General features: G+C 59.9%; 112 protein-coding genes, 1 tRNA gene and 1 pseudogene (2 of these 114 only partly in view). 54 read left to right on the forward strand and 60 right to left on the reverse strand.

Translation table 11 applies throughout. From position 1 onward, the window contains the following. The 4 genes from I5L03_RS04695 to I5L03_RS04710 form a co-directional block, all read left to right on the forward strand. Positions 1 to 95 carry the 3' portion of a TadE/TadG family type IV pilus assembly protein gene (locus I5L03_RS04695; RefSeq protein ID WP_197920518.1) on the forward strand. It extends 511 nt beyond the left edge of the window, so only the last 95 of its 606 coding nucleotides appear in the window; the start codon falls outside the window, past its left edge; the stop codon is at positions 93 to 95. Beyond that, entirely contained in the window at positions 92 to 793 is a 702-nt protein-coding gene (locus I5L03_RS04700) for a TadE/TadG family type IV pilus assembly protein (RefSeq protein WP_197920519.1), read from the forward strand. The genes I5L03_RS04695 and I5L03_RS04700 overlap by 4 nt, the downstream gene beginning before the upstream one ends. Next, positions 790 to 1083, forward strand: a complete 294-nt coding sequence (locus I5L03_RS04705) for a hypothetical protein (RefSeq protein ID WP_197920520.1) — start codon at positions 790 to 792, stop codon at positions 1081 to 1083. Before I5L03_RS04700 ends, I5L03_RS04705 begins: the two co-directional genes overlap by 4 nt. 149 nt (positions 1084 to 1232) lie before the next feature. Next, positions 1233 to 1586 carry an HPF/RaiA family ribosome-associated protein gene (locus I5L03_RS04710; protein WP_234035020.1) on the forward strand — a complete coding sequence of 118 codons (354 nt, stop codon included), beginning with the start codon at positions 1233 to 1235 and terminating at the stop codon, positions 1584 to 1586. A 25-nt stretch (positions 1587 to 1611) separates the two neighbouring features. Here the strand turns inward: I5L03_RS04710 and I5L03_RS04715 are convergent, their stop codons facing one another. The 3 genes from I5L03_RS04715 to I5L03_RS04725 all read right to left on the reverse strand — a co-directional run bounded on the left by I5L03_RS04715 (position 1612) and on the right by I5L03_RS04725 (position 3870). After that, a complete protein-coding gene (locus I5L03_RS04715) occupies positions 1612 to 2121 on the reverse strand; it encodes a hypothetical protein (protein ID WP_197920521.1) in 510 nt (169 codons plus the stop codon). A 92-nt stretch (positions 2122 to 2213) separates the two neighbouring features. Next, the gene (locus I5L03_RS04720) at positions 2214 to 2561 is read right to left on the reverse strand and encodes a DUF962 domain-containing protein (RefSeq protein ID WP_197920522.1); all 348 of its coding nucleotides are present in this window, start codon (positions 2559 to 2561) and stop codon (positions 2214 to 2216) included. 85 nt (positions 2562 to 2646) lie between these two features. Further along, on the reverse strand, positions 2647 to 3870 hold the full coding sequence (locus tag I5L03_RS04725; protein ID WP_197920523.1) for an FAD-binding domain-containing protein: 1224 nt from the start codon (positions 3868 to 3870) through the stop codon (positions 2647 to 2649). Positions 3871 to 4117: 247 nt separating this feature from the next. Between I5L03_RS04725 and I5L03_RS04730 the strand changes: the two genes are divergently transcribed. Both I5L03_RS04730 and I5L03_RS04735 read left to right on the forward strand, forming a co-directional pair. Continuing rightward, positions 4118 to 4696, forward strand: coding sequence for a fasciclin domain-containing protein (locus I5L03_RS04730; protein WP_197920524.1), 579 nt, complete (start codon positions 4118 to 4120; stop codon positions 4694 to 4696). A gap of 135 nt (positions 4697 to 4831) precedes the next feature. Continuing rightward, complete coding sequence (locus tag I5L03_RS04735; protein WP_197920525.1) at positions 4832 to 5284, forward strand: DUF3429 domain-containing protein; 453 nt, start codon at positions 4832 to 4834, stop codon at positions 5282 to 5284. A 16-nt stretch (positions 5285 to 5300) separates the two neighbouring features. Here the strand turns inward: I5L03_RS04735 and I5L03_RS04740 are convergent, their stop codons facing one another. Beyond that, positions 5301 to 5771, reverse strand: coding sequence for a BLUF domain-containing protein (locus I5L03_RS04740; RefSeq protein WP_267904186.1), 471 nt, complete (start codon positions 5769 to 5771; stop codon positions 5301 to 5303). A gap of 88 nt (positions 5772 to 5859) precedes the next feature. Here I5L03_RS04740 and I5L03_RS04745 point away from each other — a divergent pair, with 88 nt between their 5' ends. Then, positions 5860 to 6315 carry a COG3650 family protein gene (locus I5L03_RS04745; protein WP_197920527.1) on the forward strand — a complete coding sequence of 152 codons (456 nt, stop codon included), beginning with the start codon at positions 5860 to 5862 and terminating at the stop codon, positions 6313 to 6315. Between the two features lie 27 nt (positions 6316 to 6342). Here the strand turns inward: I5L03_RS04745 and I5L03_RS04750 are convergent, their stop codons facing one another. Beyond that, entirely contained in the window at positions 6343 to 7758 is a 1416-nt protein-coding gene (locus I5L03_RS04750) for a S41 family peptidase (RefSeq protein WP_197920528.1), read from the reverse strand. Between the two features lie 248 nt (positions 7759 to 8006). Between I5L03_RS04750 and I5L03_RS04755 the strand changes: the two genes are divergently transcribed. Together I5L03_RS04755 and I5L03_RS04760 are read left to right on the forward strand one after the other, a co-directional pair. Next, positions 8007 to 8609, forward strand: coding sequence for a YbhB/YbcL family Raf kinase inhibitor-like protein (locus I5L03_RS04755; RefSeq protein WP_197920529.1), 603 nt, complete (start codon positions 8007 to 8009; stop codon positions 8607 to 8609). Positions 8610 to 8657: 48 nt separating this feature from the next. Beyond that, positions 8658 to 8909, forward strand: coding sequence for an SWIB/MDM2 domain-containing protein (locus I5L03_RS04760; RefSeq protein WP_197920530.1), 252 nt, complete (start codon positions 8658 to 8660; stop codon positions 8907 to 8909). A 59-nt stretch (positions 8910 to 8968) separates the two neighbouring features. Here the strand turns inward: I5L03_RS04760 and I5L03_RS04765 are convergent, their stop codons facing one another. The 6 genes from I5L03_RS04765 to dapD form a co-directional block, all read right to left on the reverse strand. Then, the gene (locus I5L03_RS04765; RefSeq protein WP_197920531.1) at positions 8969 to 9379 is read right to left on the reverse strand and encodes a DoxX family protein; all 411 of its coding nucleotides are present in this window, start codon (positions 9377 to 9379) and stop codon (positions 8969 to 8971) included. A gap of 58 nt (positions 9380 to 9437) precedes the next feature. Beyond that, positions 9438 to 9773, reverse strand: coding sequence for a DUF3140 domain-containing protein (locus I5L03_RS04770; RefSeq protein ID WP_197920532.1), 336 nt, complete (start codon positions 9771 to 9773; stop codon positions 9438 to 9440). Further along, entirely contained in the window at positions 9773 to 9961 is a 189-nt protein-coding gene (locus I5L03_RS04775) for a DUF3008 family protein (protein WP_197920533.1), read from the reverse strand. Before I5L03_RS04775 ends, I5L03_RS04770 begins: the two co-directional genes overlap by 1 nt. After that, entirely contained in the window at positions 9961 to 10194 is a 234-nt protein-coding gene (locus I5L03_RS04780; RefSeq protein WP_067786423.1) for a hypervirulence associated TUDOR domain-containing protein, read from the reverse strand. The genes I5L03_RS04775 and I5L03_RS04780 overlap by 1 nt, the downstream gene beginning before the upstream one ends. A gap of 45 nt (positions 10195 to 10239) precedes the next feature. After that, positions 10240 to 10548, reverse strand: a complete 309-nt coding sequence (locus tag I5L03_RS04785; protein ID WP_197920534.1) for a hypothetical protein — start codon at positions 10546 to 10548, stop codon at positions 10240 to 10242. Between the two features lie 93 nt (positions 10549 to 10641). Next, positions 10642 to 11481 (reverse strand): 2,3,4,5-tetrahydropyridine-2,6-dicarboxylate N-succinyltransferase, encoded by an 840-nt coding sequence (gene dapD / locus I5L03_RS04790; protein WP_197920740.1) that lies wholly within the window; start codon positions 11479 to 11481, stop codon positions 10642 to 10644. Positions 11482 to 12027: 546 nt separating this feature from the next. On the opposite strand from dapD, the gene I5L03_RS04795 reads away from it, so the two are divergent. Then, the gene (locus tag I5L03_RS04795) at positions 12028 to 14100 is read left to right on the forward strand and encodes a S8 family peptidase (RefSeq protein ID WP_325100087.1); all 2073 of its coding nucleotides are present in this window, start codon (positions 12028 to 12030) and stop codon (positions 14098 to 14100) included. On the opposite strand, the gene gmk is transcribed toward I5L03_RS04795, so the two are convergent. The 3 genes from gmk to I5L03_RS04810 are packed head-to-tail and all read right to left on the reverse strand — an operon-like array spanning position 14097 to position 15782. Further along, complete coding sequence (gene gmk / locus I5L03_RS04800; protein WP_197920536.1) at positions 14097 to 14741, reverse strand: guanylate kinase; 645 nt, start codon at positions 14739 to 14741, stop codon at positions 14097 to 14099. The genes I5L03_RS04795 and gmk overlap by 4 nt on opposite strands. Positions 14742 to 14795: 54 nt before the next feature. Next, on the reverse strand, positions 14796 to 15218 hold the full coding sequence (locus tag I5L03_RS04805; RefSeq protein WP_197920537.1) for a hypothetical protein: 423 nt from the start codon (positions 15216 to 15218) through the stop codon (positions 14796 to 14798). A 51-nt stretch (positions 15219 to 15269) separates the two neighbouring features. Beyond that, entirely contained in the window at positions 15270 to 15782 is a 513-nt protein-coding gene (locus tag I5L03_RS04810; protein ID WP_197920538.1) for an SspB family protein, read from the reverse strand. A 118-nt stretch (positions 15783 to 15900) separates the two neighbouring features. On the opposite strand from I5L03_RS04810, the gene hisB reads away from it, so the two are divergent. The 8 genes from hisB (at position 15901) to I5L03_RS04850 (ending at position 19894) form a co-directional block, all read left to right on the forward strand. Next, positions 15901 to 16494 (forward strand): imidazoleglycerol-phosphate dehydratase HisB, encoded by a 594-nt coding sequence (gene hisB, locus I5L03_RS04815; RefSeq protein WP_197920539.1) that lies wholly within the window; start codon positions 15901 to 15903, stop codon positions 16492 to 16494. After that, positions 16487 to 16882 (forward strand): hypothetical protein, encoded by a 396-nt coding sequence (locus I5L03_RS04820; protein ID WP_197920540.1) that lies wholly within the window; start codon positions 16487 to 16489, stop codon positions 16880 to 16882. Before hisB ends, I5L03_RS04820 begins: the two co-directional genes overlap by 8 nt. Further along, on the forward strand, positions 16857 to 17486 hold the full coding sequence (hisH, locus tag I5L03_RS04825; RefSeq protein WP_197920541.1) for an imidazole glycerol phosphate synthase subunit HisH: 630 nt from the start codon (positions 16857 to 16859) through the stop codon (positions 17484 to 17486). Before I5L03_RS04820 ends, hisH begins: the two co-directional genes overlap by 26 nt. Beyond that, positions 17483 to 18211 (forward strand): 1-(5-phosphoribosyl)-5-[(5-phosphoribosylamino)methylideneamino]imidazole-4-carboxamide isomerase, encoded by a 729-nt coding sequence (gene hisA / locus I5L03_RS04830; protein ID WP_197920542.1) that lies wholly within the window; start codon positions 17483 to 17485, stop codon positions 18209 to 18211. The genes hisH and hisA overlap by 4 nt, the downstream gene beginning before the upstream one ends. Beyond that, positions 18208 to 18498 (forward strand): hypothetical protein, encoded by a 291-nt coding sequence (locus I5L03_RS04835; RefSeq protein ID WP_197920543.1) that lies wholly within the window; start codon positions 18208 to 18210, stop codon positions 18496 to 18498. Before hisA ends, I5L03_RS04835 begins: the two co-directional genes overlap by 4 nt. Beyond that, the gene (gene hisF, locus I5L03_RS04840) at positions 18495 to 19262 is read left to right on the forward strand and encodes an imidazole glycerol phosphate synthase subunit HisF (RefSeq protein WP_197920544.1); all 768 of its coding nucleotides are present in this window, start codon (positions 18495 to 18497) and stop codon (positions 19260 to 19262) included. The genes I5L03_RS04835 and hisF overlap by 4 nt, the downstream gene beginning before the upstream one ends. Before the next feature lie 83 nt (positions 19263 to 19345). Further along, on the forward strand, positions 19346 to 19522 hold the full coding sequence (locus I5L03_RS04845) for a PEP-CTERM sorting domain-containing protein (RefSeq protein WP_197920545.1): 177 nt from the start codon (positions 19346 to 19348) through the stop codon (positions 19520 to 19522). Between the two features lie 48 nt (positions 19523 to 19570). Then, positions 19571 to 19894: a phosphoribosyl-ATP diphosphatase gene (locus tag I5L03_RS04850; RefSeq protein ID WP_197920546.1), complete on the forward strand. Its 324-nt coding sequence runs from the start codon at positions 19571 to 19573 to the stop codon at positions 19892 to 19894. Here I5L03_RS04850 and I5L03_RS13525 read toward each other — a convergent pair. Next, positions 19891 to 20214, reverse strand: a complete 324-nt coding sequence (locus I5L03_RS13525; protein WP_267904187.1) for an NINE protein — start codon at positions 20212 to 20214, stop codon at positions 19891 to 19893. The genes I5L03_RS04850 and I5L03_RS13525 overlap by 4 nt on opposite strands. 66 nt (positions 20215 to 20280) lie before the next feature. On the opposite strand from I5L03_RS13525, the gene I5L03_RS04860 reads away from it, so the two are divergent. From I5L03_RS04860 to pal, 7 genes are all read left to right on the forward strand, one after another. Continuing rightward, on the forward strand, positions 20281 to 20658 hold the full coding sequence (locus I5L03_RS04860; RefSeq protein ID WP_197920547.1) for a histidine triad nucleotide-binding protein: 378 nt from the start codon (positions 20281 to 20283) through the stop codon (positions 20656 to 20658). Between the two features lie 236 nt (positions 20659 to 20894). Beyond that, a complete protein-coding gene (locus tag I5L03_RS04865) occupies positions 20895 to 21290 on the forward strand; it encodes a YbgC/FadM family acyl-CoA thioesterase (protein ID WP_325100088.1) in 396 nt (131 codons plus the stop codon). Continuing rightward, positions 21287 to 21994, forward strand: coding sequence for a protein TolQ (gene tolQ / locus I5L03_RS04870; protein WP_197920549.1), 708 nt, complete (start codon positions 21287 to 21289; stop codon positions 21992 to 21994). The genes I5L03_RS04865 and tolQ overlap by 4 nt, the downstream gene beginning before the upstream one ends. A 12-nt stretch (positions 21995 to 22006) precedes the next feature. After that, complete coding sequence (locus I5L03_RS04875; RefSeq protein ID WP_407647596.1) at positions 22007 to 22519, forward strand: ExbD/TolR family protein; 513 nt, start codon at positions 22007 to 22009, stop codon at positions 22517 to 22519. 11 nt (positions 22520 to 22530) lie between these two features. Next, entirely contained in the window at positions 22531 to 23304 is a 774-nt protein-coding gene (locus I5L03_RS04880; RefSeq protein WP_197920551.1) for an energy transducer TonB, read from the forward strand. Further along, positions 23304 to 24707 (forward strand): Tol-Pal system beta propeller repeat protein TolB, encoded by a 1404-nt coding sequence (tolB, locus tag I5L03_RS04885; protein WP_197920552.1) that lies wholly within the window; start codon positions 23304 to 23306, stop codon positions 24705 to 24707. The genes I5L03_RS04880 and tolB overlap by 1 nt, the downstream gene beginning before the upstream one ends. Positions 24708 to 24771: 64 nt before the next feature. Then, positions 24772 to 25290 carry a peptidoglycan-associated lipoprotein Pal gene (pal, locus tag I5L03_RS04890; protein WP_197920553.1) on the forward strand — a complete coding sequence of 173 codons (519 nt, stop codon included), beginning with the start codon at positions 24772 to 24774 and terminating at the stop codon, positions 25288 to 25290. A 27-nt stretch (positions 25291 to 25317) separates the two neighbouring features. On the opposite strand, the gene I5L03_RS04895 is transcribed toward pal, so the two are convergent. Further along, positions 25318 to 25473 carry a hypothetical protein gene (locus tag I5L03_RS04895; RefSeq protein ID WP_197920554.1) on the reverse strand — a complete coding sequence of 52 codons (156 nt, stop codon included), beginning with the start codon at positions 25471 to 25473 and terminating at the stop codon, positions 25318 to 25320. A 157-nt stretch (positions 25474 to 25630) separates the two neighbouring features. On the opposite strand from I5L03_RS04895, the gene I5L03_RS04900 reads away from it, so the two are divergent. After that, positions 25631 to 26164: a J domain-containing protein gene (locus tag I5L03_RS04900; RefSeq protein ID WP_197920742.1), complete on the forward strand. Its 534-nt coding sequence runs from the start codon at positions 25631 to 25633 to the stop codon at positions 26162 to 26164. 97 nt (positions 26165 to 26261) lie between these two features. Beyond that, entirely contained in the window at positions 26262 to 28043 is a 1782-nt protein-coding gene (locus I5L03_RS04905) for an MASE1 domain-containing protein (protein ID WP_197920555.1), read from the forward strand. 12 nt (positions 28044 to 28055) lie between these two features. Here I5L03_RS04905 and I5L03_RS13415 read toward each other — a convergent pair whose 3' ends face one another. The 3 genes from I5L03_RS13415 to I5L03_RS04920 all read right to left on the reverse strand — a co-directional run bounded on the left by I5L03_RS13415 (position 28056) and on the right by I5L03_RS04920 (position 32083). Continuing rightward, positions 28056 to 28976: a hypothetical protein gene (locus I5L03_RS13415; RefSeq protein WP_267904188.1), complete on the reverse strand. Its 921-nt coding sequence runs from the start codon at positions 28974 to 28976 to the stop codon at positions 28056 to 28058. Between the two features lie 178 nt (positions 28977 to 29154). Further along, positions 29155 to 30486 (reverse strand): cystathionine gamma-synthase family protein, encoded by a 1332-nt coding sequence (locus I5L03_RS04915; protein WP_197920556.1) that lies wholly within the window; start codon positions 30484 to 30486, stop codon positions 29155 to 29157. A 163-nt stretch (positions 30487 to 30649) separates the two neighbouring features. Beyond that, positions 30650 to 32083, reverse strand: a complete 1434-nt coding sequence (locus I5L03_RS04920; RefSeq protein WP_197920557.1) for an SLC13 family permease — start codon at positions 32081 to 32083, stop codon at positions 30650 to 30652. Positions 32084 to 32154: 71 nt separating this feature from the next. Between I5L03_RS04920 and I5L03_RS04925 the strand changes: the two genes are divergently transcribed. The 4 genes from I5L03_RS04925 (at position 32155) to I5L03_RS04940 (ending at position 36548) form a co-directional block, all read left to right on the forward strand. Continuing rightward, on the forward strand, positions 32155 to 32532 hold the full coding sequence (locus I5L03_RS04925) for a VOC family protein (protein ID WP_197920558.1): 378 nt from the start codon (positions 32155 to 32157) through the stop codon (positions 32530 to 32532). Positions 32533 to 32592: 60 nt separating this feature from the next. Beyond that, on the forward strand, positions 32593 to 33792 hold the full coding sequence (locus tag I5L03_RS04930; protein ID WP_197920559.1) for a pyrophosphate--fructose-6-phosphate 1-phosphotransferase: 1200 nt from the start codon (positions 32593 to 32595) through the stop codon (positions 33790 to 33792). Between the two features lie 72 nt (positions 33793 to 33864). Then, complete coding sequence (locus I5L03_RS04935; RefSeq protein WP_197920560.1) at positions 33865 to 34527, forward strand: hypothetical protein; 663 nt, start codon at positions 33865 to 33867, stop codon at positions 34525 to 34527. Positions 34528 to 34616: 89 nt separating this feature from the next. After that, the gene (locus tag I5L03_RS04940; protein ID WP_197920561.1) at positions 34617 to 36548 is read left to right on the forward strand and encodes a S9 family peptidase; all 1932 of its coding nucleotides are present in this window, start codon (positions 34617 to 34619) and stop codon (positions 36546 to 36548) included. Positions 36549 to 36617: 69 nt separating this feature from the next. Here the strand turns inward: I5L03_RS04940 and infC are convergent, their stop codons facing one another. Both infC and pdeM read right to left on the reverse strand, forming a co-directional pair. Further along, entirely contained in the window at positions 36618 to 37136 is a 519-nt protein-coding gene (infC, locus tag I5L03_RS04945; protein WP_197920562.1) for a translation initiation factor IF-3, read from the reverse strand. Between the two features lie 93 nt (positions 37137 to 37229). Beyond that, a complete protein-coding gene (gene pdeM, locus I5L03_RS04950; protein ID WP_197920563.1) occupies positions 37230 to 37949 on the reverse strand; it encodes a ligase-associated DNA damage response endonuclease PdeM in 720 nt (239 codons plus the stop codon). A gap of 177 nt (positions 37950 to 38126) precedes the next feature. On the opposite strand from pdeM, the gene hemF reads away from it, so the two are divergent. After that, the gene (gene hemF, locus I5L03_RS04955) at positions 38127 to 38984 is read left to right on the forward strand and encodes an oxygen-dependent coproporphyrinogen oxidase (protein WP_197920564.1); all 858 of its coding nucleotides are present in this window, start codon (positions 38127 to 38129) and stop codon (positions 38982 to 38984) included. Positions 38985 to 39031: 47 nt separating this feature from the next. Beyond that, positions 39032 to 39913 carry an alpha/beta hydrolase gene (locus I5L03_RS04960; protein ID WP_197920565.1) on the forward strand — a complete coding sequence of 294 codons (882 nt, stop codon included), beginning with the start codon at positions 39032 to 39034 and terminating at the stop codon, positions 39911 to 39913. 19 nt (positions 39914 to 39932) lie between these two features. Here the strand turns inward: I5L03_RS04960 and I5L03_RS04965 are convergent, their stop codons facing one another. From I5L03_RS04965 to I5L03_RS04980, 4 genes are all read right to left on the reverse strand, one after another. Beyond that, positions 39933 to 40835, reverse strand: coding sequence for a glycoside hydrolase family 16 protein (locus I5L03_RS04965; protein WP_197920566.1), 903 nt, complete (start codon positions 40833 to 40835; stop codon positions 39933 to 39935). Positions 40836 to 40883: 48 nt separating this feature from the next. Next, complete coding sequence (locus tag I5L03_RS04970; protein ID WP_197920567.1) at positions 40884 to 41807, reverse strand: hypothetical protein; 924 nt, start codon at positions 41805 to 41807, stop codon at positions 40884 to 40886. A 57-nt stretch (positions 41808 to 41864) separates the two neighbouring features. Continuing rightward, entirely contained in the window at positions 41865 to 42797 is a 933-nt protein-coding gene (locus I5L03_RS04975) for a hypothetical protein (protein WP_197920568.1), read from the reverse strand. Between the two features lie 98 nt (positions 42798 to 42895). Beyond that, complete coding sequence (locus tag I5L03_RS04980; RefSeq protein WP_197920569.1) at positions 42896 to 43831, reverse strand: hypothetical protein; 936 nt, start codon at positions 43829 to 43831, stop codon at positions 42896 to 42898. Between the two features lie 193 nt (positions 43832 to 44024). Here I5L03_RS04980 and I5L03_RS04985 point away from each other — a divergent pair, with 193 nt between their 5' ends. The 4 genes from I5L03_RS04985 to I5L03_RS05000 all read left to right on the forward strand — a co-directional run bounded on the left by I5L03_RS04985 (position 44025) and on the right by I5L03_RS05000 (position 50199). Continuing rightward, positions 44025 to 45968, forward strand: coding sequence for a M1 family metallopeptidase (locus I5L03_RS04985; protein WP_197920570.1), 1944 nt, complete (start codon positions 44025 to 44027; stop codon positions 45966 to 45968). Between the two features lie 34 nt (positions 45969 to 46002). Beyond that, positions 46003 to 47334: a TrkH family potassium uptake protein gene (locus I5L03_RS04990; protein ID WP_197920571.1), complete on the forward strand. Its 1332-nt coding sequence runs from the start codon at positions 46003 to 46005 to the stop codon at positions 47332 to 47334. Further along, a complete protein-coding gene (locus I5L03_RS04995) occupies positions 47324 to 47980 on the forward strand; it encodes a potassium channel family protein (RefSeq protein WP_197920572.1) in 657 nt (218 codons plus the stop codon). Before I5L03_RS04990 ends, I5L03_RS04995 begins: the two co-directional genes overlap by 11 nt. A 137-nt stretch (positions 47981 to 48117) precedes the next feature. Continuing rightward, positions 48118 to 50199 (forward strand): RelA/SpoT family protein, encoded by a 2082-nt coding sequence (locus I5L03_RS05000; RefSeq protein ID WP_197920573.1) that lies wholly within the window; start codon positions 48118 to 48120, stop codon positions 50197 to 50199. A gap of 7 nt (positions 50200 to 50206) precedes the next feature. On the opposite strand, the gene I5L03_RS05005 is transcribed toward I5L03_RS05000, so the two are convergent. The 3 genes from I5L03_RS05005 to I5L03_RS05015 form a co-directional block, all read right to left on the reverse strand. Then, the gene (locus I5L03_RS05005) at positions 50207 to 50722 is read right to left on the reverse strand and encodes a CBS domain-containing protein (protein WP_197920574.1); all 516 of its coding nucleotides are present in this window, start codon (positions 50720 to 50722) and stop codon (positions 50207 to 50209) included. Further along, on the reverse strand, positions 50719 to 50868 hold the full coding sequence (locus tag I5L03_RS05010) for a hypothetical protein (RefSeq protein ID WP_197920575.1): 150 nt from the start codon (positions 50866 to 50868) through the stop codon (positions 50719 to 50721). The genes I5L03_RS05005 and I5L03_RS05010 overlap by 4 nt, the downstream gene beginning before the upstream one ends. Positions 50869 to 51044: 176 nt before the next feature. Then, positions 51045 to 52058 carry a peptidylprolyl isomerase gene (locus I5L03_RS05015; protein WP_197920576.1) on the reverse strand — a complete coding sequence of 338 codons (1014 nt, stop codon included), beginning with the start codon at positions 52056 to 52058 and terminating at the stop codon, positions 51045 to 51047. 125 nt (positions 52059 to 52183) lie between these two features. Between I5L03_RS05015 and I5L03_RS05020 the strand changes: the two genes are divergently transcribed. The 3 genes and pseudogenes from I5L03_RS05020 to I5L03_RS05030 all read left to right on the forward strand — a co-directional run bounded on the left by I5L03_RS05020 (position 52184) and on the right by I5L03_RS05030 (position 53746). After that, positions 52184 to 52274 (forward strand) — tRNA-Ser (locus I5L03_RS05020). 149 nt (positions 52275 to 52423) lie between these two features. Next, positions 52424 to 52621, forward strand: coding sequence for a hypothetical protein (locus I5L03_RS05025; RefSeq protein WP_234035021.1), 198 nt, complete (start codon positions 52424 to 52426; stop codon positions 52619 to 52621). Between the two features lie 39 nt (positions 52622 to 52660). Further along, a pseudogene (locus I5L03_RS05030) lies at positions 52661 to 53746 on the forward strand (IS3 family transposase). On the opposite strand, the gene I5L03_RS13620 reads toward I5L03_RS05030, so the two are convergent. After that, positions 53673 to 54188: a hypothetical protein gene (locus tag I5L03_RS13620; RefSeq protein ID WP_407647600.1), complete on the reverse strand. Its 516-nt coding sequence runs from the start codon at positions 54186 to 54188 to the stop codon at positions 53673 to 53675. The pseudogene I5L03_RS05030 and the gene I5L03_RS13620 overlap by 74 nt on opposite strands. Here I5L03_RS13620 and I5L03_RS13420 point away from each other — a divergent pair. Continuing rightward, on the forward strand, positions 54090 to 54383 hold the full coding sequence (locus I5L03_RS13420; protein ID WP_234035022.1) for a hypothetical protein: 294 nt from the start codon (positions 54090 to 54092) through the stop codon (positions 54381 to 54383). The genes I5L03_RS13620 and I5L03_RS13420 overlap by 99 nt on opposite strands. A gap of 286 nt (positions 54384 to 54669) precedes the next feature. On the opposite strand, the gene I5L03_RS05040 is transcribed toward I5L03_RS13420, so the two are convergent. Then, positions 54670 to 55296 (reverse strand): TetR/AcrR family transcriptional regulator, encoded by a 627-nt coding sequence (locus tag I5L03_RS05040; protein WP_197920579.1) that lies wholly within the window; start codon positions 55294 to 55296, stop codon positions 54670 to 54672. A 99-nt stretch (positions 55297 to 55395) separates the two neighbouring features. Between I5L03_RS05040 and I5L03_RS05045 the strand changes: the two genes are divergently transcribed. The 4 genes from I5L03_RS05045 to I5L03_RS05060 all read left to right on the forward strand — a co-directional run bounded on the left by I5L03_RS05045 (position 55396) and on the right by I5L03_RS05060 (position 61373). Beyond that, positions 55396 to 57738 carry a TonB-dependent receptor gene (locus tag I5L03_RS05045; protein ID WP_197920580.1) on the forward strand — a complete coding sequence of 781 codons (2343 nt, stop codon included), beginning with the start codon at positions 55396 to 55398 and terminating at the stop codon, positions 57736 to 57738. A gap of 26 nt (positions 57739 to 57764) precedes the next feature. Further along, positions 57765 to 58625, forward strand: a complete 861-nt coding sequence (locus tag I5L03_RS05050; RefSeq protein WP_197920581.1) for an alpha/beta fold hydrolase — start codon at positions 57765 to 57767, stop codon at positions 58623 to 58625. Further along, the gene (locus I5L03_RS05055) at positions 58622 to 59899 is read left to right on the forward strand and encodes a spinster family MFS transporter (RefSeq protein ID WP_197920582.1); all 1278 of its coding nucleotides are present in this window, start codon (positions 58622 to 58624) and stop codon (positions 59897 to 59899) included. Before I5L03_RS05050 ends, I5L03_RS05055 begins: the two co-directional genes overlap by 4 nt. A gap of 94 nt (positions 59900 to 59993) precedes the next feature. Beyond that, entirely contained in the window at positions 59994 to 61373 is a 1380-nt protein-coding gene (locus I5L03_RS05060) for an L-serine ammonia-lyase (RefSeq protein ID WP_197920583.1), read from the forward strand. Positions 61374 to 61398: 25 nt separating this feature from the next. Here I5L03_RS05060 and I5L03_RS05065 read toward each other — a convergent pair whose 3' ends face one another. The 5 genes from I5L03_RS05065 to I5L03_RS05085 all read right to left on the reverse strand — a co-directional run bounded on the left by I5L03_RS05065 (position 61399) and on the right by I5L03_RS05085 (position 72232). Then, positions 61399 to 64893, reverse strand: a complete 3495-nt coding sequence (locus I5L03_RS05065) for a hypothetical protein (RefSeq protein WP_197920584.1) — start codon at positions 64891 to 64893, stop codon at positions 61399 to 61401. Further along, positions 64890 to 67073, reverse strand: coding sequence for an SdrD B-like domain-containing protein (locus I5L03_RS05070; protein ID WP_197920585.1), 2184 nt, complete (start codon positions 67071 to 67073; stop codon positions 64890 to 64892). The genes I5L03_RS05065 and I5L03_RS05070 overlap by 4 nt, the downstream gene beginning before the upstream one ends. A 93-nt stretch (positions 67074 to 67166) precedes the next feature. Continuing rightward, positions 67167 to 69383, reverse strand: coding sequence for a DUF11 domain-containing protein (locus tag I5L03_RS05075; RefSeq protein ID WP_197920586.1), 2217 nt, complete (start codon positions 69381 to 69383; stop codon positions 67167 to 67169). Position 69384: 1 nt separating this feature from the next. Next, positions 69385 to 70563 carry a DUF11 domain-containing protein gene (locus I5L03_RS05080; RefSeq protein WP_197920587.1) on the reverse strand — a complete coding sequence of 393 codons (1179 nt, stop codon included), beginning with the start codon at positions 70561 to 70563 and terminating at the stop codon, positions 69385 to 69387. Between the two features lie 277 nt (positions 70564 to 70840). Then, positions 70841 to 72232 carry a DcaP family trimeric outer membrane transporter gene (locus I5L03_RS05085; protein ID WP_234035025.1) on the reverse strand — a complete coding sequence of 464 codons (1392 nt, stop codon included), beginning with the start codon at positions 72230 to 72232 and terminating at the stop codon, positions 70841 to 70843. A gap of 146 nt (positions 72233 to 72378) precedes the next feature. Here I5L03_RS05085 and acs point away from each other — a divergent pair, with 146 nt between their 5' ends. Together acs and I5L03_RS05095 are read left to right on the forward strand one after the other, a co-directional pair. Continuing rightward, complete coding sequence (gene acs / locus I5L03_RS05090; protein WP_197920588.1) at positions 72379 to 74304, forward strand: acetate--CoA ligase; 1926 nt, start codon at positions 72379 to 72381, stop codon at positions 74302 to 74304. A gap of 3 nt (positions 74305 to 74307) precedes the next feature. Then, on the forward strand, positions 74308 to 74946 hold the full coding sequence (locus tag I5L03_RS05095) for a response regulator transcription factor (protein WP_197920589.1): 639 nt from the start codon (positions 74308 to 74310) through the stop codon (positions 74944 to 74946). Here the strand turns inward: I5L03_RS05095 and I5L03_RS05100 are convergent. The 5 genes from I5L03_RS05100 to I5L03_RS05120 form a co-directional block, all read right to left on the reverse strand. Continuing rightward, positions 74916 to 78281 (reverse strand): hybrid sensor histidine kinase/response regulator, encoded by a 3366-nt coding sequence (locus I5L03_RS05100; protein WP_197920590.1) that lies wholly within the window; start codon positions 78279 to 78281, stop codon positions 74916 to 74918. The two genes, I5L03_RS05095 and I5L03_RS05100, sit on opposite strands and share 31 nt — an antisense overlap. Before the next feature lie 113 nt (positions 78282 to 78394). Next, complete coding sequence (locus I5L03_RS05105; protein ID WP_197920591.1) at positions 78395 to 80173, reverse strand: sodium:solute symporter family protein; 1779 nt, start codon at positions 80171 to 80173, stop codon at positions 78395 to 78397. 11 nt (positions 80174 to 80184) lie between these two features. Then, positions 80185 to 80472 (reverse strand): DUF4212 domain-containing protein, encoded by a 288-nt coding sequence (locus I5L03_RS05110; protein WP_197920592.1) that lies wholly within the window; start codon positions 80470 to 80472, stop codon positions 80185 to 80187. Between the two features lie 99 nt (positions 80473 to 80571). Further along, on the reverse strand, positions 80572 to 81195 hold the full coding sequence (locus I5L03_RS05115; RefSeq protein ID WP_197920593.1) for an exonuclease domain-containing protein: 624 nt from the start codon (positions 81193 to 81195) through the stop codon (positions 80572 to 80574). Between the two features lie 46 nt (positions 81196 to 81241). Then, on the reverse strand, positions 81242 to 83104 hold the full coding sequence (locus I5L03_RS05120; RefSeq protein WP_197920594.1) for a DUF294 nucleotidyltransferase-like domain-containing protein: 1863 nt from the start codon (positions 83102 to 83104) through the stop codon (positions 81242 to 81244). Between the two features lie 224 nt (positions 83105 to 83328). Between I5L03_RS05120 and I5L03_RS05125 the strand changes: the two genes are divergently transcribed. Then, complete coding sequence (locus I5L03_RS05125; RefSeq protein ID WP_234035026.1) at positions 83329 to 83841, forward strand: c-type cytochrome; 513 nt, start codon at positions 83329 to 83331, stop codon at positions 83839 to 83841. A 71-nt stretch (positions 83842 to 83912) separates the two neighbouring features. Here I5L03_RS05125 and hemA read toward each other — a convergent pair whose 3' ends face one another. Genes hemA through bchF form a run of 14 tightly spaced genes read right to left on the reverse strand, consistent with a single transcriptional unit; the run spans position 83913 to position 99067 of the window. Then, positions 83913 to 85133 (reverse strand): 5-aminolevulinate synthase, encoded by a 1221-nt coding sequence (gene hemA, locus I5L03_RS05130; RefSeq protein ID WP_197920595.1) that lies wholly within the window; start codon positions 85131 to 85133, stop codon positions 83913 to 83915. Between the two features lie 2 nt (positions 85134 to 85135). After that, entirely contained in the window at positions 85136 to 85948 is an 813-nt protein-coding gene (gene puhE / locus I5L03_RS05135; RefSeq protein ID WP_197920596.1) for a putative photosynthetic complex assembly protein PuhE, read from the reverse strand. Continuing rightward, positions 85942 to 87003, reverse strand: coding sequence for a magnesium-protoporphyrin IX monomethyl ester (oxidative) cyclase (gene acsF, locus I5L03_RS05140; protein ID WP_197920597.1), 1062 nt, complete (start codon positions 87001 to 87003; stop codon positions 85942 to 85944). The genes puhE and acsF overlap by 7 nt, the downstream gene beginning before the upstream one ends. Beyond that, positions 87000 to 87284 carry a hypothetical protein gene (locus I5L03_RS05145; RefSeq protein WP_197920598.1) on the reverse strand — a complete coding sequence of 95 codons (285 nt, stop codon included), beginning with the start codon at positions 87282 to 87284 and terminating at the stop codon, positions 87000 to 87002. The genes acsF and I5L03_RS05145 overlap by 4 nt, the downstream gene beginning before the upstream one ends. Next, positions 87284 to 87769 (reverse strand): photosynthetic complex assembly protein PuhC, encoded by a 486-nt coding sequence (puhC, locus tag I5L03_RS05150; RefSeq protein ID WP_197920599.1) that lies wholly within the window; start codon positions 87767 to 87769, stop codon positions 87284 to 87286. Before puhC ends, I5L03_RS05145 begins: the two co-directional genes overlap by 1 nt. Then, the gene (gene puhB, locus I5L03_RS05155; protein WP_197920600.1) at positions 87766 to 88389 is read right to left on the reverse strand and encodes a photosynthetic complex putative assembly protein PuhB; all 624 of its coding nucleotides are present in this window, start codon (positions 88387 to 88389) and stop codon (positions 87766 to 87768) included. Before puhB ends, puhC begins: the two co-directional genes overlap by 4 nt. Beyond that, positions 88386 to 89156, reverse strand: a complete 771-nt coding sequence (puhA, locus tag I5L03_RS05160; protein ID WP_197920601.1) for a photosynthetic reaction center subunit H — start codon at positions 89154 to 89156, stop codon at positions 88386 to 88388. Before puhA ends, puhB begins: the two co-directional genes overlap by 4 nt. Positions 89157 to 89177: 21 nt before the next feature. Continuing rightward, entirely contained in the window at positions 89178 to 90605 is a 1428-nt protein-coding gene (locus I5L03_RS05165) for a BCD family MFS transporter (protein WP_197920602.1), read from the reverse strand. Then, complete coding sequence (gene bchM, locus I5L03_RS05170) at positions 90605 to 91306, reverse strand: magnesium protoporphyrin IX methyltransferase (protein WP_197920603.1); 702 nt, start codon at positions 91304 to 91306, stop codon at positions 90605 to 90607. Before bchM ends, I5L03_RS05165 begins: the two co-directional genes overlap by 1 nt. Further along, positions 91306 to 92193, reverse strand: coding sequence for a ferredoxin:protochlorophyllide reductase (ATP-dependent) iron-sulfur ATP-binding protein (gene bchL, locus I5L03_RS05175; RefSeq protein WP_339379613.1), 888 nt, complete (start codon positions 92191 to 92193; stop codon positions 91306 to 91308). Before bchL ends, bchM begins: the two co-directional genes overlap by 1 nt. A gap of 20 nt (positions 92194 to 92213) precedes the next feature. Beyond that, on the reverse strand, positions 92214 to 95753 hold the full coding sequence (gene bchH / locus I5L03_RS05180) for a magnesium chelatase subunit H (protein WP_197920605.1): 3540 nt from the start codon (positions 95751 to 95753) through the stop codon (positions 92214 to 92216). Next, on the reverse strand, positions 95743 to 97308 hold the full coding sequence (gene bchB, locus I5L03_RS05185; RefSeq protein ID WP_197920606.1) for a ferredoxin:protochlorophyllide reductase (ATP-dependent) subunit B: 1566 nt from the start codon (positions 97306 to 97308) through the stop codon (positions 95743 to 95745). The genes bchH and bchB overlap by 11 nt, the downstream gene beginning before the upstream one ends. A 5-nt stretch (positions 97309 to 97313) precedes the next feature. After that, the gene (locus tag I5L03_RS05190) at positions 97314 to 98594 is read right to left on the reverse strand and encodes a ferredoxin:protochlorophyllide reductase (ATP-dependent) subunit N (RefSeq protein WP_197920607.1); all 1281 of its coding nucleotides are present in this window, start codon (positions 98592 to 98594) and stop codon (positions 97314 to 97316) included. Next, positions 98591 to 99067 carry a 2-vinyl bacteriochlorophyllide hydratase gene (gene bchF, locus I5L03_RS05195; RefSeq protein ID WP_197920745.1) on the reverse strand — a complete coding sequence of 159 codons (477 nt, stop codon included), beginning with the start codon at positions 99065 to 99067 and terminating at the stop codon, positions 98591 to 98593. The genes I5L03_RS05190 and bchF overlap by 4 nt, the downstream gene beginning before the upstream one ends. 497 nt (positions 99068 to 99564) lie before the next feature. On the opposite strand from bchF, the gene I5L03_RS05200 reads away from it, so the two are divergent. From I5L03_RS05200 to I5L03_RS05225, 6 genes are read left to right on the forward strand one after another with little or no spacing between them, the layout of a single operon-like run. Next, the gene (locus tag I5L03_RS05200; protein WP_197920608.1) at positions 99565 to 100224 is read left to right on the forward strand and encodes a cobalamin B12-binding domain-containing protein; all 660 of its coding nucleotides are present in this window, start codon (positions 99565 to 99567) and stop codon (positions 100222 to 100224) included. 13 nt (positions 100225 to 100237) lie between these two features. Then, on the forward strand, positions 100238 to 101659 hold the full coding sequence (gene ppsR / locus I5L03_RS05205) for a transcriptional regulator PpsR (RefSeq protein WP_197920609.1): 1422 nt from the start codon (positions 100238 to 100240) through the stop codon (positions 101657 to 101659). A 54-nt stretch (positions 101660 to 101713) separates the two neighbouring features. Further along, positions 101714 to 102616, forward strand: a complete 903-nt coding sequence (chlG, locus tag I5L03_RS05210; protein ID WP_197920610.1) for a chlorophyll synthase ChlG — start codon at positions 101714 to 101716, stop codon at positions 102614 to 102616. After that, complete coding sequence (locus I5L03_RS05215) at positions 102613 to 103950, forward strand: BCD family MFS transporter (protein WP_197920611.1); 1338 nt, start codon at positions 102613 to 102615, stop codon at positions 103948 to 103950. The genes chlG and I5L03_RS05215 overlap by 4 nt, the downstream gene beginning before the upstream one ends. Further along, positions 103950 to 105146 (forward strand): geranylgeranyl diphosphate reductase, encoded by a 1197-nt coding sequence (locus I5L03_RS05220; RefSeq protein WP_197920612.1) that lies wholly within the window; start codon positions 103950 to 103952, stop codon positions 105144 to 105146. The genes I5L03_RS05215 and I5L03_RS05220 overlap by 1 nt, the downstream gene beginning before the upstream one ends. After that, positions 105143 to 105625, forward strand: a complete 483-nt coding sequence (locus I5L03_RS05225) for a TspO/MBR family protein (protein WP_197920613.1) — start codon at positions 105143 to 105145, stop codon at positions 105623 to 105625. Before I5L03_RS05220 ends, I5L03_RS05225 begins: the two co-directional genes overlap by 4 nt. A 351-nt stretch (positions 105626 to 105976) precedes the next feature. Here the strand turns inward: I5L03_RS05225 and pufC are convergent, their stop codons facing one another. The 6 genes from pufC to bchZ form a co-directional block, all read right to left on the reverse strand. Next, a complete protein-coding gene (gene pufC, locus I5L03_RS05230; protein ID WP_197920614.1) occupies positions 105977 to 107035 on the reverse strand; it encodes a photosynthetic reaction center cytochrome PufC in 1059 nt (352 codons plus the stop codon). Further along, the gene (gene pufM, locus I5L03_RS05235) at positions 107035 to 108006 is read right to left on the reverse strand and encodes a photosynthetic reaction center subunit M (protein WP_197920615.1); all 972 of its coding nucleotides are present in this window, start codon (positions 108004 to 108006) and stop codon (positions 107035 to 107037) included. Before pufM ends, pufC begins: the two co-directional genes overlap by 1 nt. A 14-nt stretch (positions 108007 to 108020) precedes the next feature. Then, positions 108021 to 108845, reverse strand: coding sequence for a photosynthetic reaction center subunit L (pufL, locus tag I5L03_RS05240; RefSeq protein WP_197920616.1), 825 nt, complete (start codon positions 108843 to 108845; stop codon positions 108021 to 108023). 122 nt (positions 108846 to 108967) lie between these two features. Continuing rightward, on the reverse strand, positions 108968 to 109135 hold the full coding sequence (gene pufA, locus I5L03_RS05245; RefSeq protein ID WP_197920617.1) for a light-harvesting antenna LH1, alpha subunit: 168 nt from the start codon (positions 109133 to 109135) through the stop codon (positions 108968 to 108970). Between the two features lie 66 nt (positions 109136 to 109201). Next, on the reverse strand, positions 109202 to 109360 hold the full coding sequence (gene pufB, locus I5L03_RS05250) for a light-harvesting antenna LH1, beta subunit (RefSeq protein ID WP_197920618.1): 159 nt from the start codon (positions 109358 to 109360) through the stop codon (positions 109202 to 109204). Between the two features lie 121 nt (positions 109361 to 109481). Then, a protein-coding gene (bchZ, locus tag I5L03_RS05255) for a chlorophyllide a reductase subunit Z (protein WP_197920619.1) crosses the window boundary here: on the reverse strand, positions 109482 to 110629 show its 3' portion. The gene runs 292 nt beyond the window's last position; the window shows 1148 of its 1440 coding nt (coding positions 293-1440); the start codon falls outside the window, past its right edge; it ends in the stop codon at positions 109482 to 109484.

Here is a 110629-nt window from a genome sequence, read left to right on the forward strand (position 1 = left end):
CGCAGGAAAGCACCCTCTACAGCGCCACCGTCCTTCGCAACCAGCCCTTTGCCGAACAGGGCGAGCGCGTGCCGGAAATCGGGAATTGCGAATGATGTCGATCCCAAACACAATAAAAGCCGCCAAGGCTTTCCTCTCCGATCTACGGGAAGAACGCAGCGGTTTGGCGATGGTAGAGTTTGCATTCGCAGCGCCTCTGATCCTCACCCTGGGTCTCGGCGGGATGGAACTGGCAAATCTCGCGGCGACCCAGATGCGCATCAGCCAGACCGCCATGCAGGTTGCCGATAATGCTTCGCGTATCGGAGACCGCAATGCGCTCTCAGCGCAAAAGATCTACGAGTCAGACATACTCGATTTGCTGATCGGTGCAGAAATTCTGGCAGGCTCCAGCGTCGATATCTATGAAAGCGGCCGCATCATCGTCAGCAGCCTTGAAGAAAATGACGATGGCGGTCAGACAATCGCTTGGCAGCGGTGTATGGGCAAATTGAACCGCCCCTCTGCATATGGCGATGAGGGAACCGGAGAGACGGGCACTGGCTTCGCCGGCATGGGTATCGAGGGCCAAGAGCTTACCGCACCGTCCAATGGCGCGGTCATGTATGTCGAGATCATCTATACATACGAGCCGCTTGTGACAGCCCAGATAATCGAACCGTTTACAGGTGGCCCCGATCTTAGAAGCGAAGCGGCTTTCACAGTGCGCGGGTCCCGCGATCTTTCGCAGATCTACGACGACCTTGATGGCGAAACGGGTGCCGACTGCAGTCGCTTCGGAGAATTGCCGTGAAAGTATCGACAGCAGCCATGATATTTGCCGCCGTATCGCTATTCGGCATTAGCGAGTTGCTCAGTGAGGATGGCTCCCTGTCCCGCATAGCCAGTTCCGATGCGGACCTTCCCCCAGCAAACACAGAAGGGGACGGGAATGAGCGATTGGCAAGCGCAGATGCACCTTCGGGGTCCAATCAGGCGTGGTTTGCAGCTGCAGCGAGCGAGCCCGAAGTGCGGGTGCGCCGCGTCCCCTTGCCGCGAAACGAGAATGGCGACGTATTCATCAGGCCGCGCGTGGTCGATTGATAAGCGTTTGGGTTTCGCGATCGGGTCTTTTCGGGCTTATCGGAATCTTTCGTCAACCTAGTCGCTCAAACGGTCAGAAACGCTGGAACCGGCGCGAATGCTCCCCATTTATTCAGGTGAGATAATCACCCGAGAGGAGCATCCCCCCGATGTCTGACATGCAGTTTCAATTCAACTCCGACAGCTCTGTCATGGGCACCGCAAATGTGGCTGAGCGCATTGAGAGTGCCGTGCGCAAGAAGCTGGCACGGTTCGAAAGTCGGCTGACGCGGCTGGAAGTGCATGTCTCCGATGAGAATGCCCGCAAAGGCGGCGGCGATGACAAGGCCTGCATGATCGAAGCGCGCCCGCGCGGTGGCAAGCCGATTGGCGTGACCGAGCATGCGGCGAAAGTCGATGATGCGGCGCGCAAGGCGGCGAATACCATGGCGCAGCGGCTCGAGCGGATCCTTGGCAAGGAAGGCCGTCACAAGCACGATCCGCGCCCCGATAAAGAGATCTAATCCTCCGCTGCTAAGCGCGGGAGGCTCAGCTGCCGGGTCCGCGTCCACGGCCGACCGGATCGGCATAATTGCCGCTGTCCCTGTCGGTTACGCTTCCGCGACTGCCGCGTCCTTGACCCGCAGGATCGGCGTAGCTCCCGCTATCGCTGTCTGTGACGCCGCCGCGGGTTCCGCGACCTTGGCCAGCGGGATCGGCATATGAGCCACTGTCGCTATCGGTCAGGCCGCTGCGCCCACCGCGGCCCTGACCGACGGGATCGGCATATGATCCGCTGTCACTATCGGTAACGCCGCTACCGCCGCCTCCATAGCCGCCGCGGCCATTACCTGCAGGGTCTGCATAGGAGCCTGAATCGGCATCGGTAATGCCCGAGCGATAACCGCCGCGTCCGCCGCCGACAGGATCTGCGTAGGAGCCGACATCGCTGTCTGTGTAGCCCGTCGTCGTGCAGGCCCCCAGGCCCGAACTCGCGGCGGCTGCCCCTGCGACGCGTGCGATGAATGAACGACGATTGCTGCGAAAAGCGCGTTTCATGACCTTATCCCCCTATTGATGGTCAATATGACAAGTGCAGGTGTCTTACTGTCATGGAAAATCTGAACGCGCGCCGAACGGCGGGAAAGCGGTTATCGCGGTGCTGAAGATTGCACTCCGGCGCGCTCGAGCTCCGGCTCCAGCCTGCCGGTGAGCCAGAGGAAATACATCTTGAAATCCGCCGCCAGGCTCCAGCCCGGATATGTGAAGGTTGCTGGACGGTTCTTCTCGACGGTGAAGTGCGCAAGCCAGGCGAAGAAATATCCCGCAACCGGCATAGAAAGCAGCCACCATAATTGCCCGCTCACAATCGCGTAGATCGCGACAGCGAAGACAAGCGTCGTGCCGAGATAGTGCAGTGCGCGCGTGCGCGGCTTGGCATGCTCTTGCAGGTAATAGGGCCAGAACTCATCGAAACTGGTGAAGCGATTGGTGGTCATGTTCGCCATGCTGCGGCATTCGGCGAGCGCTGGCAAGCCATGCGCAGCCTTCCTCGCTCTCGCTGATCTTGACATGCAGAGCGCTTTATCCCGCCGCCACACCGATTTCGCCAAGCACATCGTCGATCTCTTTTTTCACGCGGAAAAATCCTGCGCGCGCGTGCGGCCATGTGAGGCGCTGCAGGTCGGGCAGTGATTGCTTTACGGAAATGTCGTCTGGCAGAGACTGAAGCTCCGGCCAAAGCGCATCCTTGGTCCATCCGGTTGGTAGGAAGCCGAGTGAGATCTGCGTGACGCCAGTGTCTCGGAGGATTTGATTGAGCTCGCCTTCCTCGCTCCAGCTGCGGCCAGGGCAATCGAAAGCCTGCGCAGCCTCCTCCACGCCGCTCTCCACCGCGCCTTGAGCGAAGCTGCGAGCGTGGTCGCCGATCGGTTCGGGGGAGCGCGCATCTGGCCTCGCAGCGCCGATCACCAATTCGGGGGGATGCGGCAAGTCCAGCGGCACATGATGCGCGGCTTCATCGTGAAGCAGCAATGCATAGCGTTTATCGAGCGGTGAACCCGGCTTCGCATCCGGCAAGTCCAGATCCTGCCGCTTGTGCTCTATCTCCTCCTCAAGCGCTTCGGCTTCGTCTGAAATCCCTTCCGCCGCGAATGGACCATCGGGATGTTCGGACGTATACCTTTCTATATTATCGGCGCGCGCCTGGTAGGTTTTGCCCTTCGTGTGCAGGCCGCCAACCCAGCGCCAGCTGAGCGTATTGGACGCAGCGTCCCCGTCCATCAGGTGACGCAGGAAAAAGTCGGCGCCCAGAACCCAGTCGAGCTTCAGCGTGAAAATCCAGATGCTGGCAAACCACATGCGCGCGTGATTGTGCAAATAGCCTGTTTCAACCAGTTCGCGCGCCCAGTGGTCGAAAGCGGCTATTCCGGTGCGCCCCTCGGTCGCCTCGGCATAGGCTTTTGCGCGGCCCGAATTGTTTGCCAGATCGGCCAAAGCATCGCCGCGCTTTTCGCAAAAGGCGCGCCAGATGGTCGGTCTTTGTTCGAGATAGCCTTTAAAATAGATGCGCCAGAACACCTCGCTAACGAATTTGTCTGCGTTCGAGCGGGAATGGTTTTCTAATGTCCTTTCGAGAACCTCGCGCTCAGCCAAAAGGGCCGCATGCAGCCACGGCGAAAGCTGGGAGACATTCATCCGATCTAGGCCATGATCATGATTGCGGGTGCGCTCATAATACGCGCCGGCATTGGGCAGGAAGGCCTCCAGGCGGGTGAGGCCAGCTTCTCTTGTCGGGGTAAATTGCATGGTGCTTCGAATGCGGCAGCTCGCCTTAAGGTTCCGGCGGATGAAAACCCAACTTGCCGCAATCGGGCGAGGCCTGCTCACTATGCGCCCCGATTCTACCTCTTTTAGGTCATTATTCCGCCACAATTGGAACAAGGGCGCGATTGCGCCGTTGGTGGGGGTGAAGGGCATGGGCGACGCAGGGTCGTCTAAGACTTGGCCCTGCGAATGAAAATCGTCCGTTCTCACAATCCCGAAAGGATTATTTATGAAGAAGCTTACTATTGCACTCGCGTCTGCCGCATCGCTCGCCATCGTCGCATGTGCGGAGCCGGCAGAAGAAGAAAACACCATGGCCGACGAGACGTCGATGGAAGATGATGCGATGGCCAATGAAGGCCCGGGCACGATTGTCGATGTTGCATCGGGCAATGGCGATTTCTCGACCCTCGTTACGGCTGTAACCGCAGCCGAGTTGGGCGAAACGCTGTCGGGCGAAGGTCCGTTCACCGTGTTCGCGCCGACCAACGCCGCATTTGACGCGCTGCCGGACGGCACCGTCGATACGCTGGTGAATGAGGACACCGAAACCCTAAGCTCGATCCTCACCTACCACGTGGTAGAAGGCAATCTGATGGCCGCAGACGTGATGTCGGCGATCGAAGGTGCCGGTGAAGAAGGCTACACTGTCAACACTGTCGGCGGCGGCACGTTCACCGCATCGGTCGTAGATGGCAATGTCGTTCTGACCGACGCAACGGGCGGTACTGCAACTGTGACCGATACTGATATCGAAGCATCGAATGGTGTGATCCACGTGATCGACACTGTCCTGATGCCGCAGTAATGCATCGCGCACACGACTGAAAAAGAGGGCGAGCCATTACGGCTCGCCCTTTTTATTTGTCTGCACAGATCAATCCTCAGTCACAGTCTTTGAGCTGGCTGGCCATCGTGCGCTGAGATGTATAGCTCCAAACCCATGGCTCACACACCCGCTCTCGCCCGAACACTTGGTTTCGCCGGCATCCTGCCGCAGCTTGCCTGCGCGCTGGCGGCGTGGATTGGGCCGGAGGAATGGCTTTGGACTGCGCTGGCAATCGGCTGGGCCTATGCTGCGCTGATTTTCAGTTTTCTGGGAGGCCTCTGGTGGGGCATGGCGGCGGCATCGCCGGATGAAGCGCGCCGCGCGCCCGGATGGCTTTGGGTTGCGGCTGTTATGCCAAGCCTCATCGCGCTGGCGACCTACATACCGTGGGTGGTGGGGGAGACCTGGCCGGGCCCCTCGCTAACCTTCCTCGCCATAGGTATCACGCTGAGCCCGCTGGTGGACCGCCGTCTTGTGACGCTGCGGCCCAGTTGGTGGATGGGACTGCGCGTGCCGCTATCCTTGGGATTGGGTGCAAGCACTTTCGCACTGGCGCTCGCCTCCTGATCAGTCAAAAACCGCGTCAGGCGTTCGCTGCGACCGGCAGTTCTGCCAAGACGACATGCTGTCGGCGCTCTTCCAATTTGGCAGCCGTATCGAGCCCTATGGATGAGGCGAAACTGGTAAAGAGGATGCGTGTGTCGAGATCGGTCGATCGCGGGAGTGACTGGGTGAAAACGGTTGCACTGCCCATCTTCGAAAGCGGAGCCAGAAGCGTTTTCATCGACCAGTCGGGGCATTCGCGCTGAAAGCGCATTTCCTGCCGGACATAGCTGATATTGCTGTGGCGCGGGTCCCTCTCGATCCGCCGCATTGTCGCCAGCACGGCTTCCCCATCGCCTTCAAGCAATTGCATGAAGCTGCGCCCGTTATAGGCGAGCATCCCGGTAATGCCTGCTTGGTGGTTCCTGGCGGCAGAGCGTTCCGCCATGGCTTCTACAGCGGCCATGGGCATCCGCTCCTGGGCGGTGCTCACATAGATCAGCGAAAGCATAGGCACATCCCCTCTGGCCACGTTTCACGCGCGATACATTGGGAACAGAACAATGGCGCATCGGTTTGGTTCCCACTGGAGAAAAGCCATGAAACTGTCCCTCGCCGTCCTGCCCATCGCGCTCACGCTGGCCGCCTGTTCCGGCGGGGATAACGCCAATGTGCCTGGCAATGCCGAAAACACTGAGCCGTATAGCGAAATCGCGGAGGATCAGGTGATCAATTTGATCGGCACGGAGCCGTTCTGGGGCGCGATCATCGATGGCGACGATATGAATTTTAGCACGCTGGAAAATCCCGAAGGCGAAACCATCGCGGTGACGCGCTTTGCCGGCAGGGGAGGCCTTTCATTCAGCGGGGAGCGAGAGGGCGCTTCGGTAGATGTCGCAGTGACGCCGGGTGAATGCAGCGACGGGATGAGCGATCATACCTATCCCTTCACCGCAACGGTCGAAATCGGCGAAGATCAGCTACAGGGTTGCGCCTGGCGCGAAGGTGTCGACGATATCGGTCCGGAAACCGATACCGCCGAAGAATTCACCTGAGCCGATTTCAGATCGAGCGCGCCGGCATCAGTAGACGCCCGGCATCTCGTGTTCGATCACGCTCGTTGGTCGTTCCGGAGCAAGCAGATCGCGGCCCACCGATTGTACTCCTGCAGGTCCACCGGCAATGGCGGTGCAGGATCGACCAGCGAGGAAATCTAGCGCAGTTGCCAGCATTTGCTCATTGGGATCGCCGAAATCGTTGAAGATGTCATCATTCGCACGGCAGGTGACCGGAACGGTATCGGCAAGGCCAGTGTAATAGTCTCCATTGCCGTTGGCGTTCTCCAGTTGGAGCGTCACCACACGCAAGCGATCATCGCATTCGGCCAGATCGAATGCCGACTGCCCCACCGGCTTGCCAAACGTATCCTGCCCTACCATCGCCATATCAGTACCAAGATAGGGCACCATGCCGTTGACCAGGGCTTCACTTGCTGAAGCCGAACCACTCGTGGTGATGAAGGCGATCTTCGTCGGAGCAACCGACCGCGCGTCGGTCTGGAAGCGATAGGTTTCGTTGAGGTTCGCTTTGCTCGGGCGGAAGGCGATCGTTTCGAAGATCTGGCCTTCATTGCCGCGTCCCAGCAGGTCAGCGAAAGCTTCAAGCACATTGATGCCGCCGCCACCATTGTAACGCAGATCGATGACGTATTCAGTGACGCCAGCTGCGCGGAAATCGGCAAAGGCATCCTGCAGATCGCCAATCGCTGGATTGATAAAGCTGGTGAGGCGAACATAGCCGACCTGCTTGCCGCCATCATTGATGATCTGCGCGCCGTAACGCGGCACCGGGTCGAGCGAGAACTCCGCCTTGGTGAGAGTTACGTCGCGGCGGACGCCATCCTGATCGATGACATCGAGAACGCGGGTGACGCCCGGATCCGAAGCGCCAAGTGCATTGATGAAGGCTTGCGGACCGCCTTGGGCCAAAAGACTGTTTGTGGTCACCACATTGCCTGCCGTCGTGCCGACACCGACAATTTCGGTACCGCGTTCGATGTTTCCGGCAAGGGCTGGCGTGTCATCATATGTTTCAATGATGAACACGCGGCGATTGGTTGTGTCGTAAATCAGGCGGAAGCCGAAGCCTGCGCTCGAGCCGCTATTGAAGAAAGCGTTCTCTTCCTCAATCGATGTGATGTAGCTGAAGAAACGATCGCGCGATTGCTCGCGTGCCGGTCGGACCAGCGCGTCGATATAATCCTGCACATCGTTGAAATTGTTACGATTGAGCGAAGTATCGAGCAGGTTGGGGAAAAGATACCATTCATCGAAAACCGCATCGGTGAAGGCAAGTCGTTCGCTAATGCTGCATGCGCTGGCATTTCCGCCGCCGCCGCCGCCTCCCCCTGCGATAGGCGGGGGAGCATCAGAGCCACCTCCGCAAGAAACAAGCATACCTATGCAGGCGAGTGACAGGGCAATCTTCGAAGTGCGCATAATTCTTTTGCTTCCCAAACAGATGGACAGACCCAAAGCGATGGTTGGATTATCCCGGACCGTGTTCGCTGGCAAGATGCGTCAAAGGGCCGGGGCTAAAGACAACTGAGTTCGGTCTGCCAAATCGAACCCTTCGACAAGCTGAACGAGGCTTGCCCTTGCAATGAATGCTGCCAGTCGGCACATCGCGCAGCAAGCAATCAGCCTGCTGATTCATCTGAATATGATGCGAAAGCGAAGGAAGACGAATGTCAGACACTCCCCCCGAATGGCTTGCCAATTCGTTTACATCGCCGCGTTCCGGCCATGGCAAGATCGTTGCCGCAAAGCTCGGCGATGAATCTGTGTTGGGCAAGGGCGGCTTCAGCCTGTCCTCTGCCGCGTTCAGCAACAATGAAGAACTCGATCCCTGTTTCACCGCGGATGAAGAAGACGCGGTCGCTCCGCCGATAGAGTGGACCGCGCCGCCTCCGGGCACGCAGGAGCTGGTGCTGATCGTCGAGGATGCCGATTTCCAGACGGGTGAACCGTTCTGCCATTGGCTGGTCTGGGGCCTTCCCGGACAAAAGGGCCAAATTCTCGAAGGCGAGGCTCCGCCGCGCGTTGGGAAGAATGCTTTCGGCAATTCGGAATGGCTGCTGCCGGATCCGCCTACAGGCGACGAACCGCATGATTACGTCTTCCAGCTTTTCGCTCTAGACTTGCCGCTGACACTGATGCCTGGGGCGAGTCGCGAGGAACTGGTCGCTGCGATGGAAGGCCATGTGATGGGTTTAGCAATCCTTACAGGCACTTATACCCGCGAAGAAGGTGGGGATTACGACTTTGAGGGTGAAGACGAAGAAATTTGAACGATGTAGGCTGCTCGCCAGCTTTTTTGCTTGAAAGGAAATTTGAGAATGGCTGCCAAGAACAACGCACTCAACAAGCCGGTCAATCTGACGCCTGAGCTTGAAGAAGTGGTCGGCAAAGGTCCGATGACCCGCGCTCAGGTCACCAGCAAGGTTTGGGATCACATCAAGGCTAACGACCTGCAGGATTCCAAGGATCGTCGCATGATCAATCCCGATGCCAAGCTCGGCAAGGTGATCGGTAATGACCAAATCAGCATGTTCAAGATGACGGGTGCTGTTTCTAAGCACATGAGCTGAGGCTTACACGTCAGAATTGAGAACAAGCGGGCGGGCTGCGAAAGCGGCTCGCCCGTTTTTCATTCGGCGTCTTTCCGGGCGCGAAATGGCCAGTCGATCGCTCCGCTCACCCACAGCGCCAGCCAGATAATCAGCGGCTGTGCGATCATGCGCGGGATGTGATAGGCAAAGCCCCAGCCGCCATCGGGCCGGGCCATATCCATGAACATGTGATTGATATTCGCTGGCCAGACACACAGCGCATAGAGCGCGAGCCCAAAGCCACCCGCGATACGCAAGCGTGTCAAAAAAGGCTGCAGAAGGGCAAGGGCGCCAGCGATTTCCGCAACACCAGTCCACAGGATCACCGCTTCCCTCTGCGGAACCCAAAACGGGGTGATAAGGAGGAACGGCTGCGGATCGACGATGTGTCGATATCCGGCATATGCGTAGAAAACTGCCAGCAAGATGCGTAGCCCGGCGCGGATCATATCCGGAGTCTCTCCCTCGACCCGCGCTTTGAGCCTAAGAGAATACCGATGCCGAAGATCAATCCCCTTTCATGGGATCATGGCCCCAATTCATGAGCGAATAGCGCCAGTCCGAGTCCTCAATATCGCCATCGGGCCGCTGCGCCGTGTGGCGGTTCACGTAACCGACGACCTTGTTCATATGTTCATACTGGCTGTCGGTAAGTTCATCCTTATTGGTGCGCTTGATTTCGACAATGCGACGGCCCGAGCGGTGCCCGGTGCTTTCGCCATCATCATTGTCGCCAACCGATTTGGACTCCTCGGTCTCCAGCCATTCTTCCAACTCTTTGGGCTGCATGTTCACGGCATCGTAAAAGTCGGAATAGACCTCGTCCTTCTTGTCATCATCCATCAGTCGTCTGCCTTTTCCGGCAGATCGTCATGATCGGTGGATGCCATTTTCTCGAGCTCTTCTTCAGACATGCTGTCATACATGTCCTTGGAGGCACCCTGAAGGTCGGACTCTTTGGTATCGCCGCGCTTGGCAGAAAGGGCGGCACCCGCCGCTTTCTGCTGCGCTTCACTGTAAGCTTTCGGCATCAGTCCTTGTCCCAATCGGACAGTTCGCTGCCGCGCTTCAGCACTTCATCGCCGTCGTCCTGTTTGATCAGATAGGCGGGATTGTCCTCATCACCGTCTTTGGTGACTTCGGTGCCTTGCAGGGTACGAGTGACTTCCCGCTCAAAGCGTTCTTTCACCTGGCCGTGGCCTTCGCCGTTGCCCCAGTTCCATTTCACATATTGATCGGTCTGGTAGCTATTTGAATTGCTCATTGTTCGAGGTTCCTTGTGCGTCCCGTCCCCGATCCCTGAAAGCAATTATTCGGTGGTGTCTGTTCCCACGACATCTCCGTCGGTCGGCGAAACGACAGCATCGTCTGCCAGCGTGTCGTCTTCGTTCGCCACAGGTTCGCCATCGGGGTCGTTTTCATACTCCCCTGTGCCGGACATGGTGATTTCTTCTTCAACATCGCCTTGGGAAAAGGCGCCGAAAATCCAGATTGCCGACATCAGTGCAAGCGCTGCCAGCAGGCTGACGGCGAGAATCCAGCGGAGATGCCCGGTCGATTGCGCAGCCATCGCATCATCGTCCTCAATGTGGATCTCATCGCCCTTCTTGTAACTCATTGTTCTGCCTTCCGTCTCAAATACAGACCCGCAAACGATACGGGCCGCGAGTGCAAAGGTTCCTTATACGCTGCCAAATGCCGCGACGCATCCTTATTCGCGAAGTAATTCGTTAATGCCTGTTTTCGCGCGGGTTTGCGCATCTACTGTCTTCACGATGACGGCGCAGTACAGGCTTGGTCCGGGTGTGCCATCGGGCAATGGCTTGCCGGGAAGCGAGCCGGGCACCACAACGGCATAGGGCGGCACTTCGCCGCGATGGACTTCGCCCGTCGCGCGATCGACGATCTTCGTGGACGCGCCGAGATATACACCCATGGAAAGCACCGCGCCTTCACCCACGCGCACGCCCTCGGCCACTTCTGCACGCGCGCCGATGAAAGCGCCATCGCCGATGATGACGGGCTCGGCCTGCAAGGGTTCGAGCACGCCGCCGATCCCCGCGCCGCCGGAAATGTGCACATTCTTGCCGATCTGCGCACACGAGCCGACAGTTGCCCATGTATCGATCATTGCACCTTCAGCGACATAGGCGCCGATATTGACGAAGCTCGGCATCAGCACGACGCCCGGCGCGATGTAGGAGCCACGCCGCGCGATGGCTCCGGGCACGACGCGGAAGCCCGCATCGCCAAAGCGATCCTTGCCCCAGCCGGCGAATTTGGAGGCGACCTTGTCAAACGCTGCCGTTCCGGCCGAGCCGCCTTCCATCACCCGGTTATCGTTCAGGCGGAAAGACAGCAGGACTGCCTTTTTCAGCCACTGATTGACTTGCCATCCGCCATCATCACGCGGCTGGGCAACGCGCGCTTCACCGCTATCGAGCATTTCGATAGCGCCATCGACTACGCGGCGCACATCCATATCCGCGGGAGTAATTTCGCTGCGCCGTTCCCAGGCCTCTTCAATCGCAGATACCAATTCGGCGCTCATCATGTGTCTCCTTCACTTTACGATGCGGCTAGCTTCTCTGTCATGGATGCACAAGCTTCGGCGAGCAGCTGTGTTCCGGGAGGGGGGACAGGAACGAATTGCGCGCGATGGTTTTCCGAAAAATGGCTGTTAAGACGGGATTAGGCATTCGCTTGATAGCGAGGATGCCGGAAAGGCGGGTGCGAATTGGCGAAAATTGGAATGAAGACCTTCAGGGGGAAACTTGACCGCGGGGCTATTCTCGTTGCCTTCGCGCTTCTTTCAGCCTGCGGCGGCGGTGGTGGCGGTCCCATCATACGCGCGCCTGCTCCAACACCGACACCTACGCCAACCCCTACTCCCACGCCTACGCCTACGCCAACACCGACCCCGACGCCCACGCCAACACCGACCCCGACGCCCACGCCAACCCCCACACCAACGTCTGCGAACTTCCCCGTCGCCCCGGTCGCTCCGGTCTTCAACACGCGGGAGTTTCGAAACTCGGATGGCCCCGGCCAGCATAATGCCGCCAGCGCATGGGCACGCGGCGCAACCGGGGACGGCGTGACAATCGCTGTGGTAGACTCGGGTATCGACCCGGACAGTCCTGAATTTGCAGGCCGGATATCGCCAGCTTCGACTGATATCGTGGCGGATCGGCCGATCGAGGGGCCTGACGATCACGGAACGCTCGTCTCTCTGGTGTCATCCGCCGCGCGGGATAATTCGGGAATTCTCGGAATTGCCTTCGAGTCCACTATCCTTGCCATTCGCGCCGATGCGGTGGGCTCTTGCGAGGCCAATGGTGTCGACGCTGATCTGACGTGCCAATTCTTCGACAGCGATATTGCCGCCTCAATCGATTACGCCGTTGCGAATGATGCCAAGGTGATCAACATCTCACTTGGCGGCGCTGGCGGCATATCGAATAATCTGCGCAATTCCATAACGGCCGCGGTCAATGCAGGCGTGCTGATCGTGGTTGCATCTGGGAATGACGGGCGGGCCGAGCTCGATGGATTTGGCGAACAATTCGCCAATGCCGGAGATGGCGGCGTTCTGATCGTGGGATCGGTCAACGCGGATTACGAGGTTTCCGACTTTAGCAATCGCGCAGGCCAGAACACGCAATTTTATCTCACAGCGCGCGGAGAGCGAATTTGTTGCGTTTACCGCGATGGCGAGATCTTCGTCGATGAAGAAGGTTTCATTTTCCTGTTCGCAGGAACCAGCTTTGCCGCGCCGCAAGTTGCCGGAGCTGCGGCGCTTCTCGCCCAGGCTTTTCCGCACCTGACCGGGCGCGAGATTGCGGAGATCCTGCTCGAAAGCGCATTCGATGCAGGTGAGGCAGGACCCGACGCGCTTTATGGGCAGGGAATCCTCGATATTGCGGCAGCTTTCCAGCCTATCGGGACCACCAGCATTGCTGGTGAGACTGCCGCGCTTGCGCTCGCGGATGGTTCAGGCGTTTCATCGCCCGCAATGGGCGACGCCTTCGCTTCGGCTTCCTTGCCGACCCTCATCACGGACAGATACCAGCGCGCCTTTTCAACCGATCTCGCAGGCACATTGCGCGCGGCAGAACAGCCGCAGCGCCTGCGCGGTGCGCTTGCATCGCAGCAACGCGTAGTGGGTGGCAGCGCCGGGCCGGCCAGCGTTGCTTTCACCATTGATGCGACCCGTCAGGCACCGCCGCGTGCCGAAGCGCTGCGACTGGATGACGAGCAGGCGCAGCAGGCAGAAGTGCTTGCCGCGCGGGTCGCCATGCGAATTGCGCCGCAAACCCAGATCGGTTTGGCCTATCGCCAAGAGGCTGGAGGACTTGTGGCCGGTTTGCAGGGGCAGGATCGCCCCGCTTTCATGATCGCCGGCAATTCGCGCGGTGATGACGGCATGCTGACGCGCAGCGATGCGGCCTTCGCGCTTCGCCAGCAGGTGGGTGGCTGGGGACTGACATTAAGCGCCCAGACCGGCTCGATCTTCACCGCAGCGGCCGTGCGACGCGCGGCAGAATTGCGCGGTCGACGCGCTTCGGAAGATGTGTCGACTTTCGCAATCGCGCTCGATCGCCGCTTTGGCTCCGTAGAGGCTGCGCTGGGCGTGACGATGACGGAGGAGGATCGCACAATCCTGGGCGGCCGCATGCACGAAGGCTTCGGCCTGCAGGGCGCGCGCACCGTATTCGGGGATGTCGATCTCGGCTGGCAGCTGGCTGACCGCTGGCGGCTTGGTGCCGCGTTCAGGCAGGGCGTGACAGAAGCACGCGATGCTCCGCTCGTCGCTGATGGATCACGCCTGCTGAGCAATGCCTGGTCTTTCGACATCGAGAGGACGCAGTTCCTGACAGACGACGACCGGATCGCCTTCCGTTTCTCGCAGCCGCTGCGGGTGGCCGATGGCGGCCTCAATTTGCGCCTGCCCTCCAGCTTCAGCTATGAAACGCTGACGCCTGATTACACCGTCCAAACCCTGCTCCTTTCACCCGAAGGGCGCGAGCTGGTCGGCGAATTGGCGTGGCGCGGAAGGCTATGGGGTGGCTCTGCTGCGGGAAGCCTGTTTTACAGGCACGAGCCCGGCCATTTCGAGACTGCGCCTGCCGATATCGGCGTGGCCGTGCGCTGGAGCCGGGGCTTCTAGCTTCCGCCTGCCATCAGATTGCGCGTGAAATCCACCAGACCCGTCTGGCGCGCGCGCCCCATGCGTTCGGCATTCAGGATCGTTTGCACCTTGGCGAAGCAGTCATCCAGATCATCATTGATCACGACATAATCGTAGCCATCCCAGTGGCTGATTTCGCTGATTGCGCGGGACATGCGATCTCTGATCACATCGTCGCTATCTTTTGCACGGCCTCGCAGGCGCGCTTCCAGTTCCTCGATGCTCGGGGGCAGCAGAAAGACGCGCACAACGTCGGTTTCCATGCGCTGGTAGAGCTGCTGCGTGCCTTGCCAGTCGATATCGAATAGAAAGTCCTGTCCTGCCTTGAGGCCAGCCTTGATCTGCGCCTTGGGTGTTCCGTAGCTATTGCCGAACACGACCGCCCATTCCAGCAATTCGCCGTCCTCCACCATCCGGTCAAACTCGGCTTGGTCGATGAAGTGATAGTGCACCCCGTCCACTTCACCGGGGCGGGGTGGTCGCGTGGTGACGGAGACGCTCATGGCAATCTCGCCATCTTCTTCGAGCAGGCGGCGCGCAACGGTCGACTTTCCCCCGCCCGAAGGGGAGGACAAGATGAACATCAGGCCGCGGCGATGAAGTGATTGCGATTCTGCCATGCACAGCAATTGGCCGAAGGCTGGCGAGCGATCAAGCCTTAGGGATTTCTACGCTCAGGCGCGTTCATCCTCTGCCGCCATGTCGCGGATTGTCCGATTGCCTTGCTTGACGGCTGCGCGGCGGTTTTGGCTGCGATCGAAAAGCGTCTTGGCGAGAAGTCCACTGGCCACCAGAGCTGCGCCCGGGATGGAACGGGTGGCAACTTTCGTGATGGCATAAACGGCAAGGGTGTTGATCGTGGAACGGTTTTCCACCGCATCCTTCGCCAGCTCGCGGCCATATTGCTTACCAAGGATCGCCTTTTCCACCGTCATGCGCGAAACGCGCCCGACGCTGCGCAGGATGACATCGTTGATAAGGATATTGGTGGCGGGATTGGGACTGGGGCCGGGAACCGCAGTGTCGGTCGGGTCAAGAGCCTCCGGCGCGCGCGATGTTTCGTCGAGCGCTATATCGGTGAGGTGATTTTCAGACATTCCTGACACTGGTTGATGCTCCCATTGGCGGAGCAAGCTCTGCCCCTGCGCCTATTTTTTCCGACCGAAGTCGACCGTCACGACATTCGAGCCGTCTTCACTAGAGGAAATGTCCGGCGCGCTGCCTTGTTCCGTATCGCCGCTGCCGTCGTTTTCCGCATCGTCATGTTCCGCAGGCTCCACATCCTCGACAGAGGCTTGGAATTGCAGGCCAAAATCGACCGCTGGATCGACAAAGGCGGTAATGGCGGAAAAGGGGATCGAGAGTTTTGACGGGATCTGGTTGAAGCTCAGCCCGACGGAAAAGCCCGTATCGGTGACATTCAGATCCCAGAACTTGTTCTGCAGCACGATAGTCATTTCATCGGGAAAACGCTCATGCAGGCTGGCGGGAATATCGACACCGGGAGCCGCAGTCTTGAACGTGATATAAAAATGATGCCCGCCGGGCAGCGTGCCGCCCGTTTCTTCGACAGAGCCCAGCACCCGGCCGACCACGGCGCGCAGGGCTTCCTGCACGATTTCATCGTAGGGGATCAAGCTATCGGGCGTATCGTCGCTCATGCAATGATAGGTGGCGGCGGCGAGAGTGCAGGTCAAGCCGCAAATCACCGGCAATCCCCGCCCGCACGGTCCTTTGGCGGCTTGCACGAGCCGTGCATCAGCCTATAGGCTCAGCCCCATGCGCACAGGCAAAATAGAGCGGAATACGAAGGAAACCAAAATCCTGGTCGAGGTAAATCTCGACGGGACGGGGACCTATGACATTTCCACAGGGATCGGCTTTCTCGATCACATGGTCGAGCAATTCAGCCGCCATTCGCTGATCGACGTGACGATGACCGTCGATGGTGACCTGCATATCGACCAGCACCACACGACAGAAGACAGCGCGCTCGCTTTGGGACAGGCGCTGGCAGAGGCTCTGGGCGATAAGGGCGGCATCGGCCGTTATGGTGAGGCGCATTCGCCGATGGACGAAACGCTAAGCCGCGTCGTTGTCGATATTTCCGGCCGCCCGTGGTGCGTGTTCAAGGCGCGCTTCACGCAGGAAAAGCTCGGCGAATGGGATACGGAGCTCATCGAGCACTGGTTTCAGTCGGTCGCACAGACGGCGGGGCTGACGCTGCACATCCAGCAGCTCTACGGTTCAAACAATCACCACATCTGCGAGAGCATTTTCAAAGGCTTTGCCCGCGCCATGCGGCAGGCGGTAGAGCTTGATGCGCGAAAGGGCGACGCGGTGCCGAGTACCAAAGGCCAGTTGGGTGGTTAAGCAAGGCAGAGATTGGTCGCGGATTCCGCGCTTGGCGATCCTCTTCGTGCTGATCGTGACCATCTCGATGAACTTCAGTAAATACTCCGAATCTACGCTGTTCGACCATCTTTCGGGCCTGGCAATCGCACTGGCCATTGGAACAGCGGGGGCTATCTTGATCGGTGGAGCAAAAACACTGCTGGCAAAGTCGCCCAGCAATATAGCGTATCCGTGGGAGACCACGCCGCGCTATCTCGGTGCCATTTCGGTAGTTTTATTGTTATCGGTCCCGATACCGAAGTTGTTTGGAAATGATATTTTACCAATCGTTTTGGCAGCTCTTCCTCTCTACGTAATGGCATGGAAGCAGAGGGAGCTGAATGTCAGAAGCAATCGCCCTGATTGATTACGGTGCAGGCAATCTTCATTCGGTTCACAACGCGCTGAAAGCCGCGGGGGCCGAGCATATTGCCGTTACCGATAATCCCAATCTCGTGCGCGGCGCGAAGCGGATTGTATTGCCGGGCGTCGGTGCTTTCGGCGCTTGCAAGAAGGGTCTCTGGGCGATCCCGGGCATGGTCGAGGCGCTGAACGCACGTGTGATCGAAGACGGGGTCCCTTTCCTCGGCATTTGTGTGGGCATGCAATTGCTTGCGAGCCGCGGATTGGAACACGGCGTGCATGAGGGGCTCGACTGGATACCGGGTGAGGTCAAACTCATCCACCGCACCGACCCGAAGATCAAGGTGCCGCATATGGGGTGGAACGATGTGGTCCATGCCCATCACGGCGATGGCAGCGAGCTGGTGGACGAAGGCGAGGCCTATTTCCTCCACTCCTACCACTTCCAACCCGACAATGGTCGGGACATCGCCGCGATGACAGATCATGGCGGCGGCCTCGTCGCGGCGGTGGCGCGGGACAATATCCTCGGCGTGCAATTTCACCCTGAAAAAAGCCAGCGCTACGGGCTGGACCTGCTCGCCCGCTTCCTGGAGTGGAAACCATGATCATTTTTCCTGCCATCGACCTCAAAGGCGGCGAAGTCGTGCGGCTGGCCGAGGGCGATATGGACCGCGCCACCGTCTATGGTGACAATCCCGCGGCGCAGGCGATGCTGTTCGCACAGTCGGGGGCAGAGCATGTCCATGTCGTCGATCTGGACGGCAGTTTTGCTGGCGAAACCAAGAACCGTGAGGCAGTGGAAGCGATTGTCGAGGCGTTTCCCGGCTATGTGCAGCTGGGCGGCGGCATCCGCGATGCAGCAGGCGTCGAAGGCTGGTTCAACCTCGGCGTGGCGCGCATTGTGATGGGGTCCGCCGCGCTCAAGAATCCCGAATTCGTGAAAGAAATGGCGCGCGAATGGGAAGGCGGCATCGTTGTCGCCGTCGATGCGCGCGATGGCATGGTTGCCACCGAGGGCTGGGCCGAAGTCTCCGACGTCCCGGTCGAAGATATGGCTCGCCGGTTCGAGGACGCAGGCGTTGCCAGCCTTCTGTTCACCGATATCGGGCGCGACGGCCTGCTGAAGGGCTGCAACGTGCAGGCGACGGTCGAACTGGCGCGCAGCGTGGACATCCCGGTGATTGCCAGCGGCGGCGTGAAAGGTCTGGACGACATTCACATGCTCGCGCTGCAGGCGGATCAGGGGATTGAAGGCGTGATTACGGGCCGGGCGCTGTATGAAGGCCGGTTGGACCTCGCGACTGCGATTGCGATGGCGAGCAGGGGATGACCGGTATTGTCCGCCTGATCGGAATTATATTTTTCATCCTGACTTTTCTTGAAGGTGCGACGCTGGGCCATGCGGGTCTGGGCCTCATCAATTGCGTCGTCTTCTCACTGCTCGCGCTTGCGGTCTTGCGTTTTGCGCCCGAGCGCTGGGGTCACGATGGACAGGTCTATGGCATGGCAGGAGCTTTCTTCATTTCGCTCGCGACACCTTTTGTTTTGTATCTGTTTTTCGGTGAACAAGCGGTCAGCGCGCCGCAGCCGGAAATCACGGGAGCTGACACGCAATGACCGTCCGCATCCGGGTCATCCCCTGTCTCGACGTTGCCGATGGGCGCGTCGTGAAGGGTGTCAATTTCGTCGATCTCAAGGACGCTGGCGATCCCGTCGAGCAGGCGCAGGCCTATGACGCGGCAGGGGCGGATGAGCTTTGCTTTCTCGATATTTCGGCCAGCCATGAAGGGCGCGGGACGCTGCTCGATATCGTGCGGCGCACGGCGGAGGTTTGCTTCATGCCGCTTACCGTGGGCGGCGGCGTTGCAAGCGTTGAGGATGCGCGCAGGCTGCTGCTGGCAGGGGCAGACAAGGTCGCGGTGAACTCAGAAGCGGTGAAGCGTCCGGAAATCATGGCTGACATCGCCGATAGGATGGGAAGCCAGTGCGCAGTCGCCTCGGTCGACGCGCGCAAGGTCGCTGAAGGTCGATGGGAAATCTTCACCCATGGCGGCAGGAGAGAAACTGGCATCGATGCGCTGGAGCATGCGGTGACGCTGGCCGAGCTTGGTGCGGGGGAACTGCTCGTCACCAGCATGGATGGCGACGGGACGCAGGCGGGTTACGATCTGGAACTGACCCGCACGATCGCCGATGCCGTCAGCGTGCCGGTTGTGGCGAGCGGCGGCGTCGGCAATTTGCAGCATCTGGTAGACGGCGTGATCGAGGGCGGAGCGAGCGCGGTGCTTGCGGCGAGCATTTTTCACTTCGGGACGCATACCATTGCAGAGGCGCATGCAGCCTTGCGCGCAGCGGGCCTGCCAGCACGAAGCGGCTCATAAGGAGCGCGGCGGCGCGGTCCCGCAACGGGACAGGGCCCGCGCGGCCATTGTGCGCAAAGCGAAAAGCGCAGATTTTGGGCGCCATGCTCACTCGGCTTTCTCTCGCAATTTTCGCGCTCACCGCAAGTGCTCCGGCCTTTGCTGCAGCGCCCGCGCAAATCCCCGAAGGATCAAGCGCCACGCTGTTCGCGCTCGGTGTTCTCGGCGTCATTATCGGCCGGCGCCTGTCGATGCGTAAATCGAATCGCGAAGAGGACTAAAGCGATCGCTGCTTGACGCAGACAAGCGGCCTGCCCATTGCTCCGTCGATGGACACACTCACCAAACTTGAAGCGACAATCGCCGCGAGGCGCAGCGCATCGCCAGACCAAAGCTATGTGGCGAAGCTGAACGCCAAGGGCTTGCCCAAGATCGCAGAGAAAGTTGGCGAAGAAGCGACCGAGACAATCATCGCCGCGCTGACCGGCAGCGATGCCGAACTGACAGGCGAAGCGGCGGATTTGCTGTTCCACCTGCTCGTGCTGCTGTCGGCAAAGGGCGTGCCCCTCTCCGATGTGATGGCCGAGCTGGATCGGCGCGAAGGCGTCTCCGGCCTCGATGAAAAAGCATCGAGACCGGAATCTCCGACCTAACCGTATTTCGCGGCAAAGGCCTCGTCGCTCATTGTGAGATAGATAATGAATTCGACGAAAGCGATTATCGCGGGAATGAAGGTCCAGAAAAACAGCAAGTACAGGATGCCTGCAGCGACCCTGCCCAGATAGAATTTGTGAACCCCGAACCCGCCAAGAAAGAGAGCCAAAATAGCGGCTGCGACCCGGGACTTTTCGCCAACTTGTCCGCTCGCCCCCTGACTAGCACCACATTCTGGGCAGGCTCGTGCAGAGATGTGCAATTTCTTACCACAACCCACGCAGTGTTTCATATCGGCCATCGCCGCTTGACTTGCCATATAAGTAATCCCCCATTCGAATACTTTATATTGGCCACAAATCCTGAGCAGAAACAAGAGAGAATTATGGCAATCGATCCGACCGCGGATTACAATCCGGACAACATTTTCGCGAAAATCCTGCGCGGGGAGATCCCTTGCAACAAAGTCTATGAAGATGAGCACGCGCTCGCCTTTCATGACATCAATCCGCAGGCGGATGTGCACATCCTGGTGATCCCCAAGGGCGAATATGTCAGCTGGGATGATTTCTCGGCCAAGGCATCGGCAGAGGAAATCGCGGGCTTCGTGCGCGCCGTGGGCCATGTCGCGCGGGAGAACGGACTGGTCGTGCGCGGCTATCGGCTGCTCGCCAATATCGGGCGCAATGGCGGTCAGGAAGTCCCACATCTGCACGTCCACCTGTTCGGTGGCGGACCGCTGGGGCCGATGCTGGCGCGGTAATTGCCCACCCCCAACCCCTCCCGCAAGCGGGAGGGGAGCGAGCCGTGCTAAACCGCAGGTGAGGTTTAGGCGCAGCCGGGTGGGCTGCATTGTCACCGCCCGTCCTATTAAAGATTCAATTCGGCGATTACCCCTCTTTTGCTTCGCCGCTCACACTTGTAAGCAGCCGTTCAGATATGGATGAGCAAATACAGCCACCCTCGGGGGTCATCGATGGGTCACGACACCTTTATCCGGTGCGTGTTTTCTTTGAGGATACAGACCTGTCCGGCATCGCTTATCACGCCAATTATCTGAAATGGTGCGAGCGTGCGCGCAGCGACATCCTGCGCCTTCTCGGCATCGATCAGCGTAAAGCGCACGGCGCGGGTGAGGGTTTCTATGCCGTCTCCGAAGCCAACATAAAGTGGCGCCGTCCGGCCATGCTGGACGATGTGCTGAAAGTCGTCACCACCTGCGATGCCGTGCGCGCGGCAAGCTGCAATATGATTCAGAAAATTTACCGCGATGATGAGCTTCTGGCCGAAGTCGACATCGTCGCCGCGTTTCTTTCCAGCGATGGCCGGCCGAAGCGCCAGCCTGCCGAGTGGCGCGAAGCCTTTGAAACCTTTGTCCAGAAAGACACTGAATGAGCCTGCTTGATACTCTCTCCGCCGGAGCCGCCAGCGCGCCTACTCGGCTCGATCCGATCGAGCTTTTCTTGCAAGCGGATATCGTCGTACAGCTGGTGATCGTCGGGCTGGTGCTGGCCTCCATCTGGGTCTGGGCGATCATTTTCGGCTTCAGTATGCGCATGGGCAATACGAAGCGTAAATGCGATGCATTCGAGAAAGGGTTCTGGTCGGACGATGATGTCGATGGCCTGCTCGATACGCGCCGTCAGAATGACAATGCGTCCGCCCGTGTGGCCGCTGCCGGAATCACGGAATTCCGTCGCAGCCACAAGGCCGGCCTGCGAGACAAGGAAGCCGCGCGCAATCGCGTGGCGCAGGCCATGGACGGGCAGGTCGCGCTGGAGGCGGACAAGCTCGCCAATCGCCTAAACTTTCTCGCCACCACAGGTTCGGTCGCGCCGTTCGTGGGCCTGTTCGGCACCGTCTGGGGCATCATGAACAGCTTCTTCCAGATCGGCCTGCAGCAGAATTCCTCGCTCGCCGTGGTGGCTCCGGGCATCGCCGAGGCTCTGTTTGCAACCGCCATCGGCCTGTTCGCCGCTATCCCTGCGGTAATCGCTTACAACCGCCTCTCGAACACCGTGAACGGCTTTGAGGCCCGTCTCACCCGCTTTGCCGACCGTGTCCATGCGCAGGTCAGCCGCGAAATGGAAACCGTCTAAATGGCGATTGGAATGACCGGCGGCAGAAAGGCACGGGGACGCGGTTCACGCCGCGCGCCGATGGCGGAAATCAACGTCACGCCGTTCGTGGACGTGATGCTGGTGCTGCTGATTATCTTCATGGTCACCGCGCCACTGCTCGCCAGCGGTGTGCCCGTCGATTTGCCAGAAAGCCGCGCCAATCCGGTTGATCAGGAGCCTGACCAGGTGACCGTCGCCATCGACAGCGCCGGGTTTGTGTATATCGACGATGTGCAGATCGAACCTGGCGCATTGCCGCAGGCTCTCGACAGCATTGTCGGGCCAGAGGGAGCCGAGCGTCCGCTCGTCAATCTGCGCGCCGATCGCGCTATCGATTGGGGCCGGGCAATGGCGGTGATGGGCGAGCTCAACCGCGCAGGCTTCAACTCGATTTCACTGATTACGACAAGTGGTGCGGCTCCGATTGAGGATACGGCGCCCGCTGACGCTGGCGGCGAGCTTGAGAGCGTGGCGGTAACGCGCGGTTCAGGCGCAGCCGAATAGCCCGAGAGATTATGGCCGCACTCGCCCAATATTCCGCGGAAGAGCGCATCGGCATCGGTGTGGCCGTGGCGGCGCATATCGCGCTGGCGGGCGGGCTGATGTGGATGGCGCAGCAGCGTGACCTTGATATTCCCCCACCGGCAGACCGGGTGGAAGTAAGCCTTGCGACAGAAGTCAGCCTGGAATCCACCGCGCCTGATCCTGCTCTCGAATCTGCTGCGAGCCTCGCGCCCGAAATCGCCGACCTGCCTGAACCAGCGGAGGCGGTCAGCGTGCCACCGCCCGAGCCAAGAGTTGCCCCGACGACTACACCTCGCGTTGCCCCGACAAGCCGTCCGACGACGCGCCCGACACCCGCACCGACGCCCCGCGCGACGGCATCTCAGCGCCCCCGCGGCAGCCGGCTCGATGACAATTTCCTTGCCAATAGCGGCACGGGCGAGGGGAGCCGCGGCGCGCCTGCTGCGAATTTCGGCCCGCAGGAGCGCGCTGCACTGGCTTCCGCGATTACGCGGCAATTGCGTCCGCATTGGAGCGCGCCATCGGGAGTGGACGTGGATCAGCTCGTGACGGTCGTGTCATGGCGTCTCAACCGCGATGGTTCGCTTTCCGGGCGCCCGAGTTGTGTGACGCAGCGTGGCATCAATGACAGCAACCGTCCGCAGGCCTCGCTCCATTGCGAACGCGCTATTCGTGCGGTCCAGCTTGCTGCACCTTTCAACTTGCCAGAGCAGTTCTATAGTCGGTGGGACGATCTGGAATGGGATTTCGACCGGAGATTGTAATGCGTATCTTGAGTTCACTTGCCGTCGCCGCATTGCTGCTGAACGCACCGGCCATTGCGCAGGACGATCTCGATCCGGCGACGATGGCCTCGCAGGATGGCGAGCCTGAAGTCGTGGCTGAGCAGGACGATGGCCCGCTGCGGGGCACGGTGACGGACGATTCCGCATGGCAGGATCTCGGCATCGCCATCGCTGCATTCGCGACCAACCGCGATGTCGATACCCCCGCCAATGCGCAGGGCACGGAGGCGCTCGGCCTCGAACTGGCGCGCGTCGTTTACAACGATCTGCGTTTCAATGGCCTGTTCCGCCCGGTCGGCCCGGACGCTTTGCCGCGCCCCAGCTATGACCAGATTACCGCGCCCGCGTTCGGCACGTGGCAGGGCCGGTCGGCTGAAATGCTGGTGCACGGATTTGTCCGCGCGAATGATGACGGGCGGCTGACAGTCGGATGCTACCTTTATGACGTAGCCTTGCAGACCGAGCTGGTGCGCGAAGGCTGGGTCGTTTCGCCTGCGGAGTGGCGCCGCGCTGCGCATCGCTGCGCCGATCTAGTCTATTCGCGCCTGTCCGGCGAAGACCCGTTCTTCGATAGCCGCATCGCTTACATTGCGGAGACCGGCCCCAAGGATAACCGCGTCAAGCGGCTCGCCATCATGGACAGCGACGGGGCCAACCACCGCTTCATCACCAATGGCCAGTCGACCGCGCTCAGCCCGCGCTACTCGCCCGATTATTCGCGCATCGCCTATCTCAGCTATGTGGACGGCAATCCGCGCATCTATGTCTATGACATCGACAGCGGTCGCCAGCAGCTGGTTACCGAGAGCCCGAACGCGACTTTCGCGCCGCGCTGGAGCCCGGATGGCCGGTATATCCTCTATTCCATGGCGGTTTCCGGCAACACCGACATTTACCGCGTGCGGTCGGACGGTTCAGGTCGCCCGGAGCGGTTGACCTCCGGTCCGGCGATCGAAGTTGGCGGGTCGTACTCGCCCGATGGCAGCCGGATCGTTTTCGAAAGCGACCAGTCGGGCGCGCAGCAATGCTATGTCATGGATGCCGATGGCTCCAACCAGCGCCGTATCAGCTTCTTCGGCGGGCGCTGCGCCACGCCCGAATGGAGCCCGCGCGGAGACCAGATCGCGTTCACGCATATTGCTGGCGATTTCCGAATCGCGGTGATGAACCCGAACGGGCGCAATATGCGCCAGCTTACCAATGCATGGCACGATGAAGGCCCCACCTGGGCGCCCAACGGCCGCATCATCCAGTTCTTCCGGACCGAGCGTAATTCCGGCGATACGAGCATCTGGCAGGTCGACCTGACCGGTGATAACGAACGCCGCCTGCGCACGCCGGTGGGCGCGTCAGACCCGGCCTGGGGACCGGTTTTGCCGTAAATGCGTTATATCCCCATTGGGCCGCGAAAAGAGTCCAATTCATAGGTTCAAGGAGAGCCAAAACATGAATCGCATTGCCATTGCCCTTACTGTTTCCAGCGCGCTTGCGCTTAGTGCTTGTAACCGGCAGCCGCCGGAAGTGACCCCCGATCCTCCGCAGGATGTGGTGGCCAACCCGACCCCGACGCCGACACCCACGCCAATGGGCCCGCAGCCGGGATCGCAGACCCACTTCGCCGATGCGATGATGGGTGCGGACACGATCTATTTCGATACCGACCGGTACAACATCGATAATGAGGACATGGTCGCACTGCGTCGTCAGGCCGAATACCTGCTGCAATACACCAATGCCCGTGCGACCGTTGAGGGCCATGCCGATGAACGCGGCACGCGCGATTACAACCTTGCTCTGGGTGAGCGCCGCGCCAATGCTGCCAAGAACTATCTGGTGAGCCTCGGCGTGCCGGAAGCCCGCCTGACCACAGTCAGCTATGGTGAGGAACGGCCTGTCGCTACCGGTTCGAACGAAACCGCCTGGGCGCGCAATCGCCGTGCCGTTACGGTGATGATTACTCGCTGATCAGCGACATTCAGAATTGATCGGAATTTACCGGTCGAAAACGGGCGAGGCAATTTCGATTGTCGCGCCTGTTTCGTTGGCGGCGACACGCGCATGATCCGAGTAGGAAGGCGTGGCAACCAGCACAAACGCCACCATCGCGAAAAGCGATGCCGTGGCAGAGATGCCCAACTGTTTGCTCACGGTGTCTCCTGCCTTTCGTCGTAAAGATTTGCTGCAATGCAACATATAGCTTGCCATTTGGTTCCGCTCCGCGTCCCCACGGACAAACAGACCGGTTCCCATTCGGCACTTTGCTGGCCTATAGGCATTGCATGCCCATGACTTGGATTATTCGATAATGGTCGGATCGCGTCGGTCGAACGACTGGGGCTTCCCGCGCTGGCGTGGCTATGAGGATAGCCGCGAGGCTGCAACCGTGCGCCTGTGCGACCGGCACGGGTGCGAGGAAAAGGGCGATTGCCCCGCGCCAAAGAGCCCCAACAGCAAGGACCGCTGGTATTTCTGTCAGCGCCACGCAGCAGAATACAATAAGGGCTGGGACTATTTCGAAGGGCTCGACAAGGAAGAGGCCGCTAAGCGCGCCAAGACCGAGCAAACCGAGAACGCCGGCTATGCCGAAGCGCAGCACTACGGCTGGGGCGGCAGCGGTGATGGATCGCGCAGCGCCGATGAAATGCGCGCATTGGAAGTGCTCGAACTGGAAGCGGACGCCGATTTCGATGCGATCAAGCGCGAATGGCGTGCGCGCGCCAAGAAAGTCCACCCCGATGTGAAGCCGGGCGACGAAGCTGCGGCGGAGGAATTTCAGAAGCTGCAGCTGGCCTATGAAGTCTTGAAAGCGGCCGAGGAACGCCGCGAGTGGAAGGGCTGACCACGCTGCGCATTAAGGGCTAATACCGAGCCGGGCGCTCAGCCCAAATTTGCCGCCATCAACATAAGCGATCTCCTGACAAAGGAGCATCAGCAGCATGGGTGTGCACAGTCCGATCATCCGCACTGGGCGTGGCATGCCGCGGGCCGCACCTGCGGTTGCGCGACCGATCGAGAGGTCGCAGCATCTCCTACGACTGGTATTGATTGCCGCGCTGGTATTTGTAGGCTTTGGCCTACTTGCGTCCTTCGGCATTTCTTTAACACGGGAAAGCGGGCGCATTGCGGCAGTCTGGATGCCCAATGCCGCTTTGCTAGTCGTATTGCTGCATAGCCGCGAGCGCGATCTTCCAGTGCTCATGCTGTCGGCTTTTGCGGGTAATATTGCTGCGAACCTCCATGCCGGCGATCCGCTACTATTCGCCGCGGGGCTGGGCCTTGCCAACCAGATCGAGGTGCTGATCGTCCTTTATGGGATGCAGCGTTTTGCTCTGAAGGATCACGATTTCACCGGGGCGCGCGAAATCCTGACCTATACCGGTATCGCCACAGTCGCCGCATCATGCTCCGGCTTGGTAGCAAGCCTGTCCATCGCGCCCAATGGTCTGGCCGCGTTATGGTCCATGTGGATCGTGTGGATGCGGGCCGATGCGCTCGGCCTGCTGCTCATTGTCCCTGCCGGTTGCATCCTGATCGACGCGTGGAAGCGCCGCCACCAATTGACGCGCGCCAAGCTGGGCGAAGCCCTCTTGATTATCGCGTTCGGTACTGCGGTGAGCTTGTACACGTTCTGGCAGACCGATTACCCATTCCTCTTTCTCGATGCGCCTTTGGTGATCCTCTACGCCATGCGTCTCGGCCCGGTCGGGAATTCCATCGCCATCATAAATCTCGCCCTCGTCGCCGTTATCGCGACCAGCCTTGGCCGGGGCCCGATCAATCTCGTCGATGGCACGGTCAGCGAAAAGGCCATGGTGCTTCAGCTCTTCCTGGTCAGCAGTTTCGCCGTCGGATTGCCGATCGCCTCCCTTCTGCGCCATAAAGTCGAGGCGGCAGAGGCGAAGTCCCGTTTTCTCGCCAGCATGAGCCATGAGATCCGCACACCAATGAACGGCGTGATCGGCTTTACCGACCTGCTTTTGCAAACACGGCTCGACCCGCAACAGCGCGAATATGTGGAGCACATCGCCAATTCAGGCGGCAGCATGACGCGGCTGCTCAACGACATTCTCGATTTCGCCAAAATCGAAAGTGGGCAGATGGTTCTGGAAGAGCAGGATTTCGACCTGCACCGCGTGCTGCTGGAGAGCGCTGACATGTTTCGTGGCTCGGCACAGAAAAAAGGCCTAGTCATAACGAGCGATATCGACCCGTCTGTGCCCCGCTTCGTCCATGGCGACCCATTCAGGTTGCGACAGGTGCTTCTCAACCTGATCGGCAATGCAGTGAAATTTACGGATGACGGCGAAGTCGGCTTGCGCGCTCGGACCCTGGGGGAGCAGCTGCATATCGCGGTGAGCGATACCGGCATCGGCGTGCCTGTGGAGCATCTCGACCGGATTTTTGGCCTATTCGAGCAAGCCGATCAGGGCACGGCTCGTCGCTTCGGTGGTTCCGGGCTGGGGCTGGCGATTTCGGCCGATCTTGTGCGGCTGATGGGCGGCGCGATTAGCGTAAAGTCAGGAGTTTCGGTCGGCTCCACTTTCACGATAACCGTCCCGCTTCGGGAGGCCGAGAGGCCGGCGAAGGAATGGCGCGAAAACGATCGAGACCACGTGGATCACGTTCATTCGTCCGCCCCGCCGCGCTTCAACAACAGCGCAGCCGACATCGACCAATGGCCTTCGGCGAGCTCTCAACGCATTCCGAAATCGCGCTAATGGAGCGAGCGATCAATCGCCGATGAAATTGCCCAGGACGGTGCGGTTATCGTCCGCATTGAAAGCGACGAAGGTGATGAAAACTTCGTCCCTGTTGGGCCCCGCTAGCGCGCCGGCAAACTCACCCTCGAGATCATTCGCGTTGTCCTCAAGCGTGCCGTTGAAGCCGTTATTCTCGCCGACAATCGCGCTGAAATCGAGATCTGCCACCTGCACCTGATTGCCGTTCACCGTTTCGAAAATTGTGATCGTACCGGAAATCACGTCATCGGAGCCAGGCGTGATCGTGAAAGTGACCTGCGGGGCCGACAAAGCATTAGGTGCAGTTACGCCCTCTTCCCCGCCCACGATCAGCGGATCGCCTGTATAGGTGATGCTTGAAGTGATGTCGGTATCGTCCGTGGAGGTCGAAAAGAATGCCGTTACCCGCTCGCTGCGCAGCGTTCCGTCTACCGTATCGCGGGTGAAATCCTGATTGTCCGTTTCCAGCGTAGCGCGCAGAATGTAGGTGAACGGCAGTTCGAGCGTCAGGCCGACATCGCCATCCTGGTAAACCCGCTCGGTTGCGCTGTTGCTTTGCAAGTCATCTTCATCGAAGACGGAGCTGGCCGATTGTTCCGGGAAGCGGATCGTCACACTGTTTGGCGTGGCGATATACTCGATACCGCTATTGCCGTTGATGCGTGTGGCATCGTTGAAAAACTCGGCGCCGCCTTCAGGTGTAAAATAGGCGACGATCGCGCTGGTATTGGCAGAAGTCGCATCGAAATCAGCGGTGAAATCGAAATTCGCAACACCTGAAGTGGGAGTCGGGGTGGGTGTGGCGGTGTCCGTGCCGGTCGGTGTCGGCGTAGGCGTGTCATCGCTACCGCAAGAAGTGACCAATGCGCCGCAAGCTGCAACACCGATGAGAAGACCGATTTTCCGGATCACGCTATTTCCCGTCCGATTCCTGAAAGTTTGTGAGGTGTCCATGCACTATCGAAGCTTTCCCTTAGCTGTCTGGATGGCAGCGGGGCAAGCGGCGTTTGCCGGTAATGCCGCTTGGCGTGCATCAGAGGGCGTTCCCGCGCGCTCTTCCAGCGCGCGGGATGAAGCCTTCGCTTAGTGCCTAGACCGCCTCGAGCGCCTGTTCGAAGTCGGCAATCAGATCGTCCGGATCTTCGATGCCGATGGAAATACGCACCAGATTATCGGTAATGCGCAATTCCGCGCGGCGGCCTTCGGCAACCGAGAGGTGCGTCATGCTGGCCGGGTGGCTGGCGAGCGATTCCGTCCCGCCGAGGCTCACCGCGAGCTTGGCAACTTTCAGCGCATCGAGGAAGCGGAAGCATTCCGCTTCGCCGCCCTTGATGAAGACGGAGAAAGTCGAGCCTGCGCCAAGGCAATGGCGATCGTAAATATCCTGCTGGCGCTCATCCTCGATCATGCCGAGATAGCCAAGGCCTTCCACCTTTGGATGGTTTTTCAGGAATTCGCAGACCTTGGCAGCGTTCTCTCCGGCGCGCTGCATGCGCAGTTCTACGGTTTCGAGCGAACGCAGCAGCATCCATGCGGTGTGCGGATCGGCAATGCCGCCCATCGTGTTGCGCAGCGCGCGGATCGCATCGACCCACTTTTTCGCGCCCGAAACAGAACCGGCAACCAAGTCCGAGTGGCCACCGACATATTTGGTCAGCGAGTATACGACGAGGTCCGCACCGTGATCGAGCGGGCGCTGCCAGAGGGGACCGAGAAAAGTATTGTCGATGGCGATCGGGCAGCGATCAGGGTCGAAATGCGCATCGCGCGCCTCTTTCACCGCTTCGATATCGACAAGCGCATTGGTCGGGTTGCCGGGGCTTTCGAGATAGATGAGCGGAACTTCGCCGCCCTGCTTTTCCGCCTGAGCCTTGGCGCGGCTCATCACATCGTCTAGCTCTTCACGCGTCGCGCCTGCCGGGAATGCGATATAGGTTACGCCATATTTCGCCATAACCTTGGCAACGAACCCTTCGGAAGCCGCATAAAGCGGGCCGGAGTGGACGATGACGTCGCCAGCATTGCACGCCGCCAGCATCAGCACGGCAATCGCCGTCATGCCGCTGGAGAAACACAGCGCGTCTTCGGCACCGTCCCAGATGGCGAGGCGATCTTCGAGGATTTCCTGGTTCGGGCCGTTGAAGCGCGAATAGACAAGGCCTTCCGCGCCGCCCGGCCGCTTGCCGGTAATGCCTTCAAAATGGCGCTTGCCCGCTGCAGCATTTTCGAAGGCGAAAGTGCTAGTGAGAAAGATCGGTGCTTTCAGCGAACCTTCGGACAGCGCCGGGTCGAAACCATGGCCCATCATCAGCGTGCTGGGCTTCATCGGGCGACCGGCGATCTCGGTAATTTCCGGTTTCGGCTTGCGGCGCGGGGTAGGGGTCGTAACGGCGCCTAGCGGGTCGTCCTTCTTGTCGGCCATGATTGGCTCCTTCCTTGGTCTCACCCCTAGGAAGGCAGGGGCTGGATCGGCCACCGGGGCTCCCGTTCCTAACCTCCGCAGGAACGCTTCTCCGCCGGGCAGCGATAGTTTCAGTCGTAATTATATGCGGCGGCGATTCTGCGCAAGCCTTACGCCCAGTCTGTCAGCCGAGCATCGGGGCGATCGCGAAAACCACGGCGACGATCACGAAAATGCCGATTAGATCGAGTGTCAGGCCCGCTTTGACAAGGCGTGGAAGGGCAATGCGGCCGGTCGACCAGGCAATGGCATTTGGCCCCGTTCCGGCGGGGAGGACAAAGCCCCAGCTCGCCGCCAGCGCGACGGGCATGGCGAGCAAGAGAATCGTTTCCGCATCGCCGCCAATCGCCACGGCCAGTGCGGCGACCACGGGCATGATGCCACTCGCTGTCGCGACATTGCTCGCAAATTCGGTGATCAGCACGACCATCGCCACCAGCGCGAGTGCGATCAGGAATAGCGGGACACCCGCAAGCGGCAGCAGCGCATTGCCGAGCCAGTCGGCAAGGCCGGTGCGCATCATTGCGCCAGCGAGCGCCAGTCCGCCTCCGAACATGAGCAATACGCCCCACGGTGCGCGGTCGGCTTCCCTCCATTCAAGCAGGCGGCGGCCCGATCCGTCGGGCAGCACGAACAGGGCGAGGCTCGCGGCGATGGCAATCGTCCCGTCGGTCACCGCGCCCTCGGGCAGGTAGGGCGCGGCAAAGCCACGCAGCATCCAGGCGAGGAAAGTGATTACGATGACCGGCACCAGCCGCCGCTCCGCACTGCTCCAGTCCCCGGGCGGATCGATGGCCGCTCGCGCCGATGGAATGTCGAACGGATGAGCGGAAATGCGCTGCACCCTCGCGATGATTACCGCAGCAATCGGAATCCCGATCACCACGATCGGGACGCCAAAGAGCGCCCAGCGTGCGAAGGTGATCTCGACGCCCGAAATCTCCCGAAGCAAATCCGCGCCGATGGCATTGGTGGGGGAGCCGATGATGGTGCCAAGCCCGCCAATACTTGCCGCGAAGGCCAGGCCCATCGGCAACGCACCAAATAGGCCGGATTGCTCGATCTCGCCATCCCTACGCGCGACGGCTCCACCAGCCAGCACCGCGAGCGCCATCGGCATCATGATCAGCGCGGTGGAGGTATTGCTGATGATGTTCGACAGGATCGCAGCTGCAATCATGAAGCCCAGCAACAGTCCGAATTCCCCGCCACGCCCGCCGATCCGGTCAAGAATCCACGCGGCGAGACGCTTGTGCATGCCGGTCCGCTCGATGGCGAGGGCGATGAATGCACCGCCCAGCAGCAGGAAGATAATGGGCGAATAGTAATCGCCAGCAACTTCGCGCGCAGTCCCGCCGCCAAAGAAAGGCGCAATTATGAACGGAAGCAAGCCGGTGACCGGCAGCGAAACGGCCTGCGTCATCCACCATGTCGCCATCCAGGCGATAAGCCCGGCCGCATTCCAGGCCGGAACGCCCATGCTCTCTGGCGCAGGCACCAGCAGGGTGAGCGCAAACAGCGCCGGGCCAAGCCAGAAGCCTATGCGTTCTGCAGTCATGCGATACTGTCCCTCCCGCGCGAATTGCGATACCTTCTAGGCAATCAGGCACCAGCGGCAAGGAGGATAGGATGGCAGAAGCAAAGGTTCTGGGGATTGGCGGATTGTTTATCCGATCGGCAGACCCCGCGCGAATGGCTGCGTGGTATCGCGATCACCTCGGCATCGCTGCTACCGAAAGCGGGCAACCCACGCCTTCAGGCGAGTGGGTCTGGATGCAGAATGCGGGGCCGACGGTGTTTGCTGGCTTCAAAGCCGATAGCGATTACTGGCAAGGCGATAGGCAAGTGATGCTCAATCTTCGCGTCGAGGGATTGGAAGCAATTCTGACCCGCCTTGCCGCCGCTGGGATTGAGCATTCCCACCGCGAAAGCATGGACGGCGTCGGCGATTTCGCCCGGATCGAGGACTGCGATGGAAATCCTATCGAGCTGTGGGAGCCAGCGTAGGGGCGCTCGCATAGCTATTCCCCCTAGCGCCGCCTCGCTTCGCTTGGCACAAGCGCCCACATGGCTACCAAAACCGTTGCAATGCTTACCGCAGGCGGCCTTGCGCCGTGTCTTTCCTCTGCCGTTGGCGGGCTAATCGAACGATACACCGAAGTTGCGCCCAACATTCGGCTGATCGCTTATCGCAATGGCTATGCGGGCTTGCTGACGGGCGATTATGTCGAAGTGCCGGACAAAGTCCGCAAGACCGCCGGACGGCTCCATGCCTTTGGCGGCTCGCCCATCGGCAACAGCCGGGTGAAGCTCACCAATGTCGAGGATTGCGTGAAGCGCGGACTGGTGAAGGAGGGCGAAAATCCGCTCGAAATCGCCGCTCGCCAGCTGACGAAGGACGGTGTCGATGTGCTTCACACTATCGGCGGGGACGATACCAATACCGCTGCGGCTGACCTTGCAGCCTATCTCAAAGCGAATGATTACGACCTCACCGTGGTCGGCCTGCCCAAGACGATCGACAATGATGTGATCCCGATCAAGCAATCGCTCGGTGCCTATACCGCAGCAGAGCAGGGCGCGGTCTACGCGCGCAATATCATCGCCGAACACTCGGCCAATCCGCGCATGCTGATCGTGCACGAGGTCATGGGGCGGCATTGTGGCTGGCTCACCGCTGCCACGGCTTTCGCTCACCATAGCTGGGTCAAAAGCGCGCCCTTTGCCGAATGGCCCGAGAATGCCGCTGCGCGCTGGGATGTGCACGGCGTCTACATTCCCGAACGCGCTTTCGACATCGCAGCAGAGGCAGAGCGGCTCAAGCGCGTGATGGATGCACAGGACGGGGTGAACCTGTTCATTTCCGAAGGCGCGGGCGTCGACGAAATCGTCGCTGTGATGGAAGCCGCCGGAGAAGAGGTGCCGCGCGATGCATTCGGCCATGTGAAGCTGGACAAAGTCAATCCCGGCCAGTGGTTCGCCACGAAGCTGGCAGAGGCCGTCGGCGCGGAAAAGGTGCTCGTCCAGAAAAGCGGCTATTTCTCACGTTCGGCCCCTGCCAATGATGCCGATCTCGCCTTGATCAAGGCCTGCACCAATCGCGCGGTCGATGCCGCGCTGAGCGGCGAGCCCGGCGTGATCGGGCAGGATGAAGAACGCGGCGATGAGCTTCGCTCGATCGAGTTCTCCCGCATCAAGGGCGGCAAGCATTTCGATTCGGGACAGGAATGGTTCGTCGAGCTGCTGCGCGATCTGGGGCAGGCCTGACGCAGCGAAGCTGACTGTTTCACAACCGCATCGTTCAGTCTGCGATCAGTCGCTCTCGCTTATAAGAAGAGCATGAATCGCAGACATTTTCTTGCCTCAACCGGCTCGGCTGCCATAACTTTCGGCGCCGCCCCTTCGCTGGCGCTGGCACAGGGCGGACGAGACTTTGCCTATGACTGGGAAATCGGCCCGGTAATTCGTGGGCGTAACTATTCGGTCGGCATGCCGCCGCATCCGGTGGTGACGCGTGACGGCTGGTATTTCGACTTTCCCGGCCCGCGCCGCCGCGATGGACATGTGCATTATATTACGCGCCCAAGCGGCCCGCTGGACCGGGCGCGCGGTATCCGCATTCGCTTTCGCATCGATGCGCGTCGCAACACCCGTTTCGTGCCGCAGGAACATCCCGATCTCCACGCAACGCTCTCCCTATACCTTCAAGAGAATGGCGATGACTGGAGCGGACGGGGACGCGGTGAATTCTCGCGGTGGTATTCGCCGACCGCTGCTCTCATTGAGCTAACTCCCGGCGCACATGAGGCGAGCATCATGTTCGATGAGAACTGGATTTCGGTGATGGGATCGAACCGTAATCGCAATCCGCGCGAATTTGCAGCCATGCTGGCCCGGGTCGGTACGGTCGGGATCACATTCGGTTCGCGGCAGGCGCGAGGTCACGGCGTATTTGCGACCGCCCCGGCGCGCTTCGAACTTCTGGACTTTGCTATCATCTGACGGGTCCGGAGCTGTTTGCCGGACCCTTGCTGCTGTGCGGATGAAAGCTTACCCTCATCCCGGGACCTAATTCCGGGAGAGATTCTGCCATGCCGCATCCATTCAAGCTATTGCTTTCCGCCAGCCTACTCGCTGTCGCTGCACCGATCGGCACCACCCCTGCCATAGCGCAGGAAATGTCCGAAGAGACGCAGACGCGCACCTATTCGGCTGAAGAATTCTACACCTCGACCAGCTACGGCTCCGTCGGAGGCAACGCGCATGCCTTTTCGCCTGATGGCGACCACGTGCTGATCACCAGCGATGCGAGCGGCGTGCTCAATGCCTATTGGCTGCCTATCGATGGCGGTGAACCGATGCAGCTGACCAATTCGACCACCGATGCCTACCGCGCCACCAGTGGTTTCCCTACTGACGGCCGAATCCTCTTTTCCGCCGATGCGGGCGGAAATGAGCGTAACCACGTCTTCGTGCGGGAGGAGGATGGTTCGATCCGCGACCTGACGCCGGGGGAAGAAACACGCGCAGGCTTCGCCGGATGGAACGAGGACGGAACCCATTTTTACATCGAGACTAATGAGCGCGACGCGTCGGTTTCCGATGTCTACCGCTATTCCGCCACTGACTATTCGCGCGAGCTCGTCTTCGAAAATCCGGGCGGCTATTTCCTTGGCTCGCGATCTCCCGATGGCCGCTATCAATTGCTGACCAGCGTGCGCACCAATTCGGACAGCGATATCTATCTCGTCGATCTGGAGGGTGACCGGACACCGGTCCACATCACGCCGCATGAAGGCGATGTATCGCACGGCGATCAAGGCTTCACCGCGGATGGTAGCAAGGTGATCTACTCGACCAACGAATTCGGCGAATTCGCCCAAAGCTGGACTTATGAAATCGCCACTGGCGAGCGCGAATTGCTGGCCGAAGACGATTGGGATGTGTCCTATGTGGGCTTCTCAGACAGCGGCCGCTATCGCATCACATCCTTCAATCGTGACGGCACCAGCGACGCGGTGCTTTACGACACGGTGAGAGGCCGCGAGATTACTTTGGAAGGCGTGCCGGAGGGGAACATGGGCGCTTTCCGCTTCTCGCCTGACGAAGGCATGGTGCTGTTCTCAGCCAATACCGACACGTCGCCGACTGATCTCTACATCTCCAACCTTGAAACGGGAGAAACCCGCCGCCTGACGAGCGCGCTGAACCCCGCGATTGACGAGAGCGATCTGGTGAATAGCAGCGTCCTTCGCTTCGCCAGCTATGACGGGGTCGAGATACCCGGCATCCTCTATCGCCCTCATGGTGCGAGTGCGGACAGCCCTGCGCCCGCCGTGGTGTGGGTGCATGGCGGGCCGGGCGGGCAGAGCCGTCGCGGTTACAATCCGGCGATCCAGCACCTGGTGAACCATGGCTATGCGGTTTATGCGATCAACAATCGCGGCTCCTCGGGCTACGGCAAGACTTTCTTCCATATGGATGACCAGCGCCACGGCGATGCCGACCTGCGCGACGTCACCGCCTCTGCCGATTACCTGCAGGGTCTCGACTGGATTGCCGATGATCGGATCGCCATCGCAGGCGGTTCCTACGGCGGATATATGACCGCTGCCGCGCTCGCTTTCCATCCGGAAGTCTTCGACGCCGGGATCAACATCTTCGGCGTGACCAACTGGGTACGTACGCTCGAATCGATCCCCGCTTGGTGGGGCCCGCAGCGCGACGCGCTGTATGACGAGCTGGGCGATCCGGCGACCGATGGTGAGCGGCTGCGCGCCATTTCACCGCTGTTCCATGCGGACAATATCACCAGCCCCATGCTGGTGGTGCAAGGCGCCAATGACCCGCGCGTGTTGCAGGTTGAAAGTGATGAACTGGTCGAGGCGATCCGCGCCAATGGGGTGCCGGTCGAATACGTCCTCTTCCCCGACGAAGGCCATGGTTTCGCGCGCCGCGAAAACCGGATCACGGCATCAGAAGCCTATGTGACTTTCCTCGACGAGCATGTCGGGGCCGAGTGATCGCGCTGAAAACAAAAAAGGGCGGTCCCAGTGGGGCCGCCCTTTTTGAATTCGGTTTCTGAATAAAGCTTATTTCGGTGCGAGCACCATCAGCATCTGGCGGCCTTCGAGGCGCGGGAAGGCTTCGACCTTGGCGATTTCCGCCACATCGTCCTGCACCCGCTTCAGCAGGTCCATGCCCAAATGCTGGTGCGCCATTTCACGTCCGCGAAAGCGCAGGGTGACTTTCACCTTGTCGCCATTGTCGATGAACTTGTTCACATTGCGCATCTTCACATCGTAATCATGGGTGTCGATGTTGGGGCGCATCTTCACTTCCTTGATATCTTGCGTTTTCTGCGTCTTGCGCGCGGCGTTCGCCTTTTTCTGCGCTTCGTAGCGATACTTGCCGACATCGAGGAATTTGCACACCGGCGGGTTCGCATTGGGCGAGACCTCGACGAGATTCAGGCCCTTGTCCGCAGCCTGCTCGATCGCCTCATTGGTGTACATCACGCCGAGATTTTCGCCCTCGTCATCAATGACGCGGACCTTCTCGGACTGAATGAAATTGTCGTATTTCGGGCCGGATTTGACCGGCGGTGCCATATTGCGGCGGGGTGGACGTGGTATGGAATCGCTCCTTGAATGGTTTGTCTCAGTCAAACCTATGTAAGGCGTAACGGACGGGATTGCCAGAGTTTAGGCAGCCTCGCGCCACAAAGGAAATCTGGCGAGGCGCTCGCCCGCCGGAACAATCGCATCCACGGCACTCGCCGGTTGTAGCGCTTTCAGGATTGCTGGATCGCCTGCATTCATGCCGCCAGTGAGCGCGCCAAAGGCCGGGAGTATCATCCTCCCGCAGGTCGCATCCTCATTATGACCCACCACCGCGCAGGGGCGGCGAATGTGGCGTTGGCGTATTTTTACCTGCACGCGCGGATGAAAGTGGCCGGAAAGCTCGGGCCGCGTTTCCCCGCGCTTGGCGATGTGGCGTAGCACTGTCCCGTTCACCACCAACTCCTCGACAACAGTGCCACCCGATTTTGCCTCCATCGCCGGATCGTGGTTGCCGGTGATCCACACCCAGTCGACCGCGCGGGTTAGGGCGCTCAGCATGCCTGCCGCGTGCTCCTCAAGCCGCTGTGACCCATCCGAATCGTGGAAATTGTCACCCAGTGTGTAAAGCCGCCGCGCGCCGGTAATGCGGATTGCGTCGGCCACCCGCTCAAGTGTTTCGCGACTATCGTAGGGCGGCAACATCTGCCCGTGTCGTGCATAAAAGCTCGCCTTTTCAAGGTGCAGATCTGCCACCAGCAGCGCATTCTCGCGCGGCCAGAACAGCGCCCGCGCACCGCCATCCTGCGGCACGAGCACGAATTCATCTCCGCAAAAGGGGAAGGTGAACGAAACGAGAACCATGGTTTCCTCATTGCCGAGAGATTGATGCTCTGACAACCCCCTCCCGCCTGCGGGAGGGGGGCGAGACTTGCAACCGCGCCAGCGGTTGCTTAGTCGCAGCGGGGTGGGCCTCTCGGCCCAGCGCTTCACGCGCCCACCCCCGGCCCCTCCCGCAGGCGGGAGGGGAGAGGAGACCGAATGACCGAGTGGAATAAACACACTGCCGAGGCCCGCACATGGTTCGAATCCCTGCGCGACCGCATCTGCGCCGAATTCGAGGCGATTGAGCGCGAGGCGGGCTCGGACGCGAGCTTTGCATACAAGCAGTGGGACCGCGAGACCGAGGATGGCACCGACGGCGGCGGCGGAACGCAGGGCCTGATGAAAGGCAAGGTGTTTGAGAAAGTCGGGGTCAATGTCTCGACCGTGTCCGGCGCTTTCTCCGAAAAATTCGCCGATCAGGTGAATGGCGCGAGCGCGGAGCATCCCGAATTCACCGCCACCGGCATTTCGCTCGTCGCGCATATGCGCAATCCGCATGTCCCCAATGTGCATATGAACACGCGTTTCCTGACGACGCAGGCCGCATGGTTCGGCGGCGGGGCGGACCTCAACCCGGCGCTGCCCTATGATGAGGATACGCAAGGCTTCCACGCCCGCCTCCGCGCAGCATGCTCAGCGCACAATCCCACCTACTATGATCGCTTCAAGAAATGGGCGGACGACTATTTCTACATTCCCCACCGCGGCGTGCATCGCGGCATGGGCGGAATCTTCTATGACCACCTCGAATGCGATGACGACCCGAGCTTCGATCGCAATTTGGCCTTCACGAAGGACGTGGGCGAGGCCTTCCTCGACATCTATCCCAAGCTGGTGCGCGGACGAATGGAGCAGGAATGGAGCGATGCCGAGAAGCTGCAACAACTCGAATGGCGCGGCCGCTATGCCGAGTTCAACCTGGTCTATGACCGGGGGACTCTGTTCGGGTTGAAGACCGGCGGCAATATTGACGCGATTCTGATGAGCCTGCCGCCTGAGGCGGTTTGGAGTTGATACGAAGGAAAAAGGGATAGGTCATGCGCCGTAGAAGCTTTATCGGAATGACGGCAGCGGCAATCGCTTCCCCCGCTTTCGCGCTTGATTCCGGAAGCAGTGGACGCATTGAAACTATTCCCGAGTTTTCAGACGCCAGCAGTGTCGTACCACGCGTCAGGGTGTTCCTACCCTCGGGTTACGACTCAAACGAGCAGCGGTATAAAACGCTCTATATGCTGGATGGCCAGTTTGCCTTCGAAGGTGATAGCGACGGGATAAATTTCGAGGCGGATCGCCGTGTAACACGACTGATGGATGCCGGTACGATCCAACCAACGATGATCGTCGCAATCGATAATTTAGGTGACGATCGCTTCCTTCAATATATGCCGGAGAGCATTTACGAGCGGGCATCTCCGGAACTGCGCTCGACAGTCGAGCGGGAAATCGAGCGCGTAGGCGCCACGTCGCTCTCATCGAACGTTTTCATTGAGTTTCTGCAACGTCAACTAAAGCCGTTTATCGATGCGAACTATCGGACCTCCTCCGATCGCTTGGATGCTGCAATCTTTGGCGCAAGTATGGCTGGTGTCATGTCAGGCGCTATTTTCGTCGAAGCGCAGGAGACATTCGGCCTTGGCGCATCTATGTCGCCAAACTGGGCAATATACGATGAGCGATTTATCGACCATCCGTCTCTGCCTGAGGTTTGGCGGGACTACTTCTCGGCGTTGGGTCCACCCGAGGGGCGACGTTTTTGGCTGGACCACGGGACTGAAATGATGGATGCGGGGATGGTGCCGCATCAGTTGGCGATTGCTGAAAGCATGACCAATCTGGGTTGGCGAAGGGGCTGCAACTTGCAAACTCGCGTTTACGACGCGGGTCACGCCTATGCTCAAACCGCTTTCCAAATGGACGAACTGCTGGCTTGGCTGCTTGCCTGAAGCGAAAGCCGCCGCGTCCTTACTGGTCAACGGCCCCGTAAACCCGCACCCAGTCCACTTCCATGGCGATCTCGCCTGCTGCGATACGGTCTGCTGTCTCTTGCGGCATGCCGACATATGGCTCTTCGATGCCGTTGATCTTGCGCGGGTAGATGCCGCCCGCAGCGAAATTCAGGATCACGCCCTGCGGGTTGTCGAACACCCATTCGCCGAAAAATTCGGTGTTGGTTCTGGGGATGCGGAAGGTGAGGACATCGTCGACAAAAAACTCGATCGCGTCCTCTTTCCATTCGACGGCGTAGACGTGCCAATCGGTGACGTCCGATCCGTCAGTGAAATACTGCCGGTCGGCGATACCCATATCGCCGGAATAGCCGGGGCCGTGCACGGCGACACCTGTCCAGTCGGATTCGCCCACATATTCCATGATGTCGATTTCACCTTCGGAGGGCCACGGCGCATCGGCGAGCAGCCAGAAGGCGGGCCAGACACCGCGTGCATCGGGCATGCGGATGCGTGCTTCGGCGCGGCCATAGGTGAAAGTGAAGTGCTCCAGGCTTTCGATCCGGCCCGAGAGGAAATCGGCGTTGCGATCGGTGTTGGTGTCCTGACCCGGCTGGTAGATCGGGCGAAGCACCAGGACGCCGCCATCGGCACCATCTACACCGACAGCGAACTGGATCGTCTCTGGCGAGTCCACATAGGCCTGCTCTTCATCGTTCACCCAAAAGTCCATGCCGATGGGCGTCCACTTGGTCCGGTCGAGCGTGCCGGAATTGAACTCGTCGGAGAAAATCAGCTCGCGATCAGCACGAGGGTGTTGCGATGCAGTTTCCAAATCCTGTGCAGTGGCATCCGCCGCACAAGCGGTGAGGGCGAGGGCTGCAAGAGGAGCGGCGAGCGGGAATGTGAACGTTCTCATAAACTTTGTGTAACGCGGCGGTGTGCTCTTGTCACGTTCGGTCTCGTGTCACTGCGCGCTCTGGGTCTCGCCAATGCGCTCCATATGATATTGGATGCCGCCCATGGCCATCCGCGCTGGCCGCGTCGGGCTGGAGCGATAGAGCGCCGTGAGGTAGCCGAAATCGAATGGGGTCATGCGCTGAGGTGCTGAAACACCGCGCTCCGGATCGAACATGGTCATGACGGTGCGCACGGGATTGTCCCTGTCGGGCGTCTCTGTGCGAGCAAGAAGGCGCATCGTCGCATAATCGGCCAAGGCAGCGACATCGAGTTCGCCGATCGCCGATCGCTCGATCAGCACTACTGAAAGCTCGATATCCATACGTATTCCGAGATCGAGTCGCGAGATTGTACTCACCTCGTTGATCGGCGCGGGGACACCCCCGGCAGCGGCCTCGAGGCGAGCGACGGTCGATTCCCAACCGCTGGCCAGGACGGCTCCCGTATCCGGATTGCGCCGGGTGATCTGGTTCCATGCCCGCGCACTGCCGCTCTGCTCTCGCACCATGCGCCGTTGGAAGCGCGTCAGGTGCCGCGTCATGAAGGAGTCGTCCTCCACCAATTGGTCGAACGTGGCGCCGGCATCGTCCACGATGACGACCCAGGCATTGGCACCGCATCCGGGCTCTTCGCTCACGTCGATCCCTGCAGCAAGAGCATTGCTGACGATGCGATCAACCACGGCCTGCGCATTCGCTTCACCGAGCCCGTACACGCCGGGACAGACCGGACGATTGAAGCGGGCGAGCGGCTGGAACATGGCCCGTGCCCCGAAGGTTATATCGCGCGCCGTATTGCGAATATCGGCCGTTTCGATCCGCTCACCTTCGACGACGATAGTGTCTTGTGCATTCGCCGCACTCGCCAAGCCGAGCGAGGCGGCACACATCAAAGGCGCGGCCCAACGAATTGACTGTTTTCCGTAAAGCATCAGGCACGCTCCTCTTCAATAAAGTGAAGCGTCTATGCCTGAAAATGCGGCGAAAAGCTACTCGTCCTCAGCTTCATCCTGCTCGTCGCCAATGCGCTCCATCTGATACTGAATCCCGCCCATTGCGAGGCGAGCTGGACGGGTCGGGCTCGAACGATAGAGCGCAGTCAGATATCCAAGGTCGAATGCTGTCAATTCGCGCGGTGATGTCTCGCCCAACCCTGGCTGAAACAGCGTGAGAACAGTGCGCACAGCGTTGTCCTCGGCTGGCGGCTCGGTTGGGGCGAGAAGGCGCATTGTCGAATAATCGGCCAGAGCGACAACTTCCAGATCATCCAGCGCCGCGCGTTCGACCAGCACGACGGACAACTCGATATCCGTGCGAATAGCGAGGTCGAGCCGGGAAATCTCGCTTGTTTCGTTTATCGGCGTATCAACCGGACGAGTGCGACTTTCCACATAGGATGCGGTGTTATCGAAGCCGTCGGGGATGCGCTGGCCGGTGTCCGGGTTGCGCCGCGTGATGAGGTTCCATGCCCGCGCGGCGCCATTCTGGTCGCGCACGGTCCTTTCCTGGAACGGGGTCAGGTGGCGGGTCATGAAGGAGTCTTCCTCCACCAGCTGCTCGAAAGTCGCAGCGGCATCGTCCACCACGATGACCCAGACATTCGCGCCGCATTCGGGTTCTTCGCTGACATCGATCCCGGCGGAAATTGCATTCGCCACGATCCGGTCAAGCACAGCCTGTGCGGCATCTTCGCTGAGGCCGTAGACACCGGGGCAGACAGGCCTTTGAAACCGAGCCAAAGGCTGGAACATGGCCCGGGCGCCCGATGTGATATCGCGCGCTGTATTGCGGATATCTGCAGTTTCGATCCGCTCCCCTTCCACAACGATGGTATCTTGCGCGCTGGCTGTTCCAGTGGCGGCGAGGCCCATGATGCAAGTCGACGCCGCGCATGCGGCAAACCATTTTTTTGAAAGAGGCATATGTGAAGTCCCTTGGCCCAGTGCCCGAAATTCAGACGTAATCGGCCTTATTGAGTATTTTGTGTGAGAATCCTAGCGCAGCCTTGCTGAGGCTCCGTTCACTGCTCGCCGAGCAATTCCTCTTCCATGTTTTCATCCAGGCTCGTGAAGGTTCGCGAGCCGGGGCGCATGCCGTCGCCTGTGTAGAGAGAACGAAGGTAGGATATGTCGAAGGCGGTGATGCGGTCCGGCGCGCTATCGTCCTGAAATAAGGAAAGCACGGTGCTGTACGTCCCCGACTGCGAGGGCTCTTCGGTGCGCGCGAAAGTCCGCATGGTTGCGTAATCTGCGACGGCCAGAGCATCCAGATCGGCAATGGCGGAGCGTTGGATCAACACGAATGATTGATCGAGATCGCGGCGGATAGCCGTGCGCAGGCGCGACATGTTGGTCGTCGGCGCGATCGGCGAGCCGCCGGCATTGGGGTTCATGCGATTTTCCAGATTGGCTCCGGCTGCATCGAAGCCCGTATTGATCGGAGTGCCATCTTCGGTGCGGGTGGAGGCGACGCTCCAGGCGCGGACGGGGCCCGTTTGGTCGGTCACGGCGTTGCGTTCGGATGGCTGGAGATCGCGCACCATCCAGCCATTTTCCTCTTCAAGGTCGGCAAAGGTGCTTTCGGGATCGTCGACGAAAATCACCCAGAGATTGGCATCGCATTCCGGCGTGTCGTTAATCTCAAGGCCGATCCGCTCTGCATTGTCATAGATGCGATTGGCGATCAGTTCGGCATTTTCCTGGCTAAGGCCCCATACGCCCGGGCAGATGGGCCGGCGGAAGCGCGCGAGCGGATTGGCGGTAGAGCCGCGCTCTGCGGTTATGTCTCGCGCCTGGCGCCGCGCTTCGGTGCCGTCGACCTCGACAGTCCCTTCCACGATGATGACCTGATCGTCGCTGTCCTGACCGGTATCTTGCGCTGCTGCGCTGGTGACCGACAGGCAGCCGAGCGAGAAAGCCGCAAAGCCAGACGCAGCGATTGTGGGAACGTACCTCATTTCAAACTCCATCTGCGCGCATAGCTTTCTGAATGATCGCGATTACACTTGGTAGACTGCCAGCTTCGCTGGCTTCATGCATCAGCATCTCGACCAAGGACCGCCAGCTTTGGATAGATGACATTTCTGTAGGCTCTGACTATGGCCTGCTGATTGTAACACATTTGCCAGTTTCACCGTTCCCGGAGACACCATGCGTATCGCCTTTTTCTCTGCCGCCGCGTCCTCCGCCTTGCTGATCGCAGGGTGCACCGCCAGCGATCTGCCGGATCAGGAGCGCGTCGTCGCTCCGATCCTGACCAGCGAGCAGGCGTTTGACGAATTTACCTATGCCCGCCCGCTCGAGGCCCGGGTGACGCATGTGGCGCTCGATCTCGATCTCGATTTCGAAGGCCGGCGTGTGGAAGGCACCGCGACGCTCGATGTGCAGGCGGCAGAGGACGCGACCGAAATCGTGCTCGACAGCAATGGCCTGATGATCGGCGGCGTGACCGATGGGCTGGGCAATGAGCTGGAATTTACCGTGGGCGAAGCCGATCCGGACAATGCCGAAAAGGGTGAGCCGATCACCGTGCAGCTGGGCGAAATGACCGGGCCGGAATTGCAACAGGTCGTCATTTCCTATGCTAGCGGACCCGAGGCAGAGGCGCTGCAATGGCTAAGCCCCGAACAGACCGCCGGCGGCGAACATCCCTTCGTTTTCAGCCAGGGTCAGGCGATCCTCAACCGCACATGGATCCCGACGCAGGACAGTCCCGGCATCCGCCAGACATGGGAAGCCCGCGTTACCGCGCCAGAACCGCTCACCGTGGTGATGTCCGGCATCAGCCGCGGCGATCCGGAGCCGGTGGAAGATGCAGACAGCGATCGCCGCGCGTTCGAATTCGTCATGAACAATTCGGTGCCGCCATACCTCATCGCGATTGCGGCAGGTAATCTCGAATTCGCAGAGCTTGGCCCGCGCTCCGGTGTCTATGCAGAACCGGAAATGATCGAGGCTGCAGCAGAGGAACTGGGCGATACGGAAGAACTGATCGACGCAGGGATCGAGCTGTTCGGCGAGTATCGCTGGGGGCGCTATGATATGATCATCCTGCCGCCGGCCTTCCCCTATGGCGGCATGGAAAATCCGGTGATGACTTTCCTTACGCCGACTTTTATCGCAGGCGACAGGTCCAACAATGGCCTCATCGCACATGAATTGGCGCATAGCTGGTCGGGTAACCTCACCACCTACGCCAGCTGGCGCGATGGCTGGCTGAACGAAGGTGTCACCAGCTACATCGAAAACCGTATCAGCGAAGAGGTCTACGGTGAGCAGCGCGCCGAACAGGAATACGCGCTGAGCTACGCCTCGTTGGAGGAAGCGGTTGAAAACGCTGGAGCCGACAATCCGAATACGGCCATGCGCTCGCCTGACGAGATCAGCCCGTTCGATACGGTTGGCCCAGCTATCTATGACAAAGGCACGGTCTTTCTGCGGACTGTCGAGAATATCGTCGGGCGCGAGGAGTTCGACGCTTGGCTCACCGCGTGGTTCGATAACCACGCTTTCCAACCGGTGACATCGGAAATGATGCTGGCCGATATGCGCGAAAACTTGATCGGCGATAATCCCGAATTGGAAGAGCAGTTGATGCTCGACGAATGGGTTTATGGCACCGGCATTCCCGATAATGCGCTGGCTCCCGATCCGGCCGCTTTTGCCGATGCCGATGCTGCGGCACAGGCCTATGCGGCAGATGGCAATCTGCCCGAAGCAGGCGCATGGGAAAGCTGGACCGCCGCGTCGCAGCGTCGCTTCCTTGAGAATCTGCCTGAGACGTTGAGCGATGAACAGCTCGCGACGCTGAATGAGACGCTCCGGCTTTCAGAAAGCGGCAACAATGAAGTGCTGTTCCTCTGGCTCGAAGCAGCTTTGCGCAATGAATATGATCCTGCCGTTGACCAGGCGCGCAGCTTCCTATCGACCGTTGGGCGCAACAAATTCGTTGCCCCGCTTTTCCGCGCCATGTGGGAGACAGGCGATTGGGGCCAGCCCATTGCCACCGATCTCTACGCCCGGACGCGCGGCGGCTATCACAGCTATACGCGCGGCAATGTGGACGAAATCGTGGGATATTCGAACGAGGGATGAGGAACCGGATATAAACCTGAGCGTCTGCAATTTCATGCGTGCTTTCCGCAATCCGGTACAACTTATCCCGCTGCTGTTTGCAGCGACGATAGCGGTTGGGACTTTGCTGCTCTGGTCTCCGTTTGCCAGCGCATCTGGTGAGACGACGCCGATCGTGACAGCCTTCTTCACGTCGACATCTGCCGTCGCGGTCACCGGACTGATTATCGAAGACACCCCGGTCTATTGGTCCACCTTCGGCCAAATCACGATCATGGTGCTTTTTCAGATCGGCGGCTTCGGCATCATGACGGCAGCGACTTTGCTGGGTCTGGTGGCAGGCCGTCGCTTTGGCCTGCGCGACAAGATGGCAACGCAGGTGGAGCGCAGCCGGCTGGATATCGGCGACGCCGGATCGGTGCTGAAGCTGGTGCTGAAAGTCACCGTGGTCGTCGAGATTTTGCTCGCTACGATCCTCAGCCTCAGATTTGCGCTGTTTCACGATTTCACGTGGAGTGAGGCGATCTGGCACGGCATCTTTCACGCGATCAGCGCATTCAACAATGCTGGCTTCTCGACCTTCTCAGACAGCCTGATGGGGTTCCAGACCGATCCGCTGATCCAGGTTCCGGTCATGCTGACAATTATCCTGACCGCGCTTGGTTTTCCGGTGATGCAGGAATTGCGGGCAAGGCCGACCAAATTCAAGCAGTGGACCTTGCACACCAAAATCACCGTCTCGGCCACCATAGTGCTGCTGCTGATCGGGTTCTTCGCGACGCTGGGCATGGAGTGGGACAATCCCGATACGTTGGGCCCGATGGGTACCGGGGCAAAGATACTGAACAGCTGGTTCCACTCGATTACGCCGCGTACCACTGGTTTCAACACGCTCGACATGGGTGCGATGCGCGATGAGACGATCATCCTGAATTACATCCTGATGTTTATCGGCGGCGGTAGCGCGGGCACGGCAGGCGGGATCAAGATCACCACATTCGTCGTCCTGCTGATTATCGTTGGCTCGGAAATTCGCCGTCAACGCGATGCCGTGATTTTCGGGCGACGACTCGATCGCGGTGTGGAGCGCCAGGCGCTCAGCATTACCGTGCTTGGCGCTGGCCTGATTACGGTCGTGACGATGTATCTCCTCGCACTCACCGGATTGCCGCTGCGCGATGTGCTGTTTGAAGCGATCTCGGCATTTTCCACCGTCGGCCTCTCGACCGGCATCACGGCAGACCTGCCCCCCGCGGGCCATCTGGCGCTGTGCCTGCTTATGTATGTCGGCCGGGTGGGAACCATCACCGTTGCAACCGCGCTCGCATTGGGTGCGGCACAGTCACGCCCATTCCGCTATCCAGAGGAGGCCCCCATTGTCGGCTAATCGTAATCCTATACTCGTCGTCGGCCTTGGCCGATTTGGTGGCGCAGTTGCCGAGACCATGGAGCGCATGGGGCATGAAGTGCTCGGTGCCGATACCGATGCTGCGCTGGTGCAGAGCTATTCAAGCAGGCTGACGCAGGTCGTCGAGGCGGACTGCACCGACATCGCTTGTCTTGAGCGCCTTGGCGCGGGCGATTTCGACGCAGCGGTGGTCGGCATCGGCGATGATATTGAGGCCAGTGTACTGGCTGTACTCGCCTTGTGTGATCTCGGGGTGAAGTCCATTTGGGCAAAGGCCAATAATGAGCGGCATGGACGCATTCTGGAAAAGACCGGCGCCCACCATGTGATCTTTCCCGAGCAGAAAATGGGCGAGCGCGTGGCGCGCCTCCTCAATGAGAACCTGCTTGATTTTATCAGCTTCGATGACAGCTATGCGATCGCGAAACTGTGCGCGCCCGAGCCCATCGTGGGACTGCCGCTCGTCACCAGCGAATGCCGCAGCAAATACAATGTGACGGTGATCGGCGTAAAGCGGCAGGGGGAAGGTTTCATCCATGCCGACCCGGACACCCTGATCCTGCCCGACGACCTGCTGGTTGTGTCCGGCAAGACCGAGGATATCGAGGCCTTTGCCACGATTTAGGTGACCTCCAGGGCGCTTTGGAAGTCTGTGAAAGTTGCGCGCATTGGGACACAACTCGCGCCTCGCGCGCGGCATTTGTAATTGATCCTCACTTTACGCTTGCCGAAAAGCGCCGGAAACCGCACATTTGTGCAACGATGCTGCGCCAGTACGAACTTGTTGAGCGGGTCAAGGAATATGACCCCGACGCCGATGAGGCGCTGCTCAACCGTGCCTACGTCTATACGGTCCAAAAGCATGGCAGCCAGATGCGCGCATCGGGCGATCCCTATTTCAGCCATCCGGTCGAAGTTGCCGGATTGATGACGGATCTGAAGCTGGATCAGGAAACCATCATCACCGCGCTGCTCCACGATACGGTGGAAGATACGCTCGCCACGATCGAGGACGTCGAGGAAAAGTTCGGCCCTGAAGTCGCGCGGCTGGTCGATGGCGTCACCAAGCTATCCAAGATCGAGCAGATGCCGGAGAATGAGCGCGCGGCAGAAAACCTGCGCAAATTCCTGCTCGCCATGTCCGAAGATTTGCGCGTGCTGCTCGTGAAGCTGGCAGATCGGCTGCATAATATGCGCACGCTGCATCACATCAAGAAGCCGGAAAAGCGCCAGCGCATCGCCCGCGAAACGATGGATATCTACGCCCCGCTGGCAGAGCGCGTGGGCATGTATGAATATATGCGCGAGATGCAGCTGCTCGCCTTCGAGCAGCTGGAGCCGGAAGCCTACGCCACGATCACGAAGCGACTGGAACAGCTGCGCCAGTCGGACAATGGCCAGGTCGACCGGATTGCTCTCGATATCAAGCAGGCGCTGTCGGAAGCCGGGATCGAAGTCGAAGTTTGGGGCCGCGAGAAGCATCCCTATTCCATCTGGAAAAAGATGGCCGAACGCCATCTTCCCTTCGAGCAGGTATCCGACATCATGGCTTTCCGAGTACTGACCGATACTGAAGAAGACTGTTATCGCGCGCTGGGCGTGTTGCATTCAGCTTTTCAATTCGTGCCCGGGCGTTTCAAGGACTATATCTCCACCCCCAAGAACAATGGCTATAAATCGCTGCACACGACGCTGTTTTACGACAAGTCGATGCGCGTCGAGGTGCAGATACGCACACGTGAAATGAACGAGACGAATGAATTCGGTCTCGCCGCGCATTGGGCATACAAACAGCATGACAAGGCTGACGGCGCAGTTGGCTGGCTGCGCGACCTGATCGAGATCGTCGATGCCAGCCATGATGCGGAGGAGCTGCTCGAGCACACCAAGCTGGCGATCTACCAGGATCGCATTTTCGCGTTCACTCCCAAAGGCGCACTCTTTCAGCTGCCCAAGGGCGCGACGCCTGTAGACTTCGCCTTCGCCGTCCATACCGATCTCGGCGCGCAGACGGTGGGGGCGAAAATCAATGGTCGGCACATGCCGCTGCGCACCCAATTGCACAATGGCGATGTGGTCGAAATCATCAAAGGCGCTAATGCCGAGCCGCAGCTGAGCTGGCTGAGCTTTGTCGTGACCGGGAAGGCCCGCGCCTCTATCCGCCGCGCCGTGCGTCTTAAAGAGCGCGAAGAAGTCGCCGAGATCGGCCGCAAGCTGTTCGAGGAAATAGCCGATCGCTTGCCGACCAAGGTTGGCAAGAAAGCCATCAGACAAGCTGCAGAGGCGCTGGAGCTCGAAGATGCTGAAGACCTGATGTATGCTATCGGCGCCAGCAAAGTGACCGACAGGCAGGTGATGGAAGCTATCGTGCCGGGCAGTACGGCAGACATGCCGGATGAGCCGCAACTGGAGCGAGCCATTTCCATCAAGGGGCTGACGCCGGGGGTCGCTTTCGATCTTGCCGAATGCTGTCATCCCGTGCCCGGCGATCGCATTGTTGGCCTGCGCCGTCCACGGGTTGGCGTTGAAGTGCATACGATCGACTGCCTGCAACTTGCCGATGGGGTCGATGCCGATTGGGTCGATCTATCATGGGGCGAACGATCGCATGGCGCGGTCGGTCGTTTGAATGTCGTTCTATACAATCGTCCCGGCACTCTGGCCGACATGGCCAGCGTGTTTGCGCGCAACAACGCCAATGTCATGAATCTGGAGCTTACCCAGCGCGACGATCCCTTTCATACCTATGAACTGGATATCGAAGTGCAGGACCTGGCCCACCTCACGCGGATTGTGAGCGCTTTGCGCGCCAGTGATGCGGTCGCGCAATCGGACCGCATTTAAGCGAGCGTCAGATCAGCAGCGCGACGGCGGCTATCAGCACGACGGTATAGATCAGTACGGCGATCAGGATCGCTGCAGGATTGAGCGATGGCGCCATGCTGGCCTTCGCCATACGTGCCATCTGCTGCAGCAATTCCGGCCATGTGTAGGACACGAAATCGCCCTGCGACATGATCGCGACCAGTTTGTCATTTTCATCGACAATCGGCAGGCGACGAAAACGCTCATTCGACATGATGCGCAGCCAGTCGACCAATTCGTCGTCGCCCCGTGCCTTGCGAATTTCCTCGGTCATCACCTCAGAGACAGGCGTCGTTTTCGGATCGCGTTCCTCCGCGATCACGCGGCGAAAGATATCACGCTCGGTCATCATGCCTTTGACGCGGTGCGCGTCATCGACGATCACGATGGAGCCATAATTCTTATCCGACATCTGCGTGACGGCGTCGAACACGGTAGTGTCCGCCGAGCAGGTGAGCGGTGCGGGCTTGGACGCAAATTCGCTGCGTTCGCTAATTCTCATGTGAGCATATCCTCATACAGCCATGCGAAGCGGCGATGGCCGGACCTGTCATGCGAAAGATCCAGCTTGCCGCGCTTGCGTAAAAATCGCGACTGCTCCCCATGCGAGGAGGCCTCGTGAAAGGTCGCCTGAATTGTTTTGTTCATGGCATCATCCCTGTCGGCCCAAAGGCGGTTCGCTTTGCTTGTGATGCCCCATTAAATAAGCGCGGCGCGGGGAATGTTCCGAAGCACCACCACCTTCTTTGGGCTAGGTTTGATGCAGCAGTCTGATTTCTAGGGACAAAAAGTTTCAAAAATTGTGTTTTGCAGGCTCAATTAGTTCATTCCTCAGGCGCTTCACCGACACGGCGGATCGGCACTTCGACGTTGCAGATGTCCACTCCGCCTGCCGGCACGGTGTAGAAGGCATCATCGCGATTGGCGCGCACCGCAACATAGGCGGCAAAGCTCTGGCTCTCCGTGCTGAGATATTCGAAGGACGGCGCATCAACCATCTCGCTCGCGAGGCGGACGGACAGGATCGGCGTGCGCAAATGCGCCTCGTCCTCGGTATAGAAGCCCAGCTCGCCGGACCCGCGCGGCAGGCTGGAGAGATGCTCCATCCCGTCGATGATACGCCCGACGACGGCAAGGTTGCGATCCATATGCCGCTGTGGCTGGCCGATGATTGTGTAAAGTTCAGCACCGGTGCCGGTGTCCGGCGCGTAATTTCGCCCTACGCCGACATAGCCGTAGCAGTGGATGGGCCAGACGTCGTTGGCACCCCGGCCGGCTCCCCGATGCACTATCGGCCAGCCAGCTGAAAATCCCGGGTTTTGATTTCCGGTGTACAAGGCGTCGTCCCCGATATCGCGCAAGCTGATCGGGAAGCAGTTGACTGTATAGGTTTCACTTCCAATCTCCGGAGTAGCAACACAATCCGTTCGCGCCTCGTATGGCGCCACTGGCGCCTCCACCCCCTCCGGCAGCGGTTTCTCTTCGGTCACATCGCCCCATTGGGTGACGTAATTGTCCTGCACGCGGTTCACGCTCGTCCCGTCCCACCAGTTTGCCCGCGCTAGGGTGCGCATATTCTCCACCCATGGCTGGCTGAAGGGCGCTGGGATGAGTTGGATGACAACTCTGCGTGGATTGCCTTGCGCGTCCGGGGCAAGCTCCATCACCAGCAGGTCTTCAGGATCGATCACCACCCATTCACCAGCTGAAGATGCAGCAACGATCGAATTGGGTGTTGCATTTTCTGGCTCACTGTCTTGCGCTTCAAGAGGCTGGGCAAGAAATGGGACAATCGCGAAGCACAGAAGCAGCTTTTTCATCGTCAGATGATTGCACATTATCAGAGGATCGCCAACGCGGCATATCGCGCGCTTGTCATGGCGGTCATCCCCCGCTAGACGCGCGCTTTCTGTGAACGGGTTACTGCGCTCAAGCAGCGAAGCGGTAGCGCGATACATAGTGCGGAGACGTGGCCGAGTGGTCGAAGGCGCACGCCTGGAAAGTGTGTATACGGTAACCCCGTATCGAGGGTTCGAATCCCTCCGTCTCCGCCATTCTTCCGGTATTAGGTAGCAAGCGCCACCAAACTGAGAAAACCGGAACTTCCCATAACTTCTCCGTGGGATATATGCCAAGATTGCTGCGCTTGCATTGAATATCGCGCGGTCAAAGGTAAGTTGTGCCCGACGAAAGTGAGGGACCGATGCCGATCATTAAAAGCTATGCCGTAGGTGACGGCGACATGTTCTACATCAAGCATGGAAGTGACAACTTCTCGATTATTGACTGCGATTTGTGCGACGACAATCAGGAGGAGATCATTGCTGAATTTAAGGCAGAGGCAAAGGGCAAGGGTGTCCCCCGTCAGCACCTATGGCACAGATTTGAGGTTGTGATTTAAGGAGGATTTGGGCTGCGTCGTAGTGACGAAGAAACGAAGATGAGGCCCAAATCCTCAAGCTCCAAAAAGCCTGCCGAGCAGGTGGTAAAGGACATCCGCCGCAAGACCCGCCGGCACTTCTTTGCTGAAGACAAGATCCGCATCGTGCTCGATGGCCTGCGCGGCGATGACTCCATTGCCGAGTTGTGCCGCCGTGAAGGGATCGCACAGAGCCTTTATTACACCTGGTCCAAGGAGTTCATGGAAGCCGGCAAGCGGAGGCTTGCTGGCGATACAGCGCGTGCTGCGACCACGGACGAGGTGAAGGACCTGCGCCGTGAAGCGCGCGATCTGAAGAAATGTGTGGCCGATCTCACTTTGGAGAACTGGCTGCTCCAAAAAAGCATGACCGGGCTTGGGGGAGACGACGAATGAGATACCCGGCGTCCGAGAAGCTGGAGATCATCCGTATCGTCGAGCAATCGCACCTGCCCGCCAAGCGTACGCTGGACCAGCTCGGCGTTGCTCGCCGGACCTTCTACCGCTGGTATGATCGTTACCTTGAAGGTGGCCCCGAGGCGCTGGCAGACCGACTTTACCTACTTCAAGATCATAGGATGGGGCTGGGTCTATCTCTCGACCGTGCTCGACGATTACTCGCACTACATCATTGCATGGAAGCTCTGCACCACCATGCGAGCCGAGGACGTCACTGACACGCTCGATATGGCGCTGGCAGCCTCAGGCTGCGACCACGCCAATGTGCTGCACAGGCCCCGCCTGCTCAGCGACAATGGCCCCAGCTACATCGCGAGCGAGTTGGCCGAATACATCGAGGCCAACAAGATGAGCCACGTGCGCGGCGCACCCTTCCACCCACAGACCCAAGGCAAGATCGAGCGCTGGCATCAGACGCTCAAAAACCGTGTGCTGTTGGAGAATTACTTCCTGCCGGGCGATCTAAAACAGCAGATCGAGGCCTTCGTCGAGCATTACAACCACCAGCGCTACCACGAGAGCCTCGACAACGTCACACCCGCCGATGCCTACTTCGGCAGGGCTGCCGCCATCATCAAACGAAGAGAAAGGATAAAGCGAAAGACACTCGAACATCGGCGCTTGCAACACCGCAAGCTCGCCGCCTAAACATCAATCCGAGACGAGGCCCACACTCCGCTGATCTACGCCGCGAGTTGTGCCATAGGTGCTGACGGGGGACAGCTGCGCCCAGCCATGCAAATTCTCGCTTTCCGGTGAGTGCGAACATCAGCACGTTGAAGAAAATCAGAAGCAGGCTTCCGGCTACCACCGCGCTGACCAGCGATACATTGGCGCGGCGCGCCGGATAAAAATCCGACGCGGTCAGAACTTGCAGCGGCATGTAGGATGATGCCGTATCGCTAAACTGAATGACGAAGCGCGCCTGCTCGCCCGGAGCTAGCGAGAATTCGGTGGCGAAGGCTTGATACGCATAGAGCGTGTCTCGCACTTGCTGCGTATCGTCATTGTCGATCAGCAGCTCCAGCCCCTCGCCGCGATCGATATAAAGGCGAAATGTCTTCAGGGAACCGCGACCTGTGTGCAGGATCCAGTTGCCCTGCTGCTCGCTGGCATTGACCACCGGCAAAATCGCGATGATGGATTCGCCGACCTGACCGAATGGATCGAGGCATGCTCGATCGGGCCGAGTGCATTGAGAGTATCATCCGCAATACTCTCCAGCCGATCCATCGGCGCCTCGGCCGCGTACCAGATATTGTCTTTAACCGATTCTGCCGACTGACCTGCCATGAGTTGCGCAGGGGGGAACGCGTTGGTCGCGGCCCGCGCGGGAGAAACAATTGCGAGCGATATCAGCAGCATCGCCAAACAGGCCGCAAGTCGCATGGCCCATGCCCGTTTCGCAATCAACGCCGAAGCCACGTCTCTGTTTTAGACCCCCCCCTGGGAATTGCTGTCACGAGGCCTCGCATCTGCGGCCCGAAGGGTCAATGCCCCGGTTATTAGCAGTCTCAATCCGGGTCGTTATCTCTGCGCTCCGCTTTGAGGGATCTCATGAAAAGCGCGCTTCACCCATCTGTCTTGCCGATGCCGCTTCGAAGCATGGTGTTGGCCACGCTGGCGATGCGTTCGGCATCTGTCGTATCCGACCAGACAGCGTAGCGAAGGCCAAGGAACACATTCATTCCCATCAATGCCCAAGCGTGAGGCTCTTCCATACCTTCGCGGAATGAGCCACTGGCCTCGCCGTTTTTCAATCTATCCAAAATGCGAGCGGCAGTCGTTTCGTAGTGCTGGCGGAAGCTTTTGGGGTCGACGAATTCTGCTTCATCGATGATGCGGTAAATCTCTTTGTTATCGCTTGCGAACTCCAGGAAGGCGCGCAGCGCGGCCTGCTCGATTTCGAATGGATCGCTTTTGCCTTCCACGCCTTCGCGCGCATGGCTGGCGACCTGCGCGCTCATATCGTTGACGAGCGCACGAAAGATCGCATCCTTGCTTTCGAAGTAAGTGTAGAAGCTGCCCAAGGCTGTTCCGGCGCGGCGGGTGATCCCGCTGATCGACGCCTCGTGAAACCCTTTTTCTCCGAACTCCTTCGCCGCTGCATCGAGCAATTTGCGCAAGGTCTTGCGCCCCCTGTCGGTGCGCGGTGTCTTGTCTTGCGCTTCGGGTGAAGCTGTTTGGATGGAAGCCATGAGAACCCCGCTAAACGCAATTCCAGCAGCGCGCAAAGAAAAAAGTTGAAAGGTGGTTCAACTCTCAATATACGAGCCGACATATCAGGGAGAGAAAACATGACAAACGCTCGCCAACTTTTTTGTGCTGCCTCCATTCTGGCTGTCAGCGCGATGGCCGCTCCTGCCCATGCTCAGGAAGCCGATCCTTCCGACGAAGAAGCGGAAGAGGCTGAGCCTGGCACGATTTTCGTCACCGCTCGCCGCCGTGAAGAACGCCTGATCGATGTGCCTGTGGCTGTCAGCAGTTTCGGCGAAGAGGAGTTGCAGCGCCGCGGTACTGTCGACATCACCGATATCGCGCAGATCACGCCGAACACCACGCTGGAAGAATCGCGCGGTACCAATTCGACGCTGTCGGCATTCATCCGCGGCATCGGCCAGCAGGATCCGGTCTCCGGCTTTGAGCAGGGCGTCGGCATCTATCTGGACGATGTTTACCTCAATCGTCCGCAGGCTGCCGTTCTCGACATCTACGATGTCGAGCGGATCGAAGTGCTCCGTGGGCCGCAGGGTACGCTTTATGGCCGCAACACCATCGGCGGCGCAGTGAAATATGTGACGCGCGAATTGCCGGACGAAACCTCGCTGCGCATTCGCGGAACATATGGGTCCTTCGACCGTGCGGAGGCTGTTGTCACGGCCTCAACGCCGATCACCGATGAAGTGCGCGTGGGCGCCTCTGTCGCGCGTCTCTCACGCGGCGGTTTCGGTGAAAACCTGACGACGGGCGAAGACAATTACAACAAAGATATCTGGGCGATGCGCGGCACGCTGGAGGTCGGCGGCAATGGCGCGCCATACCTGCTGCGTTTCTCCGGCGATTACACCCATGATCGCAGCAATGCGCGCGGCGGCTTCCGGCTGATCGAGGGTGTCGCTTCGGGCGCGCCTGTCCTCGATAATGTATTCGATACGCGCGGCGGGCTTGTCGATCCGGAACAGGATGTGGAGGCCTATGGCTTGGCTGCAAATATTCGGCTGGACCTGTCGGACGCGCTAACGCTGCGCTCGATCACCGCCTATCGCACCGATGACAGTGCATCGCCGATCGACTTCGATGCGCTGCCTGCAGTCGACCTCGACGTGCCCGCTATCTATTCGAATGAACAGGTCAGCCAGGAAATCCAGCTGATCTGGGACGATGGCGGACCTTTCACCGGCCTGCTCGGCGGGTACTATCTTGATGCAAGCGCGGACACGCAATTTGACGTGCGGCTGTTCACCACGTTCAATGGTTTCACCGCTTTTACCCAGGCAAATGTCGATACCGAAACTTTCGCGGTCTTTGGCGACTTTACCTATGATATTACCGAGCAACTGAGCCTCTCGCTTGGTGGCCGCTACACCTGGGATGAGCGGACAGCCGATATTCTGCGCCAAAACTTCCTTGGCGGCGGTTCGCCGGTTTTCGGCGGCGCGGGCATTCCCTTCGGCTTGCCGAGCACGGATTTCCAGGGCAGTGAGGATTTCAACAAATTCACGCCGCGCGCATCACTCAGCTTCCAGCCGACGCCCGATCACACGATCTACGCCAGCTATTCGCAGGGCTTCAAAGGTGGCGGTTTCGATCCGCGCGGCGTCGGCGTGAATGCGCCTGCTGCAACGCCCGGCGCGCCGACCGATGAAGAAGTCGCCGACTTCCTCAGCTTCGCACCGGAATCGGTCGACAGCTATGAAATCGGCTATAAGGGCAATCTGCTCGGCGATGCGGTCTATGTCGCTTTTGCCGGTTTCTATGCCGATTACACCGATGTCCAGATCCCCGGCTCGGTCGCCTGTAACGTCGGCGGCATCCAGACATTCTGCGGCGTTGTCACCAACGCCGGTTCTGCCGAATTCATGGGAGTTGAGTTCGAAACCAACGCACGGCTTGCCGAGGACCTGCTGGGGTCCGGCGATGAGCTGCGCTTTATCGGCTCGCTTGGCTGGATTGATGCAGAATATACCGAATACATCACCAATATCGGCGGCGTGCCGACCGATGTGTCCGACTTCCGCGAGGTGCAAAACACGCCGGAATGGAGCGGCAGCGCGACGCTTGGCTACACCACGCCGGTCGGCAATGGCGATCTCTATCTTGGCAGCACGGTGTCGTTCCGCAGCGCGACAACGCAATTCGAAATCGCGAACCCATTCCTCGACCAGGATGGCTACGCCCTCGTGGATGCCAGCATCGTCTACAATGATGATCGCGGCTTCAGCATCGGCCTTTACGGACGCAATCTGACCGATCACGAATATCGCACATCGGGCTACACTTTTATCGCGATCAACCCGACCACCGGTGAGCCGATCCTGACCAATGGTGAGCCGACCCCGAACCTTGGCACCGAAGGCACGCTGACGGCATTCTACGGGAACCCACGCCAGGTCTACGTGACGGCAACGATCGAATTCTGATCCCCACGCGGGATCGGGACAGAGTGATGCGCGAGTTTCGCGAACACCGATACCAGAGCGGGTGCGGACAGCTGACCCTGTTCGCACGCGACTCTGGCGGGCATGGCAAGCCGCTGCTGCTTATGCACGGGCTGACGCGCAATAGTGCCGACTTTGAGCCGCTGGCAGAGCATCTCGCGCCCGGATACCGCCTGATCATCCCCGATCAGCGGGGGCGAGGACTGTCTGACTACGATAAGGACCCGGCGAATTACCGCCCTGACATCTACGCGCAGGATATGTTCGCGCTGCTGGCTTCGCTGGACATTGGTTCGACCGGTATCGTCGGCACCTCGATGGGCGGCCTGATCGCGCTTACCATGAATGCGATGAAGCCCGATGCTTTCCCAGCAATCATCTTCAACGATGTTGGGCCAGAACTGGCGCTGCCGGGACTGGAGCGGATCGCAAGCTATGTCGGGAACGACACTGTTTTCGCCGATTGGGACGAAGCGGCGAAAGCATGCGCAGTGACGAATGGCGAAGCTTTTCCGGAATTCTCTGACGATGATTGGCGGGCTTGGGCGGGGCGCACTTGCCGCAAACTGCCCGATGGTCGCATCGCTTTCGCCTATGACAAAGCGATTGCGAGCGGCTTCGCCAATCTGGGCGAGGCGCCGAAGCCCGATCTTTGGCCAGTCTGGCAAATGCTCGGCGAGACCCCGGTGCTTGTTGTTCGTGGCGCCGTGTCCGATCTATTGTCCAAGGAGACGCTCAATCTTATGGAAGCGCGGCATGCTGGGCCGTTTTCCAGTGCGGAAGTGCCGTCACGTGGCCATGCGCCTTTGCTGGATGAGCCAGAGGCGGTATCGGCAATCACAACATTTCTCGGCGAGCATTATTCATGAGCACCCAAGCATCGGCCAAGCCGGATCCCAACCGCAACACGGTGCTGGTGATGCTGCTGGTGGTCTACATCTTCAATTTCGTGGACCGGCAAATCCTTTCGATCCTGGCAGCGCCGATACAAGAGGATTTGCAGCTGGATGATGGCGAAATGGGGCTGCTGGGCGGTTTCGCCTTTGCGTTGCTCTATTCGACGGTGGCTGTGCCGCTTGCGGCGCTTGCCGACCGCACCAGCCGCAGCTGGGTGATTGCCATATCGCTCGCCGCATGGAGCGGCTTTACAGCGCTTTGCGGGCTTGCGCAGAATTTCTGGCACATCTTCCTCGCGCGGCTTGGGGTCGGCATCGGGGAAGCAGGAGGTGTCGCGCCATCCTATGCACTGATCGGCGATTATTTCCCCAGCGAACAGCGGGCGCGGGCGCTGTCATTCTATTCGCTCGGCATTCCGCTCGGCTCGGGCCTTGGCGTGATGCTCGGCGGTTATATTGCGTCGACAGTCGATTGGCGCGTCGCTTTCTTCACAGTCGGTCTGCTCGGCGTCGCGATCGTCCCGATCTTCAAACTGCTGGTTCGTGACAAGCAGAAGCCGAAAGTGAGTGCTGACAATCCCAGCACTGTCGCCCCAATGCCTGCGTTGAAGGAAACAGCAGGCGTGCTCGCGCGCAAGAAGAGCTTTTGGTTTCTCTCCTTCGGTGCAGCCATGTCCTCCATGCTCGGTTACGGCATCGCCTTCTGGCTGCCGAGCCTTCTGATCCGCAGCTTCGGTTTCGATCTGGTCCAGGCATCGCAGTTCTTCGGAGCAATCCTGCTTCTCGGCGGTGTGGTCGGCGTGCTGGCAGGCGGCGTTTTGGCAGACAGGCTGGGCGGGCGAGATCGCGCATTCTACGCATGGGTGCCGGGCGTAGCCTTCTTCCTTGGCGCGCCGCTTTTTGCCGCAGGGATCACGAGCGCGGAATGGCAAATCGCCTTCGTGCTGTTCCTGTTGCCGCAGGCACTGGCTTATATCTGGCTCGGCCCCGTCCTCTCCGCGATCCAACATTTGGTTGTGCCCGCTGCGCGTTCGACAGCCTCTGCACTGTTCCTGCTCATCAACAATCTGATCGGCCTTGGCGGCGGTATTTATGCGCTCGGCGCAGTGTCCGATTTCCTGACCCCGACTTACGGAGACGAAGCGCTTCGCTATTCGATGCTATATTCGCTGGTTCTTTATGGCGGGGCGGCGCTGCTGATGGCCCTTGCCGGACCGGCCCTGCGCAAGGACTGGGTCGCCGAGTAGCCAAGTTTCACACGTAACTAATTTGGTTGGCAAGCGAGCGCGGCTGGCTTAGGTCTGCGCCTTCCTTTTGGTCGGCACATGGCGGCGTGCAGCAATGCTTTCGGTACTCGATATCTTCAAAGTCGGCCTCGGCCCGTCGAGCTCCCACACGGTGGGCCCGATGCGGGTGGGCCTTCGCGTTATCGAGGACGCGAAAGCTTCGGGCAGCTTCGATGCGGTGCGCCGCGCCCATATCAGCCTGCACGGATCGCTCGCGCTCACCGGGGTTGGGCACGGCGTGGACAAGGCCTGCATCCTTGGCCTTGCCGGATATGAGCCCGACAAGGTTGCACCGGATGAGGCGGATAAAGTCGTTCGCGAAGTGCGCGAAACGAAACGCCTGACGCTCGGCGGCGCGCGTGAGATTGGTTTCGACCCGGCCAAAGACATCGATTTGCGATCCGACATCATCCCTGAAATTCATCCGAACGAGATGCGCATTCGGCTCTACGATGCTGCGGATGAAGTGCTTCTAGACGTGACCTATTATTCGGTAGGCGGCGGCTTCATCGCGAGCGAGCGCCAATTGCGCAACCCGGCAGAAGACGATCTGATCTCAGTCGGACCGAAACCGGTCTACGCTTTCGGCTCCGCCAAGGAACTGTTGGAGCTATGCGCAAGCAACGATCTTTCGATCGAGGAGCTTGTGCTCGCAAACGAAGATTGCATGCGCCCGCGTGAGGAAACGCTCGCCGGGATCGATCATATCTGGGATGTCATGCGTGCTTGCATCGAGCGGGGACTGACCACGCCCGGTCAGTTGCCCGGCGGTCTCAATGTCAAACGCCGCGCTCCGCAATTGTTTGAGCGGTTGGAAGCAACGCCGGGCGCCAATGAAAGCGAGCGAATTTTCGACTGGCTCAACGTCTATGCCATGGCGGTGAACGAGGAAAACGCTGTGGGTGGCCGGGTCGTGACGGCGCCTACCAATGGCGCGGCAGGCATCATCCCTGCCGTGTTGAAACACTATTGCGAGACCACTGGCTGCAGCACGCGCGAAGCGAGCCGACGCTTTCTTGTGACAGGTGCCGGTATTGGCATTCTTTACAAGCAGCGCGCGTCAATTTCCGGTGCAGAAATGGGCTGCCAGGGCGAAGTCGGCGTCGCTTGCTCCATGGCTGCAGCGGGCCTCGCTGCGATCTGGGGCGGTACTCCTGCACAGATCGAACATGCTGCAGAAATCGGGATGGAGCATAATCTCGGCCTCACCTGCGACCCCGTGGGCGGGCTGGTGCAGATCCCCTGTATCGAGCGCAATGCCGTGGGTGCGGTGAAAGCCGTAAACGCCGCGCGCCTCGCTCTCGTCGCTTCCGATCAACCATGCGTATCACTCGATCAGGTCATCGAGACGATGCGCCAGACCGGCCTCGACATGTCGAGCAAGTACAAGGAAACCAGCCAGGGCGGGCTCGCGGTAAACGTAATCGAATGCTGACCGCTGCCCCCGCTGGCAACGTGCTCTAGAACCGGCCGAGAAGGTTCAGGAACGGCCCGTGACTGGTGTAGCTCTGGTCGGTCAGGTCGTCCGAGAAATCGGACCAAGAATAGCCCACGCCGACTTTCACTTCATCGCCGATATGGCGATAGATCGCGCCCAGCGCACCAAGGCGGAGATCGTCCGCCTGTGTCACCCAGAGGGCGCGTCCTTCAGCCAGTACGTCCCATTCGCGCAGCACGTTGTAGTCGAAACGGACCACCGCAAGATGCGCATCGGAGCTGACGAATTCGTCCGAATTCCGACCCAGAGATACGCGCCCATGGCGATAGCCGTAGCGCGTGCCCAGCGTCAGGCGATCGGTCAGATCGAAATTGAAGTCGGCACTGAAGATCGCGCTCACCTGCTTGGGACTTTGGACTTCGCCTGATCCGGTGATCTGGCCGACAGGGCCGAGATCTTCGAAATACTGGAAGCGGATGATGCCGTTAACCCGTTCATTGTTGATCGGACGATAGGCGAAACCGGCAATGGCTTCGGTAAATTCCGCGGCGCGGATCGACGTGCCGTCATTGTCGGCACGAGCGAGATTGAACTGGCCGACAAAGCGCCAGTCAGGGGCCACCGCATAGCTGAGATTGTTGCGCAGCAGCCAGACTGTCTGTTCGCCGCCTACGAAAGCGCCGCCATCCTCATGACGAATTTCAATCGCGGAGCCTGCACGGAAATCTTCAGCCTGATAGCCGATGGATAGCGATCCGGCCGTGCGGCGGAAAACGCCCGTGGTCGGGTCTTCAATCCGGCCGTTTTCGAATGTGCCGGTGATGCTGACATGCTCGCTCGGATCGAATTGCAGGCCAAAGCTGCGGCTGAGTGTTGGGGCATCTGCGCCCACGCTGACGCGGTTCTCGCCGAAGACCGAAAGCGCATCGCTGTAGCGATGGCGCGCGCCTACAACCAAAGCGCCGCCTGGGCGACCGGTAAAGAGATTTTGGGGCTCGATGCCGGTATCGGTGCGATCGGCGAGCAGGGTGTAACCGACATAGGCTTCGGACCCATCGCCAAGGCGATGATTGAGCTGCACGTCCGCACCAAGGCCACCATCGCCGCCAGACACTTCGCTGGTGAGGGACAGGCGATCGGTCAGCTCTGCAGTTACGCCGCCGCCGACACGATTGTTTCGTGCACGGGTCGCGTCGCGGTCCAGCGTGGCCTGGCCGAATGCGTGGACCGCCCAATTGCTGTTCGCAGGGTCGTATTCCAGTTCGACTGCGCCGTCCGTCCGGCTGCCTTCCTGTACTGCATTCAAAAGAACGCCGGGTGAAAGGTCGTCATGGCGCAGGCCGAAGCTCGCGGTCAGCTGGCCGCTCGCAATGGCAAAGCGGTTCGACAGGTCGAGCTCTGCGGTGGTGTTACTGCCGCGCGTATCCGCATCGAAATGATCGAAGGAGCCGCGCACCTGGCCGGTTTCTCCAATCGGGATTTCGGCAGCAATGCCCCAGCGTTCGGTCGCTTCCGGACTGAGACGACCGGCAGATGAGAAGCCTGCGTCGAGATGCTCGAAGAAGCCGCTCACGGTCCCAAGGTCGCCCTGCCGCTCGGACAATTCGGCGATGTTCACACCAACTTCTGCGCGATAAGCCTGGGCAGTCGTATCCGCGCCGGGATTCGCGATGTCGGTGAATGAGAGGCCGCCATCGATGGAATTGGACTGGGCGAAACCCTGCCCATCGCTCTGCGCGATTTCTGCCCGTAGGAAAGTGCCTGCAGTCAGTCTCAGCAGCGCGTCGGCTCCGATCAGGGTCTGGTCGGCTTCATTGACGGTATCACGCTGGGCAATCGCTCCGATGCGCAGCGTGTCGGCCAGCCACATGGTCCCGCGGCCACCAATGGTGTAGCCATCAAGATCCCCCACGGCAGGCGTGTATTCATAGCGGACGACCAGCACTGGGACATCGCCGGCAGCGCTGCCTTCGCGTACGGTCCCGCCCGAATTGTAAGTCGACGCAAGCGGACGCAGCAAGGTCAACCGACCGTTGAACGGGTCGAAATCGTAGTCCTGCCGCGGGTTGAGGTCATGCGCTTCTACCACAAGGCCGGTTTCCCGGTCACGGATTTCAACGCGCACACGCTCCGACCCGACAGTCACATCCTGTCGCTGCAGGAAGTACAGCGAGCCGCCCGTGCCGCGGAACTCCTCGCGCGCCGGCACAGTCCCCGGATCGGAGGCAAAGGCCAGCAATTGCGCATTGCGCTCACCAAAGCTGGTTGTGCCAGCAGAATTGATATCGACGAGAGCGCCGAATAGCCCGCGATCTAGCTGCACAAGATCGGTCCCCGTCGCCTGAGCGACAAAGTTGCCGATCACGCCCTGGCTGAGGCCATTTTCCACTCGGACGTAGAAGCGGCCCTGTGTCGGCGCATCCTCGACCAGCGTCGAATCGTCGCCATAGGTGGGATAATATTGCTCTGAATTGAGACGGCGCAGCAGCTGGCGCGGATCCTTGCGATCTATGTTTGACAGCAGATCCTGCACCAGGGCCTCGCCCGTATCGAGCGCAGCAGTCATTTCCCAATCGCCGCCCAGCGGACCGTTGGCGTAAAAGGCCGCGCGGCCAATCGCATAGTCGCCGTCCGCCAGCGTCGATCCGCTGACATCCTGCGCGGGGCCGCTTGCCCAGCTTGTGCCGATCGTCACTTCACCTTGACCGACGATGAACCAGTCATCGCTATCGCTGGTGACATTGCGCAGAGCGGCGAAACGCATTTCCTCATCATCGCCGATGGCGATCATGATTGTTTCGGTGCCCTCAGGCACGATCTGCTCGCTGACGAAGCGGCCGTTGTCATCGACAGGGACGATCTGTTCTCCGACGCGGACGATATCCGTTTCGGGTGCGGCATTGCCGGTCACGGTGACGGTGACAGTGCGGGGCTGGCGAATGGTGCGGGTCGCGGCTTCGTCTTGCGTCCCGAACAGGGGGCGGCTGGGGGGAGCATCGGCTGCCGGACGCTCGTCGAGCACCGTCAGTTCCTGCGCTTCGGTCTCGTCGAACTGGCCTTCGCTGTCGAAGACGCGCAAGACGTAGAACATCTCCTGCTGGGTATCGTCACCGACCATCCAGCGCGCGAAACCGTTTTCGCCAACCGCGATGGTTTCAACAGGCTCACCCGACGGACTCATGCCCGCTTCGAAAATGCGGATTTCGCTGCGCACGATCAGAGCCGGATAATTGGTATAGGAAACGAAAGTTGCCTCGTCTCCACGCACCACGATGCGGACGCTTTCTGCAAGGCCGACGGCCAGGACCGGATCGATCTGACCAGAGTCCACGCGCACTTCGATATCATGATCGAACACGAGAGCGCTGTCGCTTTGCTGCTCGCCCGTGCTGATAGTGAGCCCGTCTTGCGGATCGGCATGCGCCATCGCCGGGGTTGCAAGCGTCAGGATTGCAAGACCCGAAACGCCCGACATAAGCCTTGCCGCTTTGGTGGAGGAGATTGTCATCTTGGTCATTGCCCTAACTCCCCCGTCTCGGCCGCTGTGGCGCTGGTTGCATTCACCTGGATGACCGGATCGGGCCCATCCCATTGCGTGTCGAAAATCGTCTGCAGCTGCGTGCTGATCATACGGAGGCGGGCCTCCACCTGCTCTGGCGTGTCGCCGGGGGCGATCGTGTAATTCGCGCGCACAACTAGCGATCTTGGATCGCCATCGCTTGCGAGTGCTTGCATCCGGGCGAGCACGTCCGGATTGAGCGATCCGTCAGTGGCAAAGGCGCGCGCATCGATCTGCAGTGTGATTACGTCGGCCTCTGCAATGCCGAAATTGAGCTCGCTCATCTTACCGCGCGTCAGGCGGATGGAGCGCGGATTGTCATGCGTGACAGAATAGCCCTGCGGGAGCGTGCGCTCATCCAGGCGCAGCACATAGTTGGAGCCTATGCGCGCATCGGGCACGGCAGCGCAGGTGATGTGATAGCGACCATATTCGTCGGTTGTTATCAGCTCACCATTGACAGTCGCGAGGCGGATTGACGGTACGCCCGGCTCGCCTTCATCCTGATAGCCATCGCCATCGTAGTCTTCGAAAACCTGTCCGATAAGCTCTGCACAGTCGAACACGGTGCTGGGCACAACCTGAATGGTCGCCGTGCCGCGATTGGAAATTTCGCTGCCATCGAAGCCGTTCTCGGCAACGCCGGTATTGACCAGCTGTCCTTCGGTGACTCCCGCGCCCACAAGAAGAACGAGTTCGTAAGTGACGGAGCTACCCGCCGGGATGACCTGATCGGTCCAGACAAGCTCGCGATTGCCATTGGCCAGTTCAGGCTCTGCCGCGACACCGTTCACTCGTGCACTGCCTAGCACATAGGTCATGCCCGCGGGCAGAACATCGATCACATCCACATCGGCGCGGCGGAACGTTTCTTCGTTGCGCACGGTGATTTCGTAGGGAACCAGATCGCCCACGCTGGCTGAGCGGCGGGTCGATGTCTTGGTCACGATGAGCCCGTCGCGCGACAGGAATGGGTCGAGCGGCAAGTGGTTGAAAATGATATCGGGATCGCCGTTTTGCAGGCGGAAACTGATGAAATATTCCGGGTCGCTTTCGATTGGTATATTCGCCGAATTGCCGATCGTCACAGGTGATCCAAGTCCGGTCGGATCGAAGGGACCCGGCTGTGGCGGCAGGATCGAGGAGGTAAAGCTGAATCCGGCAGGCGGGGTGACGCGGATCGCATATTCGCTCTCGCCAAGAGGGCATGCCGCAGCAGCGCCCGGCACGATGTCGAAGCGGTAGGCACCGGATGCGCCGGTAGTCTGATTGCTTTGGGATGCATCGATATAGCAATCGTCCGGCAGCGGATTGCCGCTGCGATCTACGAGCGTCAGGACAGCGCCAGGGACGGCAGTGCGCGCGACGGAATCGTAGACGATGCCGGACGGATCGATGGGCAGGTTCTGGTCCGGCAGGGAGGATGCCACATCAAGGCGAACATTCTCGATCTGCTCGTAAACGACGCCGGTTTCCGGATCGCGGAACTTGATCGTGTAATCCACGCCGCCCGATAGGCCGGTAAATTCGTAAAAACCGTTCTCATCGGTGACGATCGAACCGATCAGCGTATCGCCATCGAACAATTCGACGATCCAGCCGCCAAGGCGCGTATCGCCGTCATCGAGATCGCGGTCGCCATCCTGGTCTCGGAAAACTGTGCCCGAAAGCGTGCTGTCCGGAGCCACGACTTCGATCGTGACCGTAGCAATTTCGCAATTGGTCGGCGCATCGATCTGGCAGATCTGGTAATCGAAGGAGTAGTCGCCCGAGCCCGTTCCTGGCGCAACACCGACATCGCCCGTTACCGGGTCGAAAGTGATGCCGGTAGGCAAGGCCGATCCCGGCGCCAGCGAGACGACGGTAGTGTTTGCGGCTGCTGGATTTCCATCAATAGTATCACCACCAAAGACATTGAGAACACCGGCCTGGCCGGTATTGCCATTGATATCGAAAGCGCTGTCATCGACCGCGATGATGGTCGCCAGCAAAACGTCCTCATCCGTCGCGGTATTGTCTGCAGTATTGGCGTCGATGGCACCCCCGCCGACTGAGACAGTGGCCGTGTTGGACACGTCCCCTGCCAGCAGTGCGGCGGGTGTTGCCACCGCGAGGAAAGGCAGGATGCTGGTGAGCATCCGCGCAAGCGGCAAGCTTGGCAAACCCAGATTGTTTTGAAGGGAATACATGAGCTTGTTGCCTATGCCTTTGCCTGTTCCTCGCACTTGGCCTTAGTTGACCGAGCAGCTGTAGGTGATGGTCACATTCTGGTTCGCACCGATGGTGCCCAGCGTGATGCCCGCACCCTGCAGATCGCCAACTTCTGGCGTTCCAGCCGGTGCACCTGCCGGAGCCGTGCCGCCGAATGTGATCGTACCGTTTGCAGGGCAGCTGAGGCCTGGTCCCGGAGTATCCGTGACAAGTGCGCCAACCGCTGCATCCGGACCCGCATTGGCCACGGTCAGGACGTAGGTGACGGTATCGCCCGAGCGGACTTCGGTGACGTTGTTGGTCTTCGCGATCGAGAGGTTGACCACTGCGCCCACTACGACGGTGGCAATTGCGGTATCGCAATTGTCAGGGTCGGCAGTTTCACAGATCTGATACTCGACACTGTAGGTACCAGGGGTCGCGCCGGAAGGCACAGTGAGCGTGCCGTCGGCATTTATCGTAACACCCGTCAGCCCGTCATCGTTCACGATGGTCGGGATCACTGCAGTGTCCGCGAACGTAGCGCCATTCAGCGTGTCGTTGGGGAAGACGCTCGCCGTGCTGCCGCCGGTCGAGGGGATGGACGTGCCGGAGAAGTCATTGTTGTTCGCAATGATGCTGTTGATGACAGTGACCGCTTCGGTGAGGTCATCGCCGACGGTGCTCGGATCGCTTTGATCGCCAGCCGCCGCCGTGGTGACGTTGGTGATCGTATTGCCCTCCTGGCCCACATTGACAGTACCCTCAAGCGTCAGCGTCGCGCTTTCGCCGTTGAGAAGCGTGCCGACAGACCAGACACCGGTTCCCGCTGCATAGGTGCCACCCGATGCACTACCCGTGGCGGTGATGCCGCCATTATTGGCAGTCGCGGTGAGGCCAGCAGGCAGTACGTCGGTGAGCGAGACATTGGTCGCGGTATCGCCGCCATTGTTTGTGACGGTGATTTCGAAAGTCACCGTATCGCCTACACCCGGCTCTGCAGTGCCCGATGCGAGGACTTTGACGGTCTGCAGGTTTGCAACACCGCCAACCACAATAGTGGCAATGGCCGTATCGCAATTGTCCGTGTCTGCCGCTTCGCAGATCTGGTAGACCACATCATAGGTGCCCGGTGTCGAGCTGGCAGGCACGCTCAGCGTACCGTCCGCATTGATGGTGATACCCGTCAGGCCATCTTCATCGATGATAGTCGGGATCACCGCAGTATCAGCAAAGGCTGCGCCATTCAGCGTATCGTCGCTGAAGACGCTTGCAGTATCGCCGCCGGTCGACAGGATAGGCGTGCCCGAGAAATCATCGTTATTCGCGATGATCGTGTTGATGACGGTGACGCTTTCATCCAGATCGTCGCCGCCTGCTTCGGGATCGTTTTGATCGCCGGTGGCCGCAGTGGTTACGTTGGTGATTGTGTTGCCTTCTTGGCCGGCATCCACCGTACCTTCAAGCGTCAGCGTAGCGGTTTCGCCGTCAAGCAGCGTGCCGATGGTCCATACACCGTTGGTGGCATTGTAGGATCCGCCCGTCGAACTGCCGGTGCCTGCAACGCCGCCATTGTTCGCGGTCGCAGTGAGGCCAGCGGGCAGGGCATCTGTCAGCGTGACATTGGTTGCCGTATCGCCGCCATTATTGGTGACGGTGATGGAGAAGGTAACGGTATCGCCAACCGCGGGTTCTGTCGTGCCGGAGCCGAGAACCTTAATCGTCTGCAAGTCTGCCACGCCGCCGACCAGGATGGTCGCAATGGCCGTGTCGCAGTTCGTTGTGCCGGCTTCGCAAAGCTCATATTCGACATTGTATGTTCCGGGGGGTGTGCCTGCTGGAATCGTGATTGTGCCATCGGTCCCGATAGTGACGCCGGTCAGACCGTCATCATCGACGATAGTCACGTCTACGGCCGAATCTGCAAACGCAGCGCCGTTCAGTGTGTCATTGACAAAGACTGTCGAAGTCGCACCGCCTGTCGAAAGGATCGGCGTGCCGGTGAAATCATCGTTCTCCGCAACGACAACCGCAAGCAGCGTGTCAGTGTCGGTCGCGCTATTATTGCTCGTGTCCGTGTCCGTGGCACCCGGGGGCGCGGCCACCGTCGCGGTGTTCTCCACGTCCTGCGCATAGGCAGCGCCCGGGATAGCAACGGCAATGAAGGGAATCGCACTTGTCAGCATCCGGCCCATTGGCAGGCGCGGGATGGCGGCAATATGCGGGGCTACGCGAAAGTCCTGTGTTTGAGTCATCATTTTAATTCACCTGGCAAGAGTAAGTGAGAGTGGTCGATTGACCGGTCGAGAGCGTGCCGAGAGCAATTCCCGACCCGGTTAAATTTCCGATTGTGAAGGTCCCTGGGGGCACACCGTCTCCCGCAATCGAAACGAGATCGTTTGGATCGCAGGAAAGCTGCGCGTTGGGGGCGTCGGTAACGATGGCGCCTTCGATGTCGTCGCCGCCATTGTGGGACACCGTAATGGTGTAGGTAGTCGTCGAACCGGAGAAGACTTCGGAAGTGCCGTTCGTTTTCGCGACTGAAAGGTCTGCCTCAGTCGCGGATGTCAGGACCAGTTCCGTCGTGATCGGACGGTGATTGCAGCCTGAGGAAATCCCGACCCTGTCACCCAATGTCGCATCGCTGCGGGTGTTGTTGAAATACAGGATTCGTCCGAAGGCGAAGCCGGGACCCGTCGTGATATCGTCATCGGTTGCTATGAGGAACGGATTGGTCGGATATGTGAAGGGCGTCGCGTCATTGGTACCCACGCCGATACCGGCGATAACCGATGATCCAGAAGGCGCTGTGACGGTTGGCAATTGAAGGTTGCCGCCAGCCGTTCCGCCGGGAGGAGTGCCGGATCCGATACAACCGGTGTTGAAACTGGCGCTTGTGGGGATCCCCCCTTGGTCGACATTACGGAAACTGGTGAATGACACCGCAGCACCCATGCCGTTGGCGTTGCTGCTGCTAAAGCCGTTGGAGCCATAGCGAAGTTGGATCGTGACACTGCCGGTTGCAGGAAGATCGCTTTCTTGAAAAACGGCGACCGTCATCTTGTTGGCTTTGGAAAGCGTGGTGACGGAGTTTGTCGCGCGCCCGATAATGCGGCCTGTCCGGCCGTTCAGGGCAATTTCGTTCAGCTCGACGACTGTGTTGAGGAAGTATTCATGATAGACGATGACCACTACGGCGCGCTCATTCCCGGGGCCCGGATCGAACGTGAAATTGATCGTATCTTCGTTCGCACCGCCACCATTGGTAAGGTTCTGCGCGCGGTGCTTCGTCAGAATATTATTGGTTTCGATAACCTGCGCCGATGCGGGGACTGCAAGAAATGAAAGCGCGAGGACGCACAGCAGCACTGCGAGGTAACGCGCTGTGGCAAAAACCCCCGTCTGCTGCCTATCATCTCCGACCTTGGCAAAAGCCATTTGTCATCACCTGCATTGAGTCCAAGTTCAGGATCTCCGCGCAGGTGCAGCCGAGCTAAGGCGTTAACCATGAGCTTCATCGCATCTACGTAAAGTTCCTAGGCCGGGAATGAAGGTTATTGGTTAATAAACAGTAACGAGCGCACGAAATTTAATGCACCTTACTGAAAGGTTGTCAGTGCGCCTTGGATCGAAGCGATATGTATTCAAGACGCAAAAAAGGGCCCGAACCGCTCAGGTTCAGGGCCCTTTGAAGTACGCTCAGCGTTCGGAGAGATCAGAACGCGTAGCGGGTTGAAAGCTGGATCTTTTGCAAATTGCCGGAGCGGCCATCTTCGAGCTGTCGCTCGGCATACATATACTCGATCCCGACATCGAGGCGCGAGACCGGCGAGTAGACGAGGTTGACGAAGGCGTTCCAGCTTTCGTCGGTCACTTGGTTGCCTGTCAGCATCACCGGGTTGTCAGCCCGGAAGTACGAACCGGCGATCGTTGAGCGCAGATTGTCATCCCAGAAATGGCGGAAAGCTGCAAAGCCCGAATAGGTGAAAATCGGATCAAGATTGCCGTCGAGATCAAGCGCAGCATCGTTCACGATATTGAGGCCGATATAGCGGCCAAGGCCATCGCCGACGGTGCCCATAAAGCGGAAATCATCCCGCTCACCAATGCCGATACGACCTGAAAGGCTCAGCCCGTAGCCAAGCGCAGAATCGTCACCCATGCCAAAATCGTCATCGGCAATATTCAGACTGCGGACGATGCCTGCGGCCGTTAGCGAAACGCCATCACCGGCATAATTATAGCGGACCACCACATCCGGCATGGTGTCGTCGCCGGCAAGCAATCTGCCGCCAGTTGGCGTCGTTACAACCGTTTCGGGTTGCTCGACGGCAACCTGCAAGCCGCCATTGGTATACCGAACCATGGGCTGGCGATCGAAGACAGTGCCCGGCGTCGTGCCGATAAAGTCCATCGATTCAGGGAGCGCGCCAACGTTCTGGAACGTCGACCATGTCTGGCCAAGCAGCCAATCGCCATAAGTTAGGTATGCCTGCCGCAGGCGCGGTTCGTAACTGTTTGAAATCCGCTCGTCCCCGCCAGGGGTGACCATGAAGTCGATTTCGATATGGGAGCGCAGCGGGGTGCCTGTGCCCACGTCGGTTGAGGTGCCGAAGGTCACGCGCGTCTGGCGCGCAGAGAAGTCGGTGTCCCACCCTGATGCCTCACCGCCGACCGGAATCGCGCCAGGGATCAGGAAGTCTCGCGTGATCGAGCCATCGGGCAGCTGTCCGCCACTGGTGCGCAGCGAGAGTGCATCGAGCTTGACGTAGCCGCCGAGCGTGAACCGGGTATTGCCGATGCCAAAGCCATCGCGGTCCTGCTCTTCGCTAACCGTTTCGACCTGCGCGGCAAGATCTGCCTGTTCGCCGCGCATCTGGGTGGTTTCTGCCATTACCAGATCGGCAGTCGCGGCAATGTCCGCCTGTTGCTGCGCGTCAATATCCTGCTGCGCATCGAGCCGCTCGACAAGTCCTGACACCAAAGCCTCCAACCGGTCCAGCCGGTCTTCAATGCTGGCTTCCTGCGCCAACGCGGTCGCCGGCATGAGGCATGATGCGCCGACCAGAGCAGCGCAAAAACCTTTGCGAAAATTGAATGTCTGCATGATACCCTCCCAATCTCTTTTATTGGAACGGGTTGTCGCTCCGATCATGGGATGGGCACAATTAGCCTAACGTATTACGACCTATGTCTGAGTCAGCCGCTCGCCTGCGATGCTTTAGGCTCGCGCAAAAATGGGAGGTCTCCAAAATGAGCACTATCGTTCAGCATCCATCGCCCCCGGCTAGCGCCAATTGCACTCCGGCAGAATATGACGCGCATTATCAGCGCTCTATCGACGACCCGGATGGTTTCTGGCTTGAGCAGGCAGAGCGGCTGGACTGGATGACCAAGCCAACCAAGGCAGGCGAGTGGTCTTTCGATCCTGCCGAAATCACCTGGTATGCCGATGGCTCGCTCAACCTTTGCCACAATGCAGTTGACCGCCACTTTGAGACGCGCGGCGACCAGACCGCCTTCATTTTTGAGCCGGACGATCCTGCAACCCCGGGCCGAAGCCTGACCTATCGGGAGCTGCACACAGAAGTCGTGCGGATGGCGAATGCTCTGAAAGCAATTGGGGTCTCGAAGGGGGACCGGGTCACGCTCTATATGCCGATGATCGTGGAGGGCGCAGTCGCAATGCTCGCCTGCGCGCGGCTGGGGGCGATCCACTCGGTGGTGTTTGGCGGTTTCTCTCCGGAAGCGCTCGCGGGCCGGATCGAGGCTTGTGAAAGCCGCTTCGTCGTGACCGCAGACGAAGGCCTCCGAGGCACCAAGCGCGTGCCGCTGAAGGCCAATGTCGATGCCGCGCTGGAGTTTGACGGTGTCGATGTCTCAAGCGTGCTTGTCATCAAGCATACAGGCGGCGCGATCGAGATGAAGGAAGGCCGCGATCACTGGTATGCCGATGTCGCCAGCGATGATGAGTGCCCCTGCGCGGAAATGAACGCGGAAGACCCGCTGTTCATCCTCTACACCAGTGGCTCAACCGGAAAGCCGAAGGGGGTTTTGCATACCACCGGCGGCTATGCGGTATGGGTGGCGACCACTTTCCATTTCACGTTCGACTACCAGCCGGGTGAAGTCTTCTGGTGCAGCGCCGATATCGGCTGGGTGACCGGGCATAGCTATGTGACCTATGGCCCGCTCATCAATGGTGGCACCAGTGTGATTTTTGAAGGCGTCCCGAACTATCCCGATCACGGCCGCTTCTGGGAAGTTATCGCCAAGCACCAGGTCAACATCTTCTACACCGCGCCAACGGCGATCCGCGCGCTGATGCGTGAAGGCGATGATCATGTGACAAAGCATGATCGCTCGAGCCTGCGCATTCTCGGCACAGTAGGAGAGCCGATCAATCCTGAAGCATGGCGCTGGTATTACGAGGTGGTTGGGGAAAGCCGCTGCCCCATCGTCGATACTTGGTGGCAGACCGAGACGGGCGGCCACATGATCACAACGCTTCCCTATGCCAGCGACATGAAGCCGGGCAGCGCCGGCAAGCCCTTCTTTGGCGTGCAGCTGCAATTGGTCGACAACGACGGCAACGTTCTGGAAGGCGCGAATGAGGGTAATCTGTGCGTCACCGCAAGCTGGCCCGGGCAGGCGCGCACTGTTTACGGCGACCATGATCGCTTCATTGAGGCCTATTTCAGCACATTCAAAGGCAAGTATTTCACCGGGGACGGCTGCCGTCTGGACGGAGACGGGTTCTATTGGATCACAGGCCGCGTTGACGATGTGATCAATGTGTCCGGCCATCGAATGGGGACGGCCGAAGTTGAGAGCGCGCTTGTGCTGCATCCCGCCGTCGCAGAGGCGGCAGTCGTGGGATATCCGCACGATATCAAGGGGCAGGGCATTTATTGCTATGTCACCACGATGGAGGGCGTGGACGAAACGGACGAGCTTTACGCTGAGCTGCGCGCGCATGTTCGCAAGGAAATCGGACCGATCGCAACGCCCGATCATCTGCACTTTACCGACGGCCTGCCGAAGACGCGTTCGGGCAAGATCATGCGGCGCATTCTGCGCAAGATCGCGGAGAATGATTACGGCTCGCTTGGAGACACATCGACGCTGGCCGATCCGTCATTGGTGGACAGGCTGATAGAAGGGCGGCAGAACCGCTGAGCAATGACAGAGCGGATCATCATCGCAGACGACCATCCGCTGTTTCGTGCAGCGCTCGGCCATGCGGTCGCGAGCGTTTGGCCCGATGCCACGGTAATCGAAGCCTCCAGCGCTGGCGAAGCGCGTGCGGCACTGGCTGAACCCGCCGAATGCCTGCTGCTCGACCTGCATATGGAAGACTCCAATGGGCTCAGCGTCCTCATGGACGTGCGGCAGGATTATCCCGCCGTCCCGGTGGTGATAGTGTCGGCCAGTGAAGAGCCTCGCGTCTATAGCGCAGCAGCGCAGCTAGGCGCGGCGGCATTCATACCGAAATCCGCCAGCCTACCGGTCCTGCGCGAAGCACTTCAGGCGGTGCGCGAAGGCGACAATTGGTTTCCCGATACAGGCGATGAAGTCGAAGACGATGATCTGGCGCGGATCAGCTCGTTGACACCAGCGCAGCGCCGCATCCTGGAACACATGCGAGCAGGCTTGCTCAACAAGCAGATCGCTTATGAGCTATCGATCAGCGAGGCGACGGTGAAAGCGCACATCACTGCCATTTTCCGCAAGCTGAATGTGATCAGCCGGACGCAGGCGGCGATGCTGGCCGCGAAACTCGACGTCGATCAGCCCGCGGCGGACTCCACGACGTCCTGATCCTCGTCCGCTGACCGAGCGGCTAGCGCGCTGGCGATGAGCGAGCGAAGAGCTGCGGGCGCGGCGGGTTTGAGCAGCCGGTGCGCGCCAATTGCCTTGGCAGCCGCTACGGTTTCATCGCTGGCCTCGGCCGTGTGCAGGATGACTGCGGGTCGCTCACCCCAAGCTACACACAGCTGTTCATAGACCTCAGTCCCCAGCACATCGTCATCGAGCTGGTAATCCAGCAGGATGAGGTCAGGAGCGTCAAATGAGCACTCCAGGGCGGTAATGAAGTCCGCGGCATCGCACACTTCAAGCTGCCAGCGCTCCAGCAGCGCGCGCGCCGCCTGCCGCGCGCCTTCCTCATTGTCGATCACCAAAACATTCGCACCATCGAGATTGGCGCCTTTCTTACGGCCAGTGATTTTGCGCGGCGCCGCGGCCCAATACTCCACCGGCATATAGAGGGCAAAGCAACTGCCGCGGCCCTTTTGCGATTTGGTCTCGACATGCAGGCCAAGGAGATCGGTAATCCGCCGGACGATGGCGAGGCCGAGGCCCAGCCCTTCGCGGTCGCTGGCCTCCGCACGCTGGAATTCACCGAAAACGCGTCCGATGTCATCTTCGGCAATTCCGCGTCCGGTATCGTAAACGCACAGCGCGATGCCTTCCGCGCGCCGTCGTACCCCAATCAATACTCCCCCGCTCTGCGTGTAACGCACGGCATTGCTGACGAAATTGCGAAGGACGCTGGCGAGCAGTGCGCGATCGGTCTGCACCCAAGCGCGCGTTTTTACGTGGCGCAGCGTAATGCCTTTGGCTTCCGCCTGTACGGTGAATTCGCGCGCGATTTCGGTGAGCACATCATCGAGCGGGATAGACGCAAATTGCGGTTCGATTCCGCCACCGTCCAGCTTGGAGATGTCGAGGAGCGCGCGAATAAGCCGGTCGGCAGACGCAATCGAACCATCAAGGTCGCGCACGAGTTTGTGCGAAGGATTGTCCGCTCCCAGTTCCTCACCCAGCGCAGAGGTGAAAAGCCGTGCGGCGTTCAGCGGCTGGATGAGGTCGTGGCTGGCAGCAGCCAGGAATCGCGTCTTCGAACGCGTCGCTTTTTCCAGCGCCGCATTGGCATCGCTCAGCTGCGCTGTGCGCTCGGCAACCTTTTCTTCCAGCGCCTGTTCGGCACGGCGGTCCGCCGTCACATCGGTGTAGGAGGTGACATAGCCGCCGCCGGGAGCCGGATTGCCGACGATCCGCATGATCGTGCCATCGGCCTGTTCGCGCTCTATCCGGTGCTGGCGACCGGCACGCATATGTTCGAGCCGTTTTTCGACTTCCTCTGCAATTAATTCTTCGGGCACATCGCCGCGCCGCAGGTTCCAGGCGATCAGTTGGGCGATAGGCGTGCCCACGGTGGCAGCTTCTGGAGGCATTCCAAACATGCTGCGATATCGGTTGTTCCAGGCGACCAGGTTCATGTCCGCATCCACCACGGCCACACCCTGTTCGATGTTCTCGATGGCGAGCTGCAGCAGATCGGCGTTGAAAGTGAGCTTGCGGCTGGCTTCGTCCATCATGGCCACGACATCGGCGAGCGGGACGGGCTCTCCGCCAGACCAGGACGAAACCAGCATGCGGGACGATGATGATCCCACAACCCCGGCAATGGTGCGCTCTGCCATGGCCATCACCAGATCGTCGGCCGGATCGCCGTCCCGGTAAGGCGTGGGCAGCGCGGCGATGGCGGCGTTGGCGCGTTCGCTACCTACGATCTGGGAAAGCAGGAGGCGAATGTCGGCAACGCGCTTGCGGGTGACGAAGTTGACGTTCTGTCCCGGTCCTCCGCTCGGAACGAATGCTGCCGCCTGCGCCGCATCGACAAGAGTTGGTGCGGCGAGAGTGGAGGCGAGCCAATAGACGAGCGTATTCGCGCCGAGGCTCAATAAGCTTCCAGAGACCAGCGTGTCCGGATGGATCTGTATTAGAGGCGCTTCGCCCGTCATCGCCGGAATGATCAGCAGGATTAGCCAACAGGCGAAACCTGTGACCAATCCCGCCAGCATACCAGCCTTGTTGCCGTGCCGACTGACCATGCCCAACACGAGACCGGGAGTGAATTGCGCTGCGGCTACAAAAGCTAGGATGCCCATTCCGGCAAGGCTAACTCCGCGGCCGAAACCGAGATAAACGAGATACGCCATCGCCAGCAGACCTGCGATCACAAGGCGTCGCACCAGCAGCAGTCGTCGGGCCAGCAGCGATCGATCACCGCCGCCGCGCAATTGCTGGCGGAGCAGCACCGGAGCCAGCAGATCGTTTGTAATCATCGTAGAAAGCGCGACGCTGGCGATCACGATCATGCCGGTAGAGGCAGACAGTCCGCCGATAAAAACAAGCAGCGCCAGCGCATCGCTTCCCATCGCCAAAGGCAGCGCCAGCACTATCATGTCGCGTGGCACGTCCGCTGGCAGGGTGGCCGTCCCGGCGAGCACGATCGGGATGATAACAATCGCTGTAAGAGCCAGATAGGCGGGAAAGACCCAGCGCATGGCCGGCGTCATTTTGTCCGTGGGCGCTTCGACAAAAATCATATGAAACTGGCGTGGCAGGCACAGCGCGGCGCAGGCGGCCAGCAGTGTCAGAATGCCGAAGCGGAGATCGATCTGCTCAGCGCGAAAGACCTGTGCAGCCTCAACCGTGCGAAACTCCGCGCCCAGCAACAGCGCAGCAGCGACAGCCACCGCGATCAGCGCCACCAGCTTGACGACGGCCTCGATCGCGATGGTGAGCACCAGCCCGGCATTATCGCCCGCCCGGTCGGCTCTGCGCGATCCGAAGATAATGGCGAATACGGCCATGGCGGATGCCACCATGAAGACGATTTCGTCCAATTCGATGCTGGCAGTCATGCTTTCATCGAGCGCAGAAAGCGACGCGCCGACAGATCGCAATTGCAGCGCCATGTAAGGAAGAGAGCCGAGCGTCGCGATAATGGTGACGAGCGCTGCAACGCTCGCGCTTTTGCCATATCGCGCGGACAGGAAGTCGGCGATGGAGGTGGAATGCTGCGCCTGTGATCGGGCAAGCACGCGCCCGATAAATCTGTGCCCCAGCGCGAAGACCAATATCGGGCCAAGATAGATGGGCAGGAATTGCCAACCTGCATTCGCGGCTGTCCCAACGCCGCCGAAGAATGTCCAGCTGGTGCAGTAGACCGCCAGCGACAGCCCGTAGATCCAGCCCGATGATTTTGCCCGTCCGGCATCATCCGCAGCATCGCGGCGCGCGGCGATCCAGAACAGCAGCCCCAGATAGAGGGCGCTGGCGATGATGGCGCTCGCAAAGAGCATGCGGCCGTCCTCTCCCCTTGAGGATTCAGGCTAGCGCGGTGTCACAAATTTGCAAAGCGAAAGGGGCGACACCTCTCGGCGCCGCCCCTCTCCGGGTTCAACCTAAATCGGGTTTAGTGTGCGTGGGCTTCGCCCGCGCCGCGGGGTACGCGGATGCTGTCCACCAGCTTGCGCACATCGCTTGGCGTGCGGCCCGTCATCTTGGCCACCACGATGGCGACAGCGAAGTGCAGCAGCATGCCGACTACGCCAATGCCTTCGGGCGAGATACCGAACAGCCAGTTCTCGGCCACATTCGCCGCCGGGTTCATCAACTTGAAGTAGAAGATGTAGCCGAAGGTGAAGGCAAGGCCACTGACCATACCGGCAATCGCGCCTTCCCGGTTCATGAACTTCGTAAAGATGCCCATGAAGATCGCCGGGAACAGGCTGGCCGCAGCCAGACCGAAGGCGAAGGCGACCACCTGCGCCACCCATCCTGGCGGATAAATGCCGAGGTATCCTGCGACCAGGATTGCCGCCGTTGCCGCAATACGCGCTGCGAGCAGCTCTCCTTTCTCCGAGATATTCGGCCGGAAGGTGGATTTCAGCAGGTCGTGACTGACAGAGCTTGAGATCACCAGCAACAAGCCGGCCGCTGTCGATAGTGCAGCCGCAAGGCCGCCAGCTGCCACCAGAGCGATCACCCATCCCGGCAGATTGCCGATTTCCGGATTGGCGAGCACCATGATGTCGCGGTCGACATAAACCTCGTTCTCACTGTCGGTAACAGGCGCATTGGTGACTACGCGTTCGCCGAAATCGCCGGTCGCGCCTTCGTCGAACACCGGAGCGCCTTCAAACGCATCGCCAGCGCGGTACTGCATGACGCCGTCACCGTTCTTGTCCTGCCAGGCGATCAGATCATTGGCTTCCCAATTGGTGAACCATTCAGGAGCATTCTCATAGCTCGTCTGGTCGACCGTCTCGATGAAGTTGATCCGGGCGAACGCGCCGACAGCCGGAGCCGTGGTGTAGAGAAGGGCGATGAACAGCAGCGCCCAGCCCGCCGATTTGCGCGCATCCGATGCCTTGGGCACCGTGAAGAAGCGCACGATCACGTGGGGCAAGCCCGCCGTGCCGACCATCAACGCGAGTGTGATGCAGAACACGTCGATCATCGACTTGCTGCCATCGGTATACGCGCCGAAGCCCAAGTCCTGTAAGACCAGATCCAGCTTTTGCAGCACGTATAATCCGGACCCGTCGTTCACTTCGGATCCCAGCCCGATCTGCGGGATCGGGTTGCCGGTGATCATGAAGCTGAGGAAGAAGGCCGGAACCATATAGGCGCAGATCAGCACGCAATATTGCGCCACCTGCGTATAGGTGATGCCCTTCATCCCGCCGAGCACGGCGTAGATGAACACGATGCCCATGCCGATGATAACGCCCCAGAAGATCGAGACATCGAGGAAGCGTGAGAACACGATTCCCACGCCGCGCATCTGGCCTGCGATATAGGTGAAGCTGATGAAAATCAGGCATATGACCGCGACAACGCGCGCAGTCTTCGAATAATACCGCGTGCCGATGAAATCGGGCACGGTGAATTGTCCGAATTTGCGCAAGTATGGCGCGAGCAGCAGAGCGAGCAGCACATAGCCGCCGGTCCAGCCCATCAGGTAGACAGACGCATCATAGCCGAGGAACGCGATGAGGCCCGCCATCGAGATGAAGCTGGCCGCTGACATCCAGTCAGCCGCTGTTGCCATGCCGTTGACGACCGGATTCACCCCGCCCCCGGCAACATAGAATTCCTTGGTCGAACCTGCGCGGCTCCAGATGGCGATGCCGATATACATCGCAAAGCTGAGGCCGACGAAGATGTAAATGAGGGTTTGTGTTTCCATGATCTCCTCCCTCAATCGTCAAGGTCGTATTTGCGCTCGAGCGAGCGCATTTTGACGACGTAATAGAGAATGAGCAGCATGAAGACGTAGATCGAACCCTGCTGCGCGAACCAGAAGCCGAGCGGATATCCGCCGAGCATGAACTGATCGAGCCAGTCGCGGAACAGAATGCCCGCTCCGAAAGACACGATGAACCAGATGCTCATCAGTGAAACCAGCAGGCGTATATTGTCCCGCCAGTAAGCGGACTCATTGGCGGACGTTGTCTCGCCAGTATCGGGTGGTGTGTTTTTAGCCATTATCCCCTCCATTTTCTCCGAGCAGCCAAAGGCGGCAGCTTGCCCGGAAGGCTATGCGTCCCGGTGAGGCGAGGGGAGAGCGACTTTAGTATGAGAGCTTCAGCGCAGCCGCTCGAGCCGTGAAATTCGCGTGTCTGCGGGCATTCTGCTGAGCTGTGCGAGAAACAATTCGGCTGCTGCCAGCGCATCGCTCAGCGCATCGTGAGCCGCGTATACAGGCAGGCCGTAGCGTTTGCGAGTCGGGCCGAGGCGATAGGCTTCGGCACCGACCAAGTCTGGCGATAATTCCCGCTCCAGCGCCAGCGTGCAGACAGACCGGATGGGAATTTTGGCTCCCCACAGCTTGCGGGTCGCACTCTGAAGCGCGGCAGTATCGATACTCGCTCCGTGCGCCACGACAATGCGACCACCCGCTGCGGCGAGTAAAGTCGTCAGCACATCTGCAAGCGGCTGTCCGCCGGCGGCGCGCTGTTCGCCAATTCCATGGATCGTCACCGCTTCCTCATCTAGCGTAGCGTCACTGCGAATGTCACGGGACACGGCGCCATCCATGGAAACGCCGCTGGATGTGAAGGGAAGCCAACCCGCCTGCAGCAGGTGCGCGTTGTCGCGAAGCCCGTCGAGTTCGAGGTCCAGCGCCAGGAAGCGCATGTCGCTCACCTGCGCGTCAGGTGCGGGCCAAACAGCGGCGGCATAGCTTGAGAGCACAGGATTGTCGCTCATCTCCAACGCTCGCAAAGCCCGTTTGAAGCGCCACTGCCGCAGCATGTCAGGCAATGCCGCCGGCGAGATTGCGACGCAAAGAATCCAGCGCTCCGCGGATCACGCCGAAGGCATCCTTGAGATGATCCCGTTCAAGCGGTGAGAGGGTGGACGGCGCGATCGCATTGTCGGGCGCGTTACCCGCCGCGACCTGCTCCGCCTGATGCCGAATGCGCAACTCGCTTACCAAAGTCATGGCATCGATCAGGCTTTGTGCATCGCCCGAGGCCATACGGCCCTCTCCGGCGATGGCCTGCAACCTCTCCGCAGTGCCCACCGCGACCGATCCGCTGGAGAGGGCGAGCGTTCGCGCTACGTCGATGATCGGCATGATCGCCTGTGCTTTTACGTCAAACACCTTGCTTCCGTCTGCCGCGTCTTCAAGCACAAGGTTGCGGAATATCCCGAGTGGAACTTTGCTGCGCTGTGCGTCGCGGGCGAGATAGCTGCCGAAGATTGAAGACTGCGACGCGAGCAAGATGACATCGGCTCTCAATTCATCAACGAGCTTCGCCTCCCCATGCACGCAGCGCATGTCGAAGAAGATAGTCGCGCGCAAAATCCGGTCTTCATCCGGCCTGTCGATCCAGTCCTCATACCGCCTTCGCCATCCGGTAGCGGTCAACCGTTGTTCCGCATTCTTGGCCATGATGCCGCCCTTGCAATAGACGAAACCGCATTCATCGAGCAGGTCGGAAAGGCGCGTGCCGAGCGCAGCGAAATATGCCTCACCCTCAGCTTCCAATTCGTCTGCAATTACAAGGCCGTTATCCTGATCGGAACCGACCAGCTGCTCCTCGCGCGCCAGCGAACCGAAGACAACCAGCGCGTAGGGAACAGGCGGATCACCAAGTTCAGCCTCGGCAAGTTCTGCGGCGCGGCGATGGGTCGCTTCACCCAAAGCCGAGACGAAACGCATGACATGCCGTGGTGAAAGCCCTTGGCGGACCATGCGCACGAAACTGTCCGGTATTCGGCGCGCGGCAGCGATCAGCGCCTCGGCCGTTTCCGCCCGCGCAATCGCAAGCCCTGCATCGATAGCGTTATGACCGAGATGAGCGAGGATATCGCTGGATGAAATCATTCCTGCCAATGACCCATTCTCGTCCAACAGCGGGACATGACGGAACCCGCCCGATGCCATCAGCGCCATCGCCTCTGCCACGCTGTCATGCGTGTTGAGCGTGCGGGGTTCCGGCGTCATTACGGTCAGCACGGTTTCACCGAAGGGCAGTCCGGGAGCGACAACCCGGTTACGCAAATCCTTATCGCTCAAAATGCCTACCAAATCTGCTCCATCGCAGACGGCAAGCGTGCTCACATCGGCCTGATGCATGATTTGCGCGGCATCGCGAATACTGGCCGTAGGCGCGCAGGTGACAGGCTTTGCACGGCGCATAAGAGTATCGACACGGACGGTGTCGAAGCCGCCTTGCCTTTCCTCTTCTCGTCGGCGCAGGGCATGGCGGATGCGATCGGACTCGTCTTCGGTGAAATGCTCGCGGAAGCGTGGATTTTCATCGCGCAGGCGCAGGAATTCCGCACCGGGCAATGCATAGATCAGCGTATCTTCCAGCGCGATAGTAGTGTTGCGAACCTCTCCGCCGCGCAGGATCGAAGGGTAGGCAAAAGCACTTCCAACACCCAGACGCGCAGTCAGCTCATCGCCCGCAAGCCGAAGTTCTACGGCGCCCGATCGCACGATCAGTAAGCGGTCATTCGTCTTGCCTGCGGTAAGTAATTCGTCGCCTGCGCGGTGATACGTCACAGTGATGCGCCGCGAAATGCGCGCCAGCTCATCGCTGCCGAGCAGATCGAATGGCGGCGATTTCCTGAGAAACCGCGCAATCTCGGCAATCTCCTGCGCCATCGTGACTACATAGCGGACATTTCGCGCACGTGCTTTCAGACTTTGGTGGGAAGAATCTTGGGAATAGCGCCGGTCCGCATCGGCTTTTTTTGACCACGTCCGAAAGCCGCGCTTGCAAATGTCGGAAAAAAGCTTTCACTCTATGGGCACCAATCCCAGTGTGAGCCGTTGGGGCAGGGAAGAGGCGGCTGATTGCCGTTGGATAAGGAAGGGGAGATACCCGAATGAAAATCGATATGCGTCATCTTGGATTGCTTGCCGGTACCGCGCTGCTGGCAGCTTGTGGCGGCAGCGGTGATGAACCCGCGCCTGCAGAGCCAGCTGATACCACAGAAGCTGAAGCGCCTGCCGAAGATACCGCTGATGCAGGCGATGCAGCGCCTGCTCCGGACAATACCGAAACTGTCGATGGTACCACTCTGGCGAATTTCACGGGTGATGCGTCTGCAGGCGAACAGGTTTTCGCACAGTGCGGCGCCTGCCACGTGGTCGAACCGGGTGTGAATCGCATCGGTCCTTCGCTTCACGGCATCGTGGGCAACGAAGCCGGTCAGGTCGAAGGCTTCAACTACAGCCCGGCCAATGCCAATAGCGGCATCGAGTGGACGCCTGAAAAGATGTTTCAATATCTTGAAAATCCGCAGCGGGTGATCCCGGGCACGACGATGACTTTCGCAGGTCTCTCCGATCCGCAGGACCGCGCAGATGTGATCGCTTATCTCGAAAGCACCGAGTAAGCTTCAGTCACAAGACAAAAAAGGGGCGCGAACCAAACACGGCTCGCGCCCCTTTTTGCGTCGTGTTTCGATCAGGCGGCGACCGAACCACGCGCCAGTTCGCATTGAGACCAAATATCGCTCAGCGCGTTGATCAGCCGATCGATATCCCCGTCATTATGGACGGGTGACGGCGTCAGACGTAGCCGCTCTGTTCCCACTGGCACAGTAGGATAGTTAATCGGCTGCACGTAAATGCCGTGATTATCCATCAGCCAGTCACTGATCATTTTGCACTTATGCGCATCGCCCACCATCACCGGAATGATGTGGCTGGGGTTGGGCAGGTGCGGAATGCCGAGCATGTCGAGCTTGCGCCGCACGGTTGCAACCCGGTCTCGCTGCTGCTCGCGCTCTTTACTGCTCACCTTGAGATGCTTGATGCTCGCGCAGGCACCCGCTGCAACGGCAGGGGGAAGAGCGGTGCTGAAGATAAATCCGCTGGCAAAAGTGCGCACGAAATCAACCAGATCGGCACTGGCGGCGATATAGCCGCCCATCACGCCGAATGCCTTGCCCAGCGTTCCCTCGATCACAGTAATGCGGTCCATCAGACCTTCTCGTTCGGCAATGCCACCGCCGCGCTCGCCATAGAGGCCGACTGCGTGGACCTCGTCGATATAGGTCATCGCGCCGTGCTTTTCGCAGACGTCGAGAATTTCGGCGATAGGGGCGATATCGCCATCCATCGAATAGACACTTTCGAAAGCGACGAGCTTGGGCACACCTGCCGGGAAAGCGGACAGGTGCCGATCCAGATCCTCCGGATCGTTATGCTTCCAGATCTTGTACTCGGCGCGGCTGTGGCGAATACCTTCGATCATGCTCGCATGATTCAGCGCATCGGAAAAGACGACGCAGCCCGGAATTTTGCTTGCGAGCGTGCCAAGGCCTGCCCAGTTGGACACATATCCGCTGGTGAAAAGCAGAGCGGCTTCCTTACCGTGCAGATCGGCCAGTTCCTGCTCCAGCAACACATGCTGGTGATTGGTGCCGGAGATATTGCGCGTGCCGCCTGCGCCCGCTCCGCACTGATCGAGCGTCTTGTGCATCGCTTCGAGCACCACAGGGTGCTGGCCCATGCCGAGATAATCGTTGGAGCACCAGACTGTGACGTTCTGCGTGCCATCATTCACATAACGCGTGGCATGCGGGAATGCGCCGCGCTTGCGCTCAATCTCGGTAAAGACGCGGTAACGCCCTTCATCGCGAACGGTCTGCAATTGCTCGGCGAAGAAACCGTCAAAATCCATGATCAAACTTCCCCTCTGGTAATCGGGTTTTGCGCCAGCTTGCTGCGGCGAGAGCGGGGCAGGGCCCAGCCCCACAGCATGCCGTCCCTGAACGGCAAGGCGAGAAAAACGTGTTCGAGTGTGCCGAGCGCGGCGAAGGCGAACAGCAGGCTTGCGCCCACCGCCTCTGCAGTGCCGGCAGGCGAATTGATGGCGACGCTGCCCAGCCAGATGCTGAGCGCTGTCGCGGCGATAATCGAGACGACCAGCGGCCATCCAAGCCGCTGCGGCCCGTAATAGCTTTTTAGATAGGCAAGATGCGGCGGCAGAATGTCCGTCGCCGAGTTCGGCACACCATGAAAGATGTTGAGCTTGGTCGACAAGCGCATCACGTAAAGCAATGCGAACGTTATTGCAGCGAGCTGGTTCGGCGCGTTCCAGGTGAGCGAGATCAGCATGACCGCCGTCAGCGTGAGCGCGATCTCGTGATGCGAGAGCGTGGATGCGGCCTGGCAGAAGCGCTCCCATGCGGAGATACCTTCAGCGCAAGGTTCCTTTCTTGACCCCGATACCGCGCCGGTCAGAAACCCGATTTCCAGCCACGACCAGACAAGGATCGCAGCGCCGAACGCGGCGTAGGCGGCCCAGACGGACACCGAATTCATCGTCAGGAAAACGATGCAAAGTCCGACGATGCCCGCCGCGCCGCCAAGCATTAGGCTGCGTGGAAATGTGCTGCGCTCGCGATTATCGATCCAGGCGACGAGGCCTGTGGCGATGAACCAGATCGCGATGGTCGCCAGAACCGGCAAGATATGGCCGCTCCAACTTACCACGCAGGCTGCATCCGGACGTTTTCGGGCACTTGATTGGGCTTGGTTCGGTGGAAGTACATGCGGGCGAAATTCCATCCCGCGCCCAGCATTCCTTTGATCTGAATCAATTTTCCGAAAATTCCGCCACGTTCCTTGCCCGCCTCGATTGTCTCGCTCGCCTGATATAGCGCTTCCATCTTGGCGCGGAAAGCGGGATCGTCGATGTCGAGCTCCACCGGGAAGACTTGGCGGCTGATCTGGTTGCAGATCGAGAAGACCTTGTAGTCGTAATCGGTCGGATCGATGCCCAGCGCGGCGTGGAACAGCGGCCGATTGTGATCACGCACATACATCGTTGCATAGACCGATAGCAGGAAGAAGCGAATCCACAGCTTGTTGTGGCCTTTCAGCAGCTTCGGATCTGCATGCATGAGCAGGGCGAACGCTTCGCCATGGCGGAATTCGTCATTGCACCATTCTTCGAACCAGCTGAAAATCGGGTGGATCTGCTTGTCCGGATTGGCCGCGAGATGACGGTAGATCGTGATATAACGCGCATAGCCAATCTTCTCCGACAAATAGACCGCGTACCAGATGAACTTCGGCTTGAAGAACGTGTATTTCTTCGTCCGCGTCAGGAAGCCGAGATCGATGCCGATGCCAGCATCCTTCAGGCTTTCATTGATGAAACCTGCATGGCGGCTTTCATCGCGGGCGAGCAGTTTGAACAGCTGCTTCACGTCCGGGTTCTTCGTGCGCTTGGCGATCTCGGCATAGAGCACACAGCCGGAAAACTCGGCCGTGAGCGAACTGACGAGGAAGTCGATCATCTCCGCCCGCAGGCCGGGCTCAAGCTTGTCGAGCGCGCCTTTGAAACTGTCATCCTTCTTGAAGTGCTTCTTGTTGGGATCGCCCTGCATTTCCGCGATCAGCGAGTCCCACTCGCCGCGGACTGAGGACACGTCGATTGCATCCAGCGCATCGAAATCGGTGGTGTAGAAGCGCGGCGAGAGAACGGTGTTCTCTTTCGCCATATCCATCGCGTCATCTTTGGTGATTGCTGTGTGTGCGTTCATCGCACCCTCCCCGGATTGAAGCTGACTTCGTACAGCTCCTTGAAATCGAAATAGGCGGCGGCCCGCGTCCAGGCGCGCATCAGTGGGCCGGCGCGTGTGACGGTTGCCATGCGATCGAACACGGCGGTTTCGCCAAAGGAAATCTGGATGGGATCGCCATGCACGCGCACGCGGTCTCCCGGCTGGATGCCGACTTCATCGGCCAGTTCGACATGCGCGTGGAAGTGGTCTTCGCTCTGTTCCACGGCAATGCGGCAGGGCAGGTCGAATATGCGGGCCATTACGAAACGCTCCCATCATCGAGCATGGAGACGAAAATCGCGCGATTATCCGGCCCGAAGCCGCCAAGTTCCAGCGTGCGACCTGTCGCGCTGTCGGCGATCGAGAGGCTGCCATCTTCCCACATGGTGAGCGCGAAAGGCGGCTCTGCTCCGATGCCATGAGCGCGCCTCTCCCGTGCGAGGCCGCGCAACACGCCGCGCACGAAGCCGCCGCTTTGCGTTTCCGTATCGACCACGATCACCGTGTCGCCGTTGCTGACGTCGGTCACGATCACGCTTCCGTCTTCCTGATCGAGGAAGCGCAGATCCCGCTCGGCCACGGCGCTGACATTCGCCTGCGCTCGTTCGACACTCGGCACGGCCGCGCGGTCAATAAAGCCAAACGTCACCGCGAGAGTCAGCAGGAAGCTGACCCCGACAAAGGCAATGGCTGAAACAAGTGCCGGGCGCGGGATGGTGTTCTCGTGATCGTGGGCGTGGCTCATGCGTGGGCCTCCTCCAGCCCGGTGGCGGGACGGTTCACCGTGCTGGTGCGCGGCTCTTCCTTCACATTTGGGACCAGCGCGTTGCAGGCATCTGCCAGCAGCTTGGCGACCGCGTCCGCATTGGGCAGAGCGCGCAACATCGGCTGCACGGCGCTCAGCTTCCACGGGCGAGCATGCGGCCAAAGCATGGCGTAGCCGAGGCCGTGGCGACCGCTAAGATGCAGAGCGATGTCACCGAAACCATTCGCATGCCCACGCAATTCTGCAGAGCCGATCAGATGCAGCGGCAAATTGATGCATTTGTTGAGCGCGACGCCGATGCGAAGCACGATCCGGCGGTTGGTTATGGTGTAGACACTGGTGCGGGCGACCAGCACGGCAAATCCGGCGAGCAGGCCCAGCGTCACGATGGCTGCGATGACGCTGGCGAGCGCACCGCCGACACTTCCGCTAAGCACTGACCATAGCGCCAGCAGCGCGAAATAGCCCGTGATCCAGCGGCTGTAGAGCGCCGTTCGCAGGAAAACCCGCCAATCGGGCGCGCCCTGCCAAAGGACGGCTTCGCCTTTCGGCAAATCCCCCGGGAGGCCGCGGACCGGTTCGTGATCGTATTCGATCATATGAATGGCTCCTGGCGGGCTTCACTGGCGTAAAGATAGCCGCCGCCGAAATAGGCAATGACGCGCTCTTCTTCGTAGCGGGTGATTTCGGTGGGTGAGGCAATGGCCGGGACATTGGCGTAATCTGCGGCATTGATCGCATCGATCATCACCCGGTCCTTGCGCAGCACGGCCATGGCCATGGGTGCGAGCACTTTCTTCGCGCCGATATCTACTTCCAAATAGCGAACGATATGTTCGGAGCGGTCGACCCACATATCGGTGACAGTGCCCGCTTCCTTACCATCTGCCGCCAGCACTTTGAGGCCGCGCGGATCGACGCTGAACATGAAAGATGCGACGCCGAATTCATCATCCGATGACATCGGGACGATACGTGGCGTGCCATGCGCTGTCAGGTCGGGATATTTCGCGCGGTCGGCGAAAGCTGCGGGGCCAACGCCATCGACCAGCGGATTGCCCGTGGGCGAATAAGGTGCGCCGGGGAAAGGCTCGATCCGGCGCGCGGCGATTTCTGCCGGGTCGCGATTGTTGTTCGGCGCGGAGAAGGTGCCATGGCCGAAGGGCAGCTTGAATGTCTTCGGCTCTGCCGTGCTGAGCGGTCCGCCGGGCTCGTGGACCATGCCGGTCATCTCGTCCTCAACGGGATAGCCCTCGCGTCGGTCTTCGCGCCTCAGCCAGAAGACAAGACAGATGAAAAACAGCACGAACAGATAAAATGCCAATTCGGCCACATCGATTGTGCCCACAATATTACCGTCAGCCATCGGGGTTTCCTTTCGCGGAAATCATGTCGGGAATTCCTGCAATCCGAACGAAGCAGCGCCGCTTTGCGACCTGCCCGAACGGCGTTTCCCGACGAGGGGGCCGAGCACCGCCAGCGTGCCCAGCAACAGGATAATTTCGATCATGTACACAGTGCCATAACCAGTAGCGCGCCCAGCCAGCGTGGCACCGAATGCGTCAGCCAGGGCGTAGTTCGAAACGGCATCGCGGATGATGCCTCCAAGCGCGATTGCCGCGCCCATTGCGGTGGCCTGCACGGCGCCCCATGCGCCAAGGGCAAGACCCGCATCATCATCGTGGGAAAGCTCCATCGCAGCACACAAAGTGCCGACCGAAAACAGGCCGACGCCAAGGCCGATGGCCAAAGCCCCGCCGAACAGCAGCAATGGCGCGCCAAGTGGCGAAGCGAAGAGGATCATCATGAAAGCCGCGATGCCGATGACAGCTCCCGTACCGGACAGGCGGAGCGGATCGACATTGCGCGATAGGTAGCGGGCAGACAGCGTAAAGCCCACGAGCGCACCGAAGGCCCATGCCCCGGTAAGGCCGGTGGTTGCGCCAACGCTCATGCCCAGCACTTCGCCGCCAAACGGCTCCAGCAGCGCATCCTGCATGGCAAAGGCCATTGTGCCGAGACCGATAGCCGTTAGCAGGCGCAGTGTATTCGGGCGGGCTGCGAAGCTTTGCCAAACGGTTTTGAAGGCGGGGCGGGGCTCGCTCGTATCGGTCAGCGCACGGTTGCGTGCTTCCTGCTTCCACAGCGCGATCACGTTCAGCACCATGGTCAGCACGGCCGCGCCCTGAATGACCTGCACCAGCCGCGTGGGCGAGAAGTCGTGCAGCAGGCTGCCGATGATGAAAGCGGAGAACATCATGCCGACCAGCAGCATGACGTAAAGTAACGCGACCGCGCGCGGGCGCTTGTCCTTGGGCGCAAGATCGGTGGCGAGTGCAAGACCTGCGGTCTGCGTCGTGTGCATGCCTGCACCTGCCAATACGAATGCGAGCATGGAGGCAGCAACGCCAAGATTGAAATCTTCCGGGCGGCTCATCAGCAACAGCGCGAAAGGCATGATGGCGAGACCGCCAAACTGCATCAGCGAACCGAACCAGATATAGGGCACACGTCGCCAGCCCAGCACGCTGCGATGCGTGTCGGACCTATGCCCCAGCGCGGCGCGGAAGGGAGCGACCAGCAGCGGGATCGCGATCATGGTTGCGACAAGCCATGCAGGAATGCCAAGCTCCACGATCATCACGCGGTTGAGTGTGCCGTTGAGGAGCACAAGGCACATGCCAACGCTCACCTGAAACAACGCAAGGCGCATCAACCGGCCGAGCGGCAGATCGGCGCTCGCCGCATCGGCGAAGGGCAGGAAGGCCGAAGCCACCCGCGTCCATTTCGCCGAGATGGGAGCGCCTTGATCCATCAGCCCTTCACCAGCTCTAATGCCTGTGATGTATAGAAACCGCTCGAAACACGCTGGCTGCGCCCGAGGCGCCAGCCTTTGAGAGCGGAGAGGCGATCGCGGAGTTCGCCTTCGGCTACCGGCACGATTGCAGGCGAGCGATCGGAGCGCGGGAAGAGCTTGCCCACCTTGTGCATGGTGCCAAGCATCTTGGTGTAGGGCGCGAAGGTGAAAAGAATCGAGTGTCGTGCGCGCTCGCTCAATGCTGTCAGCGTGTCGACAATGTCTTCTGCCTGGTAGTGGATTAGCGAGTCCATCGCGACGATGTGGTCAAATTCACCCAGCGCCGGATCGAGCATGTCGCCCGTTTTCCAGCGAATGCGGCCATGGCCGTGAAATGTATCGGCGCGCTGGCGTGCGATCTCCACCAATCCGGCTGCAATATCGATGGCGGTGACTTCTGCGCCGCGGCAGGCAGCCTCCATGCTGAGTGCGCCCGTGCCGCATCCGGCATCGAGCAGCTGGCCGCGGCGCATGTCTGCCGGAAGCCAATCGAGCAGAGTGCTGCGCATTTCATCGCGGCCTGCGCGCACGGTGGCGCGGATGCCGCTGACCTTTGCATCCGATGTAAGATCGATCCACGCCTTGCGCGCCGTCCCATCGAAATAAGCGGCGAGCTTTTCGCGCTGCGCATCATATTGGTTGGGAGCACGGGTCGCCATTATTCAAATCCCAGGAAGTCGAAAATATCGCGGTCTTTCATCGGCGTTGCCGTCTGCGGTTCGACACCGTCCCACAGCAATTGCGCAAGGCGGATGTATTCCATCTGCGCGGCGTGAACGTCCGGATCGTCGCTATCCATTTCAAACAGTGTGCACTTTTTCAGGCGGCTGCGACGGATGGCATCGAGGTCCTTGAAATGGGCGAGACGCTCCATGCCGATCTTGTCAGCGAAGCGGTCGATCTCGTCGGTCTCGCGGCTGCGATTGGCGATCACGCCAGCGAGCCGAACTTCGTAGTTCTTTGCCTTCGCGCCGATGGCCGCGACGATGCGGTTCATCGCGAATATGCTGTCGAAATCGTTCGCGGCGACAACCAGCGCGCGCTCGGCATGTTGCAGTGGGGCAGCAAACCCGCCGCACACCACATCGCCCAGCACGTCGAAAATCACCACATCGGTGTCTTCGAGCAGATGATGTTGCTTGAGCAGTTTCACCGTCTGGCCAACGACATAGCCGCCGCAGCCGGTGCCGGCAGGCGGGCCGCCCGCCTCGACGCACATCACACCATTATAACCTTCGAACATATAGTCTTCGGGCCGCAATTCTTCGGAGTGAAACTCGACCTCTTCGAGCACGTCGATCACCGTCGGCATCAGCTTCTTGGTGAGCGTGAATGTGGAATCGTGCTTGGGATCACAGCCGATCTGGAGCACCCGGTGGCCCAGCTTGCTGAAGGCGGCGGAGAGGTTGGACGAAGTCGTCGATTTGCCGATGCCGCCCTTGCCATAAACGGCGAACACCTTTGCGCCCTTGATCTTGTCAGTCGGATCCAGCTTGACCTGTACCGATCCCTCGCCATCCGGCTGCATCGTCTTCGGGGGTGTCATCACATTCATAATCTATGTCCTCATTCGGCCGCGAAGATGCCTTCGAGCCGGTCTTCAAGGTCGTTGCTGGCATCGCGCAGCGCCTCGAGTGTTTCGTCGTCTGGTTCCCAAAGCCGCCGCTCGCAGGCTTCGAGCAGCCGCTCCGCCACCCGGGCAGAGCTGTGGGGGTTGAGCGCAGCAAGGCGCTCCCGCATTTCGGGGTCGAGCACGAATGTCTCGCTGATTTTCTGGTAGACCCAGGGATTGACCTGACCGGTCGTGGCGGACCAGCCCATGGTGTTGGTCACATGGCCTTCGATGTTCTTCACACCTTCATAGCCGTGCTTCAGCATCCCCTCGAACCACTTGGGATTGAGCGTGCGGGTGCGGGTCTCGAGGTCGATCTGTTCGGACAGGGTGCGCACCTTGGCCGACCCCTGAGTTGCATCGAGAATATAGACCGGAGCTTCGGCGCCTTTGGCGCGCGCGACCGAGCGGCTGATGCCGCCAAGCCCGTCCACATATTGATCGAGATCGGTAATGCCGACCTCGACGCTTTCAAGATTTTGATATGTGAATTCAACGTCTTTGAGAGCGGTGCGGAGCAATTCGCGCTGCTGCACCGGCGTGCCGTTCACGCCGTAAGCAAAGCCCTTATGCGTCTCGAAAGCGTTGGCCAGTTCGTCCGGATCGGCCCACACACCACCTTCGATCAGCTGGTTTACATTCGCACCGTAAGAGCCCTCCGCATTGGAGAAGACACGCAGCGCCGCCGTCTCGAAATCGCATTCATGCGCGGCCTGATGTGCCAGCGTGTGCTTGCGAACGAAGTTCATATCCGCTGGCTCATCTGCCTGAGCGGCGAGCAGGGCGGCTTCTGCCAACATGCGCGTTTGCAGAGGCAGCAGGTCCCGGAAAATGCCGGAAAGGGTCACAACTACGTCAATGCGTGGGCGGCCGAGTTCCTCCAGCGGGATCAGTTCGGCACCAGCTAGACGGCCATAGCCATCGTGGCGGGGGCGCGCGCCGATAAGCGTCATCGCCTGCGCAATCTGCACCCCGTCGCTCTTCATATTGTCGGTGCCCCACAGCACCATGGCGAGGCTTTCAGGGAAAGGCTGGCCGCTTTCGACATGGCGCGCGATCAGGCTTTCGGCTTGCGTGCGGCCTTCCTCGCAGGCGAAGCGGCTGGGAATACGGAAGGGATCGAAGCCGTGGATGTTGCGACCCGTCGGGAGCACGTCCGGATTGGCGAGCAGATCTCCGCCCGGCGCAGGCTTCACATAGCCGCCATCGAGCGCGTGGATCAGCGAGCCAAGTTCATCACAGCTGTCGAGCCGTGCCTCAATATCTTCGCGGTCCAGCTCAGGATCGGCATCGGCCATGGCCTGGAGAAGCTCTTCACGTTCGGCTCCTTGCGGACCCTTGCCGACAACGTGCAGACCATGCGGGATCAGCGTGCGTTCGAGCTCGTAGAGCCGCGCAGATAACTCCTCGATCGCACCGCATTCGATGTCGAGCACTGCGCATTGCTCTTCGATCGATGCCGCCAGCGCATCGCGCTCTTTCCCGGATTCCGACAAACGCCAGCGATCGACGCATTCCTTGAGCTCGGCAAAACCCTTGTACAGACCGGCCCGCGCCAGAGGCGGTGTCAGATAGCTGACCAATGTCGCTGAAGAGCGTCGCTTGGCCAGGATGCCCTCGGACGGGTTGTTCGAGGCGTAGAGATAGAAATTAGGCATGTCGCCCAGCAGCCGCTCCGGCCAGCAGTCGCCGCTCAGGCCGACCTGCTTGCCCGGCATGAATTCCAGCGCCCCGTGGGTGCCGAAATGCAGAATGGCGTGCGCACCGAAGTCTTCGCGGATCCAGCGGTAGAAAGCGGCGAAAGCATGGGTCGGGGCGAAGGTGCCTTCGAACAGCAAGCGCATCGGATCGCCTTCGTACCCAAAGGCGGGCTGCACGCCGACAAAGACATTGCCGAACTGTGCGCCGAAAATTTGCAGATGCGATCCATCCGACTGGATCTTGCCGGGAGCAGGGCCCCACTGAGCCTCGATCTCCGCAATATGCGGCTCGCGGCGCAGGTGATCGTCTGCAGATACGCGCGCGGCGACATTGGCATCGGTGCCGTAGGTTTCCGAATTGCCGATGAGGATGGCATCGCGCAGTGCATCGACGCTTTCAGGCACATCCACGCTGTAGCCCTCGGCTGAGAGGCGCTTCAGCGTCTCGAACAGCGATTCAAACACGGAGAGGAACGCCGCGCTGCCGACCGAACCGGCATTGGGCGGGAAGTTGAAAATGGCGATGGCGAGCTTGCGATCCGCGCGCTCCGCCTCGCGATTGGCAATGAGCTTGACGACTTTCGCAGCGAGCGCATGCGTACGCTCGGGGTCGGCATGCATGGCGCGCACCGGCCCGTCGCCGTTTTCCCGGCGGCCGCCATAGACGGTCGGGTTTGTCGCGCCGTCGAGTTCGGGCAGCGAAACCATCATGGTGCTTTCCAGCGGCAACAGGCCCTGCCGACGCTCGCGCCATTCGCCCAGCGTCTGGAATTCGATGGCGTGCGCCGCAATGTAGGGCACGTTCAGCTGCGCGAGCAGGTCTATCGCGGCTTCGCTGTCATTATAGGCTGGGCCGCCCACCAGCGAGAAGCCTGTCAGATTGACGATCGCGTCGACGAAAACCTTGCCATTGTGGGTGAAGAATTTCTCGATCGCAGGCCGCGCGTCGAGGCCGCTGGCGAAGACCGGAACGACTTTCAGCCCGGCAGCTTCCATCGCGTCGATCACGCCATCGTAATGGCCGGTGTCCTTGCCAAGCAGGTAGGACCGCAGGATGATCAGGCCGACCGTGCCGTTCTTGCCTTTCTTGCGCGGAAGCAGGCTGAGACTTTCGCTGATCTTAAGGTCGCGCGCCGGGTGATAGACCCCGGTTTCGGGATATTCGACAGGCGGACCGGCAGGCGTAATGCCGCGGCGGGTCAGGCGATCACCGGCGGCGTAACGGTCGATCAGCGCGCGCACCATCGCGACGACATTCTCTTCAGAACCCGCCAGCCAATATTGCAGCGTGAGGAAGTAAGCTCGCACATCCTGCGCGGTGCCAGGGATAAAGCGCAGGATCTTCGGCAAGCGGCGCAGCATCTTCATCTGGCCAGCGCCCGAGCTTGCACCCGCTTTCTTCGATCCGCGCAGTTTCTTGAGCAGAGCGAGCGGCCCCTTCGCAGGCGCATCCATCCGATAGGGACCCATGCGGGTGAGCTTTACCACTTCGCCCGCGCTCATCAGGCAGACCATCGCATCGCAATCTTCACGGCGCGCTTCCAGCGAAGGCATGATCGCGCGCACGTGATCGTCTAGGAACAGCATGGTCGCGATGACAATGTCGGCATCGGCAATCGCCTTCTTCGTCGCTTCCAGCGCGTCGCCGCCGCGATCCCAGTCTGCCGCTGCGTGCAGCGAGACGGCGATATTGCTCTTGCGCAGAGTGCTGTCCGCGCGCTCGACAGCACCTTTCAGGTGATTGTCCAGCGTCACGATGGCGACGCGCACGAGAGGCGTGAAGCTACCGGGCATAATGCGCCTTTGCATCGTAGAGCGTGGCGAGATCGATTTCGCGGCGACCGTGTTCGGCGGCGAAAGCTTCGGTGTTGCGGCGCGCCTTGCCGCGCACGAAAAACGGAATTTTCTTCAGCTCACGCTCGGCTTCGTCGGTCCAACCGCCGCCGGAGGCATCGCCGAGCGGCTCGAGCACGGCGACATCGGCCTGCGCCTCAGACTCACCCTGCGCTTTGCGCGGCGAATGGGCAGCGTGGTGCGAGGGGCCAGCTTCGTCGGAGAATTCGAAATCATCGCGGAACATAGTCAGCAAATGCTCTTCGAGGCCCATCACAAGTGGGTGGACCCAGCTGTCGAAGATCACATTCGCGCCTTCGAAACCCATCTGCGGGCTGTGACGCGCGGGGAAATCCTGCACATGGACGGGTGAAGAAATGACTGCGCAGGCGACGCCCAGCCTCTTGGCGATATGGCGTTCCATCTGGGTGCCGAGCACCAGTTCGGGGCACGCGGCGGCGATGGCATCTTCCACCACCATGTGATCATCGGTGATCAGCGGTTCGACGCCGTATTTCTTCGCAGCGGCGCGCACGTCTCGGGCGAATTCGCGATTGTAGCAGCCAAGGCCGCAGACTTCGAAACCAAGTTCTTCGCTGGCAATGCGAGCGGCGGCCACCGCATGGGTCGCATCGCCGAAGATGAAAACGCGCTTGCCGGTGAGGTAAGTCGAGTCGACCGAGCGGCTCCACCACGGCATGCGTGATGCAGTGTCACCCAATGCCGGAGCAGGAGCGACACTTGCTAACTCTGCGATCTCAGTGATGAATTCGCGCGTTGCGCCAACGCCGATAGGCACGGTGCGGATGGCAGGTTGCTTGAAAGTTTTTTCCAGCCACCGGGCGGCTTCATCGCCAATCTCGGGATAAAGGACGATGTTGAAATCTGCCGCGCCAATGCGCGTAATGTCCTGCGGTGTCGCGCCCAGCGGGGCGACCAAATTCACGTCAACACCAAGCGTATCGAGGATCTTGCGTATTTCGACCAGATCGTCGCGGTGGCGGAAGCCGAGCGCCGTCGGGCCGAGGATATTAGCCAGCGGCCTGCGCCCGGCCTGATCCTGCGGAGTGATATCGGTGTCCGCCAGCGTGCGCACGATCTGGTAGAAGCTCTCCGCTGCGCCCCAGTTCTCCTTGCGCTGATAGCTCGGCAGTTCGAGCGGGATGACCGGGCAAGGCAGGCGCATGGCCTCTGCCATTCCAGCTGGATCATCCTGGATCAGCTCAGCGGTGCAGCTTGCGCCAACCATCATTGCCTGCGGCTGGAAACGCTCCATCGCGTCACGCGCGGCGTCCTGGAACAGCTGCGCTGTATCCTTGCCAAGGTCGCGCGCCTGGAACGTGGTATAGGTGACGGGCGGGCGCTTTCCGCGCCGCTCGATCATAGTGAACAGCAGGTCTGCGTAAGTGTCACCCTGCGGCGCGTGCAGAACGTAATGCATGCCTTCCATCGCTGTTGCGACACGCATGGCCCCAACGTGGGGCGGGCCTTCATATGTCCAGACAGATAGCTGCATCGCCCCTACACCTTCAGCATATCGCGCCGCCGCAGCGGCCGGGCGAAGAGCTCGGCAAGATCGCCTGCCTGCTCGAAGCCGTGGATGGGGGAAAAAACGAGCTCGATCGCCCATTTGGTGGAAAAGCCTTCGGCCTCCAGCGGATTGGCAAGGCCGAGGCCGCACACGGTGAGGTCGGGCTTGTCTGCACGCACGCGGTCGAGCTGGTTGTCGACATGCTGGCCTTCGGAAATGCGTGTGCCTTCGGGCAGCAATTCCAGCTCGCGGGCTGTGTGATGGCGGTGGAGATAGGGGGTGCCGACTTCGACAGGAACCATGCCGAGCTCGGTCGCGAGGAAACGCGCCAGCGGCACTTCCAGCTGCGAATCCGGCAGGAAGGTGATGCGCTTGCCTTCGAGCTTTGCGCGGCTGTGTTCGATAGCGCGTTTCGCCCGCTCGCGGCCGGGTGCGACCACGCGGTTGAAGTGCATTTCATCCACACCGAAGCTTTCAGCAGCGGCGCGGAGCCAGGCGGTGGTGCCCTCGGCACCGAAGGGGAAAAGGGCATCGAGCCGCTGCGCGCCGCGATCTTCCAGCGCACGAGCCGTCTCGGTCAGGAAGGGCTGGGCCAGCAGATAGCGTGTGTGAGGACCGACCGAGGGGAGGTCTGCCGCCTTGCGCGCGGGCAAGCAGAAAACTGGCTCGATGCCGAGTTCGGCGAACAGGCGGAGGAACTGGTCTTCCACGATATCGGGCAGGGCCCCGACAATCAGCAGCTCCGGCGCTGCGTCGGGCTGGGCTGCGGGCATTTCCGGGACGAGCGATGCAAGGCAGGCATCTTCGCCTTCGGTGAAGGTCGTCTCGATCCCGCTGCCCGAATAGTTGAGGATTCGCGTGCGGCCGGCATATTTCTCGCCGAGTCGCTGGGCCGCTTTGCTCAGATCCATCTTGATGACTTCGGAAGGGCACGAGCCGACGAGGAACAGGGTGCCGATGTCCGGGCGACGACTGAGCAATTGTTCGACCACACGGTCCAATTCGTCCTGGCAATCCGCCATGCCGGCAAGGTCACGCTCTTCAATGATGGCGGTGGCGAAACGCGGCTCGGCGAAGATCATCACGCCCGCGGCGCTTTGCAGAAGGTGCGCACAAGTGCGCGATCCAACGACGAGGAAAAAGGCGTCCTGCATCTTGCGGTGAAGCCAGACGATCCCCGTCAGGCCGCAGAAAACTTCGCGCTGCCCGCGCTCGCGCAGGACAGGCGTGCAATCTGCACCATTGGCGGGGAGGGGAGCCATCTCGTTCATGCGGCTGCCATCGCTTCCGCCTGCAGACGTGCCGCGCGCAGTTTGAGCAGGAATTGTGCGGCGTTGACGACGTAGGCCGCATAGGCCGCTAGTGCGACCATCATGCGCGCTTCGACGCTTCCAATCGCGCCGAACAGCATCACCAGATAGGCGGTGTGCAGCGCCAGCACGAGCATCGAAAAGACGTCTTCCCAGAAGAACGGACGGGCAAAAAGCCATTTGCCGAAGACGACTTTTTCCCAAATCGAGCCGGTGATCATAATGGTGTAAAGCACCAGCGTTTTCAGCACGACCGAGGCATCGGCGGCGAAAGCGCCTTCACCCGATGTGAGATAGCGCAGCACAAGCCCGAGGCTGATGATGAAGACGAGGAATTGCAACGGGGCCAGTACGCCTTGCACCAGCGTCCAGACAGATTCGTCACGGCGGCGACGCTCGGCATAAGTGTAGAGCGCCCCGTCGTGAGGCAACACATCTTCTGCCGATGGCTTGGCCTGAAAAACTGGTTCTTCCCCTCTCGTCACCCGCGCAATCCTCCGCTGGTTCGAAGTGGAACCTACGCTTTTCTTACCCTAAGTGTCAATCAAACTAGACGTTAATTACAGTTGACACTTTGTGATTTGCCAGGCCGTTACAATGGGCGTATCGCTGCCCCACCGGATCGAGTCGGCAAAAGCCGCCGAATTGGACTGGTTGACGCGATCCGCGCCGCTACCAGACGGAGGTGTCTGACATGGCTTCGGGCAAGGTTCCGGATCATTCCGATCCGCTGAAAAATGCCTATCAAGGACCTGAAAATTCAGATGAAAATTCTGGGTTAGGCGGAGCTGTGTCTGGTGGCTCCAAGGCGCAAGTTTGGTTTGCGCAAAGCGCGGCGGCCGGGCGCATCAGAGACCGGATCGATCATTCAGTGAATGATCCACAATCGGCGTCAGATGATGATGGCAAAAAAGTCCTTGCGTCGGAAATCATGCAATTTGCGCCAATGCCTCTGGCGCATGATGTCGATGATTTGATGGTCGAGATCGACGCTTTCCTTAAGCGCGGTGTACCTGTCGAGTCGGTTTATATCGACTTGTTGGGCGAGTCCGCGCGCACGCTGGGCGAATACTGGAGCGCGGACGAATGCGATTTCGTCGACGTTACCATGGGGCTCTGGCGGCTGCAGGAAGTGATGCGCGAAGTATCATCGCGCTTCCCGGTCGAGCATCGCGAGCGGCCTTATCGCCCGAGCGCTCTGTTTTCATCAGTGCCGGGAGACCAGCATTCCTTTGGTGCGCTGATGGTCGAGGAAATATTCGCGCGCGCTGGCTGGGACAGCGAAGCCTTGATTGAGCCACAGCGTGGTGAAATGCTGCAATTGCTTGCGGAACGATCGTTCGATCTGGTGGGATTGACCGTCAGCAATGATTGTCCTAGCGGCCAACTCGCCAATCTGGTGTCAGCCATTCGCTCTGTATCGCGATGCGGCACTGTCAAAATCATTGTCGGTGGCAGGGCCATCAATACCAATCCAGATTTGGTCGATCTGGTGGGTGCTGATGGAACCGCCGCAGATGCATGTTCAGCATTGGTCCTCGCAGAGAGGATCGTAGTGGAGTCGAACCGGGTCGACCTGTCGCAGTCTTGACCCGAGGGATTTAATGCTCACTCGTAAGAATAGCATCGAAGGCAAGCTGCATTATGGCGATTTTGCCGGGATCTTCGACGATGTCGATCCCGATGCCGCGGCCAAATTATCGTTGATTGCGGGCGACATTTGCCTGGTCCTCGACCTGTCAGGCAGGATTGTGGGCGGCAGCGCTGATCCCAAGCAGTTTCCGGAACTGGAAAGCTGGATAGGGCAGGACTGGCAGGACACCATCACCGTTGAGAGCCGCCCGAAGGTCATGGAATTGATGGGCGGCGCGCGTGAGGGCAAAGCGCAGTCCTGGCGTCAAATTAATCACGCCGCCGCAGGCGCTGACATTCCCGTGCGTTATGCGATCGTCACTATCGAAGGCTGCGATCGTTGCCTCGCGCTCGGCCGCGATATGCGTGAAGAGGCGGCGCTGCAGCAGCGGTTCCTGCAAGCTCAGCAAGCGCTCGAGCGCGACTATATGCGCCTGCGCCAGGCCGAGAACCGGTATCGCAATCTGTTCGAACATATGGCCGAAGCGGTGCTGATGGTCGAGGCCGATACCTATCGTATTCGCGAGGCAAATCCCGCTGCGCACAAAGCTTTCGATGCGAAGCCCGGTTCCCTGAGCGGGGGAAAGCTGCCCGGGTTATTCGCACGTTCGTCACGTGATGCTCTCGTGGCCTATCTCGGCTCTGTTGTTGCGACCGCGTCCGTCGCGCCGTTGACTTTGCCAACTGCCGATGGCGAGGCCGAGCTGACCATGCGCGCCACCAGTTTTCGCCAGCGCGGTAAGCAATTTCTGCTTGTGCGGATGAATACAGGGAAAAATCTCGACGGAGATGTCGCAGCACCGTTGCTCGATGTCGTCAGACATATGCCCGATGCCTTCGTGCTTACCGATCAGCATTGGAACATCGTTCTGGCCAATTCCGAATTCGCCGATCTGATTGGCGCAGCAAGTGTCGAGCAACTTATCGGCCAAGCCGTTAGCGAGTATGTCGGGCGACCGGGCATCGACATCGATCTGATCCGCGGGCAGCTGGCCAAGCATGCTGTCGCGCGCAATGTCAGCACTGTTGTCGGCGCGACCGATGCGCATGGCGGAGAGCCAGTCGAACTGTCCGCCGTACAGACTGGAGACAACGAACCCTTTTTCGGTCTCGTCATCAGGCCGGTTGGTCGCCGGATGCGCGATCTCCCGCGCGCTGATACCGAGTCGCCGCGGTCTGTTGAGCAGCTCACCGAGATGGTTGGACGCATGTCACTGAAGGAAATCGTGCGCGAGACTTCGGATTTGATCGAGCGGTTGTGCATCGAAGAAGCCCTCAAGCACACCTCCAATAATCGTGCGTCAGCCGCCGAAATCCTCGGGCTGAGCCGCCAAAGCCTCTATTCCAAGCTGCACCGACATGGGCTCGGCAATTTCGTCGCAGAAGAGGACTGACGAAAAGTGTCAAATTAATTTGACGCTGTAGAGTGTCAGGCGTAGCCTCATAAGATGGCACGCTCCGCTGTCTCTCACGCTTCTGCTCCGCTTCCGGCGGCAAGAGACGTGCTCGAGCTGCTTAAGCCGATCACCTGGTTCCCGCCCATGTGGGCTTTCATGTGCGGCGTCGTGTCTTCAGGCGTGGCGCTGGAAGGGCGTTGGCCATTTCTTATTGCCGGTATTCTGCTGACGGGGCCGCTCGTTTGCGGCACAAGCCAGGCGGTCAATGACTGGTTCGATCGCCATGTCGACGCCATCAATGAACCGGACAGGCCAATCCCATCAGGCCGTATTGGCGGCACTTGGGGCCTACGCATCGCCATCCTATGGAGCCTGCTATCGCTCGCGATGGGCTGGCTGATCGGTCCGTGGGTCCTTGCCGCTACGATCTTCGGTCTCGCCTGCGCCTGGGCTTATTCCGCCCCGCCATTCCGTTTCAAAGCCAGCGGCTGGATTGGGCCTGGGGTGGTTGCGATTACCTATGAGGGCTTGAGCTGGTTTACGGGCGCGAGCGCGATGGCGGGGGCACTGCCAAGCCTCGGCATCCTTCTCGTTCTCGGCCTCTATAGCCTTGGCGCGCATGGCATCATGACGCTCAACGATTTCAAAGCAGTGGAAGGCGATCGGGCGACCGGGCTGCGCTCGCTTCCAGTCACGCTTGGTGTCAGCGGCGCGGCGAAATTAGCCTGCCTCGTGATGGCCATCCCGCAACTCATCGTAATCGCGTTCCTGATCCAATGGAGCATGCTCATTTCAGCAGCCGCGGTCGCGATATTGCTGGCAGCGCAGCTCGCCTGCATGCCGCGCCTGCTGTCGGATCCGGCCAAGTTCGCTCCTTGGTACAATGCGACTGGCGTCACTTTTTATGTGCTTGGCATGCTGGCGGCTGCGCTCGGCCTTGGAGGATATGTATGATCGGCTCGGCACGCCAAGTCGCCGGCGGCGGTTTCGGCTGGTTTTCCATCATTCGCCTTGGGGCGGTGCAGGCTTCGATCGGGGCTATCGTGATGTTGGCCACTTCGCTGCTCAACCGCGTGATGGTGGTCGAATATGCGCTGGTGGCGGCAATTCCGGCTGGACTGGTTGCTTGGCATTACGCGGTGCAGCTGACGCGCCCGCTGTGGGGGCACGGCTCCGACATGGGGCGGCGGCGCACGCCGTGGGTCATTGGGGGAGTATTTTTGCTGGGCCTCGGCGGATTGCTGGCAGTCTCTGCGACCGTGATGATCGCTGATGACTTCGGGCTCGGCCTCGCTTTGGCGATTTTTGCTTTCACGATGATCGGCGCAGGGGTTGGCGCAGGCGGCACATCCCTGCTGGCATTGCTGGCATCCGGCGTAGCACCCCAGCGGCGCGCGGCTGCAGCGGCGGTAACGTGGATCATGATGGTTGCCGGCATTGTCATCTCAGCGGGCGTCGCAGGTGCTCTGCTCGATCCCTTTTCGCCGCAACGATTGGCGATGGTGGCGACAGGGGTTGTGGTCGTTGCCTTTGCGGTTTGCGTAATTGCCATGTTCCGATTGGAAGCGAACGCGCCGCGCCTTGAACGCGCGGAGCCGAGCGGCCCAGCGCCCGACTTCATGGCCGCGATCCGCGAGATTTTCCAAGAGCAAGAAGCACGGCGTTTCACCGCTTTTATTTTCGTCTCCATGCTCGCCTATTCGATGCAGGATCTGATCCTGGAGCCTTTCGCGGGGCTGGTTTTCAACATGACGCCGGGCGAGTCCACGAGCCTAGCCGGAACGCAGCACGGCGGTGTGCTCGCAGGCATGATTATCGCCGGGGTTGGCGGCAGCGCCTTTGCCGCACGCATGCCGGTGGAGCTTCGCACTTGGATCGTGGCAGGCTGCATGGGTTCGGCTCTTGCGCTTTGCGGACTGGCCGTTGCGGCGCAAGTCGGCGAGGGTTGGCCGCTGGTCGCCAATGTCTTCGCCCTGGGCTTCTGCAATGGCGTTTTTGCGGTCGCATCGATCGGCGCGATGATGGGGCTTGCCGGCTCTGGAGAGAACACGCGCGAAGGCATTCGCATGGGCGTGTGGGGGGCATCGCAGGCGATCGCCTTCGGCACAGGCGGACTGCTCGGCGCAGTCGGCGTCGACGTTGCTCGCCGTGTGCAGGGCCAGGATGGCGCGGCATTTCAATTGATATTCGCTGCGGAGGCGGCGCTGTTCCTCGTGGCGGCGTATCTCGCCGTGCGCGCAGCAAGCACGCGGACGAGGGCGCAAGCGGAATTGGTGGGAGTGGGATAATGGTCGAAAAACAATATGACGTCGTAGTGGTGGGCGGTGGCCCTTCAGGTGCAACCGCAGCTTGGGATCTGGCGAAAGCCGGGCGCAGCGTGCTGCTGCTAGACCGCGCGGGTCGCATCAAGCCTTGCGGCGGCGCGGTTCCGCCAAAGCTGATGGAAGAATTCGAAGTTCCCCAAAGCCTGCTAGTCGCTCGTGCCAATTCGGCGCGCATGGTCGCACCGTCCAATCGGGCGGTAGATATGCCTGTGGGTGAGATCGGCTATGTCGGCATGGTGGATCGCGATGTGTTCGATGAATGGCTGCGTGAACGCGCGCGCATTGCCGGGGCAGAGCGGCGCAAAGGCACTTTCGATCACATCGAGCGGGACAACGGCGAAGGACCGATCGTCTGCTTCCGTGAGGAGCGCGGTGGGGACATGCAGAGGGTTCGTGCGAAACTGGTGGTCGGCTGCGATGGCGCCCGTTCCGCCGTGGCGCGCGAGAATATCGAGAATGCGGAGAACATGAAATGCGTCTTCGCCTATCATGAGGTGATCAAATCGCCGCCCAGCACGCCTGAAGGTTTCGACGGGACGCGATGCGATGTGCTCTATCAAGGCCATCTCTCGCCTGATTTCTACGCCTGGGTTTTTCCGCACGGTGAAGAATCGAGCATTGGTGTCGGCAGCGCCAACAAAGGCTTCTCGCTACGCGGCGCTGTTAAAACCATGCGCGATGACATGGGATTGCAGGATTGCGAGACGGTCCGCTGCGAAGGCGCGCCTATTCCTTTGAAACCGCTCAAGCGCTGGGACAATGGCCGCGATGTGCTGGTGGCAGGCGATGCCGCAGGCGTGGTCGCCCCCGCTTCTGGCGAGGGGATTTACTATGCGATGACATGCGGCCGCATTGCCGCGCAGACGGCTGACGCCTTTGTCGCTAGCGGCAATCCCGTGACGCTCAAGCAGGCGCGCAAGACCTTCATGCGCGCGCATGGCCGGGTGTTCTGGGTGCTCGGGATGATGCAGTATTTCTGGTATTCCAGCGACAAGCGGCGTGAACGCTTCGTCGATATGTGCGCCGATAAGGATGTGCAGCAGCTCACCTGGCAAGCCTATATGAACAAGAAGCTGGTGCGGGCAAAGCCGCTTGCTCACTTACGCATTTTCCTGAAGGATACAGCGCATCTGTTGGGATTGAGACCTGTCACGCGATGAGCAGAAGCTGGATACTGCCAGTCACCCTTGCCGGGCTTGCAGCACTGGTAGTGGCCGCAATCGGCGGAACGATAACTGATCTGGGGCCGTGGTATCAGGGGCTGGAAAAGCCCGACTGGACGCCCCCGCGCCTCGCATTCCCGATTGCTTGGACCACCGTCTTCGCACTGACTGTCATCAGCTTTGTGACCGCGTGGCGAAACGCGCCCAGTACCAAGGCGTCGGACACGCTGATCGGCCTTTTCGCGGCAAATGCTTTTTTAAACATACTCTGGAGCCTGCTGTTTTTTCGCGTCCAGCGGCCGGACTGGGCTTTTTATGAGCTCATCGTGCTGTGGGTCTCGATCCTCGCCATGATGATCTATTGCTGGCGCCTGTCACGCATGGCGAGCGTTCTGCTGCTGCCTTACATCGCATGGGTCAGCGCTGCTGGACTACTCAATTGGCAGATCGTGCAGCTCAACGGTCCCTTCGGATAGGTTCTCGTGGAGTGGTTTTTCGCTAGCGGACACGCGGTCGATCTCGTTTTGGTCGTGCTTGCCTTGGAGTTTATCCTGCTTTGGCGGAGAGGACGCAACGCATTGGACATTCTGCTGATGCTGCTTCCCGCTGCGTTCATCTTGCTGGCACTCCGCGCGGCCTTGGTCGGTGCGGAATGGTATTGGGTGGCGGGCCTTCTGACATTGTCTTTCCCCGCTCACCTCGCCGATTTGGCCCGACGAGATCAATAGCTGCGGATGTGATCCAAATCCTTATACAAACGAAAACGCCGGACCATTATGGCCCGGCGTCTTCGAGTGAAAGCCAGAGAGGTCGCTAGCAGTGAAACGCTACTCGGGTGACCTCACCTGATCGGGCCGCATGTTTGGAGCGATCGGCGCGTTGGGTGCACTGTAATTCCAGAGCGCCGGATAATCCTGCGCCATCGGGTACCCACCCAGCGGCTGGCGGAGCCCCTGGTGGCAGGTCGTGCAATTGATCTTGTAAGGATCGCCCGCAGGGCCAAGCCGATTCCCAGGGAACCATTCGGTTAGCGGGGTCACATATTCCTCATTGGAATTGCCCACCATCTGAAGGCCATACCAGGCCGTCGAGCGAACCGGACCGGAAATGCTCCAGTCGCCGAAGGACTGCGTATTGTGACAGTACGTGCAATTCACGCCCAGCGCCTGCGACATGTGTACCATCAGCGAATAGGTCGCTTCAGTGTCCATTGTGGTGGTGTCATTGTCTGTCGGATGCATGTCGTTCGACTGCACCCGGATGCCATCGAGCGAGTCACCGTTGAGCAGGTACTGCGCCACCGCATGCTCAGGTAGCGATGAATAGCCTGTGCCGATCACGGGATTGTTCTGCCCATTGAGATCGCCTGCAATACTCGGATGACCGCCATCTTCCGGCAGCGTCCAGACATTTTCAGGGATATTGTTGCCCGCATGGCAGGTATAGCACGTCACACCTACCTGGCCGACGTGATCGCCGTATTCCTGATTGATGTTCTGGTTCATCTGGATCATCCTGCGCGCAACGATCTTCGTGTAGATTTCATCGGACGCCATGTTCGCCGGATTGTGGCAGTAATTGCATCCCTCGTCCGGGGAGACCCATTCGGTGATTGCAGCCATCAGATAGTTGAATTCATCGACCGAGACGTCACCCAGGACCTGTACGTTTTCGTACACTTCCGATGCCCTCGGGCCGCCTGTATCCTCGGGCAGCTCATAGGGCGGTGCGGGGACATCCGGCATGTCCAGCTCGTCGCTCACATAGATCTGATTGCCGCCGGTACCGCGATAGCCAGTTTGCTCGGACGTTTTGGGTGCGACTTCGCAGGCCGCCATCACCAGGGGCAGACTTCCCGCAAGCGCAATTGTAGCAAGCTTTTTCATTAGCCATCACTCCCCATGCTGGCCGGGTCGACGACGCCGGTGTCCGGATAGGCGGGCGCAAAGCCATGCTGCTGTGCCCACAGATACCAATTGTCCACCACGGTGCCGGTCAGCAGGATGCCGATGCCGCCCGTAAGCGTTGTCAGCACCGCAAACCACCAGGCCCAGCGGTGGATCGATTCCATCGAGGCGTTCCAGCCCATGGTCCAGCGCCAGAACAGAGCTGCACGCTCGGATGCCGTCCCGCGATCGGTGATCTGCTCGATCTCGCGTTCGCCGCCATAGCGGCCCACGGCAAGAATAGTCGCGCCGTGCATCGCGAAGAGCAGGACGGAGCCATAGAGGAACACGATCGAGAGCGCGTGAAACGGGTTGTAGAACAGATTGCCGTAACGGATCGAGAACGCCGCCGTCCAATCGAGATGCGGGAACACGCCGTATGGGACGGCCTCTGCCCAGCTTCCCATCAAAAGCGGACGGATGAAGCCCAGTACGAGGAAAAGGAAGATGGCCGAAGCGAAGGCCCAGCATACATGCTTGCCCATGCCAAGCGCGGCAGCGCGCTTATAAGTGCGTACCCACCACAGGATCACCGAAAGGGTGAGGCAGGCGCCGGCGTAGATGAACCATCCGCCTTCAGCCAAAGGCACGAAAAGCGAAAAGCCATATTCGGGTGCAGGCGGCTCGAGCGAGAGCCAGAAGAGGTTGCGCACGAACATCACCGGGTCCCAATTGACCGAGGCGAGCATGTTCAGCCCGATAATCTCGAAAGCGATGATGCCGAGAACCAGCGAGAGCACGCCGAGCCATCCAAGATAGATCGGGCCGATCTGCGCCTGTCCGACCAAGCCCATCCAATGGCTGAAAGTCGCCTTCTTGGTGCGATGCAGATCGGAATCTGCTGTCGGAACACCCATTTCCGGCGCGGCGGTCAGCTGGACCTGGGTGAAGATGTTTTGATATTGAGCCATGTTTCAGTGCTCCTTCACGACCAGATCGGCAGGTTGAGCCACCAGGTCCACCATTCGGGCCAGCCCTTGGTCCACAATGGTCCGCTGATAACGATGCACACCGCGCTCCAGAACCCGGCGTTAAGTGCCAGCAGCAGGCCCACACGGTGGATGCCCAGCGTGCCGACCGAATAGCCGATCAGGTCGCGGAAGAAGGTGTCTTCATATTCGGGTGTTTTCACTTCCTCGCCCGCGGCTGGGTTCGTGGCGGAGAGAACCAGCGCGCCGTGCAATGCCAGTGCCAGCGTGGTGGTGAAGAAGAACGTCACCGCCAGCATATGCGCCGGATTGTAGTGGAAGTGGAGGTATTGGTAGCCGGTGTTGGAAACCCAGTCCAAATGGCTGAAGATCCCGTAGGGGAAGCCGAAATGCCAGCCGCCCATGAGGACAGGCCGGACCACGACCAATGTAAAATAGGCGAGGATGGCGACGCCGAAGGCGACCGGCACGTGATAGCCCATTCCCAATTTGCGGCAAATTTCCACCTCGCGCAGCGCCCACGAGACGAAAGAAATCAGCGCGCAGACCGTGATGATCTGCCAGAAACCACCTTCCTTGAGCGGGGCCATCATCAGCCCGTAACTCAAATCCGGTGGTGCAATACTGATCAGCCACGGATTCCAGGTTGGGCCCTGCGATGCTGCGTAGAATATCAGCATCGTCCCCAAGGTGGCAAAGAGCGCCGTAATGACTCCGAACAGGCCCACGTAAAACGGGCCGACCCAGAAGTCGAACATGTCTCCACCGATCAGCGTGCCGCCACGCACACGATACTTTCGCTCAAAACTGAGGAGCGCCATAGCCCAATCCTCCCCCGCCGAATGACGGGCAATTGTTAGTCAACATTTCGACCGTGAGGCGCGACTGGCGGCGCCAGCCGCACCTCTCGCACAGTCGAATGGTTACACTTCGTTAGCTAGCGTCAGTTGGACGTAAGCTGTGCTGTGCTGGCCGCGTTCGGGCCGTCCAGCCAGTTGTACGTGTCCGTGCTCAGCAAGATGAAGTGGATGGTGAATGCCAGCACGGCGAGGAACACATGCAGTCCCACAATAGCCGTACGTGGATTGTAGATCATCCAAGCTCTCCACATGGTACATCTCCTTGATTAGTTGAATTTTTTCATTGCCAGATCAAGCTGGCAGCGAAGACGCGACTGTTAGGCGAGCCAGGGCCTCCAGGCCCAAACCAACGCGTGGGCGACGACGGCGATTGCCACGAAGCCTACGAACGTTGCCATGAACAGCTTGTGGAATTCCTTGGCCTCTTCGGGCGTCAGGTAAGTCCGAACGCCGAAGCGATCATCGGGATCACTCATAGCTTTTCTCCATTTCTGGTTGGTGTGCGAGAGGCTTGTGCCTCCGGTTTATCCTCGCGGAGAATCCGCAGGGATTGGGAGTTGCCCCTCGACCGGGCAGAATGGATGGTGTTGGTCAGCCTCATGCGCGCTCCCCCTGAAGCAGCGCATCGGCCAGCAATTCGGCACTGACGCTTGTCGCGCCAGCTGCACGTGCCGCACGTTCGGCGCCATCGCGCAAACGTTTGGCAGCGGAAATTCGGATCAGAACGGGTTGTGCTTCGATCAGCACATCCAGCTTCGCCTTCGCATCCTCATCCCACGGCATTTCGGCGCGGGCGGGTGTGGGATCGACCGTATCCAGATCTGTGCTGAGCGGAATGATATGGAAGAGCGCGTCAAACAGCGCGTTGCAAACTTCCTGCACCAGATATGTCGCGCCCGAATAGCCCATGAAGGGCGTGCCGGTATGGCGACGGATCGCTGCGCCCGGGAAGCTGGCAGGGATATACACCCCGCGCGCTCCGCACTCGGCCATGTACATGCGTTCATTATAGCTGCCGAAAACGATCAGCGGCGGATTGGTGTGAATGGCCTCGCGCACCGCGGCATTGTCCGGCTTTACTCCGGCAGAGCGGCTGAAAGCGAAAGAGCAGGGCAAGCCCATATCGTCTTCGAGGAATTTGCGGATGCCGCGCGCATAGGTCTCGTTTGCGACGATACCGAAGCTGGCAGTGGCAAAGAAATCCTGCGTGACGGAGCGCCACAAGTCCCAAAGCGGCTTGATGGTCGTGTGCTTTTCGCGCTCGATGAAAGGCTCTGGATCAAGGCCCAGCTCTTCGCCGATTGCGCGCAGGAATTTCGTCGTGCTGTCGAGCCCGACAGGCGCCTGGAAATAGGGCCGCTCCATCAGCTCAGCTAAATTGCGGCCGAATTCGCGGTACATGCAGACATTGGCTTCGGCATCGGCCAAGCGGCGGACATCGGCGAGATGGCTGCCCAGCGGGAAGACCATGTTCACTTCCGCGCCGATCCCTTCGATCAGGCGGCGGATTTCGGCAAGATCGCTCGCCATGTTGAACATGCCGTAGGCGGGGCCAAGAATGTTGACCTTGGGCTTCGCACCTTCCTTGCGCTGGCGCAGCTTCGGCACTTTCTTCGGGCCGAATTCGGTCCATAGCCAGCTCATCGCGCGATCGGCGCTCTGCCACTGATCTTCGTCGATCGTACGCGGCAGGAAGCGCTTGATATTGGTGCCTTCGGGCGTGACGCCCCCACCGATCATCTCGG

The sequence above is a fragment of the Aurantiacibacter sediminis genome (assembly GCF_016019885.1).
In the GTDB taxonomy this organism is placed as follows: domain Bacteria; phylum Pseudomonadota; class Alphaproteobacteria; order Sphingomonadales; family Sphingomonadaceae; genus Alteraurantiacibacter; species Alteraurantiacibacter sediminis.

What these genes read in the sequence shown, in the direction of transcription:
- I5L03_RS04700 (WP_197920519.1), top strand. Translation starts at nt 92, where the DNA reads ATGATGTCGATCCCAAACACAATAAAAGCCGCCAAGGCTTTCCTCTCC.
- I5L03_RS04710 (WP_234035020.1), top strand. Translation starts at nt 1,233, where the DNA reads ATGTCTGACATGCAGTTTCAATTCAACTCCGACAGCTCTGTCATGGGC.
- I5L03_RS04715 (WP_197920521.1), bottom strand. Translation starts at nt 2,121, where the DNA reads ATGAAACGCGCTTTTCGCAGCAATCGTCGTTCATTCATCGCACGCGTC.
- I5L03_RS04720 (WP_197920522.1), bottom strand. Translation starts at nt 2,561, where the DNA reads ATGACCACCAATCGCTTCACCAGTTTCGATGAGTTCTGGCCCTATTAC.
- I5L03_RS04725 (WP_197920523.1), bottom strand. Translation starts at nt 3,870, where the DNA reads ATGCAATTTACCCCGACAAGAGAAGCTGGCCTCACCCGCCTGGAGGCC.
- I5L03_RS04730 (WP_197920524.1), top strand. Translation starts at nt 4,118, where the DNA reads ATGAAGAAGCTTACTATTGCACTCGCGTCTGCCGCATCGCTCGCCATC.
- I5L03_RS04735 (WP_197920525.1), top strand. Translation starts at nt 4,832, where the DNA reads ATGGCTCACACACCCGCTCTCGCCCGAACACTTGGTTTCGCCGGCATC.
- I5L03_RS04740 (WP_267904186.1), bottom strand. Translation starts at nt 5,771, where the DNA reads ATGCTTTCGCTGATCTATGTGAGCACCGCCCAGGAGCGGATGCCCATG.
- I5L03_RS04745 (WP_197920527.1), top strand. Translation starts at nt 5,860, where the DNA reads ATGAAACTGTCCCTCGCCGTCCTGCCCATCGCGCTCACGCTGGCCGCC.
- I5L03_RS04750 (WP_197920528.1), bottom strand. Translation starts at nt 7,758, where the DNA reads ATGCGCACTTCGAAGATTGCCCTGTCACTCGCCTGCATAGGTATGCTT.
- I5L03_RS04755 (WP_197920529.1), top strand. Translation starts at nt 8,007, where the DNA reads ATGTCAGACACTCCCCCCGAATGGCTTGCCAATTCGTTTACATCGCCG.
- I5L03_RS04760 (WP_197920530.1), top strand. Translation starts at nt 8,658, where the DNA reads ATGGCTGCCAAGAACAACGCACTCAACAAGCCGGTCAATCTGACGCCT.
- I5L03_RS04765 (WP_197920531.1), bottom strand. Translation starts at nt 9,379, where the DNA reads ATGATCCGCGCCGGGCTACGCATCTTGCTGGCAGTTTTCTACGCATAT.
- I5L03_RS04770 (WP_197920532.1), bottom strand. Translation starts at nt 9,773, where the DNA reads ATGGATGATGACAAGAAGGACGAGGTCTATTCCGACTTTTACGATGCC.
- I5L03_RS04775 (WP_197920533.1), bottom strand. Translation starts at nt 9,961, where the DNA reads ATGCCGAAAGCTTACAGTGAAGCGCAGCAGAAAGCGGCGGGTGCCGCC.
- I5L03_RS04780 (WP_067786423.1), bottom strand. Translation starts at nt 10,194, where the DNA reads ATGAGCAATTCAAATAGCTACCAGACCGATCAATATGTGAAATGGAAC.
- I5L03_RS04785 (WP_197920534.1), bottom strand. Translation starts at nt 10,548, where the DNA reads ATGAGTTACAAGAAGGGCGATGAGATCCACATTGAGGACGATGATGCG.
- dapD (WP_197920740.1), bottom strand. Translation starts at nt 11,481, where the DNA reads ATGAGCGCCGAATTGGTATCTGCGATTGAAGAGGCCTGGGAACGGCGC.
- gmk (WP_197920536.1), bottom strand. Translation starts at nt 14,741, where the DNA reads ATGGCAGAATCGCAATCACTTCATCGCCGCGGCCTGATGTTCATCTTG.
- I5L03_RS04805 (WP_197920537.1), bottom strand. Translation starts at nt 15,218, where the DNA reads ATGTCTGAAAATCACCTCACCGATATAGCGCTCGACGAAACATCGCGC.
- I5L03_RS04810 (WP_197920538.1), bottom strand. Translation starts at nt 15,782, where the DNA reads ATGAGCGACGATACGCCCGATAGCTTGATCCCCTACGATGAAATCGTG.
- hisB (WP_197920539.1), top strand. Translation starts at nt 15,901, where the DNA reads ATGCGCACAGGCAAAATAGAGCGGAATACGAAGGAAACCAAAATCCTG.
- hisH (WP_197920541.1), top strand. Translation starts at nt 16,857, where the DNA reads ATGTCAGAAGCAATCGCCCTGATTGATTACGGTGCAGGCAATCTTCAT.
- hisA (WP_197920542.1), top strand. Translation starts at nt 17,483, where the DNA reads ATGATCATTTTTCCTGCCATCGACCTCAAAGGCGGCGAAGTCGTGCGG.
- I5L03_RS04835 (WP_197920543.1), top strand. Translation starts at nt 18,208, where the DNA reads ATGACCGGTATTGTCCGCCTGATCGGAATTATATTTTTCATCCTGACT.
- hisF (WP_197920544.1), top strand. Translation starts at nt 18,495, where the DNA reads ATGACCGTCCGCATCCGGGTCATCCCCTGTCTCGACGTTGCCGATGGG.
- I5L03_RS04845 (WP_197920545.1), top strand. Translation starts at nt 19,346, where the DNA reads ATGCTCACTCGGCTTTCTCTCGCAATTTTCGCGCTCACCGCAAGTGCT.
- I5L03_RS04850 (WP_197920546.1), top strand. Translation starts at nt 19,571, where the DNA reads ATGGACACACTCACCAAACTTGAAGCGACAATCGCCGCGAGGCGCAGC.
- I5L03_RS13525 (WP_267904187.1), bottom strand. Translation starts at nt 20,214, where the DNA reads ATGGCAAGTCAAGCGGCGATGGCCGATATGAAACACTGCGTGGGTTGT.
- I5L03_RS04860 (WP_197920547.1), top strand. Translation starts at nt 20,281, where the DNA reads ATGGCAATCGATCCGACCGCGGATTACAATCCGGACAACATTTTCGCG.
- tolQ (WP_197920549.1), top strand. Translation starts at nt 21,287, where the DNA reads ATGAGCCTGCTTGATACTCTCTCCGCCGGAGCCGCCAGCGCGCCTACT.
- I5L03_RS04875 (WP_407647596.1), top strand. Translation starts at nt 22,007, where the DNA reads ATGACCGGCGGCAGAAAGGCACGGGGACGCGGTTCACGCCGCGCGCCG.
- I5L03_RS04880 (WP_197920551.1), top strand. Translation starts at nt 22,531, where the DNA reads ATGGCCGCACTCGCCCAATATTCCGCGGAAGAGCGCATCGGCATCGGT.
- tolB (WP_197920552.1), top strand. Translation starts at nt 23,304, where the DNA reads ATGCGTATCTTGAGTTCACTTGCCGTCGCCGCATTGCTGCTGAACGCA.
- pal (WP_197920553.1), top strand. Translation starts at nt 24,772, where the DNA reads ATGAATCGCATTGCCATTGCCCTTACTGTTTCCAGCGCGCTTGCGCTT.
- I5L03_RS04900 (WP_197920742.1), top strand. Translation starts at nt 25,631, where the DNA reads ATGGTCGGATCGCGTCGGTCGAACGACTGGGGCTTCCCGCGCTGGCGT.
- I5L03_RS04905 (WP_197920555.1), top strand. Translation starts at nt 26,262, where the DNA reads ATGGGTGTGCACAGTCCGATCATCCGCACTGGGCGTGGCATGCCGCGG.
- I5L03_RS04915 (WP_197920556.1), bottom strand. Translation starts at nt 30,486, where the DNA reads ATGGCCGACAAGAAGGACGACCCGCTAGGCGCCGTTACGACCCCTACC.
- I5L03_RS04920 (WP_197920557.1), bottom strand. Translation starts at nt 32,083, where the DNA reads ATGACTGCAGAACGCATAGGCTTCTGGCTTGGCCCGGCGCTGTTTGCG.
- I5L03_RS04925 (WP_197920558.1), top strand. Translation starts at nt 32,155, where the DNA reads ATGGCAGAAGCAAAGGTTCTGGGGATTGGCGGATTGTTTATCCGATCG.
- I5L03_RS04930 (WP_197920559.1), top strand. Translation starts at nt 32,593, where the DNA reads ATGGCTACCAAAACCGTTGCAATGCTTACCGCAGGCGGCCTTGCGCCG.
- I5L03_RS04935 (WP_197920560.1), top strand. Translation starts at nt 33,865, where the DNA reads ATGAATCGCAGACATTTTCTTGCCTCAACCGGCTCGGCTGCCATAACT.
- I5L03_RS04940 (WP_197920561.1), top strand. Translation starts at nt 34,617, where the DNA reads ATGCCGCATCCATTCAAGCTATTGCTTTCCGCCAGCCTACTCGCTGTC.
- infC (WP_197920562.1), bottom strand. Translation starts at nt 37,136, where the DNA reads ATGGCACCGCCGGTCAAATCCGGCCCGAAATACGACAATTTCATTCAG.
- pdeM (WP_197920563.1), bottom strand. Translation starts at nt 37,949, where the DNA reads ATGGTTCTCGTTTCGTTCACCTTCCCCTTTTGCGGAGATGAATTCGTG.
- hemF (WP_197920564.1), top strand. Translation starts at nt 38,127, where the DNA reads ATGACCGAGTGGAATAAACACACTGCCGAGGCCCGCACATGGTTCGAA.
- I5L03_RS04960 (WP_197920565.1), top strand. Translation starts at nt 39,032, where the DNA reads ATGACGGCAGCGGCAATCGCTTCCCCCGCTTTCGCGCTTGATTCCGGA.
- I5L03_RS04965 (WP_197920566.1), bottom strand. Translation starts at nt 40,835, where the DNA reads ATGAGAACGTTCACATTCCCGCTCGCCGCTCCTCTTGCAGCCCTCGCC.
- I5L03_RS04970 (WP_197920567.1), bottom strand. Translation starts at nt 41,807, where the DNA reads ATGCTTTACGGAAAACAGTCAATTCGTTGGGCCGCGCCTTTGATGTGT.
- I5L03_RS04975 (WP_197920568.1), bottom strand. Translation starts at nt 42,797, where the DNA reads ATGCCTCTTTCAAAAAAATGGTTTGCCGCATGCGCGGCGTCGACTTGC.
- I5L03_RS04980 (WP_197920569.1), bottom strand. Translation starts at nt 43,831, where the DNA reads ATGAGGTACGTTCCCACAATCGCTGCGTCTGGCTTTGCGGCTTTCTCG.
- I5L03_RS04985 (WP_197920570.1), top strand. Translation starts at nt 44,025, where the DNA reads ATGCGTATCGCCTTTTTCTCTGCCGCCGCGTCCTCCGCCTTGCTGATC.
- I5L03_RS04990 (WP_197920571.1), top strand. Translation starts at nt 46,003, where the DNA reads ATGCGTGCTTTCCGCAATCCGGTACAACTTATCCCGCTGCTGTTTGCA.
- I5L03_RS05000 (WP_197920573.1), top strand. Translation starts at nt 48,118, where the DNA reads ATGCTGCGCCAGTACGAACTTGTTGAGCGGGTCAAGGAATATGACCCC.
- I5L03_RS05005 (WP_197920574.1), bottom strand. Translation starts at nt 50,722, where the DNA reads ATGAGAATTAGCGAACGCAGCGAATTTGCGTCCAAGCCCGCACCGCTC.
- I5L03_RS05010 (WP_197920575.1), bottom strand. Translation starts at nt 50,868, where the DNA reads ATGAACAAAACAATTCAGGCGACCTTTCACGAGGCCTCCTCGCATGGG.
- I5L03_RS05015 (WP_197920576.1), bottom strand. Translation starts at nt 52,058, where the DNA reads ATGTGCAATCATCTGACGATGAAAAAGCTGCTTCTGTGCTTCGCGATT.
- I5L03_RS05025 (WP_234035021.1), top strand. Translation starts at nt 52,424, where the DNA reads ATGCCGATCATTAAAAGCTATGCCGTAGGTGACGGCGACATGTTCTAC.
- I5L03_RS05040 (WP_197920579.1), bottom strand. Translation starts at nt 55,296, where the DNA reads ATGGCTTCCATCCAAACAGCTTCACCCGAAGCGCAAGACAAGACACCG.
- I5L03_RS05045 (WP_197920580.1), top strand. Translation starts at nt 55,396, where the DNA reads ATGACAAACGCTCGCCAACTTTTTTGTGCTGCCTCCATTCTGGCTGTC.
- I5L03_RS05050 (WP_197920581.1), top strand. Translation starts at nt 57,765, where the DNA reads ATGCGCGAGTTTCGCGAACACCGATACCAGAGCGGGTGCGGACAGCTG.
- I5L03_RS05055 (WP_197920582.1), top strand. Translation starts at nt 58,622, where the DNA reads ATGAGCACCCAAGCATCGGCCAAGCCGGATCCCAACCGCAACACGGTG.
- I5L03_RS05060 (WP_197920583.1), top strand. Translation starts at nt 59,994, where the DNA reads ATGCTTTCGGTACTCGATATCTTCAAAGTCGGCCTCGGCCCGTCGAGC.
- I5L03_RS05065 (WP_197920584.1), bottom strand. Translation starts at nt 64,893, where the DNA reads ATGACCAAGATGACAATCTCCTCCACCAAAGCGGCAAGGCTTATGTCG.
- I5L03_RS05070 (WP_197920585.1), bottom strand. Translation starts at nt 67,073, where the DNA reads ATGCTCACCAGCATCCTGCCTTTCCTCGCGGTGGCAACACCCGCCGCA.
- I5L03_RS05075 (WP_197920586.1), bottom strand. Translation starts at nt 69,383, where the DNA reads ATGATGACTCAAACACAGGACTTTCGCGTAGCCCCGCATATTGCCGCC.
- I5L03_RS05080 (WP_197920587.1), bottom strand. Translation starts at nt 70,563, where the DNA reads ATGGCTTTTGCCAAGGTCGGAGATGATAGGCAGCAGACGGGGGTTTTT.
- I5L03_RS05085 (WP_234035025.1), bottom strand. Translation starts at nt 72,232, where the DNA reads ATGCAGACATTCAATTTTCGCAAAGGTTTTTGCGCTGCTCTGGTCGGC.
- acs (WP_197920588.1), top strand. Translation starts at nt 72,379, where the DNA reads ATGAGCACTATCGTTCAGCATCCATCGCCCCCGGCTAGCGCCAATTGC.
- I5L03_RS05095 (WP_197920589.1), top strand. Translation starts at nt 74,308, where the DNA reads ATGACAGAGCGGATCATCATCGCAGACGACCATCCGCTGTTTCGTGCA.
- I5L03_RS05100 (WP_197920590.1), bottom strand. Translation starts at nt 78,281, where the DNA reads ATGCTCTTTGCGAGCGCCATCATCGCCAGCGCCCTCTATCTGGGGCTG.
- I5L03_RS05105 (WP_197920591.1), bottom strand. Translation starts at nt 80,173, where the DNA reads ATGGAAACACAAACCCTCATTTACATCTTCGTCGGCCTCAGCTTTGCG.
- I5L03_RS05110 (WP_197920592.1), bottom strand. Translation starts at nt 80,472, where the DNA reads ATGGCTAAAAACACACCACCCGATACTGGCGAGACAACGTCCGCCAAT.
- I5L03_RS05115 (WP_197920593.1), bottom strand. Translation starts at nt 81,195, where the DNA reads ATGAGCGACAATCCTGTGCTCTCAAGCTATGCCGCCGCTGTTTGGCCC.
- I5L03_RS05120 (WP_197920594.1), bottom strand. Translation starts at nt 83,104, where the DNA reads ATGGCGCAGGAGATTGCCGAGATTGCGCGGTTTCTCAGGAAATCGCCG.
- I5L03_RS05125 (WP_234035026.1), top strand. Translation starts at nt 83,329, where the DNA reads ATGAAAATCGATATGCGTCATCTTGGATTGCTTGCCGGTACCGCGCTG.
- hemA (WP_197920595.1), bottom strand. Translation starts at nt 85,133, where the DNA reads ATGGATTTTGACGGTTTCTTCGCCGAGCAATTGCAGACCGTTCGCGAT.
- acsF (WP_197920597.1), bottom strand. Translation starts at nt 87,003, where the DNA reads ATGAACGCACACACAGCAATCACCAAAGATGACGCGATGGATATGGCG.
- I5L03_RS05145 (WP_197920598.1), bottom strand. Translation starts at nt 87,284, where the DNA reads ATGGCCCGCATATTCGACCTGCCCTGCCGCATTGCCGTGGAACAGAGC.
- puhC (WP_197920599.1), bottom strand. Translation starts at nt 87,769, where the DNA reads ATGAGCCACGCCCACGATCACGAGAACACCATCCCGCGCCCGGCACTT.
- puhB (WP_197920600.1), bottom strand. Translation starts at nt 88,389, where the DNA reads ATGATCGAATACGATCACGAACCGGTCCGCGGCCTCCCGGGGGATTTG.
- puhA (WP_197920601.1), bottom strand. Translation starts at nt 89,156, where the DNA reads ATGGCTGACGGTAATATTGTGGGCACAATCGATGTGGCCGAATTGGCA.
- I5L03_RS05165 (WP_197920602.1), bottom strand. Translation starts at nt 90,605, where the DNA reads ATGGATCAAGGCGCTCCCATCTCGGCGAAATGGACGCGGGTGGCTTCG.
- bchM (WP_197920603.1), bottom strand. Translation starts at nt 91,306, where the DNA reads ATGGCGACCCGTGCTCCCAACCAATATGATGCGCAGCGCGAAAAGCTC.
- bchL (WP_339379613.1), bottom strand. Translation starts at nt 92,193, where the DNA reads ATGACACCCCCGAAGACGATGCAGCCGGATGGCGAGGGATCGGTACAG.
- bchH (WP_197920605.1), bottom strand. Translation starts at nt 95,753, where the DNA reads ATGCCCGGTAGCTTCACGCCTCTCGTGCGCGTCGCCATCGTGACGCTG.
- bchB (WP_197920606.1), bottom strand. Translation starts at nt 97,308, where the DNA reads ATGCAGCTATCTGTCTGGACATATGAAGGCCCGCCCCACGTTGGGGCC.
- I5L03_RS05190 (WP_197920607.1), bottom strand. Translation starts at nt 98,594, where the DNA reads ATGAACGAGATGGCTCCCCTCCCCGCCAATGGTGCAGATTGCACGCCT.
- I5L03_RS05200 (WP_197920608.1), top strand. Translation starts at nt 99,565, where the DNA reads ATGCAATTTGCGCCAATGCCTCTGGCGCATGATGTCGATGATTTGATG.
- ppsR (WP_197920609.1), top strand. Translation starts at nt 100,238, where the DNA reads ATGCTCACTCGTAAGAATAGCATCGAAGGCAAGCTGCATTATGGCGAT.
- chlG (WP_197920610.1), top strand. Translation starts at nt 101,714, where the DNA reads ATGGCACGCTCCGCTGTCTCTCACGCTTCTGCTCCGCTTCCGGCGGCA.
- I5L03_RS05215 (WP_197920611.1), top strand. Translation starts at nt 102,613, where the DNA reads ATGATCGGCTCGGCACGCCAAGTCGCCGGCGGCGGTTTCGGCTGGTTT.
- I5L03_RS05220 (WP_197920612.1), top strand. Translation starts at nt 103,950, where the DNA reads ATGGTCGAAAAACAATATGACGTCGTAGTGGTGGGCGGTGGCCCTTCA.
- I5L03_RS05225 (WP_197920613.1), top strand. Translation starts at nt 105,143, where the DNA reads ATGAGCAGAAGCTGGATACTGCCAGTCACCCTTGCCGGGCTTGCAGCA.
- pufC (WP_197920614.1), bottom strand. Translation starts at nt 107,035, where the DNA reads ATGAAAAAGCTTGCTACAATTGCGCTTGCGGGAAGTCTGCCCCTGGTG.
- pufM (WP_197920615.1), bottom strand. Translation starts at nt 108,006, where the DNA reads ATGGCTCAATATCAAAACATCTTCACCCAGGTCCAGCTGACCGCCGCG.
- pufL (WP_197920616.1), bottom strand. Translation starts at nt 108,845, where the DNA reads ATGGCGCTCCTCAGTTTTGAGCGAAAGTATCGTGTGCGTGGCGGCACG.
- pufA (WP_197920617.1), bottom strand. Translation starts at nt 109,135, where the DNA reads ATGTGGAGAGCTTGGATGATCTACAATCCACGTACGGCTATTGTGGGA.
- pufB (WP_197920618.1), bottom strand. Translation starts at nt 109,360, where the DNA reads ATGAGTGATCCCGATGATCGCTTCGGCGTTCGGACTTACCTGACGCCC.